99 protein-coding genes and 1 tRNA gene (1 of these 100 only partly in view) are annotated in these 115,120 nt (G+C 56.2%); 71 read left to right on the top strand and 29 right to left on the bottom strand.

Features of this window, described 5'->3' with window-relative positions; translation table 11 throughout:
- Together UR289_RS17005 and UR289_RS17000 are read left to right on the top strand one after the other, a co-directional pair.
- A partial coding sequence (locus tag UR289_RS17005) for a hemagglutinin repeat-containing protein (RefSeq protein ID WP_320711028.1) occupies positions 1-4,663 on the top strand: 4,663 nt, incomplete at its 5' end.
- 10 nt (positions 4,664-4,673) lie between these two features.
- Positions 4,674-5,072: a hypothetical protein gene (locus UR289_RS17000; protein ID WP_126327813.1), complete on the top strand. Its 399-nt coding sequence runs from the start codon at positions 4,674-4,676 to the stop codon at positions 5,070-5,072.
- Positions 5,073-5,112: 40 nt separating this feature from the next.
- Here UR289_RS17000 and UR289_RS16995 read toward each other — a convergent pair whose 3' ends face one another.
- Complete coding sequence (locus UR289_RS16995; protein ID WP_224435148.1) at positions 5,113-5,199, bottom strand: SymE family type I addiction module toxin; 87 nt, start codon at positions 5,197-5,199, stop codon at positions 5,113-5,115.
- A 170-nt stretch (positions 5,200-5,369) separates the two neighbouring features.
- Here UR289_RS16995 and UR289_RS16990 point away from each other — a divergent pair, with 170 nt between their 5' ends.
- From UR289_RS16990 to UR289_RS16975, 4 genes are all read left to right on the top strand, one after another.
- Complete coding sequence (locus UR289_RS16990; protein WP_157189691.1) at positions 5,370-5,570, top strand: hypothetical protein; 201 nt, start codon at positions 5,370-5,372, stop codon at positions 5,568-5,570.
- A gap of 236 nt (positions 5,571-5,806) precedes the next feature.
- Positions 5,807-6,643 carry a hypothetical protein gene (locus tag UR289_RS16985; protein ID WP_320711027.1) on the top strand — a complete coding sequence of 279 codons (837 nt, stop codon included), beginning with the start codon at positions 5,807-5,809 and terminating at the stop codon, positions 6,641-6,643.
- Positions 6,597-7,583 carry a VENN motif pre-toxin domain-containing protein gene (locus UR289_RS16980; RefSeq protein WP_320711026.1) on the top strand — a complete coding sequence of 329 codons (987 nt, stop codon included), beginning with the start codon at positions 6,597-6,599 and terminating at the stop codon, positions 7,581-7,583. Before UR289_RS16985 ends, UR289_RS16980 begins: the two co-directional genes overlap by 47 nt.
- Positions 7,583-8,035, top strand: coding sequence for a hypothetical protein (locus tag UR289_RS16975; protein ID WP_033146464.1), 453 nt, complete (start codon positions 7,583-7,585; stop codon positions 8,033-8,035). Before UR289_RS16980 ends, UR289_RS16975 begins: the two co-directional genes overlap by 1 nt.
- Positions 8,036-8,244: 209 nt before the next feature.
- On the opposite strand, the gene UR289_RS16970 is transcribed toward UR289_RS16975, so the two are convergent.
- The 5 genes from UR289_RS16970 to UR289_RS16950 form a co-directional block, all read right to left on the bottom strand.
- The gene (locus UR289_RS16970; protein ID WP_048975234.1) at positions 8,245-9,315 is read right to left on the bottom strand and encodes an ABC transporter ATP-binding protein; all 1,071 of its coding nucleotides are present in this window, start codon (positions 9,313-9,315) and stop codon (positions 8,245-8,247) included.
- Positions 9,308-11,077: an ABC transporter permease gene (locus UR289_RS16965; protein ID WP_023309073.1), complete on the bottom strand. Its 1,770-nt coding sequence runs from the start codon at positions 11,075-11,077 to the stop codon at positions 9,308-9,310. The genes UR289_RS16970 and UR289_RS16965 overlap by 8 nt, the downstream gene beginning before the upstream one ends.
- Before the next feature lie 80 nt (positions 11,078-11,157).
- Positions 11,158-12,246, bottom strand: coding sequence for an ABC transporter substrate-binding protein (locus UR289_RS16960; protein ID WP_023309072.1), 1,089 nt, complete (start codon positions 12,244-12,246; stop codon positions 11,158-11,160).
- Between the two features lie 168 nt (positions 12,247-12,414).
- Positions 12,415-13,110, bottom strand: a complete 696-nt coding sequence (locus UR289_RS16955; RefSeq protein ID WP_127353301.1) for a response regulator — start codon at positions 13,108-13,110, stop codon at positions 12,415-12,417.
- Positions 13,094-14,734 (bottom strand): sensor histidine kinase, encoded by a 1,641-nt coding sequence (locus UR289_RS16950; RefSeq protein ID WP_320711022.1) that lies wholly within the window; start codon positions 14,732-14,734, stop codon positions 13,094-13,096. Before UR289_RS16950 ends, UR289_RS16955 begins: the two co-directional genes overlap by 17 nt.
- A 176-nt stretch (positions 14,735-14,910) precedes the next feature.
- Between UR289_RS16950 and yjdI the strand changes: the two genes are divergently transcribed.
- Both yjdI and UR289_RS16940 read left to right on the top strand, forming a co-directional pair.
- The gene (gene yjdI, locus UR289_RS16945; RefSeq protein ID WP_008499689.1) at positions 14,911-15,141 is read left to right on the top strand and encodes a 4Fe-4S mono-cluster protein YjdI; all 231 of its coding nucleotides are present in this window, start codon (positions 14,911-14,913) and stop codon (positions 15,139-15,141) included.
- Between the two features lie 10 nt (positions 15,142-15,151).
- The gene (locus tag UR289_RS16940) at positions 15,152-15,424 is read left to right on the top strand and encodes a GNAT family N-acetyltransferase (RefSeq protein WP_008499687.1); all 273 of its coding nucleotides are present in this window, start codon (positions 15,152-15,154) and stop codon (positions 15,422-15,424) included.
- 27 nt (positions 15,425-15,451) lie between these two features.
- On the opposite strand, the gene UR289_RS16935 is transcribed toward UR289_RS16940, so the two are convergent.
- The gene (locus UR289_RS16935) at positions 15,452-16,063 is read right to left on the bottom strand and encodes a LysE family translocator (protein ID WP_217071794.1); all 612 of its coding nucleotides are present in this window, start codon (positions 16,061-16,063) and stop codon (positions 15,452-15,454) included.
- Positions 16,064-16,178: 115 nt separating this feature from the next.
- On the opposite strand from UR289_RS16935, the gene UR289_RS16930 reads away from it, so the two are divergent.
- A complete protein-coding gene (locus UR289_RS16930) occupies positions 16,179-16,649 on the top strand; it encodes an Lrp/AsnC family transcriptional regulator (protein WP_023309067.1) in 471 nt (156 codons plus the stop codon).
- Between the two features lie 37 nt (positions 16,650-16,686).
- On the opposite strand, the gene UR289_RS16925 is transcribed toward UR289_RS16930, so the two are convergent.
- Positions 16,687-17,916 (bottom strand): amino acid permease, encoded by a 1,230-nt coding sequence (locus UR289_RS16925; RefSeq protein WP_048979854.1) that lies wholly within the window; start codon positions 17,914-17,916, stop codon positions 16,687-16,689.
- Between the two features lie 119 nt (positions 17,917-18,035).
- Positions 18,036-18,497, bottom strand: a complete 462-nt coding sequence (locus tag UR289_RS16920) for a multidrug/biocide efflux PACE transporter (protein WP_039263312.1) — start codon at positions 18,495-18,497, stop codon at positions 18,036-18,038.
- 105 nt (positions 18,498-18,602) lie between these two features.
- Between UR289_RS16920 and UR289_RS16915 the strand changes: the two genes are divergently transcribed.
- From UR289_RS16915 to UR289_RS16885, 7 genes are all read left to right on the top strand, one after another.
- Positions 18,603-19,469, top strand: a complete 867-nt coding sequence (locus tag UR289_RS16915) for a LysR family transcriptional regulator (protein WP_320711019.1) — start codon at positions 18,603-18,605, stop codon at positions 19,467-19,469.
- 93 nt (positions 19,470-19,562) lie between these two features.
- Entirely contained in the window at positions 19,563-20,741 is a 1,179-nt protein-coding gene (locus UR289_RS16910; protein ID WP_038417283.1) for an acetyl-CoA C-acetyltransferase, read from the top strand.
- Between the two features lie 235 nt (positions 20,742-20,976).
- A complete protein-coding gene (gene kduI, locus UR289_RS16905; RefSeq protein WP_320711017.1) occupies positions 20,977-21,813 on the top strand; it encodes a 5-dehydro-4-deoxy-D-glucuronate isomerase in 837 nt (278 codons plus the stop codon).
- A gap of 63 nt (positions 21,814-21,876) precedes the next feature.
- Entirely contained in the window at positions 21,877-22,638 is a 762-nt protein-coding gene (gene kduD, locus UR289_RS16900) for a 2-dehydro-3-deoxy-D-gluconate 5-dehydrogenase KduD (RefSeq protein WP_320711015.1), read from the top strand.
- 313 nt (positions 22,639-22,951) lie between these two features.
- Positions 22,952-24,367 carry a sugar porter family MFS transporter gene (locus tag UR289_RS16895; RefSeq protein WP_032660200.1) on the top strand — a complete coding sequence of 472 codons (1,416 nt, stop codon included), beginning with the start codon at positions 22,952-22,954 and terminating at the stop codon, positions 24,365-24,367.
- Positions 24,368-24,585: 218 nt separating this feature from the next.
- Positions 24,586-25,710: an LPS O-antigen length regulator Wzz(fepE) gene (wzz(fepE), locus tag UR289_RS16890; protein WP_320711012.1), complete on the top strand. Its 1,125-nt coding sequence runs from the start codon at positions 24,586-24,588 to the stop codon at positions 25,708-25,710.
- A gap of 88 nt (positions 25,711-25,798) precedes the next feature.
- A complete protein-coding gene (locus tag UR289_RS16885) occupies positions 25,799-26,491 on the top strand; it encodes an aspartate/glutamate racemase (protein WP_320711032.1) in 693 nt (230 codons plus the stop codon).
- Here the strand turns inward: UR289_RS16885 and UR289_RS16880 are convergent.
- Complete coding sequence (locus UR289_RS16880; RefSeq protein WP_320711009.1) at positions 26,486-27,412, bottom strand: LysR family transcriptional regulator; 927 nt, start codon at positions 27,410-27,412, stop codon at positions 26,486-26,488. The two genes, UR289_RS16885 and UR289_RS16880, sit on opposite strands and share 6 nt — an antisense overlap.
- A 121-nt stretch (positions 27,413-27,533) precedes the next feature.
- On the opposite strand from UR289_RS16880, the gene lysA reads away from it, so the two are divergent.
- Positions 27,534-28,796 (top strand): diaminopimelate decarboxylase, encoded by a 1,263-nt coding sequence (gene lysA / locus UR289_RS16875; protein WP_246946627.1) that lies wholly within the window; start codon positions 27,534-27,536, stop codon positions 28,794-28,796.
- Here the strand turns inward: lysA and UR289_RS16870 are convergent.
- A complete protein-coding gene (locus UR289_RS16870; protein ID WP_033146449.1) occupies positions 28,766-29,803 on the bottom strand; it encodes a LacI family DNA-binding transcriptional regulator in 1,038 nt (345 codons plus the stop codon). The two genes, lysA and UR289_RS16870, sit on opposite strands and share 31 nt — an antisense overlap.
- A gap of 229 nt (positions 29,804-30,032) precedes the next feature.
- On the opposite strand from UR289_RS16870, the gene UR289_RS16865 reads away from it, so the two are divergent.
- Positions 30,033-30,509, top strand: a complete 477-nt coding sequence (locus UR289_RS16865; RefSeq protein ID WP_219940856.1) for a GNAT family N-acetyltransferase — start codon at positions 30,033-30,035, stop codon at positions 30,507-30,509.
- On the opposite strand, the gene galR is transcribed toward UR289_RS16865, so the two are convergent.
- Complete coding sequence (galR, locus tag UR289_RS16860) at positions 30,470-31,486, bottom strand: HTH-type transcriptional regulator GalR (RefSeq protein WP_023309052.1); 1,017 nt, start codon at positions 31,484-31,486, stop codon at positions 30,470-30,472. The genes UR289_RS16865 and galR overlap by 40 nt on opposite strands.
- A 623-nt stretch (positions 31,487-32,109) precedes the next feature.
- Here galR and aas point away from each other — a divergent pair.
- Together aas and lplT are read left to right on the top strand one after the other, a co-directional pair.
- Positions 32,110-34,269: a bifunctional acyl-ACP--phospholipid O-acyltransferase/long-chain-fatty-acid--ACP ligase gene (aas, locus tag UR289_RS16855; protein WP_320711006.1), complete on the top strand. Its 2,160-nt coding sequence runs from the start codon at positions 32,110-32,112 to the stop codon at positions 34,267-34,269.
- Positions 34,262-35,455, top strand: a complete 1,194-nt coding sequence (gene lplT / locus UR289_RS16850) for a lysophospholipid transporter LplT (RefSeq protein ID WP_047060028.1) — start codon at positions 34,262-34,264, stop codon at positions 35,453-35,455. The genes aas and lplT overlap by 8 nt, the downstream gene beginning before the upstream one ends.
- Before the next feature lie 93 nt (positions 35,456-35,548).
- Here the strand turns inward: lplT and UR289_RS16845 are convergent, their stop codons facing one another.
- From UR289_RS16845 to mutH, 3 genes are all read right to left on the bottom strand, one after another.
- A complete protein-coding gene (locus UR289_RS16845; protein WP_023309049.1) occupies positions 35,549-36,589 on the bottom strand; it encodes an NADP(H)-dependent aldo-keto reductase in 1,041 nt (346 codons plus the stop codon).
- Between the two features lie 131 nt (positions 36,590-36,720).
- Positions 36,721-36,939 carry a YgdI/YgdR family lipoprotein gene (locus UR289_RS16840; protein ID WP_008499668.1) on the bottom strand — a complete coding sequence of 73 codons (219 nt, stop codon included), beginning with the start codon at positions 36,937-36,939 and terminating at the stop codon, positions 36,721-36,723.
- A gap of 128 nt (positions 36,940-37,067) precedes the next feature.
- On the bottom strand, positions 37,068-37,760 hold the full coding sequence (mutH, locus tag UR289_RS16835; protein ID WP_033146444.1) for a DNA mismatch repair endonuclease MutH: 693 nt from the start codon (positions 37,758-37,760) through the stop codon (positions 37,068-37,070).
- A gap of 683 nt (positions 37,761-38,443) precedes the next feature.
- Between mutH and rppH the strand changes: the two genes are divergently transcribed.
- The 12 genes from rppH (at position 38,444) to recD (ending at position 56,760) form a co-directional block, all read left to right on the top strand.
- Positions 38,444-38,974 carry an RNA pyrophosphohydrolase gene (gene rppH, locus UR289_RS16830; protein ID WP_013098553.1) on the top strand — a complete coding sequence of 177 codons (531 nt, stop codon included), beginning with the start codon at positions 38,444-38,446 and terminating at the stop codon, positions 38,972-38,974.
- A 12-nt stretch (positions 38,975-38,986) separates the two neighbouring features.
- Positions 38,987-41,233, top strand: coding sequence for a phosphoenolpyruvate--protein phosphotransferase (gene ptsP / locus UR289_RS16825; RefSeq protein ID WP_023309047.1), 2,247 nt, complete (start codon positions 38,987-38,989; stop codon positions 41,231-41,233).
- Between the two features lie 193 nt (positions 41,234-41,426).
- Positions 41,427-42,302, top strand: coding sequence for a prolipoprotein diacylglyceryl transferase (lgt, locus tag UR289_RS16820; protein ID WP_023309046.1), 876 nt, complete (start codon positions 41,427-41,429; stop codon positions 42,300-42,302).
- Positions 42,303-42,308: 6 nt separating this feature from the next.
- Positions 42,309-43,103 carry a thymidylate synthase gene (gene thyA, locus UR289_RS16815; RefSeq protein WP_320711002.1) on the top strand — a complete coding sequence of 265 codons (795 nt, stop codon included), beginning with the start codon at positions 42,309-42,311 and terminating at the stop codon, positions 43,101-43,103.
- A 184-nt stretch (positions 43,104-43,287) separates the two neighbouring features.
- Positions 43,288-43,752 (top strand): prepilin peptidase-dependent protein, encoded by a 465-nt coding sequence (locus UR289_RS16810; RefSeq protein ID WP_167819078.1) that lies wholly within the window; start codon positions 43,288-43,290, stop codon positions 43,750-43,752.
- Positions 43,743-44,303 (top strand): prepilin peptidase-dependent protein, encoded by a 561-nt coding sequence (locus tag UR289_RS16805; protein WP_048979865.1) that lies wholly within the window; start codon positions 43,743-43,745, stop codon positions 44,301-44,303. The genes UR289_RS16810 and UR289_RS16805 overlap by 10 nt, the downstream gene beginning before the upstream one ends.
- Positions 44,300-44,701, top strand: a complete 402-nt coding sequence (locus UR289_RS16800; RefSeq protein ID WP_232938775.1) for a DUF2509 family protein — start codon at positions 44,300-44,302, stop codon at positions 44,699-44,701. Before UR289_RS16805 ends, UR289_RS16800 begins: the two co-directional genes overlap by 4 nt.
- Positions 44,686-45,009 carry a prepilin-type N-terminal cleavage/methylation domain-containing protein gene (locus UR289_RS16795; RefSeq protein WP_023309042.1) on the top strand — a complete coding sequence of 108 codons (324 nt, stop codon included), beginning with the start codon at positions 44,686-44,688 and terminating at the stop codon, positions 45,007-45,009. Before UR289_RS16800 ends, UR289_RS16795 begins: the two co-directional genes overlap by 16 nt.
- 12 nt (positions 45,010-45,021) lie before the next feature.
- Positions 45,022-48,396 (top strand): exodeoxyribonuclease V subunit gamma, encoded by a 3,375-nt coding sequence (gene recC / locus UR289_RS16790; RefSeq protein ID WP_320710999.1) that lies wholly within the window; start codon positions 45,022-45,024, stop codon positions 48,394-48,396.
- Between the two features lie 140 nt (positions 48,397-48,536).
- Positions 48,537-51,404 carry a pitrilysin gene (gene ptrA, locus UR289_RS16785; protein ID WP_320710997.1) on the top strand — a complete coding sequence of 956 codons (2,868 nt, stop codon included), beginning with the start codon at positions 48,537-48,539 and terminating at the stop codon, positions 51,402-51,404.
- Positions 51,401-54,943: an exodeoxyribonuclease V subunit beta gene (gene recB / locus UR289_RS16780; protein WP_320710995.1), complete on the top strand. Its 3,543-nt coding sequence runs from the start codon at positions 51,401-51,403 to the stop codon at positions 54,941-54,943. The genes ptrA and recB overlap by 4 nt, the downstream gene beginning before the upstream one ends.
- A complete protein-coding gene (gene recD / locus UR289_RS16775; RefSeq protein WP_219940191.1) occupies positions 54,940-56,760 on the top strand; it encodes an exodeoxyribonuclease V subunit alpha in 1,821 nt (606 codons plus the stop codon). Before recB ends, recD begins: the two co-directional genes overlap by 4 nt.
- Positions 56,761-56,814: 54 nt before the next feature.
- Here recD and argA read toward each other — a convergent pair whose 3' ends face one another.
- A complete protein-coding gene (argA, locus tag UR289_RS16770; protein ID WP_039263334.1) occupies positions 56,815-58,146 on the bottom strand; it encodes an amino-acid N-acetyltransferase in 1,332 nt (443 codons plus the stop codon).
- Positions 58,147-58,373: 227 nt separating this feature from the next.
- Here argA and amiC point away from each other — a divergent pair, with 227 nt between their 5' ends.
- Positions 58,374-59,627, top strand: a complete 1,254-nt coding sequence (gene amiC / locus UR289_RS16765; RefSeq protein ID WP_029740496.1) for an N-acetylmuramoyl-L-alanine amidase AmiC — start codon at positions 58,374-58,376, stop codon at positions 59,625-59,627.
- Between the two features lie 87 nt (positions 59,628-59,714).
- Here amiC and UR289_RS16760 read toward each other — a convergent pair.
- Positions 59,715-59,791, bottom strand: a tRNA-Met gene (locus UR289_RS16760).
- Between the two features lie 208 nt (positions 59,792-59,999).
- Between UR289_RS16760 and mltA the strand changes: the two genes are divergently transcribed.
- A complete protein-coding gene (gene mltA / locus UR289_RS16755) occupies positions 60,000-61,097 on the top strand; it encodes a murein transglycosylase A (protein WP_033146436.1) in 1,098 nt (365 codons plus the stop codon).
- 75 nt (positions 61,098-61,172) lie between these two features.
- Positions 61,173-61,979 carry a tRNA cyclic N6-threonylcarbamoyladenosine(37) synthase TcdA gene (gene tcdA, locus UR289_RS16750; protein ID WP_167819062.1) on the top strand — a complete coding sequence of 269 codons (807 nt, stop codon included), beginning with the start codon at positions 61,173-61,175 and terminating at the stop codon, positions 61,977-61,979.
- Here tcdA and csdE read toward each other — a convergent pair.
- Both csdE and csdA read right to left on the bottom strand, forming a co-directional pair.
- Positions 61,970-62,416, bottom strand: coding sequence for a cysteine desulfurase sulfur acceptor subunit CsdE (gene csdE / locus UR289_RS16745; protein ID WP_033146434.1), 447 nt, complete (start codon positions 62,414-62,416; stop codon positions 61,970-61,972). The two genes, tcdA and csdE, sit on opposite strands and share 10 nt — an antisense overlap.
- Positions 62,416-63,621: a cysteine desulfurase CsdA gene (gene csdA / locus UR289_RS16740; RefSeq protein WP_167819061.1), complete on the bottom strand. Its 1,206-nt coding sequence runs from the start codon at positions 63,619-63,621 to the stop codon at positions 62,416-62,418. The genes csdE and csdA overlap by 1 nt, the downstream gene beginning before the upstream one ends.
- Positions 63,622-63,813: 192 nt before the next feature.
- Between csdA and UR289_RS16735 the strand changes: the two genes are divergently transcribed.
- The 4 genes from UR289_RS16735 to rlmM all read left to right on the top strand — a co-directional run bounded on the left by UR289_RS16735 (position 63,814) and on the right by rlmM (position 66,836).
- Positions 63,814-64,041, top strand: a complete 228-nt coding sequence (locus UR289_RS16735) for a YgdI/YgdR family lipoprotein (protein WP_008499648.1) — start codon at positions 63,814-63,816, stop codon at positions 64,039-64,041.
- 349 nt (positions 64,042-64,390) lie between these two features.
- Positions 64,391-65,308, top strand: a complete 918-nt coding sequence (gene gcvA, locus UR289_RS16730; protein WP_023309032.1) for a glycine cleavage system transcriptional regulator GcvA — start codon at positions 64,391-64,393, stop codon at positions 65,306-65,308.
- A 39-nt stretch (positions 65,309-65,347) separates the two neighbouring features.
- A complete protein-coding gene (locus UR289_RS16725; protein WP_023309031.1) occupies positions 65,348-65,743 on the top strand; it encodes a DUF423 domain-containing protein in 396 nt (131 codons plus the stop codon).
- A complete protein-coding gene (gene rlmM, locus UR289_RS16720; RefSeq protein WP_320710992.1) occupies positions 65,736-66,836 on the top strand; it encodes a 23S rRNA (cytidine(2498)-2'-O)-methyltransferase RlmM in 1,101 nt (366 codons plus the stop codon). The genes UR289_RS16725 and rlmM overlap by 8 nt, the downstream gene beginning before the upstream one ends.
- 54 nt (positions 66,837-66,890) lie before the next feature.
- Here rlmM and xni read toward each other — a convergent pair whose 3' ends face one another.
- The 5 genes from xni to queF form a co-directional block, all read right to left on the bottom strand.
- Positions 66,891-67,646 carry a flap endonuclease Xni gene (xni, locus tag UR289_RS16715; RefSeq protein ID WP_021241892.1) on the bottom strand — a complete coding sequence of 252 codons (756 nt, stop codon included), beginning with the start codon at positions 67,644-67,646 and terminating at the stop codon, positions 66,891-66,893.
- Positions 67,647-67,758: 112 nt separating this feature from the next.
- Entirely contained in the window at positions 67,759-69,126 is a 1,368-nt protein-coding gene (locus UR289_RS16710; protein ID WP_033146431.1) for an L-serine ammonia-lyase, read from the bottom strand.
- 65 nt (positions 69,127-69,191) lie between these two features.
- The gene (locus UR289_RS16705; protein ID WP_320710991.1) at positions 69,192-70,487 is read right to left on the bottom strand and encodes an HAAAP family serine/threonine permease; all 1,296 of its coding nucleotides are present in this window, start codon (positions 70,485-70,487) and stop codon (positions 69,192-69,194) included.
- Positions 70,488-71,001: 514 nt separating this feature from the next.
- Positions 71,002-72,366 carry a nucleotide 5'-monophosphate nucleosidase PpnN gene (ppnN, locus tag UR289_RS16700; RefSeq protein WP_047060004.1) on the bottom strand — a complete coding sequence of 455 codons (1,365 nt, stop codon included), beginning with the start codon at positions 72,364-72,366 and terminating at the stop codon, positions 71,002-71,004.
- A gap of 116 nt (positions 72,367-72,482) precedes the next feature.
- A complete protein-coding gene (gene queF, locus UR289_RS16695; protein ID WP_320710987.1) occupies positions 72,483-73,325 on the bottom strand; it encodes an NADPH-dependent 7-cyano-7-deazaguanine reductase QueF in 843 nt (280 codons plus the stop codon).
- A gap of 69 nt (positions 73,326-73,394) precedes the next feature.
- On the opposite strand from queF, the gene syd reads away from it, so the two are divergent.
- The 8 genes from syd (at position 73,395) to UR289_RS16655 (ending at position 81,748) form a co-directional block, all read left to right on the top strand.
- A complete protein-coding gene (gene syd / locus UR289_RS16690; protein ID WP_045888075.1) occupies positions 73,395-73,940 on the top strand; it encodes a SecY-interacting protein in 546 nt (181 codons plus the stop codon).
- Between the two features lie 630 nt (positions 73,941-74,570).
- On the top strand, positions 74,571-74,900 hold the full coding sequence (locus UR289_RS16685) for a YqcC family protein (protein WP_320710984.1): 330 nt from the start codon (positions 74,571-74,573) through the stop codon (positions 74,898-74,900).
- Positions 74,897-75,673, top strand: coding sequence for a tRNA pseudouridine(65) synthase TruC (gene truC / locus UR289_RS16680; protein WP_023309023.1), 777 nt, complete (start codon positions 74,897-74,899; stop codon positions 75,671-75,673). Before UR289_RS16685 ends, truC begins: the two co-directional genes overlap by 4 nt.
- 24 nt (positions 75,674-75,697) lie before the next feature.
- A complete protein-coding gene (locus UR289_RS16675; protein WP_023294459.1) occupies positions 75,698-76,147 on the top strand; it encodes a flavodoxin in 450 nt (149 codons plus the stop codon).
- A gap of 335 nt (positions 76,148-76,482) precedes the next feature.
- Entirely contained in the window at positions 76,483-77,838 is a 1,356-nt protein-coding gene (gene gudP, locus UR289_RS16670; RefSeq protein ID WP_023309021.1) for a galactarate/glucarate/glycerate transporter GudP, read from the top strand.
- On the top strand, positions 77,838-79,178 hold the full coding sequence (locus UR289_RS16665) for an enolase C-terminal domain-like protein (RefSeq protein WP_217071778.1): 1,341 nt from the start codon (positions 77,838-77,840) through the stop codon (positions 79,176-79,178). The genes gudP and UR289_RS16665 overlap by 1 nt, the downstream gene beginning before the upstream one ends.
- 15 nt (positions 79,179-79,193) lie before the next feature.
- Positions 79,194-80,531: a glucarate dehydratase gene (gudD, locus tag UR289_RS16660; RefSeq protein ID WP_320710981.1), complete on the top strand. Its 1,338-nt coding sequence runs from the start codon at positions 79,194-79,196 to the stop codon at positions 80,529-80,531.
- A gap of 77 nt (positions 80,532-80,608) precedes the next feature.
- Complete coding sequence (locus tag UR289_RS16655; RefSeq protein ID WP_320710979.1) at positions 80,609-81,748, top strand: glycerate kinase; 1,140 nt, start codon at positions 80,609-80,611, stop codon at positions 81,746-81,748.
- Between the two features lie 95 nt (positions 81,749-81,843).
- Here the strand turns inward: UR289_RS16655 and barA are convergent, their stop codons facing one another.
- Entirely contained in the window at positions 81,844-84,603 is a 2,760-nt protein-coding gene (gene barA / locus UR289_RS16650) for a two-component sensor histidine kinase BarA (protein ID WP_069303255.1), read from the bottom strand.
- Positions 84,604-84,660: 57 nt separating this feature from the next.
- Here barA and rlmD point away from each other — a divergent pair, with 57 nt between their 5' ends.
- From rlmD to eno, 5 genes are all read left to right on the top strand, one after another.
- Positions 84,661-85,959 (top strand): 23S rRNA (uracil(1939)-C(5))-methyltransferase RlmD, encoded by a 1,299-nt coding sequence (gene rlmD / locus UR289_RS16645; RefSeq protein ID WP_320710976.1) that lies wholly within the window; start codon positions 84,661-84,663, stop codon positions 85,957-85,959.
- 51 nt (positions 85,960-86,010) lie between these two features.
- A complete protein-coding gene (gene relA / locus UR289_RS16640) occupies positions 86,011-88,242 on the top strand; it encodes a GTP diphosphokinase (RefSeq protein ID WP_214580311.1) in 2,232 nt (743 codons plus the stop codon).
- A 67-nt stretch (positions 88,243-88,309) separates the two neighbouring features.
- Complete coding sequence (mazG, locus tag UR289_RS16635) at positions 88,310-89,101, top strand: nucleoside triphosphate pyrophosphohydrolase (protein WP_032660259.1); 792 nt, start codon at positions 88,310-88,312, stop codon at positions 89,099-89,101.
- Between the two features lie 223 nt (positions 89,102-89,324).
- Entirely contained in the window at positions 89,325-90,962 is a 1,638-nt protein-coding gene (gene pyrG / locus UR289_RS16630; RefSeq protein ID WP_023309013.1) for a glutamine hydrolyzing CTP synthase, read from the top strand.
- An 82-nt stretch (positions 90,963-91,044) separates the two neighbouring features.
- A complete protein-coding gene (eno, locus tag UR289_RS16625) occupies positions 91,045-92,343 on the top strand; it encodes a phosphopyruvate hydratase (protein WP_023309012.1) in 1,299 nt (432 codons plus the stop codon).
- Positions 92,344-92,396: 53 nt separating this feature from the next.
- Here eno and UR289_RS16620 read toward each other — a convergent pair whose 3' ends face one another.
- Together UR289_RS16620 and UR289_RS16615 are read right to left on the bottom strand one after the other, a co-directional pair.
- The gene (locus tag UR289_RS16620) at positions 92,397-93,506 is read right to left on the bottom strand and encodes an SDR family oxidoreductase (protein WP_087823265.1); all 1,110 of its coding nucleotides are present in this window, start codon (positions 93,504-93,506) and stop codon (positions 92,397-92,399) included.
- A gap of 358 nt (positions 93,507-93,864) precedes the next feature.
- Entirely contained in the window at positions 93,865-94,689 is an 825-nt protein-coding gene (locus UR289_RS16615) for a MurR/RpiR family transcriptional regulator (RefSeq protein ID WP_029741550.1), read from the bottom strand.
- A 165-nt stretch (positions 94,690-94,854) separates the two neighbouring features.
- Here UR289_RS16615 and UR289_RS16610 point away from each other — a divergent pair, with 165 nt between their 5' ends.
- Genes UR289_RS16610 through queE form a run of 3 tightly spaced genes read left to right on the top strand, consistent with a single transcriptional unit; the run spans position 94,855 to position 97,847 of the window.
- Complete coding sequence (locus tag UR289_RS16610) at positions 94,855-96,414, top strand: PTS transporter subunit EIIC (RefSeq protein ID WP_033146417.1); 1,560 nt, start codon at positions 94,855-94,857, stop codon at positions 96,412-96,414.
- Positions 96,414-97,121 carry an N-acetylmannosamine-6-phosphate 2-epimerase gene (locus tag UR289_RS16605; RefSeq protein ID WP_320710972.1) on the top strand — a complete coding sequence of 236 codons (708 nt, stop codon included), beginning with the start codon at positions 96,414-96,416 and terminating at the stop codon, positions 97,119-97,121. The genes UR289_RS16610 and UR289_RS16605 overlap by 1 nt, the downstream gene beginning before the upstream one ends.
- A 54-nt stretch (positions 97,122-97,175) precedes the next feature.
- On the top strand, positions 97,176-97,847 hold the full coding sequence (queE, locus tag UR289_RS16600) for a 7-carboxy-7-deazaguanine synthase QueE (RefSeq protein WP_023333236.1): 672 nt from the start codon (positions 97,176-97,178) through the stop codon (positions 97,845-97,847).
- Positions 97,848-97,875: 28 nt separating this feature from the next.
- Here queE and queD read toward each other — a convergent pair whose 3' ends face one another.
- Positions 97,876-98,238 (bottom strand): 6-carboxytetrahydropterin synthase QueD, encoded by a 363-nt coding sequence (gene queD, locus UR289_RS16595; RefSeq protein WP_023309002.1) that lies wholly within the window; start codon positions 98,236-98,238, stop codon positions 97,876-97,878.
- Positions 98,239-98,544: 306 nt separating this feature from the next.
- On the opposite strand from queD, the gene cysJ reads away from it, so the two are divergent.
- From cysJ to cysH, 3 genes are read left to right on the top strand one after another with little or no spacing between them, the layout of a single operon-like run.
- Positions 98,545-100,350: an NADPH-dependent assimilatory sulfite reductase flavoprotein subunit gene (gene cysJ / locus UR289_RS16590; RefSeq protein ID WP_232938785.1), complete on the top strand. Its 1,806-nt coding sequence runs from the start codon at positions 98,545-98,547 to the stop codon at positions 100,348-100,350.
- The gene (gene cysI / locus UR289_RS16585; RefSeq protein WP_023309000.1) at positions 100,350-102,062 is read left to right on the top strand and encodes an assimilatory sulfite reductase (NADPH) hemoprotein subunit; all 1,713 of its coding nucleotides are present in this window, start codon (positions 100,350-100,352) and stop codon (positions 102,060-102,062) included. The genes cysJ and cysI overlap by 1 nt, the downstream gene beginning before the upstream one ends.
- A gap of 15 nt (positions 102,063-102,077) precedes the next feature.
- The gene (gene cysH / locus UR289_RS16580; protein WP_320710970.1) at positions 102,078-102,812 is read left to right on the top strand and encodes a phosphoadenosine phosphosulfate reductase; all 735 of its coding nucleotides are present in this window, start codon (positions 102,078-102,080) and stop codon (positions 102,810-102,812) included.
- A gap of 104 nt (positions 102,813-102,916) precedes the next feature.
- Here cysH and UR289_RS16575 read toward each other — a convergent pair whose 3' ends face one another.
- Positions 102,917-103,960 carry an aminopeptidase gene (locus tag UR289_RS16575; RefSeq protein ID WP_320710968.1) on the bottom strand — a complete coding sequence of 348 codons (1,044 nt, stop codon included), beginning with the start codon at positions 103,958-103,960 and terminating at the stop codon, positions 102,917-102,919.
- A 237-nt stretch (positions 103,961-104,197) separates the two neighbouring features.
- Between UR289_RS16575 and cysG the strand changes: the two genes are divergently transcribed.
- The 13 genes from cysG to rpoS form a co-directional block, all read left to right on the top strand.
- Positions 104,198-105,556, top strand: coding sequence for a siroheme synthase CysG (gene cysG / locus UR289_RS16570; protein WP_414146683.1), 1,359 nt, complete (start codon positions 104,198-104,200; stop codon positions 105,554-105,556).
- Positions 105,557-105,565: 9 nt separating this feature from the next.
- Positions 105,566-106,474: a sulfate adenylyltransferase subunit CysD gene (cysD, locus tag UR289_RS16565; RefSeq protein ID WP_010434549.1), complete on the top strand. Its 909-nt coding sequence runs from the start codon at positions 105,566-105,568 to the stop codon at positions 106,472-106,474.
- 9 nt (positions 106,475-106,483) lie between these two features.
- The gene (gene cysN, locus UR289_RS16560; protein ID WP_023308996.1) at positions 106,484-107,908 is read left to right on the top strand and encodes a sulfate adenylyltransferase subunit CysN; all 1,425 of its coding nucleotides are present in this window, start codon (positions 106,484-106,486) and stop codon (positions 107,906-107,908) included.
- Positions 107,908-108,513, top strand: coding sequence for an adenylyl-sulfate kinase (gene cysC / locus UR289_RS16555; protein WP_010434543.1), 606 nt, complete (start codon positions 107,908-107,910; stop codon positions 108,511-108,513). The genes cysN and cysC overlap by 1 nt, the downstream gene beginning before the upstream one ends.
- A gap of 58 nt (positions 108,514-108,571) precedes the next feature.
- Positions 108,572-108,898 carry a DUF3561 family protein gene (locus UR289_RS16550; RefSeq protein WP_008499610.1) on the top strand — a complete coding sequence of 109 codons (327 nt, stop codon included), beginning with the start codon at positions 108,572-108,574 and terminating at the stop codon, positions 108,896-108,898.
- A gap of 166 nt (positions 108,899-109,064) precedes the next feature.
- The gene (gene ftsB / locus UR289_RS16545) at positions 109,065-109,376 is read left to right on the top strand and encodes a cell division protein FtsB (protein ID WP_008499609.1); all 312 of its coding nucleotides are present in this window, start codon (positions 109,065-109,067) and stop codon (positions 109,374-109,376) included.
- A 19-nt stretch (positions 109,377-109,395) separates the two neighbouring features.
- Positions 109,396-110,106, top strand: a complete 711-nt coding sequence (ispD, locus tag UR289_RS16540) for a 2-C-methyl-D-erythritol 4-phosphate cytidylyltransferase (RefSeq protein WP_320710965.1) — start codon at positions 109,396-109,398, stop codon at positions 110,104-110,106.
- Entirely contained in the window at positions 110,106-110,585 is a 480-nt protein-coding gene (ispF, locus tag UR289_RS16535) for a 2-C-methyl-D-erythritol 2,4-cyclodiphosphate synthase (RefSeq protein WP_029741541.1), read from the top strand. The genes ispD and ispF overlap by 1 nt, the downstream gene beginning before the upstream one ends.
- Complete coding sequence (gene truD, locus UR289_RS16530; protein ID WP_320710963.1) at positions 110,582-111,631, top strand: tRNA pseudouridine(13) synthase TruD; 1,050 nt, start codon at positions 110,582-110,584, stop codon at positions 111,629-111,631. The genes ispF and truD overlap by 4 nt, the downstream gene beginning before the upstream one ends.
- Positions 111,612-112,373: a 5'/3'-nucleotidase SurE gene (gene surE, locus UR289_RS16525; protein ID WP_320710961.1), complete on the top strand. Its 762-nt coding sequence runs from the start codon at positions 111,612-111,614 to the stop codon at positions 112,371-112,373. The genes truD and surE overlap by 20 nt, the downstream gene beginning before the upstream one ends.
- On the top strand, positions 112,367-112,993 hold the full coding sequence (locus tag UR289_RS16520) for a protein-L-isoaspartate(D-aspartate) O-methyltransferase (RefSeq protein WP_023333224.1): 627 nt from the start codon (positions 112,367-112,369) through the stop codon (positions 112,991-112,993). Before surE ends, UR289_RS16520 begins: the two co-directional genes overlap by 7 nt.
- A 116-nt stretch (positions 112,994-113,109) precedes the next feature.
- Positions 113,110-114,234: a murein hydrolase activator NlpD gene (gene nlpD / locus UR289_RS16515; RefSeq protein ID WP_033146405.1), complete on the top strand. Its 1,125-nt coding sequence runs from the start codon at positions 113,110-113,112 to the stop codon at positions 114,232-114,234.
- A gap of 59 nt (positions 114,235-114,293) precedes the next feature.
- Positions 114,294-115,120, top strand: partial view of an RNA polymerase sigma factor RpoS gene (gene rpoS, locus UR289_RS16510; protein ID WP_008499600.1) — the 5' portion only. Its footprint extends 166 nt past the window's final position; 827 of the gene's 993 nt are visible here — the first part of the coding sequence; it begins with the start codon at positions 114,294-114,296; its stop codon lies beyond the right edge, outside the window.

Here is a 115,120-nt window from a genome sequence, read left to right as displayed (position 1 = left end):
TGAGCAGATTGATATCAACGCCGGCGGGAAGTACGGCAACATCGGCCTGAAGGACACCCTGCTGGGGAACGCTGCGTCGATTACCGCGCAGGATGGCCTGTCGCTTGAGGCGGGTAAAAACATCACCGTTACCGGGGCGAACCTGGCCTCCGGCGGCGATATGCTGCTGAACGCGTGGGGCGATATTGCCGTCAACGCGAATCAGATCAACGACGCATTCAGCTCCAGCCGGGAGAAAACCAGCCGTTCCTCCGTCACGTATCAGGGAAGTAACGTCAGTGCGGGCGGCAACCTGCTGGTGAATGCCGGGCACAACCTTGACGTGACCGCCAGCGACCTGAAGGCGGGCGGCAGCGCGGGGCTGAGCGCGGGCAACGATCTGAACCTGAACGCGGAGCAAACCAGTGAAAGCAGCCGGAAAGGGAAAAGCGAGTCCCACAGCACCGGGCTCGACCGCACCACGATTTCCGCAGGCGATAACCTGGTCCTGAAGGCCGGGCAGGATATCAACGCCCGGGCCGCCGCGCTGGCGGCGGAGAAAAGCGTCGGGCTGCAGGCGGGTCGCGACGTGAATCTGGCTGCGGAAGAGACCACGCAGGGCGACAGTTATAAATCAGGCCGTAAAAAAGTGATTAACGAGTCGGTTCGCCAGTCGGGAACCGACATCACTGCGGGCGGGAATGTGACTGTTATCGCCGGACGGGATGTAACGGCACAGGCTGCAGATGTCTATGCCGCAGGCAATACAGCCGTGGCCGCCGGGCGGGATATCACCCTTTCCACTGCGACGGAAAGTGACTATACGTACCGGGAGGAGAAAAAGACGTCCGGTGGGTTCCTCAGCAAGAAAACCACTCACACCATCCACGAAGAGACGCATACGCGTGAGAAAGGTACGCAGCTTTCCGGTGACAACGTTGCTCTCCGGGCTGGTAACAACCTGACGGTGCAGGGCTCATCAGTTGCCGCTGAGCGCGATGTGGCCCTGAAGGCTGGAAATGATCTGACCGTGGAGGCAGCAACCAACACCGACACGTACTACGACATGAAAAAGACGAAGAAATCCGGCGTTTTCTCCAGCGGGTCGGGATTGGGTATCACCATCGGGTCGCAGTCTTCAAAAAGCACCCGACAGGGGGCAAATACAACGCAGAGCGATGCCCGCAGCACGGTGGGCACTGCTGGCGGTAATGTCATCATCAGCGCCGGAAATGACGTCCAGTTGAGCGCGGCAGATGTGGTTGCCGGAAGAGCGAAGGATGATTCCTCCCGCAAAACCGGCCATATCGATATCACTGGCGACAGCATTGCCATCCTTCCTGGACGGGATACGACCACTGAGTCCATGAAGCAGGAGTCCAAATCGTCTGGCGTCACGGTCAGTGTGAAAGCGCCATTTGAAGACACTGTGCGTAACGTGCGCGATATCGTTCGTGGTAAGGGCAACAGTGGCAACAGCACCGTCGATAAAGTGAAGGGGCTGGGGGCGGAAGGCGGTGCGCTCGCGCTTGACGGACCAGGCCAGATGATGGCCATTTCCGCAGGAAGCACCCGCTCTTCCTCTGAGTCGCACTACGAGGGCGAGTTTAACAGCGGCAGCCATCTTGCCGCCGCAGGCAATATCCAGATGACTGCCACCGGTAAACAGGGAGGCAGCAATAGCGGCAATATCCTGATTGCCGGAAGCCAGGCTAAGGCCGGTGAAACGGTGATCCTCGATGCGAAACGCGACGTTGATATCACCACCTCCACAGACAGCGAGAAATACGGCAGCAGCACTAAAAATAGCGGCTGGAATCTTTCGAGCGACCTGAGCGCCGGAAGTGCTGTTCGCGCCATCTCGGGTGGGGGTTCCCACGGCAATCAGCTCCTGCCGGGTGGGATGAGCAAGGCGGAGAGCAACAGTAGCGGCACCCGGACCACACAAAACGCGTCGGTCATTCAGGGCTCAGATATTTACGTTAACAGTCGTGACGGCAGCGTGAATATCAGCGGCAGCCTGATGACCGCCACGGACGATCTTCTGCTGTCAGCCACAAATGGAGATATCTCCGTTTCTGCCGGACGCGATACATCGCGCAGTGAGAGCAGCGGCAGCAGCAAATTGCTGGGGACTCTGGGAGGCGATGGTTACAGCGCCACGGCAGGCTACCGCCATGAAAAAAACAGCAGTCGGGAAGATAGCAGCCTCGAAAACGGATTGCGCAGCCAGCTAAGCAGCAAAAACGGTAGCGTTGTCGCGCAGGCCGGTAACGATCTCTCCCTGTCAGGTACGGATATCCGTGCTGGTAAATCGGTCTCACTCAGTGGCGAAAATGTCCTCATGGGGGTGAGCCGGGATACCCGTGACGGTGAAAACCACAGCAGCAGCGCCCAGTATGGTGTGACGGCATCTGCTGGGGGCTGGGCTGTTGAGGCTGCTAAAGCCGCTGAGACGGCTGCCCGCAGCGCAGAAAACGGCGATGATCCACGGCTGACCGCCATCAGAACAGGCCAGTCGGCGGCAACCGCGGCGCAGGGCGCTATGTCGGACTCGTCGCTCATCAAGGCTAAAGTGTCTTTAACGGCGGGGACGTCATCTCAGGACAGTCGTTACCACAGTACCGACACGCAGGGCACCACCATTAATGCCGGCGAGAATGTCTCAGTTCGTGCCGGAAATGACATTGCCGGTATGGGGGTACAGATCGCGGGTAAACACGTGGCGCTGGATGCGGGGCGGGATATTCTGCTGTCTGCCTCCCAGAACACAACCCACTCTGAGAGTAAAAACAGCGGCAGCCAGTTCAGCGTCGGTGTCGGTGTGAGCCTGATTGGTGCGCAAAACGGCATCTCGGTGGAACTGGGAGCGTCACAGCATAAGGGCAAGGAAAACAGCCAGTCGCAGCGCAATACGAACAGCGTTGTCCATGCTGATGAACAGCTTACGGTGAACAGCGGACGCGACACCACCCTGAAAGGTGCGGAGCTGGAAGGTAACCGTGTGGTGGTCAACACCGGGCGCGATCTCACCATCAGCAGCGTGCAGGATACGGCCAGTTATGACAGCAAGCAGTCTTCGTCAGGCGCGTCCCTCAGCCTGTGCATACCGCCGCTGTGTTATGGTGCGTCTTCCGGTAGCGTCAGTGCATCGGGTGAGAATATCACCCAGAATGGTAAGAGCGTCGCTGAACAGAGCGGGATATTCGCAGGCAAGGGCGGCTTTGCTGTCACCACCGGAAATCATACCCAGCTTGACGGCGCGGTGATTGCATCCACGGCGTCTGCAGATAAAAATAGCCTCGACACGGGTACGCTGGGTTTCAGTAATCTCCACAACGAGAGCCAGACCAGCGGCAACGGCTATACGGTGGCGCTTTCCGGCAGCGCGGGCGGCAGCGGAAACGGTGAAAACCGCAACCTGGCACCGGCCATCGGTACGGGCCAGGCAGAAGAGAGCCACACCGGGACGACCTCATCAGCGGTGAGTGGCGGTAGCATTGTCATTCGCAACCCGGCGGGACAGAAACAGGATATTGCTGACCTGAGCCGTGATACGGCTGACGCCCACCACGGCGTGGACGTGAACGGTGATGTGCAGAAGGTCAGGGATAACCTGGCGGTCCAGAGCGAAGGCGCGGCCCTGGCTACCTCTGCGCTGGATGCTTACGGCAAGTATGCGGAGCAGAAAGCGCGGGAATCCAATGCGGCGCTGGGCGCGAAGCTGGCATCTGAAGGAAAACTGCAGGGCGATACGCCGCAGGAGCAGGAAGCGTTCCTGAAGACGCAGCCCGGATATCAGAATACCGAGTACGGCCCGGGGAGTGCCTTCTGGACGAAGGGCAGCGCAGCGGCAGGATTACTGGCAGGTGCGCTTGGCGGTAACCTGAAGGCAGGCGCGGCAGCGGGGGCGGCCCCTCTGCTGGCGACCCTGGTCAAGGAGCAGAAAGACCCGACAGCCCGTGCCGCGCTGCACGGTATTGTGGCGGCGGCGCTGACGCAGCTGAGTGGCGGGAGCAGTACGGATGGCCTGAAGGCTGGTGCCATTGGAGCCATTACGGCCTCGGCGATGACCGACCACCTGGTCAGCGCGCTGTATGGAGATAAAAAATCCAGTGACCTGACTGCAGAGGAGAAACGGCTGGTCAGTAGCCTCGTGAGTATCGCGGGTGGGCTGGCAGGCGCTGCGGTGACGGATGGCAGTGTCTCCATGGCGGCGACGGCGTCTGAAACGGCGAAGGTGGAGGTTGAGAATAACTCGCTGAGTCCTGGCCATGACGAGGAAGAGCTTGAAAAAGAGCACGGCGACCGGTTGCCAAAAGTTCATAACATTGCCAGGCCCGGGGTGTTGTTTGACGAAGATGGCAAGCCGCTTCCTGGAACTGCTGGTCTTGGCATTGGGGCAGTTCCTATTAAAAATGGTGGTGGGGTCGGTAAAGATATTATCCCACTGGGTCGAGGTTCAACCGGAAGGACCACACCAAACTCTTTAGGGGAGAAATTGTCTATGGAGCAGGCTATGTCTAATCCTGCTGCAGGTCATCAATTGCCTGTAATTATGACGGACCCAAGATGGCCAAGAGCTGATGGTTGGGTAAAAATGGCTCAAAACGTCAATGGAGTTGAAGTTCATTATGTTCGTAATACAAAAACAGGACAGGTTGATGACTTCAAATTTAAATAGGACCTTATAAATGTTAGTTCTATGTCGCTCAATTTCAGGAAAAGCATTACCTGAAAATGTAAGAATTATGGGGGAAACGGATGAAACTGACTTCTCACCTTTGCAACCAGACCAGCAATATAAGGTTTATGGGTTGATGTTCTTCGCATCCAGAATAGATTTTTTAGTTTGCCCTCCATCAGGTGGTCCGATGTGGGTTCCATCAAACCTATTTGATGTTGTAGAAGATGAAATTCCTCTCGGGTGGGGATGTGTCCTTACTGAAAGAAGTGAAGGGTATGCCGATTTATCTGAGGCTTTTGGGATTCATTCAATCTGTGGATATCTTGAGCTGATAAGGTCGTACTCACATTACGTTGGGATACTTGAACGTGATCCGGAAGAGCTAAAGGTTTTTTATTCTCAATAGCAAAAAGATCCCGCCTTTCGAGCCGGGATCTTTTTACCTGTCAGCCCTTGGTCGGTTTGATCACCAGCCGTCCTTGCTCCACGCTGACCGTGACCGGCATGTCGGTGCTGAATCCCGCCTCTACCAGCCAGTTATCATTAAGGCGCAGGCTGGGATGCGGGAATAGTACGTGGTCGTTCGGCTTATTGGGAACAGTCTACAGGTACTGTTGTAATTCGTTATCAGAAAGCATCTGATGGCAGAACGTCTTTTAGACCGGTAAACGGTAGGACATACTTTGATAATTTGAGGTGATGAATGGATGTAATATCTGTTGCAGGGAAACAAGCTCAATTAACTCTTGGTGAGAATGAGTTATTAATCCTGAATTCAGCTTTGAATGAGATTTGTAATGGTATCTCTGTTCCTGAGTTTGAAACCAGAATAGGGGCTTCGAAAGAAGAGGTCTGTACATTACTTAGTCAAATAGGCTGTATTTTAGACAATATGATCGCTTAAAAAGAATCCCGGCCATCGCACCGGGATCTTCTTTTAGCCGTCAGGCTCACCTAAAATGCCCGTCCCGGTGCTTCATCACCAGCACATCGCCGGTATCGTTCAGCACTCCCGGAAACCCTTCCAGCTACCGTAACATCTTTGGCCTGTTAATACTGGCGACGCTCAGCCCCTCGAGCTGCACCACGCTGGGTTTCAGTAATCTCCACAACGAGAGCCAGACCAGCGGCAACGGCTACATGGTGGCGCTTTCCGGCAGCGCGGGCGGCAGCGGCAACGGTGAAAACCGCAACCTGGCACCGGCCATCGGTACGGGCCAGGCAGAAGAGAGCCACACCGGCACGACCTCATCAGCGGTGAGTGGCGGTAGCATTGTCATTCGCAACCCGGCGGGACAGAAACAGGATATTGCTGACCTGAGCCGTGATACGGCTGACGCCCACCACGGCGTGGACGTGAACGGTGATGTGCAGAAGGTCAGGGATAACCTGGCGGTCCAGAGCGAAGGCGCGGCCCTGGCTACCTCTGCGCTGGATGCTTACGGCAAGTATGCGGAGCAGAAAGCGCGGGAATCCAATGCGGCGCTGGGCGCGAAGCTGGCATCTGAAGGAAAACTGCAGGGCGATACGCCGCAGGAGCAGGAAGCGTTCCTGAAGACGCAGCCCGGATATCAGAATACCGAGTACGGCCCGGGGAGTGCCTTCTGGACGAAGGGCAGCGCAGCGGCAGGATTACTGGCAGGTGCGCTTGGCGGTAACCTGAAGGCAGGCGCGGCAGCGGGGGCGGCCCCTCTGCTGGCGACCCTGGTCAAGGAGCAGAAAGACCCGACAGCCCGTGCCGCGCTGCACGGTATTGTGGCGGCGGCGCTGACGCAGCTGAGTGGCGGGAGCAGTACGGATGGCCTGAAGGCCGGTGCTATAGGGGCCATTACGGCCTCGGCGATGACCGACCATCTGGTCAGTGCGCTGTATGGAGATAAAAAATCCAGTGACCTGACGCCAGAGGAGAAACGGCTGGTCAGTAAGTCTCGTGAGTATCGCGGGTGGTCTGGCGGGCGCTGCGGTGACGGATGGTAGCGTCTCCATGGCGGCGATGGCGTCGGAAACGGCGAAGGTGGAGGTTGAGAATAACTCGCTGAGTGTCGTTATACAGGGCGGTAAACTGGCTGCACAGGGATGTCTGAAAATTTCTGCTTGCCGTGATCGCCTGGTTGCCAGTGGTCTGGGTGCTTTACTGGGGATTGGTGCATCCACATCAGCAATGGATACATTGTCACAAGATGAGCAGTTGCATCTGATCTATGTGGCCTCGCTCAATGATCCTTCCCAGCTCAGTCAGTTAAATGATGCTCAGAAAGCGGCCTATGAGTCCCTGACAGGTAAGACGATCACCAGTACTGGTGGTACGCAGGTCATCAACCCGGGACCATCAAACACTGGTGGAGACCAGACTGTAACCGGAAATACGCCCTCCAACACAGGGAATGATAGTGTAGCAACCGGAGGGATAAATCATACTGGTAATACCAACGGTGATGGAGCGTCAAACAATAATGGCTGGACGACAACTACGCCGGTTCCGGATTCTCCTTCAATGGATGATCTTTTCTATCAGAACGAGAAGATCCCCGGCCTTGAAAATGTTCGCCCTGAAAATCCCGGTTATCCAGCCAATCAGAGTGTTATTGAAAAAATGAACGAACCTAAGTTTATTGCCTGGATAGGCAATACAGATTGTACGGATTGCTCAGATATCGCACCTAAGCTTCTCGATGCAGCTGGCGGGCACGGGAAAATTATTGAAGCAAGGCCGACGACTCCGTACAATTTAAATGTGTATGAAAATGGAAAAATTGTACATGAACAAGCTTTCCATCAGGTTTATACCGATGGTCAGTATGTTTACGATCCAAGAGTGTCCTTAAAACCGATTCCTAAAGGAGATTGGGAAAAACATATCAAATCTATAAATCAGGGAAGTGTTACGATCTCTGATAAATTACAGGGGTTAAAATAATGTTTCCGATAGGTAAGAAAGAAACTATCTTGTTGGACTTCATTGGTTCTCTTGGAAAACTGGAGTGGTTACATTATCAGAGCCGTATCGAAGATGAATGGATAAATGACCATTTTGAAAAAATTGATCGCTCTAAGTACCCTCCTTATACCAGTTTTCGTTTTGAAAAAGAGGTTCCAGAAGTTATTACCTTACTGGAAGATGCGATTCAATCATATAAAGGTAAAGTTGAGTGGTGTATGACCCATCATCCGAAAGAGTATGGTACTGGTGTTAATCATCGTATTTTGCCTACATTTGTTAAGAATCTCAGAGTCAGTGAAGGTATGGAGGATGTTAACGAGTATATTGAAAACCATTATCCTGATTTTGGCCCAATCGCCTATGAAGATCTTGTTGGACTGACGGAGCATGTTCAATCAGTTTTCAAAAATGCTGGATATGATGCATAAATTTTCTTTATATGCTCTGTAATAATATTTTGATATGAAGCCTTAACCCGTTATGCGTACGGACGGAAAGAAGTGTCAGGTGACTATTTTAATGAGAATGCCTTAATAATAATGGCTAGCGCCACCAATCCTGGCATCTGTGCATTTCTTTGTTTTGTAGACCCGGTAAGCGAAGCGCCACCGGGCCATGGCAGATTAATATTGACTCATCACCCTTTCGGGAACACCCAAACATGCTTCTCAGGCAACGAAAGATGGCAGTGCTGCGGATCCCGAACCTCATGCCCATACGCGCGGATCACAAAATCATCTCCCACCGTGCGGAACAGGTACTCCCAGCGGTCGCCGAGATACATGCTGGTGAGCAGCGGCAGCTCAAGCTGATTTTCCCCTGGTCCCTCGACCACCGCCACGCGCTCGACGCGGATCACCGCAGTGCCTTCATCACCACTCTGTACCCCTTCACCGGCCTGACCCCACAGCACCCAGCCTTTCCCCTCGATACGCGCTTTGCCGTCGCGCACTTCGGTGACCTTGCCGTGCAGGCGGTTGTTGCTGCCCATAAACTCGGCGGTAAACAGCGTTTTCGGCGAGCCGTACATCTCCTGCGGCGTGCCCTGTTGCTCAATTTTGCCGTTGTTAAGCAGCAGGATGCGGTCGGAAATCGACATCGCTTCGTTCTGGTCGTGCGTCACCATCAGCGCGGATAGCCCGAGCTTGATAATCAGCTCGCGCAGGAACACGCGGGCCTCTTCGCGCAGCTTGGCGTCGAGGTTAGAGAGCGGTTCGTCCAGCAAAATCACCGGCGGGTTGTACACCAGCGCACGGCCAATCGCCACGCGCTGCTGCTGCCCACCGGAGAGCTGGTGCGGGTGGCGTTTGCCAAGATGGCCCAAACCCAGCTGGTCCAGCACGTCCTGCACGCGCTGCTGGATCTCTTTGGCCGGGACTTTACGCAGCTTGAGCGGATAGGCCACGTTCTCAAACACGGTCTTGTGCGGCCACAGGGCATAGGACTGGAATACCAGCCCAAGGTTACGCTCTTCCGCCGGGATCTCACTGCGCGGCGTGCCGTCGTAAACTTTATTATTGCCAATGACAATCGACCCCTGCGTCGGTTTTTCCAGACCCGCAACGGCGCGCAGGAGGGTGGTTTTACCGCTGCCGGAGGGGCCTAACAGGGAGACCACTTCGCCGCGCTTCAGGTTCATGGAGACACCTTTTAAAACAGGATTGTCGCCGTAGGTTAAGTGCAGATCGTCAACCGCTAATTCAATCATGTATTTTCACTCCGAAACGAAGGGCAATGCCCAGACCTACCACGACCAGCAGGATGTTAATGAAAGAGAGCGCCGCCACGATATCGATGGCACCCGCGGCCCAGAGGGAAACCAGCATCGAGCCGATGGTCTCCGTGCCGGGTGAAAGCAGGTACACACCCGTTGAATATTCGCGCTCAAAGATCAGGAACATCAGCAGCCACGAACCGATAAGACCGTAGCGGGAGAGCGGGATGGTGACGTGGCGGGTGATCTGCCCGCGCGTCGCCCCGGTGCTGCGCGCCGCTTCCTCAAGCTCTGGCCCTACCTGCAGCAGCGTGGAAGAGATCAGCCTCAGCCCGTAAGCCATCCACACCACGGTATAGGCCAGCCAGACGCTGAAAATGGTGCTGCGCAGCGAACGCAGCCAGACGATGACGTTCTCACGCATCCAGTCGGTCCAGGCGAACCCGGAAAGCCAGCCGGATTTCAGCGAGTTATCCAGCCACATCGGCAGGAACAGGAACACCCACAGGAACGCCAGACCCGCCAGCAGGCCAGGCACGGCGCGCGGCACCAGCACGCTGTAGTCCAGAAAACGCGTGGTGTTGTCCGGCTTGCGGTGCATGGCAATGCCGACAAACAGGTAGCACACCACGGCCAGCGCGCCGCCAATCACGCCAATCGCCATGGAGTTGACGATGGCGCGCAGCAGGTTGGGCTGCGCCCAGATGGTGCGGAAGGTGTTCAGAGAAAGCTCGTCCCACAGCGAAACGCCCACGCCCCAGTTGGAGATAAACGCGCGCAATACCACGCCGAGCAGCGGAACGCCGATGGTGACGGTGAGCCAGAAGGCAATCACTCCGCCAGCCACCCAGCGCCATTTACCCAGCGGCAGCGCGCGGGCCTGCGAAGCCTTGCCCTTCATGGTGACGAAGCGGTTGGCGGTGCGCATCAGGCGACGCTGGAGCATCACCAGCGGGATGGTGATGCAGATCAGCACCACGGCAACCGCCGCCATCAGGTTATAGGATGGGGTGCCCATCTTGTTCGTCAGCTTATAGAGATAGGTCGCCAGCACCATGTTGCCTTCCGGGTCGCCGAGGACCAGCATCAGGCCGAACACTTCCAGCCCGAGGAAGAACAGCAGCACGGTGGCGTACAGAATGGACGGGCGCACCATCGGCAGGCTGACGGAGGTCATGACCTGCCAGGGCGACGCGCCCGCGGTGCGTGCGGCTTCTTCCACATCGGAGCCCACGCTGCGCAGCGCTGACGAGATATACAGATAGGCGTGCGGGACGTGCGTCAGGCCGGCGATGACCACAATGCTCGACATGTCGTAGATATTCCACGGCACAAAACCAATCAGCGCCTGAGCCCACTGGGAGAGAAAGCCCACCGGACCGGCGGCCACCACGTAGCCAAAGCCCAGCACCATCGGTGAAACGAAGATCGGGACCAGGATCAGCGGCTCAATCAGCCGGCGGCCGGGCAGGTCGGTACGCACCATCAGAAACGCCAGCACGCCGCCCAGCGGAATGGAGATAAAGACCAGCCCGAAAGCAAGAATAAAGCCGCTTTTCAGGGCCTTATAAAAATCAGGGTCGGTGAAAATAAATTCAAATGATTCAAAGCTCCACTCTTTTGACGGCGAAAAGAACGGGGCGGACAGGAAGCTCTGTATCACGATAAACGACAGCGGCGTATAGATAACCAGGGCGGTTATCAGCACGACGATGCCTCGCGGCAGGCTTTGCCACTTTCTGCGTAATGTATTCATGGGGTATCCCTGGTGTTGCGGCCCAGAAAAACGAACTCAGTCGATAAGGGAGCGCGGCGGCCTGCGCCGCGCTCAGACGCTTATTTACCGGCGGCGGTACGCCACTCTTTGATGTACTCCAGGCGTTTTTTCGGCTGCAGGTATTCCAGCAGCGTTTCATCAACCGGAATTGGCTTCAGCGCGTTGCCGAGGATTTTGGTCAGGCCGTCGATATCGTTTTTCCCTTCGATATCGTTACGAATGGAGGGAATATCCGCCTGATTGGCCAGAATGTTTTGCCCTTGTTCAGACAGCACATAGTCCAGCCACAGCTTCGCGGCGTTGCTGTTTTGCGATTGCTGGCTGATGAACGACACGCGCGACAGCACCAGGGTGTAATCTTTTGGATAGGAAATGCCGAGCGAAGGATCGTTCTTCGCGCGCGCTTCCGCGTAGGACCCGAGGATGTTGAAGCCGATCAGGTTTTCACCGGAGGAGACCCGCTCCATCATGGTGCCGGTAGACGACTGCACCGATAAGCCACCTTTGGCGACGTCGGCCAGGGTTTTGAAGTAATTAGGATCGGCGTTGTGATCCTGAACCGAGAGCATAAAGCCCAGACCCGATTTTTCGATGTCGTAGGTGGTGACTTTGCCCTTGAATTTGTCCGTCTGGCTGGCAATCAGCTTCGCCAGCGCGGCGTGAGAATCCGGCACGTCGCCAGCCGGGATCAGGCGCTTGTTGTAGATAAAGACCACCGGCTCATAGGTAGTGCCATAAGCCTTATCCTTCCAGACCGCCCATTTCGGCAGCTGGCTTTGCTCCGGTGATTTATACTCCATGGCGTAGTCGGTGGCGAGCTTCAGGCCGGTGTCCATAGAGGAGCTCCAGACCACGTCGCCGCTCACGCCACCGGAGGCCTGTTCGCTGATGAAGCGGTTGTACAGCTCGGTGCTGTTCATGTCGTTGTATTCGACTTTAATGCCCGGGTAGGTTTTTTCGAAGCCCTGGATCAGCGGTCCCGCGGCCTTGATGTCGGTGGTGGAGTAAATAACAACCTTGCCCTCTTTCGTTGCGGCATCAACAACTTTTTGATACTCAGCAGGATAGCCCTGAGGCAGGGCAGAGAGTGCAGAAGCAGAGAACAGTACAGTAGCGGTAAGCAGAGAAATTCGGAACGTGTTCGACATTATAGTTAACCTTTTAGTTACATTTGAGGAACTAATTGTCAACATAGCGTATCGGGCTCCACCCACAAGAGGGTGAAGCGGGCAATGATTCCGAAGTGTGATTGTCGCCGTCGTTTCAGCAATTAACACCATAAAATCCGCGAACGTTAGGCTGTGAACGATTCTGGATTACGGTTTATCGGGCGCTTTGCGGTATAACCTTCGCGGATGACCTATATTGCCATACAGCATTTCGACGCTGATTAACCCGCTCTCCACGCAGTATTCAAGGTAGCGACGCCCCGTGGTTTTGCTGATCCCCACGTTTTCCACCACCTCTTCAACCGACATCGCGGTATCGGGATGCTCGGCGAACAGGTTTTTAATCCGTTCCAGCGTCTGGGGTTCAATGCCCTTCGTCGACGGCGTAATGGAGGCTTCCGCGGCGGGAAGATTAAACAGGCGATCCAGCGCATGCTGGTCGACCACCTTCACCTGCTGCACGGTGTGGATGAAACGCATAAACCGTTCCAGCGAGGCGTGCAGGCGCTGGAAAAAGACGGGCTTAATCAGGTAGTCAAACGCGCCGCTGCGCATGGCGTGGCTGCAGGTCTGCATATCGCTGGCGGCGGTGATGAAGATCACCGAGCATTCGTAGCTTTTCAGCAGCGGATTATCGATGAGCTCCACGCCTTTACCGTCCGGGAGATAGTTGTCCAGCAGGATAAGTCGCGGCTGGTACTGACGAATCAGGCTGCATGCCTGCTCAATCGACGCGGCGATGCCCACCACGCGCAGATGGAAATTCTGCTCGATATACTCGCGATGCAGCTCCGCCAGGTGCGGCTCATCTTCAACTATCACAACGTCAAGTGGTCGGGTCATGCTGTCGCCCATTCGGAATAAACACAGAAAAAATAGTGCCCTGCGGCGTGTTGTCGGCAATCTCAATGCTGCCGCCGGCCTTGTCGATATATCCTGCCACCAGAAACAGGCCAATACCGTGCTCGGTACCCACAATGTCGTTTTCGCTGTCCGGCTTGCTGCTGAATCCCTGGCGGAAAATGTGCGGCTTCAACGCATCGTTCACCCCGCAGCCCCGGTCAGCCACCTCGATCAGCAGCTCCTGGTTACGGTCAGAAATGTAGAGTTCTACCGGCGCGTGGACCGGGGCGTTGAGTGTCGCCTCCACGGCGTTATCCAGCAGATTACCAATAATGGACATCAGCTCCGTTTCACTCAGCGCTGCAGGCATCCGGGTGAGCTGGCAGGCGGGGTCAAACAGCAGCTCGATGCCTTTTTCGCGCGCGCTGACGTATTTTCCGAGCAGCAGCCCGCACAGCGCCGGGGAGACAAAATGGGCTGAGACAAAGTCTAGCACGCGCTGCGCGCCTTCTGACTGCACCTGAATGTAACGGATCGCCTCGTCATAGTGTTTCATCTGTAGTAGCCCGACGAGAGTGGCGGTCCAGTTCAGCTGTTCGTGGCGCATAATGCGCAGGTTATCCGCATAGCGTTTGATCTGACTGAGCTGGCTGCTGAGCGTGTTGATGTCATTTTTGTCGCGAAAGCTGTATACCCAACCGCTTTCAACGCCCGGTTCGACCTCAATGGCTACCCGGTTGACGATCACCTCGCGCTGGTTCAGCACCGCAATCTGGTCGTGGCTGCCAGCGCTCACCGAGGCGTAGCGCTGGGATAAAAATCCCGGCGCCGTCTGCAGAATGTCTTCCAGCGGTTTCCCGATAAGTTCATTCTCACTTTGCCGAATATCCAGCATTTCGCGTGCCGCGCGGTTAATTAAAATCAGCTGCTTCTCGCCATTAACGGCAAATACCCCTTCGTACATGGCTTCTAATAGCGCGCGCTGCTGCAAAACCAGCTGAGCGATATCTTTCGGCTCCAGCCGGAACATCTGTTTTTTTAAATTGCGGGTAAACAGCCAGGAGAAAATAAAAAGCAGCAGCAGAAGCGCTGCGCCGTATAGTCCGGACTGCCAGAGAATGCGGGCGTTAATATTGGCAATATACGAGGTCAGATAGCCGACCGAGACAATACCAATCACCTGATGCTGCGCGTTGAAGATGGGCGCTTTGCTGCGTAGCGACACGCCAATCCCGCCCTGACGCACGGAAATAATGGTTTTGCCCTTTAACACCTCCGCATTATCGCCGCCGATCATCGGTAAATTAATACGCTCCGGCGATTCCGAATGATAAAGGTGCTGCTCCTCGGTATCGCCAATCACAATGTAGCTGGCATCGCTTTCGGCGCGCAGCGGCTGAATTAACCGGGCTATTCCCGGAATATCTCTGGCCGCTACCATTGTCGCCAGACCCGGCATCAGCGCGATCTGGCTGGCCTGAACCCGGGCGCGCTGGCCGAGATCGTGATGGAGCTGTCGGTCAATAAAATGGAACAGGATTGTTCCCAGCAGAACTAACAGCAGGCAGGAGAAGCACACCAGCGCTAAAAACAGCTTTACCTGAAAAGAGAGTCTGCGTTTCATTCAACCTGCGGAAGTTATGTAAAAGTGACATTTGCCGAGCCTGACATGGGCCAATAGCGGACGCAATCTGGCGAGAAAAGAGTTGTGACCTGGCTTTTCGTTTTCGGCGTTATAGCCATCAGGATCCCGTAAGGCTATGCTTCATTCAGCACGATAATAATTACAGAGGCAATGTCATGGACAAAGAACTACTGGATGCGGGTTACCGGGCCTATACCGGCGAGAAAATTGACGTTTACTTCAATACCGGGATCTGCAAACACTCAGGTAACTGCGTGCGTGGGAGCGCAAAGCTGTTTAATCTGAAACGTAAGCCGTGGATCATTCCCGATGAAGTGGACGTTGAAACGGTTGTACGCGTGATTGATACCTGCCCGAGCGGTGCGCTGAAGTATCGCCAAAAATAAGCGAGGAACCATGGATATTCTGGAAGGCCATAACAAGTTTTACGTCAATGATGCGAACGGCAACCAGGTTGCGGAGATTGTCTTTGTACCGACCGGCGAGCACCTGAGCATTATCGAGCACACCGATGTGGATGAGAGCCTGAAAGGGCAGGGCGTCGGTAAACAGCTGGTGGCGAAAGTGGTGGAGAAGATGCGCGGTGAGAACCGTAAAATTATCCCGCTGTGCCCGTTCGCGAAGCATGAGTTTGATAAAACGCGGGAATATGACGATATTCGGGCGTAAATAACACCGGCGATGGCCGGTGTTTTTTTATCTTACCTGCTCAAACAGCAATACCATCGCGATCAGCACCATTATCCCTCCTGACGCCATGCTCACCATACGCGCCGCCTGTGGCCGGGTCGCCAGGACCGCTTTCGAACCATACCCCACCAGCAGATAGACCAGCGTACAGGTGATAAGGTGCATCACGCCAAGCGCGGACATCTGCATCGCTATCGACCAGCTTCCGGTCGGGTCGGTAAACTGCGGAAGCAGCGCCAGGAAAAGTAAAAACACTTTCGGGTTAAGGCCGCTAATGCAGAGCCCTTTCACCGCCCACTGTTTCCAGTTTTCCGCATGGTGGGTGGCCTTTTCCGGTGCGGCCGGGTGACGCAACAGTCCGATGCCAAGCCAGAGGAGATACACGGCCCCCGCAACGGTCAGCCCGGTTAACGCCAGCGGATGCTGAGCAATCACTACGCCCACGCCAGCCACCACAATCAGCGTAGCTAACAGATGCCCGGACATTAGCCCCATCACCGCCGGTACCACGCGTCGCCCGTTAATCCCGGCGCTAATGGCGTAGGCCCAGTCGGCGCCCGGCGTCATGATGAGCAGAAAAGAAACCACCCAAAAGCCGGCCACAATACTCATTTCCATCGTTCTGAAAACTCCCGCAGTGCGTCAAATGTTGAGAAAAAGAATATCGCTAACCCTGCGAAATAGGCTTTCAATGTTATGCTCATAACACCGTGAAATTGAGAAAATCTTCCACATGGATAGCATCGATCGAAAAATTCTTGCTGAGCTACAGTCTGATGGCCGTTTATCCCTGACCGAGCTGGCAGAAAGAGTGAATCTGAGCCTCTCGCCGTGCCATCGTCGCGTGCGGGCGCTGGAGCAAAGCGGGGCCATAACGGGATACCGTGCCAGCCTCGACCCCGCCAAAATGGGATTCAACTTCCTGGCGATAGTGTTTGCGACGCTGAAGGAGGGTGACAGAAAGGCGGTTAGCGCGTTTGAAGCGGCGGTGGAGGAAATTCCGCAGATCGTGCTGGCGCAGCGTCTGTTTGGCGATCCCGATTATTTGATGCACGTCGTGACCCGCGACCTGTCCGCTTTCCAGAAACTCTACGACGAGAAGCTCTCCGCCATGCCCGGCGTGCAGCACCTTCGCTCTACGCTTGTGATGAAAACGGTCGTGCAGGACAGACCTTTTCCGCTGGAATCAGCAGGGCGAGACTGAGAGGCATGCCCGGCAGAACGCCGGGCATGCAGGGCGTTTAGCCGACAAACATCACCGACACGCACAGCACGCCGACGATCAGCGTCAGCAGGTTGCCAATGGAGCGGTACTGTTTCAGTGACGGGATCAGATACGTCGACAGCGTCGGCATGATAAACAGGATCATGGCGATAAGCGGGCCGCTGATGGCGTAAATCATCGAAATGGCGTTCGGGTTAATGCAGCAGACGGCAAAGGTGATTAATGACACCCCCATAATGGAAATCGCGCGGTTGAAGGCGCGGCTCTTTTTCACGCCCACCTGATTGAGCGACGACTTCACGATCTCCGTCGCCCCTTCAATCACCCCAAAATAGGTGCCGAGGAACGATTTCGACATCGCAATAATCGCCACGATAATCCCGGAAATGCCCAGCCACGCCGGAGAAGAAGGCATCATCGACAGCGCGGACAGGATCGTTACCCCTTGCTCTTTGGCGGCCACAATGTACGACGGCGGAATTGAGAGCAGGCAGCTGAAGACAAAAAACAGCACGCTCAGGCAGATGATCAGGTACGCCACCTTCATGATTTTCTTACATTTATCCATGGCGCCGTCGGCAAACTTCTCGCGACGGTCAACGGCAAACGTTGAGATAATCGGGGTATGGCTGAAAGCAAACACCATCACCGGAATCGAAATCCACACCTGATGCAGCGTATGGCGATCGAACGCCATCTGGCTGGTCAGCAGCGAGGGTTGCCAGCTTCCGGTCAGATAGAGCGAGACAAACAGGAAATAGGCAATCAGCGGAAATACCAGGAAGCCCATCACTTTTATCGTGATATGGCGGCCCATCAGGAAGATCAGATTCAGAACCAGCACCACCCCCAGGCTGACCAGCACGCGAACGGCAGTATCCACCGTCAGGTGTTTCGCCAGCTGCTCCGTGAGCGAGTTGGTGATGGCCACCGCATAAATCTGCACCACCACAAAGAAGGCGATGAAATAGAGCGTGGTGATCAGGTTGCCAATCTTCCTGCCGTAATAGTGCGAGACGGCGCCGGTGATCCCTTCGTTGCCTTTTGTTTTCGACGACAGGATAAATTGCGCCAGCGCCCGGTGCGGCCAGTAGGTTAAGGGGTAGGCCACGAGGGCGGTAATAAACAGGACGATAGCGCCTGCGGAGCCCAGCTGAATGGGCAAGAACAGCGTTCCTGCGCCCACGGCCGTGCCATAGAGAGCGAAACTCCAGAGAGTCTCATCTTTTGACCAAATTTTCGACATTAGAGCAACGTATCAACTATCAAACCATCGGAATGGCGTGCAATTTACCATAGTTATGCCTGAAGAGCGCAGTTGCTTCGACGGAGTTTGGCCGGAACGGGCGTCCGGCCAGAGGCGGTTTAGCCTGCCAGGGCGCGCCGTTGCTGGCGACGCTTAAGAAATTTCTCGCGCAGGCTATCGTATGCCCAGTTATAGAACATGGTGTACGGCAGGAAGAACAGGAAGAAACCTATTTCCAGCGTGAATGCCTGAAGCAGGGTAACGCCCAGCACGGCGGCGACAATCGACACGCCAATCACAATAAACCCGCATTCGAACCCCAGCGCATGCAGCGCACGCACTTTTGCGGTACGTTTGACGCGCTGAACGGGCCAGAAACGGTCGAAGCCGAAGTTATAAAGAATGTTCCAGAGCATGGCGGTAGTTGCCAGGATAATGGTCAACCCACCCATCTCCACCACGGAACGCTGCATCAGCCACGCCGCCGTAGGGGCGAGGATAGCCGTAGCAATCCCTTCGAAGCAGACAGCATGAAAGATCCGCTCCGGCAGTTTACGTTGGAGTGCATCCTGATGTTGCATAGTCATAGACCTCATTAATTCGCCGGTATGGGCGTTGATGCAGCCTATTTTCATCGCTAAAGCTGATATATTAAAGATAGTATCCATCGCTAAAATAGATAGGTTATGCGCTATTCACCCGAAGCCCTTAAGGCGTTTGTCGAGACCGTTGCGGCGGGCTCTTTTTCCGCTGCCGCGCGAAGGCTGCGTAAAAGCCAGTCGACGATCAGCACGTCAATTGCCAATCTTGAAGCCGATCTGGGTTTTGAGCTGTTTGACCGCTCGGCGCGCCAGCCGGTGTTAACGGTCCAGGGAGAACAGGTGCTGGGCTACGTGCAGGCGATCCTGGCCGCCAGCACGCGGCTGGATGAGCTGGCGGTGTCGCTAACGGCGCAAACGGAGGCGCGCCTGACGTTTGTCCTTTCCGATACCCTCAACCCGGACGTGCTGGAAGATATGATGAAGCAGTTTGACGGGCATTTTCCCCATACGGAATTCGAATGTCTGATTGGCGAGGAAGAGGACGTGATCGATCTGCTGCAAAAGGAGCGAGCGCAGATTGGCCTGACGGAAGCGCGCGACAGTTACCCTACGGATATTGGCGTCACCCGCCTGCCGATGCAGACCCGCATGGCGATCTACGTCGCGACCACGCATCCGCTGGCCGGACAACATGACGTTCAGCATGACGAGCTGCACGGCTGGCGAGAGCTGCGGCTCAGCACCTATCTTGAGCGCGAGGCTGAGATCGCGCGCGGGCCCGTCTGGTCAGCACCGAATTACCTGTTACTCTTGAGTATGGCGGTACAGGGATTTGGCTGGTGCGTGCTGCCGTGCGCTCTGGTGGATGAATTTGCCGCCGCGAAATCCCTGGTACAGCTCAGTGTTCCCGGCTGGCCGCGGGCGATCGGCATCGATCTGCTGTGGAATAAACGATCCCCTCCCGGCGTTGCCGGGAGCTGGCTGCGGCAGTATCTGCAGGATGCGCGCTGATCCTTGTGATTAAACTCACTATTTTTAAACAATTAAGATAATTGCCAGTAACAATCCTCTACTATCGTCATGTCATTTAACACAGAGGTCGTGATGAAAGATGTCGTAATAGTGGGTGCGTTGCGTACAGCTATCGGCTGTTTTCAGGGAGCGCTCGCGCGTCACTCGGCGGTTGACCTGGGCAGCGTGGTGGTAAAAGCGCTGGTGGAACGCAGCGGGATCGCAGCACATGAAGTTGATGAGGTGATCCTGGGACAGGTTCTCACGGCCGGTGCCGGGCAAAACCCTGCGCGTCAGGCGGCGCTGAAGGGCGGGCTGCCCAATACCGTTTCGGCCATCACCATCAACGACGTCTGTGGTTCAGGATTAAAAGCGCTGCATCTCGCGACGCAAGCCATTCAGTGTGGTGAAGCGGACGTGATCATCGCGGGCGGGCAGGAGAATATGAGCCGCGCGCCGCACGTGTTGACCGACAGCCGGACCGGCGCACAGCTTGGCAACAGTCAGCTGCTCGACAGCCTGGTGCATGACGGGCTTTGGGATGCGTTCAATGACTATCATATGGGCGTGACGGCGGAAAACCTGGCGCGCGAGTACGGCATCAGCCGTGAGGTGCAGGATGCCTATGCGCTAAGCTCGCAGCAAAAAGCGCGTGCGGCAATTGATTCCGGTCGCTTTCGCGACGAGATTGTTCCGGTCAGCACGCAGCGTCAGAGCGGCGAGCGTATCCTCGTGGATACCGATGAACAGCCGCGCACTGACGCCAGCGCAGAAGGCCTGGCGAGGCTGAACCCCGCGTTTGAAATGCAGGGCTCGGTGACGGCGGGAAATGCTTCTTCCATTAACGACGGCGCTGCCGCCGTTATGATGATGAGCGAAAGCAAAGCCCTTGAACTCGATCTTCCGGTCCTGGCCCGCATTAAGGCGTTCGCCAGCGTAGGGGTTGATCCTGCGTTAATGGGGATCGCACCGGTCTACGCGACCCGCCGCTGCCTGGAGCGCGCGGGGTGGCAGCTTTCGGATGTGGATCTGATCGAGGTGAACGAAGCCTATGCCGCGCAGGCGATCTCCGTCGGAAAAATGCTTGAGTGGGATCCTCTGCGGGTCAACGTTAACGGCGGCGCGATCGCGCTGGGCCATCCTATCGGTGCGTCCGGCTGCCGAATCCTGGTTTCGCTGGTCCACGAAATGAAAAAGCGCAATGCCCGCAAAGGGATTGCCACACTCTGTATAGGCGGTGGGCAAGGGGTGGCGCTGGCCATCGAACGCTAACCTCTTCTCATTAAAAATGACCTCCTCCGGGAGGTTTTTTTTCGCGTTTTTTTTCTCCCGGCGGCTTAATTGTGATCCGAGCATCATTTTCGCTATAAACAAAAATAAAAATGAAACGTTGTTTTAAATGCAATTGAAAAGCCCACTTTATGCCGATAGTATGTGCTCATTATGAAAAACGGAACGCTGTTTCGTTTATTTCCGCCTTCGGGCATGACCACATCTGGAGGTTACCGTGGACGTCAGAGAAAGCATCCACAGTGCGCACGCCAAAACGCTGGATACTCAGGGGCTGCGCAATGCATTTTTAGTCGAGCAGGTATTCGAGGCCGACAGGTACACCATGGTTTACAGCCATATCGACCGCATTATTGTGGGCGGGATTCTGCCGGTCACGAAAAGCGTCTCCGTGGGCGGTGAGGTCGGTAAACAGCTGGGCGTGAGCTACTTCCTCGAGCGTCGCGAGCTGGGGGCGATTAACATCGGCGGGCCGGGCACCATCACCGTAGACGGAAAATGCTATGAGATTGGCCATCGCGAGGCGCTGTACGTGGGTAAAGGGGCGAAAGAGGTGGTCTTTGCCAGCATCGACGGCAGCAGGCCTGCGAAGTTTTACTACAACTGCGCGCCGGCTCACTCCACCTACCCAACCAAAAAAGTGACCACCGCAGACGTCGCACCCGTGACGCTGGGCGACAACCTCACCAGCAACCGCCGCACCATCAATAAATACTTCGTGCCGGACGTGCTGGAGACCTGTCAGCTCAGCATGGGATTGACCGAGCTCGCGCCGGGCAACCTGTGGAACACCATGCCGTGCCATACCCACGAGCGCCGCATGGAAGTCTACTTCTACTTCAACATGGATGAGGACGCCTGCGTGTTCCACATGATGGGACAGCCGCAGGAAACACGCCATATCGTGATGCACAACGAGCAGGCGGTGATTTCACCGAGCTGGTCCATTCACTCCGGCGTAGGGACGAAAGCCTACACCTTTATCTGGGGAATGGTGGGTGAAAACCAGGTCTTTGATGATATGGACCACGTTGCGGTCAGCGATCTGCGCTAGTCGCGGGCGGTGAAGCATAAACCTGCCTGTGAGTGACAGGCTCTGAAAGAGTAAGGAATAAACATGATTCTGGATGCATTCTCTCTGCAGGGGAAAGTGGCTGTGGTTTCCGGGTGTGACACCGGGCTGGGTCAGGGGATGGCGTTAGGCCTGGCTGAAGCGGGCTGCGATATCGTCGGAATTAATATCGTTGAACCGACTGAGACCATCGAAAGCGTGACGGCCCTGGGCCGCCGTTTCCTGAGCCTGACCGCTGACCTGCGTAAAATCGATGCCATTCCTGAACTGCTGGACCGCGCAGTGGCTGAATTCGGTCATATCGACATTTTGGTGAACAACGCCGGGCTGATCCGCCGCGAAGACGCGATCGGCTTCAGCGAGCGCGACTGGGATGACGTGATGGATTTGAACATCAAGAGCGTATTTTTCATGTCCCAGGCGGCGGCGAAGCATTTTATTGCCCAGGGGAAAGGCGGCAAGATCATTAACATTGCCTCTATGCTCTCGTTCCAGGGCGGCATCCGCGTGCCGTCTTACACCGCGTCCAAAAGCGCCGTAATGGGCGTGACCCGCCTGCTGGCAAACGAATGGGCGAAACATAACATCAACGTGAATGCGATTGCGCCGGGCTACATGGCGACCAACAACACGCAGCAGCTGCGTGCTGACGAAGAGCGCAGCGCGGCGATCCTGGAGCGTATCCCTGCGGGACGCTGGGGTCTGCCGAGCGATCTGATGGGGCCGATTGTCTTCCTGGCCTCCTCCGCATCGGATTACATCAACGGTTACACCGTGGCTGTAGACGGCGGCTGGCTGGCGCGTTAATTCCACCTGTATTAAGAACCTCTGCCCGTGGGCGGAGGTTTTTTTTGCGCAATAATTGGCTTAGTCCATATCGATAAAGATGAAAAATCCATACTAAAAAATCGCAAATGACGGCAATCACACTTTTATTGCTTAAATATTAACTGATTAGTAAAAATACGTGATTATTCGCCACCAGTTGAAATTGTAATGTCCATCACAGAACCGTATGCCGTAGCGGAATAATCCATAACTTCGCGATTTCCTGCCTGACACTTTTCCTCGCTTTCTCGTAATTTCAGTTAACGAATTTTGCTGTTGAGGCAGGAAAAATATGACATCGATAAATGACTCTACCCTAATGCCCGCTGCGCTGCGTGATACTCGCCGCATGAACCAGTTTGTCTCCATTGCCGCCGCCGTGGCGGGCCTGTTATTTGGACTGGATATCGGCGTCATTGCCGGCGCACTACCGTTTATTACCGATCACTTTACCCTCAGCAGTCGCCTGCAGGAGTGGGTGGTGAGCAGCATGATGCTCGGCGCGGCCATCGGCGCGCTGTTCAACGGCTGGCTGTCGTTCCGCCTGGGGCGCAAATATAGCCTGATGGTCGGGGCGATTCTGTTCGTTGCCGGCTCCATTGGCTCGGCGTTTGCCGCTAATGTTGAAATCCTCCTGCTCTCCCGCGTGCTGCTGGGCGTGGCGGTGGGGATTGCCTCCTACACCGCGCCGCTTTATCTCTCCGAAATGGCGAGCGAAAACGTGCGCGGCAAGATGATCAGCATGTATCAGCTGATGGTCACGCTGGGTATTGTGCTGGCGTTCCTGTCTGACACCTACTTCAGCTACAGCGGCAACTGGCGCGCGATGCTGGGCGTGCTGGCCTTACCGGCGCTGGTGCTGATCGTCCTGGTGATTTTCCTGCCAAACAGCCCGCGCTGGCTGGCGCAAAAAGGGCGTCACGTGGAGGCAGAAGAGGTTCTGCGCATGCTGCGCGATACCTCGGAAAAAGCGCGCGAAGAGCTGAATGAAATCCGCGAAAGCCTGAAGCTAAAGCAGGGCGGCTGGGCGCTGTTTAAGATCAACCGCAACGTGCGCCGCGCGGTCTTCCTCGGCATGTTGCTGCAGGCAATGCAGCAGTTCACCGGCATGAACATCATCATGTATTACGCGCCGCGCATTTTCAAAATGGCCGGGTTCACCACCACGGAACAGCAGATGATTGCGACTCTGGTGGTCGGGCTGACCTTCATGTTCGCCACCTTTATTGCGGTATTCACCGTGGACAAAGCCGGGCGTAAGCCGGCGCTGAAAATTGGCTTCAGCGTGATGGCGCTCGGTACGCTGATCCTGGGCTACTGCCTGATGCAGTTTGATAACGGCACGGCCTCAAGCGGGCTTTCCTGGCTTTCTGTCGGTATGACCATGATGTGTATCGCAGGTTACGCGATGAGCGCCGCGCCGGTGGTGTGGATCCTGTGCTCCGAAATTCAGCCGCTCAAATGCCGTGACTTTGGCATCACCTGTTCCACGACCACCAACTGGGTGTCGAACATGATCATCGGCGCGACGTTCCTGACGCTGCTGGACGCGATTGGCGCTGCCGGAACCTTCTGGCTCTACACGGTGCTGAACGTGGCGTTTATTGGCGTTACGTTCTGGTTGATCCCGGAAACCAAAGGCGTGACGCTGGAACATATCGAGCGCAAGCTGATGGCAGGAGAGAAACTGCGGAACATCGGCGTGTGATTGTTTTGCCTGTTCGAAGGCTTCACTCTATGCCGTAACTGGAAAAGAAAAAGGTGGCTTAGCCACAATAATAATGTGACTAAGATCACTACTAACTCTGGTAGGGAGTAGACACAGAGAGGGAACTGGCATTAGGATTTTTCTTAGATTGTTGAATTGTCGGGCCACCGCTATCAATTGAGCAAAGACGCGTTGCATCCGGAAAAAGAAGAATCACTATGTCAGAAATGGATTTAAGAAAAAGCACGGACCTCGACTTTCCCCGTTTTGCCGCCCCGGCTGTAAGCGCAAAAGAGATAGATCTTCTGGGATTGTTTGAGGTCCTTCTGGCGGCGAAAAAACGTATCGCCGCCATTATCTTTACTTTCGCGCTGGTGGGGCTGGCCGTTTCATTTTTACTGCCGCAGAAATGGACCAGTAAAGCGGTGATCACCCCGGCAGAACAGCTGCAGTGGAACCCACTGCGCCAGATTATGGTGGCGTTACAGGTGCTTGATGTGGACGTGAAGATCACCCGTCCGCAAATTTTTGACCTGTGTATTAAAAAGTTCCAGTCACAGTCATTGCTCGAAGAGTATATGACAACCTCTCCTTACGTAACATCGAAGCTGCAAGGCACCACGGTGGATCCGCTTGAGCTGCATCGCGCGATAGTCAACATTTCAGATCGAATGAAAGCGGTGAATAACGCTCAGGGAAAAGAGGCGGATAAAACGCCTTATGTTTCCTGGACATTGAGCTTTACTGCGCCGACAGCTGACGATGCGCAAGCCGTCCTGGCGGGGTACATTGATTATATCGCGGCTATTGTAGAAAAAGAGACGGTGCAGAATATCCGCAACCTGATCGCCCTAAAAACGAACGTCGTTGAGCAGCAGCTGGAACTGGATCGAGTTCGTCTGACCAATATTCACAATACCAACCTGCAGCGACTGAATTATTCGCTGGAAGTGGCAAATGCCGCAGGCATCAAGAGGCCGGTTTACAGCAACGGGCAGGCCGTAAAAGATGATCCGGATTACTCCGTTGCGCTCGGTGCTGACGGTATCGCGCAAAAGCTGCAGATTGAAAAAAATTTGAAGGACGTAACCGAGCTGAATGCGGATTTCCAGAACAGGGAATACTACCTCGCACAGCTGAAAAAGCTCTCCTTCGCCGATGTTAAACTTGAGCCATTCAGGTACCAGCTTTCTCCCTCCATGCCGGTGAAAAAGGATGGCCCGGGCAAGGCTCTGATTGTTGTTCTGGCGGCGCTTCTGGGGGGGATGTTTGCCTGCGGTAGCGTTTTACTGCGCGAGGCGATGCTCACCCGTACTTCGCCGCCAGAGCCGATGGCGAAATAAGCTCTGCAGTTTAAAAAGGCGCTGAATACAGCGCCTTTTTTTATGTACTTCGGTTGTGTTAAAAATGAAACAAAGAAAAGGAGGGATGATGAAAACGATCGGCCTGTTAGGTGGAATGAGCTGGGAATCGACAATCCCTTACTACCGCCTGATTAATGAAGGGGTAAAGCAGCGTCTGGGGGGGCTGCACTCCGCAAGCCTGCTGCTGCACAGCGTTGATTTCCATGAAATTGAAGCCTGCCAGTCGAGCGGGGAGTGGGATAAAGCCGGAGAGATCCTGGCCCAGGCGGCGCTGGGACTGGAGCGTGCCGGCGCCGAGGGTATCGTGCTTTGTACCAATACCATGCACAAAGTGGCGCCGCATATTGAGGACCGCTGCTCGCTGCCGTTTCTGCATATCGCGGACGCGACCGGTCGTGCGATTGCCGCATCCGGTATGCGCCGCGTAGCGCTTTTGGGCACATGCTACACCATGGAACAGGATTTTTATCGCGGGCGTTTGCACAGTGAATTTGGGATCGAGAGCCTGATCCCGGATGAAGACGATCGGGCGCGCATCAATCAGATTATCTTTGACGAGCTCTGCCTCGGTACCTTCAGCGAATCTTCCCGGGCGTATTACGTCAGCGTGATTGAAAAGCTGGCGCAGCAGGGGGCGGAAGGGGTGATCTTCGGCTGCACCGAGATTGGCCTGCTGGTGCCGGCCGAGCGAAGCCCCGTCCCGGTATTTGATACCACCGCCATTCACGCGGCAGATGCCGTGGCGTTTATGCTGTCATAAGGGGTTTTGCAGGTCAGGTAAACGAAGGGCCACCTGACGCGCGTGCTCCATTAAGTGTTCGGTGAAAGCGTCCACCAGCGCGGAAGCCGGACGGTGCAGCGGGCGGATCAGGCTCACGGTGAACGGGACGGAGACGCTAAAGCGGCGGATGACGATCCCGCTTCCGGCATAGTCCAGCGCCGTGAGCGGATTCACCACCGCGACGCCGACGCCTGCACGCACCATCGCGCAAATCGAAGCCGCACTGTGCGTTTCCACCACCATTCGCCGTTTGACCTGATGCTCGGCAAACAGCGTATCCAGCAGCTGTCTGTAACTGTCTGTCTGCGAAAAGCTAATGTAGTTTTCCCCGTGGAAATCCTCCGGCGTGAGCACTGCCTTACCGGCAAGCCGATGTCCGGCGGGCAAAACGCACACTTCATCTAACGAGATCAGCTCCGTACGCGCCGTTCCCGCTGGCGTGGAAAGGGTTTCGGTTAAGCCTAAATCATGGCGCTGGGCCGAAAGCCACTCTTCAAGCAGGGGGGATTCCTGAGGAACGATAGTGAGGCTGACCTCCGGGTATCGGGCCAGAAAGGGCTGCAGCAGCATCGGCAAAAAGGATTGCGAAAAGACGGGCAGACAGACGATCGACAGCTCGCCCTGGCGAAACTCGCGCAGGCTTTCCGCAGCACTCACTATTCTGTCCAGTCCGTACCAGGAGCGCTGAACTTCCTCGAACAGGCGTAACCCCTGCACCGTCGGGTGAAGCCTGCCCCGGGTACGCTCGAACAGCTTCAGCCCCAGCACTTTCTCGAAGCGCGCCAGCTCGCGGCTCACCGTCGGCTGTGAGGTATGCAGCATCTGTGCGGCTTCGGTGAGATTGCCGGTGGTCATCACGGCGTGAAAAATCTCGATGTGGCGTAAATTGACGGCGGGCATAGGGCACCTGAAAGCAGATAACTGTCCATATCATTTTTGCATAGACTCGCGATAAAACGATATTTTTTATTCTCTTCGCGCTGTGGCGTAATCTTCAAAACGCATTTACCCGGAGAAGACCATGCCACGCCCGCTGAACCAGACTGAGACCGATTTGAACGCCGACAACCTGCTGCGCCTGCCTGCCGAGTTTGGCTGCCCGGTGTGGGTCTACGACGCGCAGATCGTTCGCGAGAAGATCGCCGCCCTGCATCAGTTTGACGTGGTGCGTTTTGCCCAGAAGGCGTGCTCCAATATTCATATTCTGCGCCTGATGCGTGAGCAGGGCGTGAAGGTCGACTCCGTTTCGCTTGGCGAAATCGAGCGCGCGCTGGCGGCCGGATTCGATCCGAAAGCCGACGGCGACGCGATCGTCTTCACCGCCGATGTGATCGACGATGCGACGCTTGCGCGCGTCCACGAACTGCAGATCCCGGTGAATGCCGGTTCTGTAGATATGCTGGAGCAGCTGGGCCAGGTTTCTCCCGGCCATCGCGTCTGGCTGCGCGTGAATCCAGGCTTTGGTCATGGTCACAGCCAAAAAACCAATACCGGCGGTGAAAACAGCAAGCACGGGATCTGGTATGCCGATATGCCTGCCGCGCTGGAGGTATTACAGCGCTACGGCCTGAAGCTGGTGGGGATTCATATGCACATTGGCTCTGGCGTGGATTATGGCCACCTGGAGCAGGTGTGCGGCGCGATGGTGCGCCAGGTTGTCGACTTCGGTCAGGATCTGGAGGCGATCTCAGCCGGTGGCGGCCTCTCCATTCCTTATCGCGAAGGCGAAGAGGCGATCGATACCGATCACTATTACGGTCTGTGGAGCGCCGCGCGTGACCAAATTGCCGCGCATCTGGGCCACGCGGTGAAACTGGAAATTGAGCCGGGTCGTTTCCTGGTGGCGGAAGCCGGCGTGCTGGTTTCGCAGGTGCGCAGCGTCAAAGAGATGGGGTCTCGCCACTTCGTCTTGATTGACGCAGGCTTTAACGATCTGATGCGTCCGTCCATGTACGGCAGCTATCACCACATTACCGCCCTGGCCGCCGACGGCCGTGATTTAACGCAGACGCCGCGCGTTGAGACGGTCGTTGCGGGCCCGCTGTGCGAGTCGGGTGACGTGTTTACCCAGCAGGAAGGCGGCAAAGTGGAGACCCGCGCGCTGCCAGAGGTCAAACCGGGTGATTATCTTGTGCTGCATGATACCGGTGCCTACGGGGCGTCGATGTCATCTAACTACAACAGCCGCCCGCTGCTGCCGGAAGTGCTGTTTGATAACGGCAAAGCACGGCTGATCCGTCGTCGCCAGACCATTCAGGAACTGCTGGCTTTAGAACTCATCTGATGAAAGTACGGCCCCGTTGTAACCGAATCGCGTAACACCAGCGTGCCGGTAAACGGCGGGATAGCATCGACCGGCTGGTTTTTTGCCAGCCGGATCGCCTGATCGATGGCCGTGACAATCATATTGTCGATGGGCAGATAAACCGATGAGAGCGCAGGCTCCAGCCATTTCGCGCTTGGGGCATCGTCAAAGCCGAACAGTGAAATATCCTGCGGAATTTTAAGCCCCGCCTGGTGTAACGCTTTGGACGCACCCAGGGCCATATCGTCGTTACAGGCAAACAGGGCGCTAAACGGCACACCGTCGGCAATCAACTCCTTGCACAGCTCGTATCCCCGCGTCATTCCCGCATCGCCGTACTTTATCCGACGCTCGTCCAGACGAATGCCGTGCTTTTCCAGCGCTTTACGGTAGCCCATCAGCCGCGCTTTCCCGGTTGGGGTATGGATCGGAACGGTGATACAGGCGATCTCCCGATGGCCCTGGGCGATCAGGTAATCCACGGCCTTAAATGCGGCATCCTGCTGTTCGAAAAACACGCAGCGATCCGGCGCCTGGCTCACTTCACGGTTAATGACCACCAGCGGCGTTTTCACGGTGTTCATCAGTTTGACGATCGCTTTTTCGCTCATATAGCGCGTGTAAAGCACGATGGCATCGCACTGGCGATCGGCCAGCATCTGCACCGCCTGTTCTTCCTGTTCCGGCGCGTCGTGACCGTCGGTGACGATCAGCTGTTTCCCGTGAGTTTCCGTCTGCCGCGACGCCTGCTGGAGAAGACGACCAAAGTAAAAGCCGTCGAAGGTCGAGACGACCAGGCCAATGCTGTTGCTGGTCTGGTTAGCCAGCGAACGCGCGAGAAAGTTCGGGCGATATCCCAGCTCTTCCATCGCAGCAAAGACCTGCTGACGCGTACTCTCTTTAACCTGACCTGTGCCGTTCAGCACGCGCGAGACGGTAGCCTTCGACACGCCCGCACGCAGTGAGACATCCAGCATTGTTGCCATTCTACATTCCTGCTTCCACGTAATGATTTGCAGTTTAACACAGACCTCACGGCGTATAAGCGATGCGGGAAGCGCAAAACTTCTGCCACGATCACGCTTTTTGGTCACGATTCGTCTGGCCTGCGTGAAGTAAAACTAAATAGTCTGACTCTGGTAAAGTAATCGCCGAACCGAGCTGGGGCGACAGGCCAGCAAATACATGAGAAAACGCAGGTGAAACGTGAAAAACATAGCCATCCTCCCGCTTTACCAGGCACCGCACTATGCGGAGCAGGTCACCGACTGGCTCTGGCAGGCCTTTGGCGAAGGGCTTTCTCGGGAATTTTTCCACAGCATTGTTGAGCACAGCCAGACGCCGGGAGCATTACCGTTGACCTTTATCGCGGTAGAAGACGAACAGCTTGTTGGTACGGTAGGGCTCTGGCGCTGCGATTTGATCACCCGTCAGGATCTCTTTCCGTGGCTGGCGGCGCTCTACGTTGACGACGCGGCGCGAGGCAAGGGGCTGGCAGGAAAGCTACAGCAGCACGTTATTTCCTGGGCCGCGCAGGCGGGATATGAAGAGCTGCACCTCTGGTCTGCCTGCCGCGACTTCTACGAACGTTACGGCTGGCAGTATATCGGTGATGGGCTGGAATACCCCAACACCCGGGTTCACCTCTATCGTTATTCGCTCTGCGCTTCCGCAGGCGATGCAACGGAGTGACGGCGAACCAGCGTCGGGCTAAACAGATGCGTAATATCCGGCGGCTGGCGCTGTTCAGCCAGCGCTAGCGCCAGCTCGGCGGCCTGCGTTGCCATGGTGATAATCGGGTAGCGCACGGTGGTCAGACGCGGGCGCACGTAACGAGAGACCAGCACGTCATCGAAGCCAATCAGCGAAATTTCTGCCGGTACCTCAATCCCGTTGTCATTCAGCACCCCCATTGCCCCTGCGGCCATCGAGTCGTTATAGCTGGCAACCGCCGTGAAATTTCGTCCACGACCCAGCAGCTCGGTCATGGCCTGTTCACCGCCGCTCTCATCCGGTTCACCGTAGGCCACCAGACGGTCATTACACGGCAGGCCGTTTTCGCGCAGAGCGTCGTAGTAGCCCTGCAGGCGGTCTTCCGCATCAGAAATCGGATGATTGGAACAGAGATAGCCAATCCGGGTATGGCCCTGTTGAATCAGATGACGGGTCGCAAGCCAGGCGCCGTAGCGGTCGTCGAGGGCCACACAGCGTTTTTCAAACCCGGGAATAATGCGGTTGATGATCACCATTCCGGGCATCTGCTTCATCAGGTGAATCAGCTCGGCATCCGGGATCATTTTGGCGTGAACCACCAGCGCGGCGCAGCGGTGGCGGATCAGCTGCTCGATGGCCTGGCGTTCTTTTTGCTCATTATGATAGCCGTTGCCGATCAGCAAAAAATTGCCCGTCTGATAAGAAACTTGTTCAACCGCTTTCACCATGGCGCCGAAAAAGGGGTCGGAAACATCACCCACTACCAGCCCAATGGTTTCGGTGGACTGCTGGGCGAGCGCGCGGGCATTGGCATTGGGATGATAATTCAGGGATTCCATGGCGGTTTGTACCGCCTGGCGCGATGCGTCACTGGCTTTTGGGGAGTCGTTAATCACACGAGAGACGGTTGCCACCGACACACCTGCCAGACGGGCCACATCCTTTATTGTCGCCATTCATTACCTTCTTATTGGGGGTAAGCGTTTACACACCAAATAGTGTTGCGGAAAAGCGACGCGCATTCAAGGGGAGCGGATTTCCGCGCTCCACAAACGTGACGCAGGACAACCCTGGTAGTGTAATCGTTACACGCGCATTCATGTCTGAAGAATGTCAATCTGAACCTTTGGTTACACTTTGCGTCAGGCTGTTGCGATTGGCCGATGGCGAGGTGGTCAAAGAGGTTGATACAGTCAAAGTCCCAGAGGTATTGATAGGTGGAATCAACTCCGGTTGATTAACACGCTTTACACCAACCTGCGTTTTTACGCAGGTTTTTTTTGCCTGATAGTTCAATCTGTAACAGCAACAGAGAATATTCACACCTGGTTGCACTTAGGCTCATTCCCTTGCGTTTTCCTGCTGGCGAAGCGCAGGGCGAACGGCCACAATCAAGATCCCAGAGGTATTGATTGGTGAGAATTCTTAGTACGGTTTCGTACTCATCTCTTGCACCAACCTGCGCGGATGCGCAGGTTTTTTTTCGCCTCCACTTTTGCTGTCGCTCCCGTATCACTTCTCGTGTAATCTGCCACCATTTACTATCAACCCTCCACACTGGCTGGCAAAGGGAGTTGAGATGCTATTTGGGTTCTTCCGTACACTGTTCCGTATTCTTTTTCGCATCCGCGTCACTGGCGATGCCCAGGCGCTTCGCGGTGAACGCGTTCTTATCACACCAAATCATGTTTCCTTTATAGACGGCATTCTGCTGGCGCTATTTTTACCCGTGCGCCCGGTGTTTGCGGTCTATACCTCTATCAGCCAGCAGTGGTACATGCGCTGGCTCACGCCGCTGATTGATTTTGTGCCGCTCGACCCGACAAAGCCGATGATGATTAAGCATCTGGTGCGTCTGGTTGAGCAGGGGCGTCCGGTGGTTATTTTCCCGGAAGGGCGTATTTCAGTGACCGGTTCGCTGATGAAAATTTACGACGGCGCGGGGTTTGTTGCCGCGAAATCAAAAGCGACCGTGGTGCCGCTGCGCATTGAAGGCGCAGAGTTGACCCATTTCAGCCGCCTGAAGGGGCTGGTGAAGCAGCGTCTGTTCCCAACAATCACGCTGCATATTCTGCCGCCCACGTCGTTACCTATGCCGGACGCGCCGCGTGCCCGCGATCGCCGTAAAATCGCCGGGGAAATGCTGCATCAGATTATGATGGAAGCGCGCATGGCCGTGCGCCCGCGCGAAACGCTGTACGAGTCTCTGCTTTCCGCGCAGCACCGCTATGGTGCGAAGAAAAACTGCATCGAAGACATCAACTTTACCCCGGATACCTATCGCAAGCTGCTGACTAAGACCCTGTTTGTGGGCCGTATTCTGGAGAAGTACAGCAAGAAGGGCGAAAAGATTGGCCTGATGCTGCCTAACGCGGGCATCAGCGCGGCGGTGATTTTTGGTGCGGTTTCCCGGGGGCGCATCCCGGCAATGATGAACTACACGGCGGGGGTGAAAGGACTGACCAGCGCCATCACCGCTGCCCAGATTAATACCGTCTTTACTTCCCGTCAGTTCCTGGACAAAGGCAAGCTCTGGCATCTTCCCGAGCAGCTCACCCAGGTGCGCTGGGTCTTCCTGGAGGATCTGAAAGCGGACGTGACCACGGGTGATAAGCTGTGGATTTTTGCTCACCTGATGATGCCGCGTCTGGCGCAGGTCAAACAGCAGCCGGAAGATGACGCGATCATTCTCTTCACGTCGGGTTCGGAGGGCAACCCGAAAGGCGTCGTCCACAGCCACAAGAGCATTCTGGCGAACGTTGAGCAGATCAAAAGCATTGCCGACTTTACCGCGAATGACCGTTTTATGTCGGCGCTGCCGCTGTTCCACTCCTTTGGCCTGACGGTGGGGCTGTTTACGCCGCTGCTGACCGGCGCAGAAGTGTTCCTCTACCCAAGTCCACTGCATTATCGCATTGTGCCGGAGCTGGTGTATGACCGTAACTGCACCGTCCTGTTCGGCACTTCAACCTTCCTCGGCAACTACGCGCGCTTCGCCAATCCGTATGACTTCTATCGCGTGCGGTATGTGGTGGCCGGTGCGGAAAAACTGCAGGAGAGCACGCGTCAGATCTGGCAGGACAAGTTTGGCCTGCGCATTCTCGAAGGTTATGGCGTTACCGAGTGTGCTCCCGTGGTCTCGATTAACGTTCCGATGGCGGCGAAGCCGGGTACGGTGGGCCGAATTCTGCCGGGGATGGACGCGCGTCTGCTGGCCGTGCCGGGCATTGAAGACGGTGGCCGTCTGCAGCTGAAAGGGCCAAACGTGATGAACGGTTATCTGCGCGTGGAAAACCCAGGCGTGCTTGAGGTGCCGACGGCTGAAAACGTCAACGGCGAGGTTGAAACAGGCTGGTACGACACCGGTGATATTGTCCGTTTTGATGAACAAGGCTTTGTACAGATTCAGGGACGTGCGAAGCGCTTCGCCAAAATCGCCGGTGAAATGGTCTCGCTGGAAATGGTTGAGCAACTGGCGACGGCCGTGTCCGCGGATAAGATGCATGCGACGGTAGTGAAGAGCGATGCCAGCAAAGGCGAGGCGCTGGTGCTGTTTACGACCGACGCTGAGCTTAAGCGCGACAGGTTACTAAGCTATGCGCGTGAACACGGTATTCCTGAACTGGCGGTGCCGCGCGATATTCGCTACCTGAAGCAGCTCCCGGTGCTGGGTAGCGGGAAGCCCGATTTCGTGACCCTGAAAGGCATGGTTGAAGAGGCGGAACAGCAAAATGCGTGAGTCAGTACACACTAACACATCGCTCAGGTCGAAAGGCATGATGGCCGTTATCGCCGCACAGTTTCTCTCTGCGTTCGGTGATAACGCGCTGCTGTTTGCCACGCTGGCGCTGCTGAAGGCCGAGTTTTACCCCGACTGGAGCCAGCCGATCCTGCAGATGGTGTTTGTGGGCGCTTACATTATCTTTGCTCCGTTCGTCGGGCAGGTGGCGGACAGTTTCCCGAAAGGCCGGGTGATGATGTTTGCCAACGGCCTCAAGCTGCTGGGTGCCGCCAGCATTTGCTTTGGCTTCAACCCGTTTATTGGCTACACGCTGGTGGGCATCGGCGCTGCCGCCTACTCCCCGGCGAAGTATGGCATTCTCGGAGAGCTGACCACGGGCGATAAGCTGGTGAAAGCCAACGGCCTGATGGAGTCGTCAACCATTGCCGCAATCCTGCTCGGATCCGTCGCGGGCGGCGTACTGGCCGACTGGCATGTCCTGGCGGCACTGGGCATCTGCGCGGTGGTGTATGGCGGGGCGGTTGTGGCGAACCTGTTTATTCCCAAACTGCCGGTGGCTCGCCCGGGGCAATCCTGGCGCTTTAAACCGATGACCGGCAGTTTCTTTACCGCCTGTCGCGTGCTGTGGCGTAACGGTGAAACGCGTTTCTCATTGATGGGGACCAGTATGTTCTGGGGCGCGGGCGTCACGCTGCGCTTCCTGCTGGTGCTGTGGGTGCCGGTGGCGCTGGGAATTACCGACAACGCGACGCCGACCTATCTTAACGCGATGGTGGCCATCGGCATTGTGGTGGGGGCCGGTGCGGCGGCGAAGCTGGTGACGCTCGAGACGGTAGCACGCTGCATGCCCGCAGGGATCCTGATTGGCGTTGTGGTGCTGATTTTCTCGCTGCAACATGCATTATTGCCTGCGTATGTCCTCCTCATCCTTATTGGTATTCTGGGCGGTTTCTTCGTGGTGCCGCTGAACGCGTTACTGCAGGAACGTGGCAAGCAGACCGTCGGGGCGGGGAACGCCATTGCGGTACAAAACTTGGGTGAAAACCTGGCGATGCTGTTAATGCTGGGGCTCTACTCGCTGGCGGTAAAAGTGGGTGTGCCGGTGGTGGGGATTGGCGTCGGGTTTGGCGGGCTGTTTGCGCTGGCGATTGCGGGTTTGTGGATCTGGCAGCGTCGGCGTTGATAAGTGCGGCCTGATGCCCTCACCCCGGCCCTCTCCCACAGGGAGAGGGAGCAAACCCTAAAAACGGCAACGTGCGTTGCCGTTTTGCTTTTATTACGGCGCAGGATACGTATAAACCTGATGCACCGCTTCAATCTCCGCTAATACCTCTTCACTCAGGTTCAGATGGAAACTCTCAATATTGGTTTTCAACTGTTCCATCGTTGTCGCGCCCAGCAGGGTACTGGCAACAAACGGCTGACGACGCACGAAGGCCAGCGCCATCTGTGCAGGGTCAAGACCGTGACGCTTTGCGATATCCACATAGGCTGCAACGGCTTTCTGTGTCTGCTCGCCGCTGTAGCGGGTAAAGCGGCTAAAGAGGGTATTTCTCGCCCCGGCCGGTTTCGCGCCGTTCAGGTATTTCCCCGTCAGCGTGCCAAAGCCGAGACAGGAATAGGCGAGCAGTTCCACTTCTTCATATTGCGTCACTTCGGCCAGACCCACCTCATAGCTACGGTTAAGCAGGCTGTACGGGTTCTGGATGGTGACGATACGCGGCAGATCGTGTTTATCTGCCAGGTGCAGATAGCGCATTACGCCAAAGGCCGTTTCGTTAGAGACGCCAATGTAGCGGATTTTTCCCGCGCGCTGGCACTCGGTCAGCGCTTCCAGCGTTTCCAGCAGCGTTACGGCGGGGGCGCTCTCATTCCAGCTGTAGCCGAGCTTACCAAAGCAGTTGGTTGGCCGCTGCGGCCAGTGCACCTGATACAGGTCGAGATAGTCGGTTTGCAGGCGCTTCAGGCTGGCGTCCAGTGCGGCGCGGATATTCTTGCGATCGAGGATCTGATTCGGGCGGATCCCGGTATCGTTGTTGCGCGCGGGGCCACTGACTTTTGAGGCAATCACCAGCTTTTCACGGTTGCCGCGTTTTGCCAGCCAGTTACCGACGTAGGTTTCGGTAAGTCCCTGCGTTTCCGGACGTGGCGGAACAGGGTACATCTCTGCGACATCAATCAGGTTAATCCCCTGGCTGACGGCGTAATCGAGTTGTGCATGGGCATCGGCTTCGCTGTTTTGTTCACCAAATGTCATCGTGCCCAACCCCAGTTGGCTTATTTCCAGAGCGCTGTGGGGGATACGGTGATAATGCATAGCCGGCTTCCTCAGTAGACTTATAGACCGCGTCAGGGCGTGCCCGACAAAGGAATATAAACATGGCAGAGGGGAAGCAAAAGGGGAAGAAAAAAATCAAAAAGGCCAGCAAGCGACTGACCTTTAACTGTTTATCGCTCGATAATTTGCGATACTTCGTCGCGATTGATCTGCATTTTATTGCCTTCCTGGTCACGGTAGCTGACCAGACCGGTATCATCGTCGACTTCGGGTTTACCGTCGGTCAGGATCATTCGACCATCTTTTGTCGCCATGACGTAATCGCTGCTACAGCCCGATACGGCAAACGCTAAACCGACTGCTGAAACTAACACTGCCCATTTTTTCATCGTTATCGTCCTCATCTGGCGCGTATCAAATCATAATCTAGTATTAACCCGATATGGCGACTTGAGGAAGCGGTAAAATCTTAAAAAGCAGTCGATTATGTTTGAGAGCTCGCAAAATAAGTAAAAAACTATGTTTTTAACAGGAAATGACGGGCAAGTAGCGCGCCGGTGAAATTCTTTTTGAGATAAAAACCGCGCGGTAACGTCAGTATCGGCTCACCCTTCGCGCCGATTGCCTCGGTAAGCGCTTTGCTGTTGGCCGCTTTCGGGCGCAATTGTAAAACTTCTCCGTGTCGGGCGGTGATGCGCTCTACCTGCCCAAGCACAATCATGTCCATCAGCTCCTCCCAGTCCAGACGCAGCTGTTGCTCCTCATCGTCGTTCGGGCTCCAGAGCAGCGGCGCGCCAACGCGACGGTCAGCCAGGGGGATCTGACGTTCACCTTCGACCGGTACCCACAACACGCGCTTCAGCTTGTGGCGAACGTGGCTGGTTTCCCACGTTACGCCGGTGTTGCCGGTTAATGGCGCAACGCAGACGAAGGTGGTCTCAAGGGGCTTGCCCTGGCTGTCTATAGGGATGGTTTTTAACTCCACGCCAAGCGCTGCAAAATCCTGCTCGGGTTTGCTTCCTGCGCTGGCACCCAGCCACAGCTCAAGCAGCATGCCGATCCAGCCTTTATCCCGTTTCAGATCCTTCGGGATCTGAAGCCCTGCCATTGCCGCCAGCTCGCCAAGCGAAAAGCCTGCAAGACGCCGTGCCTGCTGTAGCAACTGACCTTCGCTGGACGGCGGTGAGAGCAAGGGTGTAAGCGGATGCATGAAGGTAACCTTTTGATTAAAAAATAAACGAAGAAATTGTCCCCTGTGGATAGAGTTTAACTATTTCTGTACCAATATTCCATGTCTATGATTTATAGGTTTTTTTATTGGTTTGAAATCGTTTCACCAGACTCAGAAAACCGGTTGTTCAAATCTGGTCACTGACAATGAACAGGATCTTACACCATGTTATCCACAGAAAAATGGGATAACTGGGCATAACCCTGACTACTGTTTCAATTTACAGCCTTGACGTGCGATGAAAATCGAATTTTCAAACAAATTGTGACTAACTTATTGGCACAATCTGTGGATAAAACCGACGCTGTTCGATCTTTCATCAGCACGACGATCCCAGATGTGACGATCGTCACGATATTCTGTTTTGTGCTCATGGAAATACATTTAACTATTTGAAAATAATTGCATTATCTAATTAAGGTGAAAAAGGGGAGACTGCATCGTTTGAGGTTGTTCATCGGTAATCAGACACTTCTTCACAACTATATCCACAGAAAAGGTGAATAAAATTCCCTTCACCACCTCTCATCTGTTTATAACTCAGCACTTATTTGTGAGTTATTCAAATGTTATTAGGTTGCAGCCCTGTAAGAGAGTGGTTTACCGCCTCCCTGTAGTGTGAAACAATCATTCATATATAAGGTTTAGTTTGGGGTAGTCCGGTGATTGATGACGATGGCTACCGCCCGAACGTAGGAATAGTAATTTGTAATCGTCAGGGCCAGGTAATGTGGGCCCGGCGATATGGTCAGCACTCCTGGCAGTTCCCGCAAGGCGGGATCAATCCGGGAGAGTCCCCAGAACAAGCGATGTACCGGGAGCTTTTTGAAGAGGTCGGTTTAAGCCGAAAAGATGTTCGCATCCTGGCTTCGACCCGCAACTGGTTGCGTTACAAGTTACCGAAACGTTTGGTGCGTTGGGACACAAAGCCGGTTTGTATCGGCCAGAAACAGAAGTGGTTTCTGTTGCAGTTGGTGGGCAACGATTCAGACATCAATATGCAAACCAGCAGTACGCCGGAGTTCGATGGCTGGCGCTGGGTGAGCTATTGGTATCCTGTTCGTCAGGTCGTGTCATTTAAACGCGATGTTTACCGTAGGGTGATGAAAGAGTTTGCAAGTGTGGTAATGCAGCTTCAGGAGATCCCGCCTAAGCCGCAGAGCGCACCTGCCTGGCGACGTAAAAGAGGTTAAGCTACGCAAATCATGCTCACCCGCTTGCGAGAAATAGTCGAGAAGGTGGCCAGTGCTCCGCGTCTGAACGAGGCGCTGAATATTCTGGTCACTGACATCTGCCTTGCGATGGAGACCGAGGTCTGTTCGGTGTATCTGGCCGACCACGATCGGCGCTGCTATTACCTGATGGCGACCCGTGGTTTAAAAAAACCACGTGGACGCACCGTCACGCTCGCATTTGATGAAGGTATCGTGGGTCTGGTTGGGCGGCTGGCTGAACCCATCAACCTTGCTGACGCGCAAAAACACCCCAGCTTTAAATACATCCCTTCCGTAAAAGAAGAGCGCTTCCGCGCTTTCCTTGGCGTGCCGATTATCCAGCGTCGTCAGCTGCTCGGCGTGTTGGTCGTCCAGCAGCGCGAGCTACGTCAGTACGATGAAAGCGAAGAGTCTTTCCTCGTCACGCTGGCCACGCAGATGGCGGCGATCCTCTCCCAGTCCCAGCTTGCCGCGCTCTTTGGTCAATATCGCCATACGCGCATTCGTGCCCTTCCGGCATCGCCAGGCGTAGCAATTGCTGAAGGCTGGATGGACGCCACGCTGCCGCTGATGGAGCAGGTTTACGAAGCCTCAACGCTTGATGAAGCGCTTGAGCGAGAGCGTCTTACCGCCGCGCTGGAAGAGGCGGCGAATGAATTTCGTCGTTACAGCAAGCGCTTTGCCGCAGGTGCACAGAAAGAGACGGCGGCCATCTTCGACCTCTATTCGCACCTGCTCTCCGACGCGCGTCTGCGTCGTGAGCTGTTTGCGGAAGTGGATAAAGGCTCGGTCGCAGAGTGGGCGGTTAAGAAGGTCATCGAAAAATTTGCCGATCAATTTGCGGCACTGACCGACGGTTACCTGAAAGAACGGGCTGGCGATCTCCGCGCCCTGGGACAGCGTCTGCTGTTCCATCTCGATGACACCATTCAGGGGCCGAATGCCTGGCCAAAACGGTTTGTTCTGGTCGCCGATGAGCTCTCGGCAACGACGCTGGCTGAACTGCCTCAGGACAGGCTGGCCGGTGTGGTGGTGCGCGATGGCGCAGCCAACTCGCATGCCGCCATTATGGTGCGCGCGCTGGGTATTCCAACCGTTATGGGCGCGGATATCCAGCCGTCGGTACTGCATCGCCGTACGCTGGTAGTGGACGGCTATCGTGGTGAGCTGCTGGTCGATCCTGAGCCGGTTCTGCTCCAGGAATACCAGCGTCTTATCAGCGAAGAGAATGAATTAAGCAAGCTGGCGGAAGATGACGTTAACCTGCCCGCACAGCTTAAGAGCGGTGAGCGGATCAAAGTCATGCTCAATGCCGGTTTAAGCCCTGAGCATGAAGAAAAGCTTGGCAGCCGCATCGACGGTATTGGCCTGTACCGTACTGAAATCCCGTTCATGCTGCAGAGCGGTTTCCCCTCCGAAGAGGAGCAGGTGGCGCAGTATCAGGGGATGCTGCAGATGTTTAACGACAAACCTGTCACCCTGCGAACCCTGGATGTCGGCGCGGATAAACAGCTGCCCTATATGCCGATCAGCGAAGAAAACCCGTGCCTGGGCTGGCGTGGGATCCGCATTACGCTCGATCAGCCGGAGATCTTCCTGATCCAGGTGCGTGCGATGCTGCGCGCCAACGCGGCGACGGGCAATCTCAGCATCTTACTCCCGATGGTCACCAGCATTGATGAGATCGACGAGTCCCGGCGGCTGATCGAGCGTGCAGGCCGTGAAGTGGAAGAGATGATCGGCTATGCGATCCCGAAACCGCGGATCGGGGTGATGCTTGAAGTGCCGTCTATGGTCTTTATGCTGCCGCAGCTGGCAAACCGTGTTGATTTTATCTCTGTCGGCACGAACGACCTGACGCAATATATTCTGGCCGTCGACCGTAACAATACCCGCGTCGCCAGTATCTACGACAGCCTGCATCCGGCGATCATTCGCGCGTTAGCGATGATTGCCCGTGAAGCGGAACAGTACGGCATTGATTTACGCCTGTGCGGTGAAATGGCCGGGGATTCAATGTGCGTTGCGATCCTGATTGGTCTGGGATACCGCCATCTGTCGATGAACGGTCGCGCTGTCGCCCGCGTGAAGTACCTGCTGCGGCATATCGACATCAACGATGCCCGCGAGCTGGCTGAACGCAGCCTTGACGCGCAGCTGGCCGCTGAGGTTCGTCATCAGGTCGCGGCGTTTATGGAACGGCGCGGTATGGGCGGCCTGATCCGCGGCGGCCGCTAATCATCTTTCTGCCTCTCCCTCCGGGAGAGGGCTCCAGCGCGCATAAAACCCTATACACATCTTTTACATCTCTGGCGCATCCTCCGCGCCCGCCTTGTGCTATGATTCGCAACTTTGGAGCCTCTGCTTACGGCAGAATCGCATTTCTACCGCTGTCCACTTTCAGCGGAATAACAACATCTTGTGGTGACAGATGAACAGTGGTTATCTGCATTTTCCGGAATTTGATCCGGTCATTTTCTCAGTAGGACCTGTTTCGCTTCACTGGTACGGTCTGATGTACCTGGTGGGCTTCATTTTTGCCATGTGGCTCGCTGGCCGTCGCGCCAGTCGTCCGGGCAGCGGCTGGACGAAAAACGAAGTTGAAAACCTGCTCTATGCGGGCTTCCTCGGCGTGTTCCTCGGTGGCCGCATTGGGTACGTGCTGTTCTATAACTTCCCGGTATTCCTGAACGATCCGCTCTATCTGTTCCGCGTGTGGGACGGCGGCATGTCCTTCCACGGCGGCCTGATTGGGGTGATCCTGGTGATGGTGATTTTTGCCAAACGCACCAAACGCAACTTCTTCCAGGTTTCAGATTTTATCGCACCGCTGATCCCGTTTGGGCTGGGCGCTGGCCGTCTGGGTAACTTTATCAACGGTGAGCTGTGGGGTCGCGTCGACCCGAGCGTGCCGTACACGATGCTCTTCCCGGGCTCCCGCGCAGAAGATATCGCGCTGCTGCCATCACACCCGGAGTGGCAGTCCATTTTCGATACCTACGGCGTTCTGCCGCGCCATATGTCTCAGCTGTACGAGCTGGCACTGGAAGGCGTGGTGCTGTTTATCATCCTCAACCTGTTTATCCGCAAACCGCGTCCGATGGGCGCTGTCTCCGGCCTGTTCCTGATTGGCTACGGCGCATTCCGTATTATCGTCGAGTTCTTCCGTCAGCCAGACGCACAGTTTACCGGCGAATGGGTACAGTACATCAGCATGGGGCAGATCCTCTCCATTCCGATGATTGTCGCGGGTGCCATTATGATGATTTGGGCGTATCGTCGTCGTCCACAGCAACAAATTTCCTGAGGAACCATGAAACAGTATCTTGAATTGATGAAAAAAGTGCTCGACGAGGGCACGCCGAAAAACGACCGCACCGGCACCGGTACGCTCTCCATTTTTGGCCACCAGATGCGCTTCAACCTGCAAGAAGGCTTCCCACTGGTGACGACAAAGCGCTGCCATCTGCGCTCGATCATTCATGAACTGCTCTGGTTCCTGCAAGGCGATACCAACGTTGCGTATCTGCACGAAAATAACGTCTCAATCTGGGACGAATGGGCAGATGAAAACGGCAACCTGGGCCCGGTTTACGGCAAGCAGTGGCGCGCCTGGCCAACGCCTGATGGCCGCCATATTGACCAGATCGCCACCGTGATGAACCAGCTGAAAAACGATCCGGACTCGCGCCGAATCATCGTTTCCGCCTGGAACGTCGGCGAGCTGGATAAAATGGCGCTGGCACCTTGCCACGCGTTCTTCCAGTTCTATGTCGCTGACGGCAAGCTCTCCTGCCAGCTCTACCAGCGCTCCTGTGACGTGTTCCTCGGCCTGCCGTTTAACATTGCCAGCTATGCGCTGTTGGTCCACATGATGGCGCAGCAGTGCGACCTGGAAGTGGGTGATTTTGTCTGGACCGGTGGGGACACCCATCTTTACAGCAACCATATCGAACAGACGCATCTCCAGCTGACCCGCGAACCGCGTGCGCTGCCGAAGCTGATTATCAAACGCAAACCGGCATCAATCTTCGACTATCGCTTTGATGATTTCGAGATTGAGGGCTATGACCCGCATCCGGGCATCAAAGCGCCCGTCGCTATCTGATGCGATAAAGCGTGACACAACCGGTGCTCTTTAGCGCCGGTTTTTTTTCGCCTTTATCTCGTTTCCCGAAGCGCTATCCAGAAAGCGTGCAACGCGCTGCAACACTCCTGATTCTCCGGATAACGCCTCGTAAAACGAGGATCCGTCGCTCGTCATGTTCACCGCGCTTCGCCACACTCCCGATATGAAAAAAGAGAACGGTTTTACGCTTATCGAAACGCTGGTCGCGATTTCGCTTGTCGTTATCCTCAGCGCCTCAGGTCTTTACGGCTGGGACAGCTGGCAGCGGCAGCAGCGGCTGTGGCAAACCGCCAGTCAGGTACGAGATTACCTGCTGTTTCTGCGCAATCATGCCAACCGCTACAACCGCGACCATCAAATTATCCATCAGCGGGTGGGAGGCATGGATTGTCTGCTGAGCTCTGCCGCACAAGGCTGTGAAAAGGGCAATCCCTTTGTGCTGATACCACTCTGGCCTGAGGTCGCGATCGGCGAGGTAACGCCGTCGCTCGCGTTCTATGGATTAAAGGATACGGCATGGGCAGGGCGGATACGCGTTCAAAGTCGTGCAGGAGAATGGCTGATTATTGTCTCAAATGGAGGACGCATCAGGATGTGTAAGGTCTCTGCGGGAGGTTCATGTCGATGAAGCAGCGAGGTTTCTCACTGACTGAAGTTCTGATTGCAACGGCGATTAGCAGCCTCCTGCTGATAAGCGCATCGCGTTTTTTACCCGGCTTGCAGCGGGCGGTCTTAGCGCAGTCTGGCCAGAGACAACTGGAGGAAGAGGTCTGGCACCACCTGTTCGCCCTGGGCAAACAGCTCCAGCGTGCGGGGTACTGCGCGGGAAACTGTCAGGGACAGGCGCTGGTGACAGCCAGGCAAGGAAGTTGCGTCATTGTGCGGTGGGATGCCAACAGTAACGGCAGCTGGGATAACAGCGCATCAGAAAATGACAGCACCGGTTTTCGACTGGAGTCTGGTGCGCTTGAAACCCAGCGTGGAGCGACCTCATGTGAAGGAAAAGGATGGGAAAAGCTCACGGACCCGGACAGGCTTACTATCGCGCATTTTGTGGTGAGGACAGTGGAACATGCCGGTTTTGCGCCAGAGGTGAATATCGAACTGGCGGCGATTCGTAAAGGCGAGAAGGGGGAGCCCTGGCAGGCGTTGTATACGGTCACGGGGTACAACCTGTGAATCGTCAACGCGGCATGTCTTCGCTGGCGATGGTTCTGCTTTTACTGGTGCTCGGTACCCTGATCCTCACCGGTCTCAATCAGCAGCTCACAACGTTTAGCGCGCTCGTCGGCGGTGAGAGCCGTTCGCTTCAGCAGCAGGCGACGGTGCAGTCCGCGCTTGAGTGGGGACGGGTTCAGAGCTGGTCGTCAGAGCCACAGGTTCAGTGCAAGAAGACTCCTGCGTTGCGAGCGTGTTTGCGCCCGCTGAGTGGTGCGCGTGTGCTGCTGATTGCCGGAGACAGCGACCTGCTGCTCTGGCGCGCAGGAGAGATTGTCGACGGGAACGTTCGCTTTTCGCCTCACGGCTGGAGTGATTTTTGTCCCCTTAAGGAGAGCGCGTTATGCCAGCTGCCGTGAACAGAGAAAAAGGGTTTAGCATGGTTGAGGTACTGCTGGCGATGATGCTGCTGGTGATCGTCGTGACGGCTTTGTCCGGTTATCATCGGGCGCTGGCGGCTCGGTTTACCCTGTTTAACCAGTATCGACAGCTCTGGCATCATGCCTGGAATCAGTCTCAGCTCTCAACAAATGTTCTCCCGGCTGGCTGGCAGGCCAGTCGGGGGCAGACAACGCACGCAGGATGTGTCAGCATCACGGTCACACTTATTTCTCCTCTGGGGCGGCGCGGTGAGATAACGCGCCTGCATTGCCCGGTTAGCCAGTAGTCGGGAGCGTCTATGTTAAGGGTCTACCACTCAAATCGTCTGGATGTGCTGGAAGCGCTGATGGAATTTATCGTTGAGCGCGAGCGGCTTGACGATCCTTTTGAGCCTGAAATGGTGCTGGTGCAGAGCACCGGTATGGCACAGTGGCTGCAAATGTCGCTTTCCCGTAAATTTGGCATAGCCGCAAATATTGATTTCCCGCTGCCCGCGAGTTTTATCTGGGAGATGTTTGTGCGCGTGTTGCCGGACATCCCGGAGCAGAGCGCCTTCAATAAACAAGGCATGAGCTGGAAGCTCATGGCGCTGCTGCCGGAAATGCTGCAGCACGATGAATTCGCCATGCTGCGCCACTACCTCAATGACGATACCGATAAGCGCAAGCTGTTCCAACTGGCGTCGCGCACCGCCGATCTCTACGATCAATACCTTGTTTACCGTTCTGACTGGTTAATTCGTTGGGAAGCGGGCGAGTTGGTTGAAGGGCTACCGGAGGCGCAAATATGGCAGGCACCGCTGTGGAAAGCGCTGGTAGAGCATACGGAGAAACTTGGGCAGCCTAAGTGGCACCGTGCCAACCTGTACGATCGGTTTATCTCCATACTCGAGAATGCGTCGGAGCGCCCGGCCCGACTGCCGTCACGCGTTTTTATCTGCGGGATATCCGCATTACCGCCTGTTTATCTGAAGGCGTTGAACGCGCTGGGTAAACATATTGATATTCATATTTTGTTCACCAACCCTTGCCGACAGTATTGGGGGGATATCCTCGACGAACGTTGGCTTGCGCGGCTGGTGACTCGCCAACGAAAGCGCCTTTTTGAAGAACGTTCCGTCCCGCTGTTTAAAGACGGCTCGACTGCCGGGCAGCTTTTTGATGAAGACGGTATCCAGAACCTGCCCAATCCACTGCTTGCCTCGTGGGGGAAGCTGGGGCGTGACTACATTCACATGCTTTCAGACATCACTTCATCAGGCGAAGGCGATGTGGATGCCTTTGTCGATATTGCCCCGGATAGCCTGCTGCATCATATTCAGCTGGATATCCTCGATCTGGAAAACCGTGCCGTGATGGGCGTGACGGCGAAAGAATTCGAACGCAGCGACAGCAAGCGTAAGCTGGATGCTGACGATCGCAGCGTCACGATCCATGTTTGCCATAGCCCTCAGCGTGAGGTCGAAGTGCTTCACGACCAGTTGCTGGCGATGCTGCAGGACGATCCCGAACTCACCCCGCGCGATATCGTGGTGATGGTGGCGGATATCGACAGCTACAGTCCCTTCATTCAGGCCGTTTTTGGCAGTGCGACGGGCGAGCGATATCTGCCTTACGCTATCTCTGACCGTCGTGCCCGTCAGTCGCATCCGGCATTGCAGGCCTTTATCACTCTGCTTTCACTGCCGGATAGCCGCTTTATCTCCGAAGATGTCCTGGCGTTACTGGATGTTCCCGTGCTGGCTGCACGCTTCAACATCAATGAAGAGGGGCTGCGCTACCTTCGCCAGTGGGTGAATGAATCTGGCGTACGCTGGGGGATCGATGACGATAACGTTCAGGAGTTCGAACTTCCTCCAACCGGGCAGCACACGTGGCGTTTTGGCCTGACGCGTATGCTGCTGGGCTACGCCATGGAGAGCAGCCAGGGCGAGTGGAATGAGGTGCTGCCTTACGATGAGTCCAGCGGGTTAATTGCTGAACTGGTGGGGCATTTAGCGTCACTCCTGATGCAGCTCAACCGCTGGCGACACGAGCTGATGCAGCCGCGTCCGCTTGAAGCGTGGCTTCCGGTTTGCAGGGCATTGCTTAATGATTTCTTCCTGCCAGACAGTGACACCGAAGCGGCAATGGCACTGATTGAAACGCAGTGGCAGGCGATCGTCGATGAAGGCGTGAATTCCCACTATCAGGAGGCCATCCCGCTGTCGCTGTTGAGGGATGAGCTGACGCAGCGGCTCGATCAGGAGCGAATCAGCCAGCGTTTCCTGGCAGGCCCCATCAATATCTGCACCCTGATGCCAATGCGTTCTATCCCGTTTAAAGTGGTCTGTCTGCTTGGCATGAACGACGGCGTTTATCCGCGCGCACTGGCGCCGCTGGGGTTCGATTTGATGAGCGCAGATCCCAAGCGGGGTGACCGTAGCCGCCGCGATGATGACCGCTACCTCTTCCTTGAGGCGCTCATTTCCGCCCAGAGTAAGCTCTATATCAGCTATATCGGCCGTTCCATTCAGGACAACAGCGAGCGTTTTCCCTCCGTACTGGTGCAGGAGCTGGTGGACTATATCGGCCAGAGTCACTATCTGCCGGGGGATGAAGATCGCAACTGCGATGAAAGCGAGAAGAGGGTGAAAGCCCATATCACCTGTTTCCACAGCCGCATGCCGTTTGACCCGGTGAACTACACGCCCAGCGAGCGCCAGAGCTATGCGCAGGAGTGGCTGCCGGCGGCGAAAAAGGAGGGGAGTGCGCATACCGATTTCATTCAGGAGCTTGACCCGCGCCCTGTCGACACCCTGACCTTCGAACAGCTTCAGCGGTTTTGGGCGCATCCGGTGCGCGCCTTCTTCCAGCAGCGATTGCAGGTCAACTTCCGTTCTGAAGAGAGTGAAATTCCTGATGCAGAGCCTTTTACGCTGGAAGGGCTGGAGCGCTACCAGTTAAACCTGCAGCTGTTGAATGCGCTGGTTGACGAGGAAGATGCGGACAAACTTTACCGCCGCTACCGTGCTGCAGGACAGTTGCCCTATGGGGCGTTCGGAGAAATTGTGTGGGAGGCGCAGTGTCAGGAGATGACCGCCCTGGCAGAGCGCGTAAGAGAGTGCCGACAGCCAGGGAAAAGCATTGAAATCGATCTCAACTGCAATGGTGTACAGCTTACGGGCTGGTTAACCCAGGTTCAGCCGGACGGGCTGCTGCGCTGGCGGCCTTCTATGCTGAGCGTTTCACAGGGTTTGCAACTCTGGCTGGAACATCTTGTCTACAGTGCGGATGGTCATAAAGGTGAAAGTCGGATTTTCGTGCGCAAAGAGGGTGAATGGCGCTTCCCGCCGATGGAGTCTGAGCAGGCGTTACGGTATCTGTCGTTGTACATTGAGGGCTACCGTCAGGGAATGAACAAACCGCTCCTGGTACTGCCGGAAAGTGGCGGGGCCTGGATAAAAGCCTGTTATGACGCACAGAATGATGCGATGTTAACGGATGAGGCGTCACTGCAGAAAGCGCGCAGTAAATTTATGCAGGCCTACGAAGGTAACATGATGGTGCGGGGCGAAGGTGAAGATGTCTGGTATCAGCGCTTATGGCGAACGCTTGAGCCAGAGTACTTTGAGGCCATCACGGAAGAGGCGCAGCGCTACCTGCTGCCGTTGTTTAAATTTAATCAGTCCTGAGCGCTGTATAAAAATTGCGCAGTATGGGGTGTTCATTTATGATGCACTTCTTATCACGGACTGATGTACCCAATAAAGAGATGTTGGCGTGTCCAGCACGCAATGTGTTAATGATGTAGCCGTGATAAAGAGGTAGCACCTTGTTTAAAGCGTTTGTTTTGTTTTTCGCCCTCTGGGTACCTGTCACTCAGGCAGACTCCGGTTGGCAACCCGTTCAGGAAACTATTCGTAAAAGCGAAAAAGATACCCGTCAATATCAGGCTATTCGTCTTGATAACGGCATGACCGTACTGCTGGTTTCCGATCCGCAGGCGGTGAAGTCCCTCTCGGCATTAGTGGTGCCGGTTGGATCGCTGGAAGATCCTGACGCGCATCCTGGGCTTGCACACTATCTGGAACATATGACGCTGATGGGGTCAAAAAAATACCCGCAGCCGGATAGCCTGTCCGAATTTTTGAAAATGCATGGCGGCAGCCACAATGCCAGTACGGCACCGTACCGCACGGCCTTTTATCTTGAAGTCGAAAATGATGCGCTGGAAGGCGCGGTCGATCGCCTTGCTGATTCCATCGCCGCCCCCCTGCTGGATAAAAAATATGCCGACCGTGAACGCAATGCCGTCAATGCTGAGTTGACCCTTGCCCGCACGCGAGACGGTATGCGCATGGCCCAGGTCAGCGCCGAAACCATCAACCCTGCGCACCCGGGTTCGCGCTTCTCCGGCGGTAACCTTGAGACGTTAAGTGACAAACCGAACAGCCCGGTGCTTGATGCCCTGCACGCGTTTCGCGATAAATACTACTCCGCCAACCTGATGAAAGCGGTCATCTACAGCAATAAACCGTTGCCAGAACTGGCAGGCATGGCGGCTAAAACGTTTGGCCGGGTGCCGAATAAAAATATCGACCTGCCGCAGATAGACGTACCGGTGGTCACGGATGCGCAAAAGGGCATCGTGATCCACTACGTGCCTGCGCTGCCGCGCAAAGTGCTGCGCGTGGAATTCCGCATCGATAACAACACCGCACAGTTTCGCAGTAAAACCGATGAGCTGGTGACCTATCTGATAGGTAACCGTAGCCCGGGTACGCTTTCTGACTGGCTGCAAAAACAGGGGCTGGTGGAAGGTATTCGCGCCGACTCCGATCCGGTTGTGAACGGCAATAGCGGCGTGCTGGCGATCTCCGCCACCCTGACCGACAAGGGCCTGGCAAACCGTGACGAAGTGGTGGCGGCGATCTTCAGCTACCTCTCTTTACTGCGTGAGAAAGGCGTCAATAAGCGCTACTTTGATGAGCTCGCCCACGTGCTGGATCTCGATTTCCGTTACCCGTCCATTACCCGCGATATGGATTACGTTGAGTGGCTGGCGGATACCATGATCCGCGTGCCGGTGGAACACACCCTCGATGCGGTCAATATTGCCGACCGCTATGATGCCGATGCGGTAAAAGCCCGCCTGGCGATGATGACGCCGGAGAATGCCCGCATCTGGTACATCAGCCCGAACGAACCGCATAACAAGACGGCGTATTTTGTCGATGCTCCTTATCAGGTGGACAAAATCAGCGCGCAGACCTTCGCCGACTGGCAGAAGAAGGCCGGGGAGATTGCGTTGAAGCTGCCGGAGCTGAACCCCTATATTCCGGATGACTTCTCGCTGACCAAAACGACTAAAGATTACCCGCACCCGGCGCTCATCGTTGATGAACCGACGCTGCGCGTGGTTTACACCCCCAGCCGCTACTTCGCAAGCGAGCCAAAGGCCGATGTCAGCGTGGTGCTGCGTAACCCGAAAGCGATGAACAGCGCCAAAAATCAGGTGATGTTCGCGCTCAATGACTATCTCGCCGGGATTGCGCTCGATCAGCTCAGCAACCAGGCGGCCGTGGGCGGGATCAGCTTCTCCACCAACGCCAACAACGGTTTGATGCTCAATGCAAACGGCTATACCCAGCGTTTGCCTCAGCTGTTCCAGGCACTGCTGGAGGGCTATTTCAGCTATACGCCGACGGAAGAGCAGCTTGAACAGGCTAAATCGTGGTATGCGCAGATGATGGATTCTGCGGAGAAGGGCAAAGCTTACGATATGGCGCTTATGCCGGCGCAAATGCTGTCGCAAGTTCCTTATTTCCAGCGAGAGGATCGCCGCGCGCTGTTGCCTTCGATCACCTTAAAAGACGTGCTGGCTTACCGTGATGCGCTGAAAACCAACACGCGTCCGGAGTTCCTGATCGTCGGCAACATGAGTGAGGATCAGGCCAAAACCCTGGCAGAGAATGTACGCACTCAGCTCGGTTCGAAAGGCGACGAGTGGTGCCGCAACCAGGACGTGCTGGTTGAGAAAAAACAGAATGTGATTTTTGAAAAGGCGGGTAACAGCACGGATTCCGCGCTGGCCGCGGTATTTGTGCCAACGGGCTATGATGAATTCGCCAGCTCGGCGCAGAGTGCCGTACTGGGGCAAATTATTCAGCCGTGGTTTTATAACCAGTTACGCACAGAGGAGCAGCTTGGCTACGCGGTGTTTGCCTTCTCCATGAACGTAGGCCGACAGTGGGGGCTGGGTTTCCTGCTGCAAAGCAGCGATAAACAGCCGGCGTATCTCTGGAAGCGTTACCAGGCCTTCTTCCCACAGGTGGAAGCAAAACTGCGCGCCATGAAGCCGGAAGAGTTTGCGCAAATCCAGCAGGCCGTCATCGCACAGGTGATGCAGCCGCCGCAGACGCTGGGTGAAGAAGCCTCGCAGCTGAGCAAAGATTTCGATCGCGGTAATCTGAAATTTGATTCGCGTGATAAAGTAGTGGCCGAGATAAAACAGCTGACGCCGCAGAAGGTTGCCGACTTCTTCCATCAGGCGGTCATTAAGCCGCAGGGAATCACCATCCTGTCTCAGGTTTCCGGTAGCCAGAACGGGAAAACGGAGTACGTGAACCCGAAAGGCTGGAAAGTCTGGAAGAGCGTCAGCGCGCTGCAGCAATCGATGCCCTGGAGTAAGAAAGAATGACCGATACCGCTGAGTCCCTTGATCCCTTACGTTTACCTCTGCAGGGTGAACGATTGATTGAAGCCTCAGCGGGAACGGGAAAAACCTTCACCATTGCCGCTCTGTACCTGCGTCTGCTGCTGGGGCTTGGCGGCAACGCCGCTTTTCCACGCCCTTTGAGTGTGGAGGAGCTGCTGGTGGTGACCTTCACCGAGGCTGCCACCGCTGAGCTGCGGGGCCGTATTCGCAGCAATATCCACGAGCTGCGCATCGCCTGTCTGCGTCAGAGCACGGATAACCCTCTCTACGCGAGCCTTCTGGAAGAGATTGCCGATAAGCAACAGGCAGCCCAGTGGCTGCTCCTCGCTGAACGGCAGATGGATGAAGCGTCCGTCTTCACCATTCACGGTTTTTGCCAGCGTATGCTGAGCCTGAATGCGTTTGAATCCGGAATGCTGTTTGAACAGCAGCTCATTGAAGATGAATCCGTGCTTCGCTATCAGGCCTGCGCGGATTTCTGGCGTCGCCACTGCTACCCGTTACAGCGCGATATTGCCGAAGCGGTACATGCGTTGTGGAAGGGCCCGGAGGCGCTGCTGCGCGCTATCGATCGTTATCTGCAGGGTGAAGCGCCGGTCATCAAATCCCCGCCGCCTGCGGATGAAACCCTGGCCTCACGCCATGAAAAAATCATCGCGAGAATTGCCGATATCAAGCAAAAATGGATTGAGTCCGTTGGCGAGATTGACGCAATCATCGAAAATTCCGGGATTGATCGACGCAAGTTTAACCGCGGCAATCAGGGGAAATGGATCGACAAGATCAGCGCCTGGGCGCAGGAAGAGACGCGAGGCTACCAGCTCCCGGATGCGCTGGAGAAATTCTCCCAACGTTTCCTGGCTGAGCGGACCAAAGCCGACGGCATTGTGCCTGAGCATCCTCTGTTTGTGGCGATTGAAACCCTGCTGGCTGAGCCCTTAACGCTCAACGATCTGATGATTACCCGCGCCATGACGGAAATTCGCGACGCCGTCGCGCGTGAGAAACGCCGCCGGGGTGAACTGGGGTTTGACGATATGCTGAGCCGCCTCGATGCGGCGCTGTGCAGTGAAAATGGCGAAGCGCTTGCCGCCGCGATCCGCACACGGTTCCCGGTGGCGATGATTGACGAATTTCAGGATACCGACCCTCAGCAATACCGCATTTTCCGCCGTATCTGGCGCCAGCAGCCCGGCACCGCTCTGTTGTTAATCGGCGATCCGAAACAGGCCATTTATGCCTTCCGCGGTGCGGATATTTTCACCTACATGAAAGCCCGTAGCGAAGTTGACGCGCACTACACGCTTGATACTAACTGGCGCTCCTCTCCCGGCATGGTGGAAAGCGTCAACGCGCTCTTCAGCCGCATGGATACGGCGTTTATGTTCCGGGAGATCCCGTTTCAGCCGGTAAAGTTCGCCGAGAAAAATGCCTCGTTGCGCTTCGAGTTCAACGGCGAGACGCAGCCTGCCATGAACTTCTGGCTACTGGACGGGGAAGGCTGCGGCGTTGCCGACTATCAAAATGCCATGGCCCAGCACAGTGCCGCACAAATCCGCGACTGGCTCAGTGCGGGCGCGCACGGTAAAGCGCTGCTGTGGAAGGGGGATAAACCAACCCCGGTAAAGGCATCCGATATCACGGTGCTGGTGCGCAGCCGTCAGGAGGCCGCGCTCATCCGCGACGCTCTGACGTTACTGAATATTCCCTCCGTCTATCTCTCGAACCGCGATAGCGTCTTTGAAACGCTGGAAGCGCAGGAGATGCTATGGCTGCTGCAGGCCGTGCTGGCTCCGGAGCGGGAAAGCACGCTGCGTAGCGCATTAGCGAGCGCGATGCTCGGGCTGAACGCGCGGGATATTGATGCGCTGAACAATGACGAAGCCGCGTGGGATTCTGTCGTAGAAGAGTTTGTTCGCTACCGCGAAAAATGGCAGAAGCGTGGAGTCATGGCGATGGTGCGCGAGCTCATGGCGCAGCGCCACATTGCGGAGAATATGCTGGCGACAGCAGGCGGCGAGCGCCGTTTGACCGATATTTTACATATCAGCGAACTGCTGCAGGAAGCCGGTACGCAGCTGGAGAGCGAACACGCTCTGGTACGCTGGCTGGCGCAGCAGATTGCCGATCCGAACAGTAATTCGTCCAGCCAGCAGATGCGACTAGAGAGTGATAAACATCTGGTGCAGATCGTCACCATTCACAAGTCGAAAGGCCTGGAATATCCGCTGGTCTGGCTGCCGTTTATCGCCAATTATCGCGTGCAGGATCAGGCCTTTTACCACGATCGCGAGTCTTTTGAGGCGGTGCTCGATCTCAGCAACGCGGAGTCCAGCGTTGAGCTGGCCGAAGCCGAGCGTCTGGCGGAAGACCTGCGCCTGCTTTACGTGGCGCTGACCCGTTCGGTCTGGCACTGCAGCCTGGGCGTTGCGCCTCTGTTCCGTCGCCGTGGCGAAAAGAGCGGGGAGAGTGATTTTCATCTGAGCGCGCTGGGGCGGCTTATTCAGCACGGCGAACCCAAAGACGCGGCGGGCCTGCGCCAGTGCATCGAATCGCTTTGCACGGAGCATGTTGCCCTGCATATTCCGTCGCAGCCCGACAACAGCCGCTGGCAGATGCCGGAGCTGCGTGAGTCAGCGCTCCATGCCCGCCAGGTTGTACGTACCATTGCCGACGACTGGCGCGTCACCAGCTACTCCGGTTTACAGCAGCACGGGCAGAGTATTGCGCAGGATCTGATGCCAAAACTGGACGTGGACGCCGCAGGAGCCGGTAGCGTACCCGCTGAGCCGGTGCTCACGCCGCACCAGTTCCCGCGCGGCGCCTCGCCGGGCACGTTTTTGCACAGCCTGTTTGAAGAGCTGGATTTTACCCAGCCGGTTTCCGAAGAGTGGGTGCTGAAAATGTTACAGAGTGGCGGCTACGACGCGCAGTGGCAGCCGGTTCTCACCGACTGGATCCGCGCGGTACTGCACGCGCCGCTCACGACGCAGGGGATCTCGCTGAACCAGTTGACTGCCAAAGATAAGCAGGTGGAGATGGAGTTTTATCTCCCCATCGCCAGCCCGCTCAGGGCCGAGGCGCTTGATGCGCTGATCCGCGAGTACGATCCGTTATCCGCCGGGTGCCCGCCGCTGAACTTCCGCCAGGTGCAGGGGATGCTCAAAGGCTTTATCGACCTGGTTTTCCGCCACGAAGGGCGCTACTACCTGCTGGATTACAAATCGAACTGGCTGGGTGAAAGCAGCGAAGCCTACACCCAGGACGCGATGGCATCGGCAATGCAAATGCATCGCTACGATCTGCAGTACCAGCTTTACACCCTTGCGCTGCACCGTTACCTGCGCCATCGCATGGCCGATTACCGCTACGAAGATCATTTTGGCGGCGTCATTTACCTGTTCCTGCGCGGAGTGGATGCTAACGACCCGCGTTCCGGCGTCTTTTGCACGCGTCCGGCTGCGGAACTGATTGAAAAAATGGATAACCTGTTTGCTGCAAGCACGGAGGAGGTAGCATGACGATGCAGGCGCTACTGCTGGACGCGGTTGAACAACGGTTACTGCGTCACCTGGATGTGCAGTTCGCCATGATGGTGGCAGGCGAGGAGCCTGCCGTCATGCTGGCCGCGGCCATTCTGAGTAAAGACGCGGGGGAAGGCCACGTATGTCTGCCGCTGTCGCGTCTGGCTGTGGATGAGAAAATGCCTCCGGCTTTACAGGCGTGTTTCGCGCAGCTGGGTGACGAAGTGGACTGGCAGGAGATATTACTCGGCTCGCCTGCCGTAAGCGGAGCCGATACCGGGACGCCGATGATCCTTGTCGGCGAGCGTTTGTATCTTAACCGGCTGTGGCGTAACGAACTGACGGTAGCGCGCTTCTTCAGCGAGACCAACGCCCCGCTTCCCTGCGATGAAGCGCAGCTCCGGCAAACGCTGGATACGCTGTTTACCTCTGACGACGCGACAGACTGGCAAAAAGTGGCGGCAGCCGTGGCCTTAACGCGACGGATCTCGGTGATTTCTGGCGGCCCGGGCACCGGGAAAACGACCACTGTGGCGAAACTGCTTGCCGCGCTGATTCAGCTATCGGGTGAGAAAAAGTGCCGTATTCGCCTGGCCGCCCCCACCGGTAAAGCGGCGGCACGTCTGACGGAGTCGTTAGGCGGCGCGCTGCAAAAACTGCCGCTAACCGGGGAGCAGCTTGCGCTTTTCCCCAATGAGGCGAGCACGCTGCACCGTTTGCTTGGCGCACAGCCGGGTAGCCAGCGTCTGCGCTATCATGCCGGTAACCCACTGCATCTTGACGTGCTGGTCGTGGATGAAGCGTCGATGATTGACCTGACGATGATGTCGCGTTTGATCGATGCGCTACCGCCGCACGCGCGCGTCATTTTCCTCGGCGATCGCGATCAGCTTGCCTCCGTAGAGGCGGGAGCCGTATTGGGGGATATCTGCACCTATGCCAGCCTGGGATATACCGCGGAACGCGCGCAGGAGCTGGCCCGTCTCACCGGATGTTCGCTCACGTCTGAAAACCATTCGCTTGCAGGGGCGCTGCGCGACAGCCTGTGTCTGCTGCAAAAAAGCTACCGTTTCGGCAGCGACTCCGGCATCGGCCAGCTTGCGGCGGCGGTGAACCGGGGCGACCGGCGCACCACCACAGCGGTATTTGACGGTACCTTTACGGATATTGAGAAAAAATCGCTGCAAAGTGGGGAAGAGTATCAGGCGATGCTGGACGACGCCCTGCAGGGGTATCAGCACTTTCTGACGGGCGTACAACAGCAAAGTACGCCGGAGCAGGTCATTGCCGCGTTTGGCGAATACCAGCTGCTCTGTGCGCTGAGGGAAGGCCCCTTTGGCGTCCGGGGTCTGAACGACAGGCTGGAACAGCTGCTGGCGCAAAAACGCAAAATTAACCGTACCCAGCACTCGCGCTGGTATGAAGGGCGACCGGTGATGATCTCCCGCAACGACAGCGCGCTGGGATTGTTTAACGGGGATATCGGGATTGCGCTCGATTGTGGTCAGGGCCTGCGCGTCTGGTTCCAGATGCCGGACGGGAGCGTGAAGTCCTTCCAGCCCAGTCGTTTGCCCGAGCATGAAACCGCCTGGGCGATGACGGTGCATAAATCCCAGGGCTCCGAGTTTAACCATGCGGCGCTGATCCTGCCCACGCAGCTTTCACCCGTCGTTACCCGCGAGCTGATCTATACCGCCATTACGCGCGCGCGTCAGCGTCTTTCGCTCTATACCGATGAGCGGGTGCTGGTGCAGGCGATCGCCACCCGAACGGAACGCCGAAGCGGGCTGGGCGCGATATTTGAGTCCCTCTGAACCGGGCAAGACCTATAAGCCGGGTACGCGCAGCGCGTCCCGGCAAGCGTTGTATTATCCCAGGTCAGCCATCAGCACCTTTGAACGACGCTGATAGTTGTACATCTCTTTCTTCGTTTCCGGCAGAGAATCGATATCCACCGGCGTGAATCCGCGCTCCTGGAACCAGTGAATGCTGCGCGTCGTCAGGACAAACAGCTTGCTCAGCCCCATCTGGCGCGCCTGTGCCGCCACGCGTTCAAGCAGCATTTCGCCGCGTGAAGAGCTACGGTAATCAGGATGCACCGCCACGCAGGCCATTTCACCGATCTTCTCTTCCGGGAACGGATAGAGCGCGGCGCAGGCAATGGTCAGGTTATCGCGCTGAATAATGGTGAATTTGTCGATCTCCATCTCCAGCTGTTCGCGTGAGCGACGTACCAGAATGCCCTGCTGTTCCAGCGGGCGGATCAGCTCCAGAATGCCGCCGATGTCATTGATGGTGGCGCGGCGGATCTGCTCCGCACTCTCCATCACAATCTGCGTACCAATACCGTCGCGGGAGAACAGTTCCTGCAGCAGGGCCCCGTCTTCCTGATAGCTAATCAGGTGGCTGCGGCGCACGCCGCTGCGGCAGGCCTTCACGGCGCCACGCAGGAAGCGGACGGTGCCGGAGTGGTAATCGCCTTCGGCTTCCAGCGCTTCCACGCGGGCCTGGGCTTCATTCGGGAAGAGTTCCGGTACGATTGTTCCTTCACCGTCCACGACGCCCTGGGAGGAGCAGAACCCAATCATTTTTTCCGCCTTCAGCTTGATCGCCAGCTGCGTGGCGATCTCTTCGGACGTCAGGTTAAAGCTTTCGCCGGTCACGGAAACGGCGACCGGGCCCATCAGCACGATGGCACCGCTGTCCAGCTGGCGGTGAATAGCTTCTTCATCAATACGACGGATACGGCCGCTGTGGCAGTAATCCACGCCATCGTCCACGCCGAGCGGCTGGGCAATGATAAAGTTGCCGCTCACGACGTTGATATGCGCGCCCTGCAGCGGCGTATTGTTCAGGCTCATGGAGAGACGCGCGGTAATATCCAGCTGCAGCAGACCCGCCGCCTGTTTCACCAGCTCCAGGGTTTTGGCATCGGTGACGCGGGTATGTTTATGGTAAATCGGCTCGTGGTGGTGAGCGGCCAGGTTGGCGTCGATCTGCGGACGCGCGCCATACACCACGACCAGGCGGATCCCGAGGCTGTGCAGCAGGCCAATATCATTGACGATGCTGGAAAAATTTTCATGCTCAATGGCTTCGCCGCCAAGCATGATGACAAACGTTTTTCCCCGATGGGCGTTGATATAGGGAACAGAATGGCGGAATCCCTGGACCAGTTCGGTTCTACGTTCCTTCACCATGGCACAACCCTTAATGAATGTTTATTCGTAATTTCTGTATTTTTATTCGATTGTGGCCGCGTGTGCAAGCGCAAATTTTCCGCGACCCACAGAAATTGGTAAGTAATCCGTGCGTTAGCGTATGATTGTTTACCCTTTTATAGATGACAGTTTATGCGTCATTCGTTAAAGTTTTCGGTCAATTTGGACATTTTGTATATCAGTCAGTGTTCTTGCTCGGGAGAAGCATGTCGGGATCCAATTCAGCAATAAGCCGCCGCCGTTTGTTAAAAGGGGCCGGGGCAATGTGGTTGCTTAGCGTCAGTCAGGTCGGTCTTGCCGCCACGAGTCAGGTGGTAGCGGTGCGCGTCTGGCCGTCGTCGACCTATACGCGCGTGACGGTTGAATCCAATCGCGTGCTGAAATATAAGCAATTTGCCCTCAGCAACCCGGAACGCGTGGTGGTGGATCTCGAAGGCGTTAACCTCAACTCCGTGCTGAAAGGGATGGCGGCGCAGATCCGCGGCGACGATCCGTTTATTAAATCGGCTCGCGTCGGGCAGTTTGATCCGCAAACCGTGCGCATGGTGTTTGAGCTTAAACAGAACGTTAAGCCGCAGCTGTTCGCCCTGGCGCCCGTCGCGACCTTTAAAGAGCGTCTGGTGATGGATCTCTACCCGGCCAATGCGACGGACATTCAGGATCCGCTGCTTGCGCTGCTGGAGGATTACAACAAGGGCGACTTGCAGCGTCAGGTGCCGCCTGCGCAAAGTGGCCCGCAGCCCGGAAAAGCAGGCCGGGATCGTCCGATTGTGATCATGCTCGATCCCGGCCACGGCGGCGAAGACTCCGGCGCCGTGGGGAAATACCGCACGCGTGAAAAAGACGTGGTGCTGCAAATTGCCCGCCGCCTGAAGGCATTGATTGATAAAGAAGGCAATATGCGCGCCTATATGACGCGCAATGAAGATATCTTTATTCCGCTGAAGGTCCGCGTGGCGAAAGCGCAGAAGCAGCGCGCCGATTTGTTCGTGTCGATCCATGCGGATGCCTTTACCAGCCGCCAGCCAAGCGGCTCGTCGGTGTTCGCGCTCTCAACCAAAGGCGCGACCAGTACCGCAGCAAGATTCCTGGCAGACAGCCAGAACGCCTCTGACCTGATTGGTGGCGTGAGCAAAAGCGGCGACCGCTACGTCGACCACACTATGTTCGATATGGTGCAGTCGCTGACCATTAACGACAGCCTGAAGTTTGGTAAAGCGGTGCTGGGCAAGCTGGGGAACATCAATAAGCTGCATAAAAACAGCGTTGAACAGGCCGGGTTTGCGGTACTCAAGGCACCGGATATCCCGTCCATCCTGGTCGAAACCGCGTTTATCAGTAACGTTGAAGAGGAGCGCAAGCTCAAGACGGCAAAATTCCAGCAGGAGGTTGCGGAGTCGATTCTGGCGGGGATACGGGCGTATTTCTCTGACGGGGCGACGCTGGCGCGACGCGGATAACGCTTTCAGCCGGGTAAACGCCCGGCAAATTCACAAACGACAGATACAAAAAAACACCCTTGAGGGTGTTTATTGTTTTAGAAGTGTTGGTTGCGGGGGCCGGATTTGAACCGACGACCTTCGGGTTATGAGCCCGACGAGCTACCAGGCTGCTCCACCCCGCGTCCGTGGATGCGCACTATACTCGGATAGGTTTGTGATGCAACCCCTTTTTCACATAAATCATGATTTTGTATGCAAATTGAACGACATGGCTCTGTTCGGACTATTTTTTGCGCAAAATTTGCCAAAGGGCATGCGATCGCATTTCATTAGCCCTGGCGGTTTGTTATCTTCATCACGCGGAAATGGGCAACTTAAAGACGAGATATAATGAAAGGACGTTGGGCGAAGTATCTGATGGCGGGCGCAATGGTAGCGATTCTTGCGGCCTGTTCTTCCAAACCGACCGATCGCGGTCAACAGTATAAAGACGGGAAGTTATCCCAGCCTTTCTCTTTAGTTAATCAGCCTGATGCCGTCGGCGCACCGATTAATGCCGGTGATTTCTCCGAGCAGGTCTACCAGATCCGCAACGCGTCGCCGCGTCTGTATGGCGCCCAGAGTAGCGTGTATAACGCGGTCCAGGACTGGCTTAAAGCAGGCGGCGATACGCGCAACATGCGCCAGTTTGGTATCGACGCCTGGCAGATGGAAGGGGCCGATAACTACGGCAACGTCCAGTTTACCGGTTACTACACCCCGGTTATCCAGGCACGACACTCGCGTCAGGGCGAGTTCCAGTATCCTATCTACCGTATGCCACCAAAACGCGGTCGTCTGCCGTCTCGCGCTGAGATCTACGCCGGTGCGCTGAGCGAAAATTACGTTCTGGCCTACAGCAACTCCCTGATGGATAACTTCATCATGGACGTTCAGGGCAGCGGCTACATTGATTTTGGCGACGGGTCGCCGCTCAACTTCTTCAGCTATTCCGGTAAAAACGGTCACGCCTATCGCAGTATCGGTAAGGTGCTGATCGACCGCGGTGAAGTGAAGAAAGAAGATATGTCGATGCAGGCGATCCGCGAGTGGGGCGAGAAACACAGCGAAGCCGAGGTGCGCGAGCTGCTGGAGCAGAACCCGTCGTTCGTCTTCTTCAAACCGCAAAACTTCGCGCCGGTGAAAGGGGCGAGTGCAGTTCCCCTGATTGGCCGCGCGTCGGTAGCATCGGATCGTTCGATTATTCCTGCAGGCACCACGCTGCTGGCTGAGGTTCCTCTGCTGGACAATAACGGCAAGTTCAACGGTCAGTATGAGCTGCGTCTGATGGTGGCGCTGGACGTTGGCGGGGCAATTAAAGGCCAGCACTTCGACATCTATCAGGGTATTGGCCCTGACGCAGGCCATCGCGCGGGCTGGTATAACCACTACGGACGCGTGTGGGTACTGAAGGCAGCTCCGGGAGCTGGAAACGTATTCAGCGGCTGATTGTGGTATTCTGAGCGCAATACGGATTACTGTTCAGGGTGAGGAAAACCTCACCCTTTTTACATTTGAGGTTTTATGTCTGTGGTAATCAGCGACGCCTGGCGCCAGCGTTTTGGCGGTACGGCACGTTTATATGGTGAAAAAGCCCTGCAGCTGTTTGCGGATGCGCACGTCTGCGTCGTGGGCATTGGTGGTGTGGGGTCGTGGGCGGCAGAAGCGCTGGCGAGAACCGGTATTGGCGCAATCACGCTGATTGACATGGATGACGTTTGCGTCACCAACACCAACCGTCAAATCCACGCCCTGCGCGATAACGTCGGACTGGCGAAGTCTGAGGTCATGGCGGAGCGTATCCGTTTGATCAACCCGGAATGTCGGGTCACGGTGATTGATGATTTTGTGACGGCAGATAACGTCGCGGAGTACATGAGCAAAGGCTACAGCTATGTGATTGACGCCATCGACAGCGTGCGGCCAAAAGCGGCGTTGATCGCTTACTGCCGTCGGTACAAGGTGCCGCTGGTCACGACGGGCGGTGCGGGCGGGCAAATCGATCCGACGCAGATCCAGGTGACCGACCTGGCGAAAACGATCCAGGATCCGCTGGCGGCCAAGCTGCGTGAGCGGCTGAAGAGCGATTTTAACGTGGTGAAGAACAGCAAAGGCAAGCTCGGCGTCGACTGCGTGTTCTCGACCGAAGCGCTGGTCTACCCGCAGGCGGATGGCTCAGTCTGCGCGATGAAAAGCACGGCGGAAGGGCCAAAACGAATGGATTGCGCCTCAGGTTTTGGTGCGGCCACCATGGTGACCGCCTCCTTCGGCTTTGTGGCGGTGTCTCACGCCCTCAAGAAAATGCTGGCGAAGGCGGAACGTCAGGCCTGAGCCTGACGTGCGGCATCCAGTACCGCGTCGCTGAGCGCGATCAACCCCTGACCGCGCGAGGCGCTGAGCTGCGCGCGCAGCCCCAGCTCATCAAATAACGCCAGCGGCGAATGTGCCAGCAATTCCGCCGCGCTTTTCCCTTCCACAGCGGTCAGCAATACGGCCAGCAGGCCCCGGACGATGCGGCCTTCGCTGTCGCCGAAGAAGTGCAGCTTCCCGCCGGAGACGCTCACGCCCAGCCAGACGCGGTTTTCACAGCCTGCAATCTCTTTCGCCTGTGCTTTAAGATCGTCTGAAAGGGCCGGGAGCTGTTTACCCAGCAGGATCAGCTGTCGATATTTATCTTCCCACTGCTGGAGCGGGGCGAAGGTCTGTTTTAAGGTCTCTTCTGTGATGACCGTGCCAAACGGATGTCCGGCTAAAGCAGCGCTAGTCATTAATCCACCAGTATTTCAAGGGCGCGGTCAACGGCGGCAACCAGCGCGTCGACATCGCTTTGGGTATTGTACGGCGCAAACGAGGCGCGCAGCGTACCGTTAACGCCAAGCGCCGCCAGCAGCGGCTGGGCGCAGTGCTGTCCGGCACGCAGGGCAATGCCGTACCCGGCCAGCAGCGTCACCATGTCGCTATGGTGAACGCCCGCGAAATCAAAGGCCATCAGGCTTGAATCCTGAACGCGGAACGAGCGGAAGCCCGGGCGCTTTTTGAGCTCTTCCTCTGCCAGCGTCGCCAGCCCCCGGCTCCAGCTTTCTGCCTGAACGATGTCTGTTTCTGCCAGCCACTCCAGCGCTGCGCTTAAGCCAATCACCCCCGCCACGTTCGGCGTACCGGCCTCCAGGCGATAGGGAACATCCTGAGTTTTGAAGCCATCGAACGACACTTCGGTGATCATTTTGCCGCCACCGAGCCACGGCGTCATTTTTGCCAGCAGTTCTGGCTTGCCGTACAACGCCCCAATACCGGTTGGCCCGTAGAGCTTATGTCCTGAGAAGGCATAGAAATCGATATCAAGCGCCTGCACATCAGCGGGGAAATGCACCACGCCCTGAGCGCCGTCGACCATCACCACCATCCCGCTGGCATGGGCTATGCGAATAGCCTGAGCCAGGTCCGGGCAACCACCCGTGACGTTCGACATCTGTCCGAGCGCCAGAATGCGGCTGCGGGGGGTAATCAGCTCTGGCAGACGGGCAACGTCGGGAAGAAGGTCTGCACCCAGTGGAAGCTTCACCACGCGTGCACCCGTTTGCTCTGCCACCATCAGCCATGGCACCAGGTTGGCGTGATGTTCCGCCTCGCTGACGACGATCTCATCGCCCGGCTGAAGCAGCGGGCGCGCGTAGCACTGGGCCACCATATTGATGGCTTCGGTCGTGCCGCGCGTCCAGACGATGTTTTTCCCGCTTTCGGCATTGATCAGGCGTGCGACCTGATCGCGTGCGGCTTCATAGCGCGCGGTTAATCGCTGCGCTTCGGCAAACTGGCTGCGATGCACGTTCCCGGCGCTCAGGCTGTAGAACTGCTGCGTGGCCTCAATCACCGCCTGTGGCTTAAGGGCGGTGGCGGCGCTATCCAGGTAAATACCGGCATCGGCCAGGGCCGGAAACTGTGCGCGGAACTGCGCAGGACTGAAAGCGTTCATGGGATTCCTCATTTCAATATAGCGATCGTCGCGCAATTTCAGCGGCAGGGCAAGGAGGTTGATATCTATCAGAATTGTCTGCTTATCCTTACGGCCTCAAAAAAGCAGGTTATGCTAAATACTGTTAGGCGGATGTTTTAGCCTGTTATAAATCGAGGTTTGAATAGCATTAATTGCTAAAGGAGAATAATCATGAATAAGACAGCTGCAATCATTTCTGCCTGTGCGTTTACTTTTGCCCTGAGCGCCTGTTCCGGTAATAACTACGTGATGCACACCAACGATGGTCGTTCTATCGTTTCGGAAGGGAAACCGACTACCGATAATGATACCGGGATGATTTCGTACAAAGATGCTAACGGGAACAAGCAGCAGATCAACCGCACGGACGTTAAAGAGATGAAAGAGATCGAGCATTAACAGATCGCAGGCGAAAAAAAAGCACCGCAAATTGGCGGTGCTACATTAATCACTATGGACAGACAGGGTAAATGTACAGGAAGTGAAAAATTGGTAGCGTTGCTACCGTGGTCTGAATCGCAGACCAATTGCAAACACAACAACACAACATCACAACCGTAAGCCAAAAGCCCTTCAGAACACGCATTCCGAAAAAAGCTCTTCGTTCCGGCTCAGGAAGTGCCGCCACTATAGGTATTTGCTGGTAGTTCCTCAACGGACAAATTATAATGGCTCAGATAAAAAAAACTAATAGGTTAAACGTTGTTTCCTGTTTGTTAAATCCCGTTAACATCTAAGCCAGATAACCATGTCAAAGCGATTGCCACCTCTTAATGCATTACGAGTTTTTGATGCAGCAGCACGTCATCTGAGCTTTACCCGCGCAGCAGATGAGCTTTTTGTGACACAGGCCGCAGTAAGTCACCAAATCAAGTCTCTGGAGGATTTTCTGGGCCTTAAGCTGTTTCGTCGACGCAACCGTTCGTTGCTGTTGACCGAAGAGGGGCAGAGCTATTTTCAGGATATTAAAGAGATTTTTTCCCAGCTCACGGAAGCCACGCGTAAGCTGCAGGCTCGCAGTGCAAAAGGTGCTCTGACCGTCAGTTTATTGCCCAGTTTTGCCATTCATTGGCTGGTGCCCAGACTCTCAAGCTTTAACTCAGCTTATCCGGGGATCGACGTTCGAATCCAGGCGGTAGATCGTCAGGAGGACAAGCTGGCCGATGACGTAGATGTCGCCATTTTTTATGGTCGCGGTAACTGGCCGGGCTTGCGCGTTGAAAAATTATACGCAGAATATCTCCTGCCGGTCTGTTCTCCCCTGCTGTTAACAGGTGAGAAGGCGCTGAAGTCACCCGCTGACCTGGCTCAGCATACGCTTTTGCATGATGCCTCTCGCCGCGACTGGCAAACTTATACCCGTCAATTAGGTCTTACACATATTAACGTGCAGCAGGGACCCATTTTTAGCCACAGTGCGATGGTGTTACAGGCTGCCATTCACGGGCAGGGCGTGGCGTTGGCGAACAACGTCATGGCGCAGTCCGAAATTGAGGCAGGCCGCCTGGTTTGCCCTTTTAATGATGTACTGGTCAGCAAGAATGCGTTTTATCTGGTTTGTCATGACAGTCAGGCAGAACTGGGTAAAATAGCCGCCTTCCGGCAGTGGATACTGGCGAAAGCGGCAACCGAGCAAGAAAAATTCCGCTTCAGGTATGAGCAATAACGTTTGTGTGCCGGGCACGCATCAACTCAGGACTTAAACATGACCAGCCGATTCATGCTGATTTTTGCCGCGGTGAGTGGCTTTATTTTTGTTGCACTGGGCGCCTTTGGCGCACATGTATTAAGCAAGTCTTTAGGCGCAGTAGAGATGGGCTGGATCCAGACCGGCCTTGAATATCAGGCGTTCCACACGCTGGCTATTTTTGGGCTGGCGGTGGCGATGCAGCGTCGTATCAGTATCTGGTTTTACTGGAGCAGCGTGTTTATGGCGCTGGGTACCGTGTTGTTCAGCGGTAGCTTGTACTGCCTTGCGCTCTCACATTTGCGCCTGTGGGCGTTCGTTACACCTGTCGGCGGCTTCAGCTTCCTGGCGGGTTGGGTATTAATGTTTATCGGAGCTATCCGTCTGAAACGCAAGGGCGTTGTTCATGAATAAGGTTGTTTTATATTGTCGCCCGGGGTTTGAGAAAGAGTGCGCCTCGGAAATTACCGATAAAGCGGCGAAGCGCGAAGTCTTCGGCTTTGCCCGCGTAAAAGAAAACGCGGGCTATGTGGTATTCGAGTGCTATCAGCCTGAAGACGCAGACAAGCTGGCGCGCGAGCTGCCGTTCAGCTCGCTGATCTTTGCTCGCCAGATGTTTGTCGCGGGTGAGCTGCTGAAGGATCTTCCGCCTGAAGACCGCATCACGCCAATTGTCGGCATGCTGCAGGGCGTGGTGGAGAAGGGCGGCGATCTGCGCGTTGAAGTGGCGGATACCAACGAAAGTAAAGAGCTGATGAAGTTCTGCCGTAAGTTCACCGTGCCGCTGCGTGCGGCGCTGCGTGATGCAGGCGTGCTGACGAACTACGAAACGCCGAAGCGTCCGGTGGTGCATATCTTCTTTATCGCACCAGGCTGCTGCTATACAGGCTATTCGTACACCACCAACAACTCTCCCTTCTTTATGGGCATTCCGCGTTTGCGCTTCCCGTCCGATGCGCCAAGCCGTTCCACGCTCAAGCTGGAAGAGGCGTTCCACGTCTTTATCCCGGCGGATGAGTGGGATGAACGTCTGGCAAACGGCATGTACGCCGTCGACCTTGGCGCGTGCCCGGGCGGCTGGACCTATCAGCTGGTGAAACGCAATATGTGGGTATCGTCCGTTGATAACGGCCCAATGGCGCAAAGCCTGATGGACACCGGGCAGGTCACCTGGCTGCGTGAAGACGGTTTCCGCTATCGCCCGAACCGTAACAACATCTCGTGGATGGTGTGCGATATGGTTGAGAAGCCGGCAAAAGTGGCCGCGCTGATGGCCTCCTGGCTGGTGAACGGCTGGTGTCGTGAGACCATTTTCAACCTCAAGCTGCCGATGAAAAAGCGCTATGAGGAAGTATCGCAGAACCTGGCCTACATTCAGGAGCAGATGGACGAGCACGGTATTAACGTGGAGATCCAGGCGCGTCAGCTGTATCACGACCGTGAAGAGGTGACGGTGCATATTCGTCGCTGGTGGGCTGCGGTCGGCGGACGTCGCGACGAGCGATAGTACGTGCTTTGTTTTGCCCGGTGGCGCTACGCTTACCGGGCCTACAGAAAAGCGTTAACGCTCTAATCTCAACTGCTGTAAATTCCCGTCCAGCTGTAAATCCGTCTGTAGCGTTGCGATTTCCCGGCAGATAAACGCCATCTCTTTATGCGCCTCCAGCTTCTTGCGCCACTTTTCTGGCACCTCATCCAGACGGGCGTAAATCCCTTCCAGACTCTGAAAATCCGTCAGCAGCTGCGCGGCGCTCTTCGGTCCAATACCGGCGACACCCGGAACCTTAGAGCTGCTGATGCCTGCCAGCCCCCAGTAATCCGGCAGTTGCTCAGGCGAGACGCCGAACTCGCTGGCAATAAACGGCGCGTCCAGCCAGCGTTTTTGAAAATAGTCGCGAATGCGGATAGTCGGCGAGAGCAGCTGGCAGTAGCCTTTGTCAGTTGAAACGATAGTGGCCTGATGCCCGGCGCTTGCCACCTTTACGGCCAGAGTGGCCGCGAGATCGTCGGCTTCATTTCCCTGTGCACCCCAGCATGGAACGCCACGCTGTTCAAATGCAGCGCGCAGCATGGGCAATTCAGCGTGAAGATCGTCCGGCATCGGGGCGCGTCCGGCTTTGTAGTCGGGCAGACGCTGGTGACGCCAGCCCGTGTTGCGGGCTTCGTCATCAAATACCGCGACCGCGTGGGTGGGCTCACTGTGGCGGATAAGCTGCTCCAGCGCGTGCAGGCAGGTGTCTTTACAAGGCGTCCCCTGTACCGCATGGATACGGCGGATCAGGTTAAGAGCATCGACGATAAGTAAATGAACGGCCACAGATAATCTCCCTTCTATCTCATGCGTGAAGGGTAACACTGTCAGCAGCGTGAAACTATGAATGGTGGGGAAAACAGGAAGAAGCCTCGCAAAACGAGGCTTCCTGAGGGGCTTAATCGCAGGTCACGATCTTCATCGCCAGGCCGCCGCGAGAGGTTTCGCGGTATTTGGCGTTCATATCTTTACCGGTTTCGTACATGGTTTCGATAACCTTATCGAGACAGACGCGCGGTTCGCTGGTGCGGCGCAGCGCCATACGTGCCGCGTTCACCGCCTTCACGGAGGCAATCGCGTTACGTTCGATGCACGGTACCTGTACCTGTCCGGCAACCGGGTCACAGGTCAGCCCAAGGTTATGTTCCATGCCGATTTCCGCAGCAATGCACACCTGTGTCGGGCTTGCACCCAGCAGTTCGGCCAGACCCGCTGCCGCCATGGAGCACGCCACGCCGACTTCACCCTGACAGCCCACTTCCGCACCGGAAATAGACGCGTTCATCTTATACAGCGAACCAATCGCACTGGCGACCAGCAGGTAGCGCGCCAGCGAATTCGCGTTCACTTCACGGATAAACTTGTCGTAGTACGCCAGCACCGCCGGAACGATACCGCAGGCGCCGTTGGTCGGCGCGGTGACCACGCGGCCCCCAGCGGCGTTCTCTTCGTTTACCGCCAGGGCGAACATGTTGATCCAGTCTACAACGGCCATCGGGTCCGTTGTCGTTTTGTCGGTGCTCACCAGCATACGGCGCAGCGCAGCAGCGCGACGCGGCACGCGAAGCTTGCCCGGCAGAACGCCCTCGGTGGTGATCCCGCGCTCAATACCGCCGCGCATCACTTCCCAGACGTTAGTGAAGTGCTGTTCGAGCTCTTCTTTACTGTGAAGTGCCAGTTCGTTTTTCATCATCAGGCCGGAGAGGGAAAGGCCCGTCTCCTGGCAGTGACGCTGAAGATCCGCCGCCGTTTTGTACGGATACGGCACTTCTACAGAAGAGGTATTGGTTTGACCAAAGTGGTCTTCGTCGACGATAAAACCGCCGCCGATAGAGTAATACGTCTGGCTGTATACCGCTTTGTCGCCGGCCAGCGCGGTAATGCGCATGCCGTTTTCGTGCAGCGACAGGTTGTCCGCATGGAAATTCATGCAGTGGTCAACCGGGAATTCAACCTCATGCTCACCGTTCGCCAGCAGCAGGCGGCCGTGGGTGTTCACATCCTGGATGAAGCCAGGGATCGCATCAATATCAACGGTGTCCGGCAGGTTTCCCGCCAGGCCCATGATAATGGCGATGTCGGTATGGTGGCCTTTCCCGGTCAGGGAAAGCGAGCCGTATACATCGACAACCACGCGGGTAATGTCATGCAAGATGCCGCGTGCAATCAAGTCATCCGTGAACTGCTTACCGGCTTTCATTGGTCCGACGGTGTGAGAGCTGGAAGGACCAATACCGATTTTGAAGATATCGAATACGCTAATCATGATGCGTCCATTGCTTTCAGTCAGAGAGGGAGGAGTGCGCCGTCCGAAGACGGCGCGGGTGATAATCAGAACATGGTGTACAGGGAGTAGAAGATCGCAGAGATTGCGATAAGACCCATGATAACCACAAAGACGTTGCTCACATGACCGCTGTACTTGCGCATAGCAGGGACTTTCTGAATCGCGTACATCGGCATCAGGAACAGAATCATCGCGATGACCGGGCCGCCCAGGGTTTCAATCATGCCCAGGATGCTTGGGTTCAGCGTTGCTACCGCCCAGGTGGTGAGCAGCATGAACAGCGCAGTGATTTTGTTCAGCTTGTTGATTTCAATGCTCTTGCCTTTACCGCGCAGAGATTTAATCACCATACCGTTGAAGCCTTCACGCGCGCCGAGGTAGTGGCCCAGGAAGGATTTGGTGATGGCGATAATCGCGATGATTGGTGCCATCCACGCAATGACCGGTGCGTTAAAGTGGTTCGCCAGATAAGACAGAATAGAGATGTTCTGCTCTTTCGCTGCCGCCAGATCCGCCGGGGAAAGGCTCAGTACGCAGCTGAAGACGAAGAACATTACGGTCAGTACCATCATGATGTGAGCGCGTGCCAGGATGCTGGAGCACTTCTTCTCTGCGCCATTACCGTACTCTTCACGTTTCGCCACAGCGAAAGAAGAGATGATTGGGGAGTGGTTGAAGGAGAACACCATTACCGGAATCGCCAGCCAGAGGGTCATCAGCAGGCCGTTACCGGTTGCCGATGCGCTGCTCAGGGACAGGGTTTCCAGCGCTGCACCGTTCCACTGTGGGATCAGGTAGCAAGCCAGTACCATCAGAGCAATAACGAACGGGAAGACCAGTACGCTCATTGCTTTCACAATCATCTGCTCACCGAAGCGAACGATGGTCATCATGCCCACGATCAGGATCAGCGACAGAATCGCACGCGGCGGCGGCGTTATGTGCAGCTGGTGCATCATGAAGCTTTCAACGGTGTTGGTGATCGCCACGCTGTAGACCAGCAGAATAGGGTAAATCGCGAAGAAGTAGAGCAGGGTAATCAGTTTACCTGCGCCAACGCCGAAATGCTCTTCAACAACTTCAGTGATGTCTTCGCCCGGGTTTTTACCGGACAGCACGAAGCGGGTCAGACCGCGGTGTGCGAAGAAGGTCATCGGGAAAGCAATGATAGCCATGATGATCAGCGGGATCAGACCGCCGACGCCTGCGTTGATAGGAAGGAACAGTACACCAGCGCCGATTGCTGTGCCGTAAAGGCCAAGCATCCACATGGTATCCGTTTTGCGCCAACCACTTCGGGATTCAATCGAAGCAACGGTGCTGGTTTGAGTGGTTTCCATCTGTATCTCCTGGAGGAAGCAAATTGTCAGGTTTTTAGTCAAATCCGATGAAAAAGTGCCTGACGGTAATATGAAATTCGTTCAGTGACGGTTTTTTAATAATTTTCGCCCGTAACTATTGGCGGGCGGAAAGATACATTCTAGTTATGAATCTATCAGTGATCCTGATCCCAAATGCAATAATCCACTTATGATGTGGGCATCTTTAGACCATTTATCTGTTAAAAAAACGTCAAAGAGAATTTACGGGCGCGAAGGCTACCACCAACGACATGTGAGCTGAAAGACTGGCCCGTGATATAGGTGTCTTTAGCTGTAAAGAAATGGGTTTTTAGTATTTTCTGGCAGGTAATTTGGATTAAGGCTGATAATTTACGGTTGAAAAAACAAGGTAATCGTTTGCGTTTGCGCATAGTTTGTAAAAGACATAAGTGATGCGTATGAATTACCTCGGTAATAAAAAAGCCGGGACACGCAACAGGGCGACCCGGCTTTGATGAGATGCTGTTGAGCGTTATGTGCAGATTTCGTAGCAAGGAATATAGGCTGAGCCCGGCAGCTTCATGCGGTGCTGAGCGACAAAGCCCTGCAGCATGTCGTCCATGCGGCGCATCATCTCCGGGTCGCCGTGGATCTTGTACGGACCGTACTGTTCAATGGCGCGGATGCCCATCTCTTTCACGTTGCCCGCCACAATCCCGGAGAAGGCACGACGCAGATCGGCAGCCAGGACTTCCACCGGCTGGTCCGGGTAGAGTTTCAGGTTCGCCATATTTTCGTGCGTTGGCTCGAACGGGATCTGCAGGTCCGGCGCGATACGGATTGACCAGTTAAAGCTGTACGCATCGCCGGTATCGCGGCGGTTTTCTTTTACCAGCGGCATCGCTTTTTTCATCTGGCGCGCCACTTCCGCGGCATCGTCAATGATGATGCGATAGTGACGACGCGCGGATTCGCCCAGCGTGTGCACGATAAACTCGTCCAGCACGCGGAAGTAGTCGGCGCTCTCTTTTGGCCCGGTCAGGATCAGCGGCAGAACCTGATCTTTATTGGCCGGATTCATCAGAATACCCAGCAGATAGAGCAGCTCTTCCGCTGTCCCCACGCCGCCCGGGAAGATGATAATGCCGTGGGCGATACGGACAAACGCTTCAAGACGTTTCTCGATATCCGGCATGATAATCAGCTCGTTAACCAGCGGGTTAGGCGGCTCAGCGGCAATGATTGACGGCTCGGTCATGCCGATAAACCGTCCCTCTTTATAACGCTGTTGCGCGTGTCCCACTGCGGCACCTTTCATTGGCGCTTCCATCGCACCCGGACCGCAGCCGGTACAGATATTCAGCTCGCGCAGGCCGAGCTGGGTGCCCACCCGACGCGCATAAAGGTATTCGGTTTCGTTAATGGAGTGGCCGCCCCAGCAGACGACCATGTTTGGCGCTTCGCCAACGTGCAGGGCACGGGCGTTACGCAAAATGGAGAACACCAGGTTGGTGATATGGACCGAGCTTTCCAGGTCGAGATGCTGGAAACGGCCTGCGTTGTGGATCTGCCCGTTAACAAACAGGATGTCACGCAGCACGGCAAACAGGTTAGCCTGAAGTGAACGAATGATGCGCCCGTCGACAAAGGCCTCTTCCGGCGGGTTGATGACTTCAAGCTTCACGCCACGCTCGCGGCGCAGCACGTTGATATCAAAGCTTTCGAAGCGGGACAGCAGTTCTTTACTGTTATCTGTCAGGCTTCCGGAGTTCAGTACGGCAAGTGAACAGTTACGAAACAGTTGATAAAGATCGCTGCTGGCCGTGCGCTTAAGCATGTCCACTTCCAGCTGCGACAACATATCCATTGAGCCAAGCGGGCTAATATGTGTAATCAAGTGAGCTCCTTACGGGACGATTATCGTCTTTCCCTGTTGATTACAATAGCCCTGGCGCGTGGCGTTTCACAACCTAAAGCGCGGAAGATACCGCGCATATTGTGAAAATATTTATATTACTGACGCACCAGCCGCCCCGTTGCTGGCACAAAATCGGTGTTGGTGCGCCACGGGTTGATGTCCAGACCGCCACGGCGGGTGTAGCGCGCGTAAACGCTCAGTTTTTCTGGCTGGCAGAAACGCTGAATATCGCTAAAGATACGCTCCACGCACTGCTCGTGGAATTCGTTGTGATGGCGGAACGACACCAGGTAGCGCAGCAACTTTTCCCGGTCAATTTTCGGGCCGCGGTACTGGATCTGCACCGAACCCCAGTCCGGCTGGTGGGTGATCAGGCAGTTGGATTTCAGCAGGTGGCTGACCAGCGTCTCTTCGACCACCTTTCCGCTCGCGGCGTTTTCGAGGTAATTGGCGCTGAATTCATAATTCTCCACCTCAATATCCTGATCGTCGATGCAGGTCCCGTTGAAGTGGGCGACCGGCTGCCCTTCCAGCTCGTACAGGCGATACAGTGAAACGCTCACCTTTCCCTGCGCGCAGGCGCTTAAATCACGTTCCAGGGTGTGCTGAACGTCGTCCCAGCTGCTGAATTTTGTCTGGTTAAAACTGTTGAGATAGAGCTTAAAGCTTTTGGATTCCACGAGATTAACGCTGGCGTAATCCAGCTCAACGTGGCCCACAGCCACCTGCGGCAGACCGCGCGCGTTAAGCCACGAGAGTTCGTACAGCGTCCAGATGTCACCGCCGACAAACGGCAATGCGTCTGCATGCAGGCCCAGAGGATCGCGGTTCAGGCTGCGCGGCACGCCCTGCAGCAGGCTTGCATCGTAGGTATCGCGGTAATCGGTCGATTTACCCAGCGTTAAGCCGGTTAACGCCTGATGATTTTCGTAAGACATGTTTCATAGCCACTTTACAGGTACACTTATGGCCTGAGTTTATCCTGTCTGACAAGAAGAGAGAAATCGGTGGACATCGAAACTGCAAATGCCCTCACTAGCTTCACGACCCGCTATTGCGACGCATGGCATGAAAAGGACCAGACATGGCCGCAAAGTGCTGATTTGTATGGCGTACCTTCGCCGTGCATTATCTCTTCAGTCGACGATTACGTTATCTGGCAACCAAAACCTTTCGACGGCGAGCAAAATGTAAATGCGGTTGAACGGGCAATGGACATTGTGGTACAACCAGCGGTTCATGCGTTTTATACCACGCAGTTCGCAGGGGATATGCCTGCGCGCTTTGCTGATATCACGCTGACGCTGTTGCAGACCTGGAGCGAAGACGATCTGCAGCGTGTTCAGGAAAACCTGATTGGTCACCTGGTCACGCAAAAACGCCTGAAGCTTTCTCCGACGCTCTTTATTGCCACGCTGGACAGCGAACTGGACGTTATCTCCGTCTGTAACCTGTCAGGTGAAGTGGTTAAAGAGACTATCGGCACCCGCAATCGCGAGACTCTCGCCCCCTCTCTTGCGGATTTCCTTACCCGACTTGAGCCACTTCTGTAATCCTTGATGCTATAGCGCGTGTGAGAGATCTCTTACAACGTTTGTGAGAGATCGCTGAAGATTCAGTATTACCTCATTTAATTCAGATTAATATCACTCTATTTTTCAACGAATTACTTGTTCATCGTATTGTTTTTAGGGATTTCTTACGGCTTACAACCCAGAAAGGGTGGGTTGTAAGACGAAGCGGAATAGCGGATTCTATTTCTGTCGACAGGACGCCGACACGAGAAACGAACATCAGGATGATGGCGTTTCTCACACAGGACTCGTCAGGATGGCGCTGCAGGAAGGCTTCAGGATGAAGCGAAGTGGATAACGCAGGATGCGTAAGGGACACCTCCAGGAAGGAGAACGAGAGCCGGTCAGGATGGTCGGTGGGTCAGGAAGGCCAGGACGTTTCAGGATGAGACAAACACGTCAGGAGGATGTGTGCAGGATGCATCGGCTTACGGATGACCAGGCCTTCGGGCGTCAGGAAAAGTTGTCACGGATGAGCAGGGAGCACGAATTGTAGCTGGAATGCTGCGAAACGAACCGGGAGCACTGTTTTTACAGTGCTCCCTTTTTTTATTTCTGCCTTCCGCAATGCTATGCTGCGCGCCGTTCACTTTTTCAGTTGAGGTTACTATGACGCAACACGATAGCGTTCGTGCTCAGTTGCACGCCATCGAAGCCCTTTTGCGCCAACATCAGCTGTGGCAGGAGACCGCGCCGCAGCCAGAAGCGTTCGCGAGCACTCAGCCCTTCTGCCTGGATACGCTGGCCCCGTTTGAATGGCTGCAGTGGGTGTTAATTCCGCGCATGCACGCCCTGCTTGAAGGCGGTCACCCGCTTCCGCAGGCGTTTGCTGTCTCTCCCTACTATGAAATGGCGCTCGAGGCGACGCACCCTGCGCGCGACGTGATGCTGGTCGAACTGGAAAAACTGGATGCCCTGTTTACCGGTGAAGATGCATGACGCTTGAGATCCTCTATCAGGATGAGTGGCTGGTGGCGGTGAATAAACCGTCAGGCTGGCTGGTACACCGAAGCTGGCTCGATCGCGATGAGAAAGTGGTGGTGATGCAGACCGTTCGCGACCAGATTGGTCAGCATGTTTTTACCGCCCATCGTCTCGACAGGCCGACCTCCGGCGTGCTGCTGATGGGGCTTTCCAGCGAGGCGGGGCGTCTGCTGTCACAGCAGTTTGAACAGCATCAGATGCAAAAGCGCTATCACGCGATCGTGCGCGGCTGGCTGACGGAAGCCGCCACGCTGGACTATCCGCTGGTGGAGGAGCTGGACAAGATCGCCGATAAATTTGCCCGCGATGACAAAGGTCCGCAGCCCGCAGTAACGGATTATCGCGGCATGGCGACGACCGAAATGCCGGTTGCAACCAGCAAATTCCCGACCACACGCTACAGCCTGGTTGAGCTTTTGCCTAAAACCGGGCGTAAGCACCAGCTGCGACGCCATCTTGCGCACCTGCGCCACCCGATTATTGGTGACAGCAAACACGGTGATTTGCGCCAGAACCGCAGTGCGGCCGAACACTTTGGCTGCCATCGTCTGATGCTGCACGCCAGCGAGCTGAGCCTGACGCACCCGTTTACCGGCGAGCCGCTGACTATCCGTGCTGGGCTGGACGACGTCTGGATGCAGGCGCTGTCACAGTTTGGCTGGCTGGGACAACTCCCCGAAAATGAAAGGGTTGAGTTTGTATCGGGCAACGTTCAGGATGAACGGTAAACGCATTCATTATGGGAAAATATCATGGCTGAAGTAGGCATTTTTGTCGGCACAATGTACGGCAACTCGCTGCTGGTAGCGGAAGAGGCTGAAGCAATACTCGCCAGCCAGGGCCATAAAGCCACGGTCTATGAAGACCCGGAACTGGCAGACTGGGAAAAGTATAAAGATAAGTACATTCTGGTGGTGACCTCCACCACCGGGCAGGGCGATCTGCCGGACAGCATCGTGCCGCTGTTTCAGGGCATTAAAGACCAGCTTGGCTATCAGCCAGACGTGCACTACGGCATCATTGCCCTGGGCGACAGCTCTTACGCCAACTTCTGCGGCGGCGGCAAGCAGTTCGATGCGCTCCTTCAGGAGCAGAGCGCCCAGCGCGTCGGCGAGATGCTGCTGATTGATGCCGGTGAGCATCCTGAACCCGAAAGCGAATCGAACCCGTGGGTGGAGAACTGGGCCTCCCTTCTCAAATAACACTCTGCCCGGCGGCGCTTCGCTTGCGCGGGCCTGCGGGTTTTTCAGGCCGGGTAAGGCATAGCCGCCACCCGGCGATACACCCCGCACCAAACGCCAATTCCGTGAACCACCTTCCATTCCCCTGGGCTTATGCCATAAACAACCTCTCATACACCCTTTAATACTGTGTTTCTGCACGGTGAGGTGATGAGGCACTCCTTCATATACTTTTCCGGTCACTATAAAACGGCGTCAGGCCGTACCAAAACGACAAAACACCAATCTCATTCTGATTACCCTACCGGTGCTGTACAGAATGAACCAGGCGAAAGCTATGTTTCAGGAGTGCAACAATGAGTACATTAAGCCACGCAGCGAGCAGCGCTGAAAAGCGCACTAATGCCCGCTACTGGATAGTGGTGATGCTGTTTATCGTCACATCCTTTAACTATGGTGACCGCGCCACGCTGTCGATTGCCGGTTCGGAAATGGCAAAAGATATCGGCCTTGATCCGGTGGGCATGGGTTACGTTTTCTCCGCATTCTCATGGGCCTACGTCATCGGGCAAATTCCTGGCGGCTGGCTGCTGGACCGTTTTGGATCTAAACGCGTCTATTTCTGGTCCATCTTTATCTGGTCAATGTTTACCCTGTTGCAGGGTTTCGTCGATATCTTCAGCGGCTTCGGCATTATCGTGGCGCTCTTCACGCTGCGCTTCCTGGTAGGCTTAGCGGAAGCACCTTCCTTCCCGGGGAACAGCCGTATTGTCGCTGCCTGGTTCCCGGCGCAGGAGAGGGGAACGGCGGTGGCGATTTTCAACTCCGCACAGTACTTCGCGACGGTGATCTTCGCGCCAATCATGGGCTGGCTGACGCATGAGGTGGGCTGGTCGCACGTCTTCTTCTTCATGGGCGGGCTTGGGATCGTCATCAGCTTCGTCTGGCTGAAAGTGATCCACGAACCCAACCAGCATCCTGGCGTGAACAAAAAAGAGCTGGAGTACATCGCGGAAGGCGGCGCGCTGATCAATATGGATCAGAAATCGGCAAAAGCAAAAGTCCCGTTCAGCCAGAAATGGGCGCAGATCAAGCAGCTCGTCGGCTCGCGCATGATGATCGGCATCTATCTGGGCCAGTACTGTATTAACGCCTTAACCTACTTCTTCATCACCTGGTTCCCGGTATACCTGGTGCAGGCACGCGGCATGTCGATTCTGAAAGCGGGATTTGTCGCGTCGGTCCCGGCAATTTGCGGCTTCGTCGGCGGCGTGCTCGGCGGAGTGATTTCCGACTGGCTGATGCGCCGTACCGGCTCGCTGAACATCGCGCGTAAAACCCCGATTGTGCTCGGCATGCTGCTCTCCATGACCATGGTGTTCTGTAACTACGTCAACGCCGAATGGATGATTATCGGCTTTATGGCGATGGCCTTCTTCGGCAAAGGCATTGGCGCGCTGGGCTGGGCGGTGATGGCGGATACGGCACCGAAAGAGATCAGCGGCCTGAGCGGCGGCCTGTTCAACATGTTCGGCAACATCTCCGGGATTGTTACGCCCATCGCTATCGGCTACATCGTCGGCACCACCGGCTCTTTCAACGGTGCGCTAATCTACGTAGGTGTGCATGCGCTGGTGGCGGTGCTGAGTTACCTGGTGCTGGTTGGGGATATCAAACGCGTCGAACTTAAACCTGTTGCGGAGCGTGGATAATGACAACGCAATCGAGCCCAACCGTCACGGAGATGAAGGTCATCCCGGTGGCCGGGCAGGACAGCATGCTGCTCAATATCGGCGGGGCGCATAGCGCCTGGTTTACCCGTAATATCGTCGTGCTGAAAGACAGCGCAGGGCATACCGGCGTGGGCGAGGCCCCGGGTGGGGAGGTGATCTACCAGACGCTGGTCGATGCCATTCCGCAGGTGGTGGGCCAGGAGGTCGCCCGTCTGAACAAGGTGGTTCAGCGGGTGCATAAGGGCAATCAGTCGGCAGACTTTGATACGTTCGGTAAAGGTGCCTGGACGTTTGAACTGCGGGTCAACGCGGTCGCCGCGCTGGAGGCCGCTCTGCTCGACTTGCTGGGTAAGGCGCTCAATGTTCCGGTTTGCGAGCTGCTGGGGCCCGGCAAACAGCGTGATGCGGTCACCGTGCTGGGCTATCTGTTCTACGTGGGCGATCGCAATAAGACCGATCTCCCGTATCTGGCCCGATCCACGGGCGATCACGACTGGTATCGCCTGCGCCACCAGGAAGCGCTCTCCAGCGACGCGGTGGTGCGGCTGGCCGAGGCTGCGCAGGATCGCTACGGCTTTAAGGATTTCAAACTGAAGGGCGGCGTGCTGCCCGGCGAGCAGGAGATTGATACGGCCCGGGCGCTGAAAAAACGCTTTGCTGATGCGCGGATCACCGTCGATCCCAACGGCGCCTGGCTGCTGGAGGAAGCGATTAGCCTGTGCAAAGGGCTGGGGGATGTCCTGACCTATGCGGAAGATCCCTGTGGCGCGGAGCAGGGCTTCTCGGGCCGTGAAGTCATGGCCGAGTTTCGTCGCGCCACCGGGCTGCCTGTCGCGACCAATATGATCGCCACCAACTGGCGTGAAATGGGTCATGCAGTGATGCTGAACGCCGTCGACATTCCGCTGGCGGACCCTCACTTCTGGACGCTTTCAGGTGCAGTGCGCGTGGCGCAGCTGTGCGATGACTGGGGGCTGACCTGGGGCTGTCACTCGAACAACCACTTTGATATTTCGCTGGCGATGTTTACCCACGTTGGCGCGGCGGCGCCGGGTAACCCGACCGCCATCGATACCCACTGGATTTGGCAGGAAGGGGAAGCCCGCCTGACGAAAAATCCGCTGGAAATCATCAACGGCAAGATTGCCGTACCGGATGCGCCGGGCCTGGGCGTGGAGATTGACTGGGATCAGATCCATAAAGCCCATGAGGCGTATAAAAAGCTACCGGGCGGCGCGCGTAACGACGCGGGCCCGATGCAGTACCTGATCCCCGGCTGGACATTTGACCGTAAGCGCCCTGTTTTTGGACGTCACTGATAAAAGGATTACACGATGAGTACTTTTACGACCCCTGTCGTCACTTCCATGCAAATCATTCCGGTTGCGGGCCATGACAGCATGCTGATGAACCTGAGCGGCGCGCATGCGCCATTCTTTACCCGCAATATTGTCATTATCAAAGACAATTCCGGGCATACGGGCGTGGGTGAAATTCCGGGCGGGGAGAAGATCCGCCAGACGCTGGAAGATGCCATTCCGCTGGTGGTGGGCAAAACGCTGGGTGAGTATAAAAATGTCCTCAACACCGTGCGCAATACCTTTGCCGATCGCGATGCTGGAGGGCGTGGCCTGCAGACCTTCGACCTGCGCACCACCATTCACGTGGTGACCGGGATTGAATCCGCGATGCTGGATCTGCTGGGTCAGCATCTGGGCGTTAACGTTGCGTCGCTGTTGGGCGAGGGGCAGCAGCGCAGCGAAGTGGAAATGCTGGGCTATCTGTTCTTTGTCGGCGACCGCAGGCTGACGCCATTGCCTTATCAGAGCCAGCCGGATGAACAATGCGACTGGTACCGACTTCGCCACGACGAGGCGATGACCCCGGATGCGGTGGTGCGCCTGGCGGAAGCCGCGTACGACAAATATGGCTTTAACGATTTCAAACTGAAGGGCGGCGTGCTGGCCGGTGAGGAAGAGGCGGAAGCCGTCACCGCGCTGGCAAAACGTTTCCCGCAGGCGCGCGTGACGCTGGATCCGAACGGCGCATGGTCGCTAAATGAGGCCATTGCGATCGGTAATCAGCTGAAAGGCGTTCTGGCGTATGCGGAAGATCCGTGTGGGGCTGAGCAAGGCTTCTCAGGACGTGAAGTCATGGCGGAATTTCGCCGCGCAACGGGGCTGCCGACCGCGACCAATATGATTGCCACCGACTGGCGTCAGATGGGACACACCCTGTCCTTGCAGTCTGTCGACATTCCGCTGGCGGACCCGCACTTCTGGACGATGCAGGGGTCGGTGCGCGTGGCGCAAATGTGCCACGAGTTTGGCCTGACCTGGGGCTCGCACTCTAACAACCACTTCGACGTGTCGCTGGCGATGTTCACGCACGTTGCCGCCGCCGCGCCGGGCACGATTACCGCTATCGACACGCACTGGATCTGGCAGGAGGGTAACCAGCGTCTGACTAAGCAGCCGTTTGAGATCAAAGGTGGCATGGTGCAGGTGCCTTCCACGCCGGGTCTGGGGGTTGAGCTGGATATGAACCAGGTCATGAAAGCCCATGAGCTGTATCAAAAACACGGTCTGGGCGCGCGTGACGACGCCATGGCGATGCAGTATCTGATCCCTGACTGGACATTCGACAATAAACGCCCGTGCATGGTACGATAAACGCATTGGGACCGCTCCCACAAGCGGTCTTTTACGTGGTGTATGCTTAACGTAACGACTATGCGTAAGGATGGCTTATGAAAATTGTTATCGCACCGGACTCGTATAAGGAAAGTTTGAGTGCGCTTGAGGTTGCGACAGCGATAGAACGTGGTTTTCGCGAGATCTTTCCCGAGGCGGTTTACGTCAAGCTGCCGGTCGCGGACGGTGGCGAAGGGACGGTTGAGGCGATGATCGCGGCAACGCAGGGACGCATTGTGCATGTTCCGGTGACCGGCCCGCTGGGTGAGCGCGTGGAAGGATTTTATGGCTTATCCGGTGACGAGCAAAGTGCCTTTATTGAAATGGCGGCGGCAAGCGGCCTGGAGCTGGTCGTTCCTTCGCAGCGTAATCCCCTGAAAACCACCTCGTGGGGCACGGGCGAACTTATTCGTCACGCGCTGGACGCAGGCGTTAAGCATATCATCATCGGCATTGGCGGCAGCGCCACCAATGACGGCGGGGCAGGGATGGTGCAGGCGCTGGGGGCAAAGCTGCTGGACGACAGCGGGCAGCCCCTTGGGCAGGGCGGGGGCGAGCTGGGAAAACTCGCGCGTATCGACCTGAGCGGGCTGGACAGACGTCTGGCGGAGTGCCGGATTGAGGTCGCCTGTGATGTGACGAATCCGCTCACCGGAAAGGATGGCGCGTCAGCCGTATTTGGCCCGCAAAAGGGGGCCACATCCGAGATGATCGTCACCCTGGACAACGCGCTGGCGCAGTATGCGAGAGTCATTGCCCGGGATCTGGATATCGACGTGCTAAACCTTGCTGGCGGCGGCGCGGCGGGTGGCATGGGGGCCGCGCTGTACGCCTTTTGCGGCGCGGAGCTGCGCCAGGGCATTGAGATCGTGACCGATGCGCTACACCTGGCCGACCAGGTGGCCGATGCGGATCTGGTGATCACGGGAGAAGGCCGCATCGACAGCCAGACGATCCACGGCAAAGTTCCGGTGGGCGTTGCGAAAGTGGCGAAACGCTTTAACAAACCCGTCATCGGCATTGCAGGCAGCCTGACGTCGGACGTTGGCGTGGTACACGATCACGGCATTGATGCGGTGTTTAGCGTGATTTACACCATCTGCTCGCTGGAAGATGCGCTGGAAAATGCCAGCGAGAACGTCAGGATGGCCGCCAGGAATATCGCGGCGGTGCTGAAAGTGGGGCAGGGAATGTAGTTCTCCCTCTCCCTGTGGTAGAGGATCGGGGTGAGGGCATCAGGCCGCACCCGCAATCGTAGGCCCGGTAAGCGTAGCGCCACCGGGCTTTTATCTCAGCTTCCCAGCAACTTCGTCGCTTCGCGCGTTACGTTATCCATCTCATCCAGCAGCTCCAGAAACTCCGGTTCAAGCTCCGATTCCGGCGTGCCGGCACGCAGCTGCTGCTCCAGCAGCTGGCAAAGATTTTTCAGCCGCGGCACGCCGCTGTACCCGCAGCTGCCGTGCAGCTTGTGGATCGCTTCCAGCAGCGCTTCCGGATTTTCACCCACCAGCTGCTCTTCTACCTTATTGCGAATTTCCGGCAGAAACGCGACCAGCATTTGCAGCATTTCGCGGGCTAAATCGGGTTTACCTGCCGCCTGGCGCAGCGCGAGCTGCCAGTCAAAGGTCGCGTTCTGGTTGACGCTGATTTCAACCGGCTCGCTGGAAACCGTGTACGTCCCGCTAATGTGACCCGGCTTATAGCGTAACAGCAGGTTATGAAGTTTCTCTTCATCGATGGGCTTCGCCAGATAGTCATTCATTCCGGCGCTCAGCAGCTTCTCTTTCTGACCGGCCATCGCGTGCGCGGTGACCGCAATGACCGGGGTTTGCTGCTGGTGCGGCAGTTGGTGGATCAGCTCGCAGGCCCGAATGCCATCCATGCCCGGCATCTGAATATCCATCAGGATTAAATCGAACTGCATCTGCTTCGCCTGTTCAACCGCCTGCGCGCCGCTGGTGCAGAGCTCAACGTGCTGAACCTGGTCCTCAAGCAATGCGCCAATCAGCTTCAGGTTGGCCTGATTATCATCCACCGCCATCACGCTCATCGGCAATTTTTGCTCGTCGTTAATCAGCGGGAGAGCATGCTGGCTAAGACGGCAATACTCTGTGAGCGCGGGCAGGAGGCGGGTCGAGGTGAGCGGCTTCAGCAGACATGCGGCGGCTCCGTCGTTTTTCAACTCCTCCGCATTTATCTGGGCGTGGCAGGGTAGCGCCAGCAGCAGATAGTCGGTCATTGACGCGGCTTTCGCCAGCCGCTCCTGCTGCATGGTCAGTTCGCCGGTGAAGGTGACCGGGATCCCCATCAGCAGAATATCGTAATGCTCAACGGCAAGCGCTGAGAAGGTTGGGCTGTAAACCACCTCCAGCGGCGTGGTGCTTAAAATATCGAGCGCACACTGCGCTGCCGCCGCGTTAGGTTCGACGTAGGCCAGGCGCTTGCCTTTCAGGCAGTCCGTCACCGGGCCATCGGTCAAAACGTTCGGGTTGAGGTCCAGATTAATATGGAACCAGAAGGTTGAACCGCGATTCGGCTGGCTGTGGAAAGAGATATCGCCGCCCATCTCGTTCACCAGGCGCTGCGTGATCACCAGCCCCAGGCCGGTACCGCCATGACGGCGGGAGATACTGGCGTCCGCCTGACGGAACGCCTGGAACAGACGCGACTGATCCCGCTCAGGAATACCGATGCCGGTATCGCGGATCTGGACTTCAATCTGCACTTTATTGCTGCTGATGGAGCGTTTTTCTACCAGGATGTCGATGTTACCGCTTTCGGTGAATTTAATCGCATTCCCGACAAGGTTGGTAATGACCTGCTGCAGGCGCAGCGGATCGCCAATGACGTTATCCGGCACGTCGTTTTTAATGTTGAGCGTCAGCTCAAGGCCCTTGTCGTGCGACGAGTGCGCGAGCAGCGTCACCACCTCATCGAGCGTACTGCGCAGCGGGAAGGGAATGCTTTCCAGGATCAGCTTGCCCGCTTCCAGCTTGGAGAAGTCCAGCACGTCGTTGATGATCGCCAGCAGGTTGTTGGCCGAGCGTTCAATGGTGTGCAGGTGATCGCGCTGAGTCGGGTTGAGCTCGCTTTTCAGCGTCAGGCGGGTAAAGCCGATCACGCCATTGAGCGGCGTACGCAGCTCGTGCGACATATTGGCCAGGAATTCCGACTTAATACGTGCCGCTTCCTGGGCGCGCTTTTTCGCCAGATCCAGCTCAACGTTCTGGATCTCCATCTGCTCCAGCGTTTCGCGCAGGTCGGACGTGGCCTGGTCAACGTTGTGCTGCATCTCTTCGTGATACGCCGCCAGCGACATGGCCATTGAGTTGATGCCGTTCTTCAGCATGTCCAGCTCGCCCAGCATAAACCCTTCCACCCGGCTGTCGAGCTGTCCCCGGCGGATGCGGTCAACCGTATTAACCATGTTGCGGATGGGGCCCGTCACGTCGCGCATCAGGCGCCAGCCGAAGATCAGCGCAATGCCAATGCAGAACAGCATCATCACGCCAGAGATAAAAATTTCTTTGTACTGTTGTAGCCGGACCGACTTGAGATCCAGCTCCAGCGCCACGTATCCCAGCATATTGTTGCTGGATTTGGCGTCGGATTGCGCTGACTCATCGGGGGAATAGCTTTCCGACACGATCGGCGTGCGCAGGATCATGATATCGCCGCGCCGCAAGACGGTGAGGTGGCGCGGGAATGGTGTACCGTCCGGGATCTTCAGGGCTGCCGGATCGAGATGAAAATTCGAGGTGACAAACAGGCGGTTATGTTCGTCGTAAACGGAAATGGCGCGTACGATGTCCGAGTGACGGCGGTGGAGCACGCTGATTAACTGGCCAATGGATTCGCGGTTTTGCAGGTTCATGCCGTACTCGCTGGAAACGGCAAGCGGTTCGATAATGCTGGCGCCTGCATCTTCAAGCTGCCGCTGCAAATCGTTATAGCGGTGCACCACAAAGAAGATACTCAGCAGCAAACCGATGAGAACGGTGGGGGCGAGGATCAAAATCATCATGCGCGCGCGCAGGCTGTAGTTGGTCATGGCGTTCCGTTATGGGACAATTAAGATAATTATGTTTATGTGAGAAAAATCTCGGCGATGGCGCAATTCTACTCTGCAAAGCGACGCGTGACGACGCGTCAAATCATTACTGTTGAAGCCACGGACCTCGATCCGTTTGGTCAGGGAGTGGCACGTCACAACGGTAAGGCTCTGTTTATAACAGGTTTACTGCCGACAGAACGAGCAGAAATTACGCTGACGGAAGATAAACGCCAGTTCGCGCGCGGACAGGTTAAGCGCCGCCTCAACGATAGCCCGGAGCGCGTGAAGCCGCGCTGCCCACATTTTGGCGTTTGCGGAGGCTGCCAGCAACAGCATGCGAGCACAGAATTACAGCAAAAAAGCAAAAGCCGCGCGCTGGCGCGTCAGCTTAAACATGACGTTAACGAAATTCTCGCCGATGCGCCCTGGGGCTATCGGCGACGCGCGCGCCTGAGCCTCAGCTATCAGCCAAAAACGGCGCGGCTGGAGATGGGGTTTCGCAAGGCCGGTTCCAGTGACATCGTCGATGTGCAGCAGTGCCCCATTTTGGCGCCCCATCTTGAGGCATTGCTTCCGGAGGTGCGCACCTGTCTCTCTGAACTGGACGGCGTTCGCCACCTCGGACATGTCGAACTGGTCATGGCCAACAATGGACCGCTGATGGTCCTGCGCCATACCGCGCCGTTGTCGAAAAAAGATCGCGAAAAACTGGAACGCTTTTCGCATTCCCACGACCTGGCGCTTTTCCTTGCCCCACAAAGCGAGATACTTGAGCAGGTTACCGGTGAGGCGCCCTGGTATGCGTCAAACGGGCTACGCTTAACGTTCAGCCCGCGGGATTTCATTCAGGTGAATGACGGCGTTAACCAACTGATGGTTGAGAAAGCGCTGACGTGGCTGGATGTTCAGAAAAGCGATCGGGTGCTCGATCTGTTCTGCGGAATGGGCAACTTCACGCTGCCGCTGGCGCGAAAAGCGACCAGCGTCGTTGGCGTGGAAGGCGTTGAGGCGCTGGTGGCTAAAGGGCAGGAGAACGCGCAGCAGAACGGCTTGCAAAATGTGACATTCTTTCATCAAAATCTTGAGGAAGACGTCACCCAACAGCCGTGGGCAAAACAGGGCTTTGATAAAATTTTGCTCGACCCGGCGCGGGCCGGTGCCCCGGGTGTGATGGCACATATTATTAAACTCGCGCCGAAGCGTGTGGTCTATGTTTCCTGTAACCCGGCAACGCTTGCCCGGGACAGCGAGGCATTAATCAGCGCGGGTTACCAAATTCAGCGTCTGGCAATGCTGGACATGTTCCCGCACACTGGACATCTGGAATCGATGGTGTTGTTCGAGCACATCTAATTTGTTTGGCTTGTCGACTTCGACAGGCCCAGGTCCCTAAAGGAGAGGACAATGGTTGCGGTAAGAAGTGCACATCTCAATAAAGCTGGGGAATTTGACCCACAAAAATGGATCGCAAGTCTGGGAATTTCCAGCCAGCAGTCGTGTGAACGCTTAACCGAAACCTGGGCCTATTGTCTGCGCACCACGCAGGGGCATCCCGACGCCGATCTTCTCCTGTGGCGCGGCGTGGAGATGGTGGAAATCTTATCCATGCTGAACATGGATATTGAAACGCTGCAGGCCGCGCTTCTCTTCCCCCTCGCGGATGCGGACGTGGTCAGCGAAGACGTGCTGCGCGACAGCGTCGGGAAATCCGTCGTCGCGCTGATCCACGGCGTGCGCGATATGGCGGCCATTCGCCAGCTCAAAGCCGCGCACACCGATTCCGTCTCCTCTGAGCAGGTCGATAACGTTCGCCGGATGCTGCTGGCCATGGTGGATGATTTCCGCTGCGTGGTCATCAAGCTTGCCGAGCGTATTGCCCACCTGCGTGAAGTGAAGGATGCGCCGGAAGACGAGCGCGTGCTGGCGGCCAAAGAGTGTACAAATATCTACGCGCCGCTGGCGAACCGCTTAGGGATTGGTCAGCTGAAATGGGAGCTTGAAGATTACTGCTTCCGCTATCTGCACCCGGCGGAATATAAACGTATTGCCAAACTCCTTCATGAGCGCCGTATCGACCGCGAGCACTATATCGAGGAATTTGTCGGCGGGCTGCGCCAGGCGATGAAAGAAGAGAACGTGCGCGCCGAAGTCTACGGCCGGCCTAAGCATATCTACAGCATCTGGCGCAAAATGCAGAAGAAACACCTCGCGTTTGACGAGCTGTTTGACGTGCGCGCCGTGCGTATCGTGGCGGATCGTCTGCAGGACTGCTACGCCGCGCTGGGGATAGTACACACTCACTTCCGTCATCTGCCCGATGAGTTCGATGACTATGTCGCCAACCCCAAACCGAACGGCTATCAGTCTATCCATACCGTTGTGCTTGGCCCTGGCGGCAAAACGGTCGAGATTCAGATCCGCACCAAACAGATGCACGAAGACGCCGAGCTGGGCGTGGCCGCGCACTGGAAATACAAAGAAGGCACCTCCGGCGGAGCGCGTTCTGGCCACGAAGACCGCATTGCCTGGCTGCGCAAGCTGATTGCGTGGCAGGAAGAGATGGCCGACTCCGGCGAGATGCTCGACGAAGTGCGCAGCCAGGTCTTTGACGATCGCGTCTACGTCTTTACCCCAAAAGGGGACGTTGTCGACCTGCCGGCGGGCTCTACGCCGCTCGATTTTGCCTACCACATCCACAGCGATGTTGGGCACCGCTGCATCGGGGCGAAAATTGGCGGACGTATCGTACCGTTCACCTATCAGCTGCAGATGGGTGACCAGATTGAAATCATTACCCAGAAGCAGCCCAACCCGAGCCGTGACTGGCTTAACCCGAACCTGGGCTACGTCACCACCAGCCGCGGGCGCTCGAAAATTCACGCCTGGTTCCGTAAACAGGATCGTGACAAGAACATCCTTGCCGGTCGCCAGATCCTCGACGACGAGCTGGAGCATATCGGGATAAGCCTGAAAGAGGCGGAGAAATTCCTGCTGCCGCGCTACAACTTCAACGAGCTTGACGAGCTGCTAGCGGCCATTGGCGGCGGTGATATCCGTCTGAATCAAATGGTGAACTTCCTGCAGGCGCAGTTCAATAAGCCAAGCGCGGCAGAGCAGGACGCGGCGGCGCTGAAGCAGCTGCAGCAGAAAACCTATGCGCCGCAGCAGCGCAGCAAAGACAACGGCCGCGTGGTGGTCGAGGGCGTAGGTAACCTGATGCACCACATTGCCCGCTGCTGCCAGCCTATTCCGGGCGACGATATCGTCGGCTTTATCACTCAGGGACGCGGGATTTCGATTCACCGTTCCGACTGCGACCAGCTTGCCGAGCTGCAGTCGCATGCGCCGGAGCGCATCGTGGAAGCGGTCTGGGGTGAGAGCTATTCTGCCGGCTACTCGCTGGTGGTGCGCGTCACTGCCAACGACCGCAGCGGCCTGCTGCGCGACATCACGACCATTCTCGCCAACGAGAAGGTCAACGTGCTGGGCGTCGCCAGCCGCAGCGATACCCGCGAGCAGCTTGCCACCATCGATATGACCATCGAAATCTACAACCTGCAGGTGCTGGGCCGCGTGCTTGGCAAACTGAACCAGGTGCCGGATGTGATTGACGCGCGTCGTCTGCACGGCGGTTAAACACACTCTTCTGTAGGCCGGGTAAGGCTTTGCCGCCACCCGGCTTGTTTTTTTAATGGAAAACACTATGACTCAAATCGACCGCCTGCTCGGCATCATGAAACGCCTGCGCGACCCGGAAAACGGCTGCCCGTGGGACAAAGAGCAGACTTTCGCCACCATTGCGCCTTATACCCTCGAAGAGACCTACGAGGTGCTGGACGCCATTTCCCGCGAAGATTTTGACGACCTGCGCGGCGAGCTGGGCGACCTGCTGTTCCAGGTGGTGTTCTATGCGCAAATGGCGCAGGAAGAGGGGCGCTTTAACTTTGACGATATCTGCGCTGCCATCAGCGACAAGCTTGAGCGCCGTCATCCCCATATCTTCGGCGATGCCACCGCAGGGAACAGCGCTGAGGTGCTGGCCCGCTGGGAGCAGATCAAAAGCGCCGAGCGAGCGGAAAAATCCCAGCACTCGGCGCTGGATGATATTCCGCTGAGCCTGCCCGCGCTGATGCGCGCGCATAAAATCCAGAAACGCTGCTCCGCCGTCGGTTTTGACTGGACCTCCCTCGGCCCGGTGCTGGATAAAGTGCACGAAGAGATTGACGAAGTCATGCACGAAGCGCAGCAGGCGGTGGTGGATGAAGCAAAGCTTGAGGAAGAGATGGGCGACCTGCTGTTTGCGACCGTCAACCTTTCTCGCCATCTGGGTGTAAAAGCGGAAACCGCCCTGCAAAAAGCCAATATAAAATTCGAACGACGCTTTCGCGAAGTTGAGCGGATTGTCGCCTCGCGAGGCCTGGAAATGAGCGGAATTGACCTCGAAGCGATGGAAGAAGTCTGGCAAGAAGTAAAGCGCCAGGAATCTGATCTCTAACGAGATTTTGCGATCAAGCGCAATTTGTGTGATTTTTTAAATGACAAGCGCTTGATTTGCGTCAAAAACATTTACCCAAAAGGGGCTATTTTCTCACTCCTTATGTTTGTCATGGCCTGGAATGGAGACGGAGAATGAAAGTTTGTGGCGCTCGCCGTGTTCGGGTATACTACTTTCCCGTCCTGGTTATTCCATCGTTTCACCCTAACTTCTCAGGTTCAGCATGACAACGAACTATATTTTTGTGACCGGCGGGGTCGTATCCTCTCTGGGTAAAGGCATTGCCGCAGCCTCCCTCGCAGCCATTCTTGAAGCCCGTGGCCTCAATGTGACCATGATGAAACTGGATCCGTACATCAACGTCGATCCGGGCACCATGAGCCCAATCCAACACGGGGAAGTGTTCGTTACTGAAGACGGCGCTGAAACCGATCTGGATCTTGGCCACTACGAGCGTTTCATCCGCACCAAAATGACCCGTCGTAATAACTTCACGACTGGCCGCATCTACTCCGACGTTCTGCGTAAAGAGCGCCGTGGTGACTATCTGGGTGCAACCGTTCAGGTTATCCCGCACATCACTAACGCAATCAAAGAACGCATTGTTGCGGGTGGCGAAGGCCACGACGTGGTGCTGGTTGAAATCGGCGGTACCGTGGGTGATATCGAATCCCTGCCATTCCTGGAAGCGATTCGTCAGCTGGCGGTAGATATCGGCCGTGAGCACGCGCTGTTCATGCACCTGACTCTGGTGCCGTACATGGCCGCCGCAGGTGAAGTGAAAACCAAGCCGACTCAGCACTCTGTGAAAGAGCTGCTCTCCATTGGTATTCAGCCAGATATCCTGGTTTGCCGCTCCGATCGCGCGGTTCCGGCGAACGAACGTGCGAAAATTGCATTGTTCTGTAACGTGCCTGAAAAAGCCGTTATTTCAATGAAAGATGTCGATTCCATTTATAAAATCCCGGGCCTGTTGAAATCTCAGGGCCTGGACGATTATATTTGTAAACGATTCAGCTTGAACTGTCCGGAAGCGAACCTGTCTGAATGGGAACAGGTTATTTATGAAGAAGCCAACCCGGCAGGGGAAGTGACTATCGGTATGGTCGGCAAGTACATTGAACTGCCGGATGCCTATAAGTCAGTGATCGAAGCGCTGAAACACGGTGGTCTGAAGAACCGTGTTTCCGTGAACATCAAGCTGATTGATTCGCAGGATGTTGAAACGCGTGGCGTTGAAATCCTGAAAGATCTGGATGCTATCCTCATCCCTGGCGGCTTCGGCTACCGTGGTGTAGAAGGCAAGATCGCCACCGCGCGCTATGCGCGTGAAAACAATATTCCATACCTCGGCATCTGTCTGGGTATGCAGGTTGCGCTGATCGAATTTGCGCGCAACGTAGCGGGAATGGAAAACGCGAACTCTACGGAATTTGTGCCAGACTGTAAGTACCCTGTTGTGGCGCTTATCACTGAATGGCGTGACGAAGAAGGTAACGTCGAAGTCCGTACCGAGAAGAGCGATCTGGGTGGCACCATGCGTCTTGGCGCACAGGCCTGCCAGCTGTCTGACGATAGCGTGGTTCGCAAGCTGTACGGCGAGCCGGTCATCACCGAGCGCCATCGTCACCGCTATGAAGTCAACAACATGTTGTTGAAACCTATTGAAGCCGCGGGCCTGCGTGTTGCGGGCCGCTCCGGGGATGATCAGTTAGTCGAGATCATTGAAGTGCCAAACCATCCGTGGTTTGTCGCCTGCCAGTTCCACCCGGAATTTACTTCAACGCCACGTGACGGACATCCGCTGTTTGCAGGCTTCGTGAAGGCCGCCAGCGACTACCAGAAGCGTCAGGCGAAGTAAAAAAAGTTAGAACGGCAACGCGTACCTTTGGTACGCGTTGTTTGTCTGGAGTTTTAGTTTAACTTGTACTGAGGAAAATCTAATGTCCAAAATCGTTAAAGTCATCGGTCGTGAAATCATCGACTCCCGTGGTAACCCGACCGTTGAAGCCGAAGTTCACCTGGAAGGTGGTTTCGTTGGTATGGCTGCTGCTCCATCAGGTGCTTCTACTGGTTCTCGCGAAGCGCTGGAACTGCGCGATGGCGACAAATCCCGCTTCCTGGGCAAAGGCGTACTGAAAGCGGTTGGCGCTGTAAACGGTCCGATTGCTCAGGCAATCCTTGGCAAAGACGCCAAAGACCAGGCTGGCATCGACAAGATCATGATCGATCTGGACGGTACTGAAAACAAATCTAACTTCGGTGCGAACGCAATCCTGGCTGTTTCTCTGGCGAACGCCAAAGCGGCTGCTGCTGCGAAAGGTATGCCACTGTTCGAGCACATCGCTGAACTGAACGGCACCCCAGGCAAATACTCCATGCCTGTACCAATGATGAACATCATCAACGGTGGTGAGCACGCAGACAACAACGTTGATATTCAGGAATTCATGATTCAGCCAGTTGGCGCGAAATCCCTGAAAGAAGCGGTACGTATGGGTTCTGAAGTGTTCCACAACCTGGCTAAAGTTCTGAAAGCTAAAGGTATGAACACTGCTGTTGGTGACGAAGGTGGCTATGCGCCAAACCTGGGTTCTAACGCAGAAGCGCTGGCCGTTATCGCAGAAGCAGTTAAAGCTGCTGGCTACGAGCTGGGCAAAGACATCACCCTGGCGATGGACTGTGCAGCATCTGAATTCTACAAAGACGGTAAATACGTTCTGGCTGGCGAAGGCAACAAAGCGTTCACCTCCGAAGAGTTCACTCACTTCCTGGAAGACCTGACCAAACAGTACCCAATCGTGTCTATCGAAGACGGTCTGGACGAGTCTGACTGGGCTGGCTTCGCATACCAGACTAAAGTACTGGGCGACAAAATCCAGCTGGTTGGTGACGACCTGTTCGTAACCAACACCAAGATCCTGAAAGAAGGCATCGAGAAAGGCATCGTTAACTCCATCCTGATCAAATTCAACCAGATCGGTTCTCTGACCGAAACTCTGGCTGCGATCAAAATGGCGAAAGACGCTGGCTACACCGCTGTTATCTCTCACCGTTCTGGCGAAACTGAAGACGCTACCATTGCCGACCTGGCTGTAGGTACCGCTGCAGGCCAGATCAAAACCGGTTCTATGAGCCGTTCTGACCGTGTTGCTAAATACAACCAGCTGATTCGTATCGAAGAAGCGCTGGGCGAAAAAGCACCATACAACGGTCTGAAAGAGATCAAAGGCCAGGCATAATTGCTTAAGCCTTAAAATGAAAATGCCAGTCGAATGACTGGCATTTTTTTTGGCTATTTAAAATCGACCGCCATTTGCTCCGGAATGGTCAGCCCCTGGGTGGTTTGCACGCAGCGGGCGATATAATCCGTAAACCGGGGCGGCTTCGGCATCCCCATGCTCAGCAGCTTATCGTTGCTGAAGCGCACGTTAAGCGTGGCAAATGCACCGTATAAACGCATGGCTTTCAGCATCAGACGTTCGTTGCACGGCCCAAAAATATGTTTCAGCTCGCGGCGCATTCTGACCAGCGTTTCGTAGCTGACCTGCGCATATTTATCCCCGACGGGGGCTTTCTCCAGCGCCTGCGCCATTGCCTGATCGATATCCGCAAAGCGAACGCTGTTCTCTTCTCCCGCAGAAATGTGCACCACTTCTCCCGGACGAGCGTTGCTGTTGAGCAGCATTAACATCGCGTCGGCGCAATAATCCACCGGAACAACGTCAATCCGGTCTTCCATTGAGCACATAAACTTCTGCAGCATCAGGCCCATGCTAAAGACCCAGAAAATGCTGCTCGACGGCGTGCAGCCGTGACGGGTATGGCCGACGACGATGGACGGACGGGCGATGAGCAGCGGCAGGTTAGGGCACTCCTGGCGCATCAGCTGTTCGATGGTTGACTTCGAAAACGTGTATTCCACCAGGTGTTCAGCATTCTCTCTGAATTCAGCGCTTTCGGCGACCAGTGAATCTTGCTCCGGCGTGCATGACATTGCGGTGCCGACGTGGAGGAAACGCTGCAGGCCCGTGACCTGCTCCATACGGCGCGCCAGCGCGAGCGTACCTTCAACGTTGACCTTCCAGATCAGCGGGTTATTACCAAATGAGGCCACGGCCGCACAGTTAACCACGTGCGTGACCCGATCCAGACGGGGATCGTTCAGGAAGGCATCCGACTGGCTGAGGTCGCCAATCAGAATATTATCCACCTTCAAGGAGGCCAGTTTGTCCTCGGGAACGTTGAACTTGCGCATGTTCTCCAGCACGCGCTCCAGCCCGCTCTGCGGATCGCTGGCGCGCGCAAGTAAAAGGAGTTTTGCGGGTTGATCGCTGGTCAGGATTTTTTCAAGAACTGCACCACCCAGAAATCCGGTCACGCCTGTAATCAATAACATCTTCATTAATACCGTCTCATTATGATTGATGAGGCGGATTGTAGGCGTGCAAAAGTAAACGGCATTTAAATAATAAAACGCCGAAATCAATGGCGTCTTAAGCTTATTTTAAGGAAAGGAAATCAGGTGGATATATTGGACAGTATCGCAAGGGTAAAAATTCACTCTATTAAGATTTAAATTTTAACTCATTGAATTTAATTGTTTTTATGAAGTCTGTACCTAATAGTGAACGTAATTCAAAATGTAATAAATATAATAATTTGTTACACCAAACATTTATTCAATAAATGTTTTAAATACCACTTAACTCAAATCAGACAACATAAATCGCAGGCCGATTTATTTAGCCTGCGAATGATTTTCAGAGCAAAAGGGGAAGCGTGGCGCTGGCTGTTTGCTGGCTAACGTCGCCGTAATGACCATCCAGCGCAATCATGGACGTGGTCAACAGCTCGACCAGCAGCATCACTCCAACCTTAGCATTGAGCGCGCCTGCACTTAGAGGGCCTTCTGGTTTGGCGGCAACCAGCTGCATGTCGCTCAGAGACGCCAGCGGGCTGCGGGGCGTATTGCTGAGCGCCAGAACCTTAACGCCGCGCTTGCGGGCAAGCTTCACCACGTGGAGTAAATCCCGCGTTGAACCCGAGCTGGAGATGGCCACAACCAGCGTATCTTTCGAAAGCGTTGTCGCATTCATGGCCGCGCGGTGCATATCGCTAAACAGCTGTGCGGGTTTTCCCAGCCGCAGCAGCTTGTAATGCAGATACTCGCCGAGGATCGCGCTGGCCGCGACGCCATAAATCTGCACGGATTGCGCCTGATGCAGCGCCAGCGCCGCTTTTTCAAGCAGCGTGCGGTCGAGGAGTCTGGCGGTATCCTGCAAAGCCTGCACCGACTCATCCACGACGTTATCAATCTCATCCCCCGCCTGACGCGCGGGCTGGCCCTGCTGAATATCCAGCGCAAGCGCCATTTTAAATTCGTTATAGCCCTTGCAGCCCAGCGTCCGGCAAAGGCGCGTGACGCTGGCTTCGCTGGTGTGGCTCTCGCGCGCCAGTTCAGTGATCGTCAGGTAGAGCACCCGGGCAGGATCGCTGAGGACAAACTCACCGAGTTTTTGTTGCGTTGGGCTGTACCCGGAAGCCTCCTGGCGGAGCTTCAGCAGCAGATTTTCATGGTCCGACATGCCACGTCCTTAATGTGTTTCGCTGCGACTAGTGTGGCGGAAAGGAGGGGAAAGATGCCAGTCATTTTGAAAAAGTATGATCGGCTTCCTGGTTTTTGATGATAATTTTCACTGAGCGATATTTATGTGGTAAAAATTTTCATCGTTTAACGGGGAGATGAAAAAATGATGCAAATGTTCAGTGGTGCTTCTTCGGGGGGATGGTTTGAAAAAGCGCAGCGCTTTGGTAAATCCTTTATGTTGCCTATCGCCGTGCTGCCCGCGGCGGGCCTGCTGCTGGGGATAGGCGGCGCGTTATCGAATCCCAATACGCTGGCGGCTTATCCGTTTTTAGATGTGGGCTGGCTGCAGGCCATTTTCACTATCATGAGCAGCGCCGGTTCAATCGTGTTTGCGAACCTCTCGGTGCTGTTTGCGGTTGGGGTAGCCGTCGGGCTGGCAAAAAGCGATAAGGGCACGGCTGGGCTGGCGGCGCTACTCGCGTTTCTGGTGATGAATGCCACCATCAACGCGCTGCTGATCCTCACCGGCAAACTGGCGCACGAGAACCCGGGCGCTGTGGGGCAGGGCATGACGCTGGGGATCCAGACGCTGGAAACCGGCGTGTTCGGCGGCGTGGTGATTGGTCTGGTGACCTGCACGCTCCATCATCGGTTTAATAAAATTGCGCTTCCGCAGTTCCTCGGGTTCTTTGGCGGCTCGCGCTTTGTTCCCATCATCAGCTCGCTGGCGGCGATACTCGTCGGCGCGCTCATGACGGTGGTCTGGCCGCATTTTCAGAAACTGATTTTTGGTCTCGGCGGGCTGGTGGATGCCACCGGCTATCTGGGCACCCTGCTGTACGGCTTCATTTTACGCATGCTGGGCCCGTTTGGTTTGCACCACATCTTCTATCTGCCGTTCTGGACCACCGCGCTCGGCGGCAGCGAGATTGTCAACGGTCACCTCGTCGAGGGCACACAGCGGATCTTCTTCGCCCAGCTGGCCGACCCGAACACGCAGCATTTCTATGAAGGCACGTCGCGCTTCATGTCCGGGCGCTTTATTACGATGATGTTTGGCCTGCTCGGCGCGTGCCTGGCGATGTACCACACGGCAAAACCGGAGAACAAAAAGCGCGTTGCCGGGCTGCTGCTCTCTGCGGCGCTAACCTCGTTCCTGACCGGGATTACCGAGCCTATCGAGTTTTCCTTCCTGTTTATTGCGCCGGTGCTTTACGTCATTCATGCGCTGTTTGACGGGCTGGCGTTCATGCTCGCGCACATGCTGCATATCACCATCGGGCAAACCTTCTCCGGCGGTTTTATCGACTTCGTGCTGTTCGGCATTTTGCAGGGAGAGGCCAAAACCAACTGGATGTTCGTTCCCCTGGTGGGCGTGCCGTGGTTCTTCCTTTACTACTTCACCTTCCGCTATCTGATTAACCGTTTTGATTTTGCCACGCCGGGTCGGGAAAAGGAGGCGATGGCCAATGAGGTGACCTTCTCGCAGAGCGAGCGCGCCGTTGCGGTGATCGCGGGATTAGGCGGAAAAGAGAATCTGGAAGAGGTGGACTGCTGCGCCACGCGTCTTCGCGTCACGGTGAAGGACGGCAGCAAAGTGAATGACGCGGCGCTGAAAGCCACCGGCGCGCGCGGCGTTATCGTGCGCGGTAACGGGGTTCAGGTCATTTATGGCCCGCACGTCACGATTATCAAAAACGAAGTGGAAGAGATTTTATCGTAATGAAAACTGTACTGGATAACCTGAAGGGAAAACTGGTCGTCTCCTGTCAGGCGCTGGAAAATGAACCGCTGCATAGCCCGTTTATTATGTCGCGCATGGCGCTGGCGGCGGCACAGGGCGGGGCCGCCGCCATTCGTGCCAACAGCGTGGTGGATATCGAGGCCATTAAGCAGCGGGTCTCTTTGCCTGTTATCGGCATCATCAAACGGGATTACCCGGAAAGCGAGGTGTTTATCACCGCCACGATGAAAGAGGTGGATGAGCTCATGGCCGCCTCTCCGGAAATCATAGCGCTCGATGCGACGGCGCGGGAGCGCCCCGGTGGTGAATCCCTGGAAACGCTGGTCGCGCGCATCCGCTGGCGCTACCCCTCAGTACTGCTGATGGCCGATATTTCCACGGTCGAAGAGGCAGTGACGGCGCAGGCGCTTGGCTTTGACTGTGTCGGCACCACGCTTTACGGCTATACGGCGGAAACGGCGGGCCATTCGCTTCCGGAAAATGACTGCGCGTTTCTGAAGGCCGTGCTGGCTGCCGTGACGGTTCCCGTGGTTGCCGAAGGCAACGTGGATACGCCTGAACGCGCGGCCAGATGCCTGGCGCTGGGCGCGCATACGGTGGTGGTCGGCGGCGCCATCACCCGTCCACAGCAAATTACCGAGCGTTTTATGGCGGCGATTGGCGCGCAAAGCACCGATGGAGCATGACCATCCGGCGGGGATCTGCGATACTTATCGTTTATCCCCTTTACTGAGATGACTATGCAGTACCCGATTAACGAGATGTTCCAGACCCTGCAAGGCGAGGGTTACTTTACCGGCGTTCCCGCTATTTTCATTCGTTTACAGGGATGCCCGGTTGGCTGTGCCTGGTGTGATACCAAACATACGTGGGATAAGCTCGCAGATCGGGAAGTGTCGCTGTTTAGCATTCTGGCGAAAACCAAAGAGAGCGATAAGTGGGGCGCGGGCAGTTCAGAAGATCTGCTGGCCATTATTGGTCGTCAGGGCTGGACGGCGCGCCACGTCGTGATCACCGGCGGTGAACCCTGCATCCACGATCTGACGCCGCTGACCGAGTTGCTCGAAAAGAACGGCTACAGCTGCCAGATTGAGACCAGCGGCACCCATGAAGTGCGCTGTTCACACACCACCTGGGTGACGGTATCGCCAAAAGTGAATATGCGCGGCGGGTATGACGTGCTGTCTCAGGCGCTGGAACGCGCGGATGAGATTAAGCACCCGGTTGGGCGCGTGCGTGATATCGAAGCGCTGGATGAACTGCTGGCAACGCTGACGGATGAAAAGCAGCGCGTCATTGCGCTACAGCCGATCAGCCAGAAAGACGACGCGACGCGCCTGTGCATTGAAACCTGTATTGCGCGCAACTGGCGCCTGTCGATGCAGACGCACAAATACCTGAATATTGCCTAAAAAAAAGCCCGGTTTAGCCGGGCTTTTTTTACTCCCCGCGATAGATACAGCCGGCGGTACAGGTCTCTTTAATCATCACCGCGCTCAGCAGCGGTACCAGCGGCTTCATCTGATCCCAAATCCATTTCGCCAGCACTTCGCTGGTCGGGTTTTCAAGGCCCGGGATATCATTCAGGTAGTAATGATCCAGACGATCGTAGGTCGGCTTAAACGCCGCCTTCAGTTCGGCAAAATCCATGATCCAACCGGTATGCGGATCAACTTCACCGGTGATCTCAAGACGCACCATGAACGAATGCCCGTGCAGACGGCCGCATTTATGCCCTTCAGGGACATGCGGAAGGTGGTGGGCGGCTTCGAAGGTGAAATCTTTAAACAGTGTGGTGGACATGATCGCTCTCAGTAATGCGGAAAAAACCGCCGCATAGTACCGGAAAGCACAATTTTTAGCATTAACTAAAACGGCTCTGAAGCCTGGCGTCTCGTTAACAGGCGTTTTTTGATGCTTTTATCGATAATTTTCAGAGGGTTAATTAATCGGTTTTATCGCTAAGTATGACAACTAAAACAGGTTAGTCCATTTGGTTATTTATTATTTCCATCCCTTCTTTAATTGTTATTATCCTCGCCGTTAACCTTATCTTCAGTTTGGATTTATTCGCTTAAAGTCCGCTTGGCTACTGGAACATAACGACGCATGACAACACAGGCCCCACCTTCAAATTTGCTTCCCCTGAACCCGGAGCAACTGGCGCGCCTTCAGGCTGCCACCTCTGATTTTTCTCCCACTCAGCTTGCCTGGGTCTCCGGTTATTTCTGGGGAATGCTCAATCAGCAGCCTGGCGCTGTGGCGGGTGCACCGGTAACGGCCGTTGAAATTCCGGCCATTACCCTGATTTCCGCCTCGCAGACGGGCAATGCGCGCCGCGTGGCCGAAGCGCTGCGTGACGACCTGCTGGCCGCCAAACTGAACGTGAACCTGGTCAACGCCGGGGATTATAAATTTAAGCAAATCGCGTCAGAAAAACTGCTGGTGGTGGTCGCCTCTACGCAGGGTGAAGGTGAACCTGCTGAAGAAGCGGTGGCCCTGCATAAGTTCCTGTTCTCGAAAAAAGCGCCGAAGCTGGATGGCACGGCGTTTGCCGTATTTGGCCTTGGCGATACCTCGTATGAATTCTTCTGCCAGTCCGGTAAAGACTTCGACAGCAGGCTGGCGGAGCTGGGCGCGGAGCGCCTGCTGGACCGCGTTGACGCGGATGTTGAATACCAGACCGCCGCCGCCGAATGGCGTGCGCGCATCGTTGAGGTGCTGAAAGCGCGCGTGCCGAAAGAGACGTCGGCGCAGGCCGCGTTCACCGCGACGGGTGCCGTCAACGACATCCACACCAGCCCGTACACCAAAGAGGCGCCGCTGACGGCGAGCCTGTCGGTGAACCAGAAAATCACCGGCCGCGATTCGGAAAAAGACGTGCGCCATATCGAGATCGATCTCGGCGACTCTGGCCTGCGCTATCAGCCGGGCGACGCGCTGGGTATCTGGTATCAGAACGATCCGGCTCTGGTGAAAGAGCTGGTTGAGCTGCTGTGGCTGAAGGGTGACGAGCCCGTCACCGTTGACGGCAAAATCCAGCCGCTTGCAGAGGCGCTGCAGTGGCATTTCGAGCTGACGGTGAACACCCCGAATATCGTCGAAAATTATGCCACCTTAACGCGCAGCGAATCCCTGCTGCCGCTGGTGGGCGACAAGGCGAAGCTGCAGCATTACGCCGCGACGACGCCAATTGTCGATATGGTGCGTTTCTCTCCGGCTCAGCTGGATGCCGATGCGCTGATCGGCCTGCTGCGACCGCTGACGCCGCGCCTGTACTCCATCGCCTCTTCGCAGGCCGAAGTGGAGAGTGAAGTGCATATTACCGTCGGCGTGGTGCGCTACGACATCGAAGGCCGCGCCCGTGCGGGTGGGGCATCAAGCTTCCTGGCGGATCGCGTGGAAGAAGAGGGCGAAGTGCGCGTCTTTATCGAGCACAACGACAACTTCCGCCTGCCGGCGAACCCGGAAACGCCGGTCATCATGATTGGCCCAGGCACCGGCATTGCGCCGTTCCGCGCCTTCATGCAGCAGCGCGCGGCAGATGAAGCGCCGGGTAAAAACTGGCTGTTCTTCGGCAACCCGCACTTTACCGAGGATTTCCTCTACCAGGTTGAGTGGCAGCGCTATGTGAAAGAAGGCGTACTGACCCGCATCGATCTGGCCTGGTCCCGCGACCAGAAAGAAAAAGTATACGTACAAGATAAACTGCGCGAACAGGGCGCAGAGCTGTGGCGCTGGATCAATGACGGTGCCCACATTTATGTCTGCGGCGACGCCAATCGCATGGCGAAAGACGTTGAGCAGGCACTGCTGGAAGTGATTGCCGAATTCGGCGGTATGGATGCCGAAACGGCGGATGAATTTTTAAGTGAGCTGCGCGTTGAGCGCCGTTATCAGCGAGATGTCTACTAATGAGCGAAAAACATCCAGGGCCACTGGTGGTCGAAGGTAAACTGACAGACGCCGAGCGCATGAAGCTGGAAAGCAACTATCTGCGCGGCACCATTGCTGAAGATCTGAATGACGGTCTCACCGGCGGCTTCAAAGGCGACAACTTCCTGCTGATCCGCTTCCACGGCATGTACCAGCAGGACGATCGCGACATCCGCGCCGAGCGTGCCGAACAGAAGCTGGAGCCGCGTCATGCGATGCTGCTGCGCTGCCGTCTGCCGGGCGGGGTGATCACCACCAAACAGTGGCAGGCCATCGACAAGTTTGCCGGTGAAAACACGATTTATGGCAGCATCCGCCTGACCAACCGTCAGACATTCCAGTTCCACGGCATTCTGAAGAAGAACGTCAAGCCGGTGCATCAGATGCTGCACTCGGTCGGGCTGGACGCGCTGGCGACCGCCAACGACATGAACCGTAACGTGCTTTGCACCTCGAACCCGTATGAGTCCGAGCTGCACGCCGAAGCCTATGAGTGGGCGAAGAAGATCTCTGAGCATCTGCTGCCGCGCACCCGCGCCTATGCGGAGATTTGGCTCGATCAGGAAAAAGTCGCGACCACGGACGAAGAACCGATCCTTGGCCAGACCTATCTGCCGCGTAAGTTTAAAACCACGGTCGTGATCCCACCGCAGAACGATATCGATCTGCACGCCAACGACATGAACTTCGTGGCGATTGCCGAAAACGGCAAGCTGATTGGCTTTAACCTGCTGGTGGGCGGCGGCCTGTCCATTGAGCACGGTAACAAGAAAACCTACGCCCGTACCGCGAGCGAGTTCGGCTTCCTGCCGCTGGAGCACACGCTGGCCGTGGCGGAAGCGGTAGTAACCACCCAACGCGACTGGGGCAACCGTACCGACCGTAAAAACGCGAAAACCAAATACACCCTGGAGCGCGTGGGCGTTGAGACGTTCAAAGAGGAAGTGGAGCGTCGTGCGGGGATCAAATTTGAGCCGATCCGCCCTTACGAATTCACCGGTCGCGGCGATCGCATTGGCTGGGTGAAGGGTATCGATAATAAGTGGCACCTGACGCTGTTTATCGAAAACGGCCGTATTCTGGATTATCCGGGCCGTCCGCTGAAAACCGGTCTGCTGGAAATTGCTAAGATCCATAAAGGCGAATTCCGCATTACCGCTAACCAGAATCTCATTATTGCCGGCGTGCCGGAGAGCCAGAAGGCGAAGATAGAGAAGCTGGCGCGCGATCACGGGTTAATGGATGCGGTTAAGCCGCAGCGTGAAAACTCCATGGCCTGCGTGTCGTTCCCGACCTGTCCGTTGGCGATGGCCGAAGCGGAACGTTTCCTGCCGTCATTCACTGACAAAGTGGAGGCGATTCTGGAAAAACACGGTATTCCGGACGAGCATATTGTTATGCGCGTCACCGGCTGCCCGAACGGCTGCGGCCGCGCGATGCTGGCCGAGCTGGGTCTGGTGGGGAAAGCGCCGGGTCGTTACAACTTGCACCTGGGCGGTAACCGTATCGGCACGCGCATTCCGCGTATGTTCCGCGAGAACATTACCGAGCCGGAAATCCTTGATTCCATCGACGAGCTTGTCGGGCGCTGGGCGAAAGAGCGCGAAGCGGGTGAAGGCTTCGGCGACTTTACGGTGCGTGCGGGCATCATTCGCCCGGTGCTCGATCCCGCAAGGGATTTCTGGGAGTAACCACGAGAGGTAATTATGTCCGTACTCGATCTAAACGCCCTTAACGATCTGCCTAAAGTCGAACGCATTCTGGCGCTGGCAGAAACCAATGCCCGCCTTGAAAAGCTGGATGCCGAAGGGCGCGTGGCGTGGGCGCTGGAAAACCTGCCGGGAGACTATGTGCTCTCGTCGAGCTTTGGTATTCAGGCGGCGGTCAGCCTGCATCTGGTGAATCAGATCCGTCCGGACATTCCGGTGATCCTCACCGATACCGGCTACCTGTTCCCGGAAACCTACCAGTTTATTGACGAGCTGACGGACAAGCTCAAGCTGAACCTCAAAGTGTACCGCGCGACGGAAAGTGCGGCCTGGCAGGAGGCGCGCTACGGTAAGCTGTGGGAGCAGGGCGTTGAGGGCATTGAGAAATACAATGAGATCAACAAAGTCGAGCCGATGAACCGGGCGCTGAAAGAGCTCAATGCGCAGACGTGGTTTGCGGGGCTGCGCCGCGAGCAGTCCGGCAGCCGTGCAACCTTACCGGTGCTGGCGGTCCAGCGCGGGGTATTTAAAGTGCTGCCGATTATCGACTGGGATAACCGGACGGTGTATCAGTATCTGCAAAAACACGGGCTGAAGTACCATCCGCTGTGGGACCAGGGCTATCTGTCAGTGGGCGACATCCACACCACGCGCAAATGGGAACCGGGAATGGCGGAGGAAGAGACACGATTCTTTGGGCTGAAGCGCGAGTGCGGGCTGCACGAAGGGTGATAACCTTTTTGCCCGGTGGCGCTGCGCTTACCGGGCCTACAAAGGCTTATCCTCCCTCTCCCTGTGGGAGAGGGTTGGGGTGAGGGCATCAGGCCTTAAAAACCTCAGGCTTTCCCTGCTTTCGCCAGCTCCTTCACCAGCGGCAGCATGAGCTTCACCACATCACGACTGCGGTGCTCAATCCGCTGCGGCAGCGCGCTGTCAATGTGCTGCTGATTATCCAGCATCACGTTGTGCCAGCTTGTCCCGTCCGGGAAGGCTTTCGATTTAGCCCGCTGCTGATAGCCATCTTTCTTGCCCAATGCCCAGTTTGTCGCTTCCACGTACAGCACCGGAATGCCCGCTTTATCGAACACTTCCCCATCGTTGCAGCAGCCCGTTCCTCTCGGATAATCCGGGTTACCGCCAGGGTTGCTGGTGGCAAAAACGCCATGACTGCGGGCAATCGCCAGCGCCCGGTCGCGCGTCAGTTTCCGCACGGGTCCCGGCGTACTCTGCCCGCTGTTGAAATAAAGCTTATCGCCGACGATCAGGTTATCGAGGTTGATCACCAGCAGCGTATTTTTCTTCTCCTCAGCGCTCATGCGTTTAAGGAGATTCTCAGCGCCGAGTTTGCCCTCTTCTTCCCCGCTGGTGGCCACGAAACGAATGCCATACTGGGTTGGAATATCCTTCATCCGCTCGGCCAGTTCGAGCATCACGCCCAGGCCCGCCGCGTTGTCGTCCATGCCCTGCAGCGTCAGCCCGCCGAGGTTGTTATCCGTATCGGCATCGCTCATCGGGGCGTAGGTATCAAGGTGCGCCATGATAATAATCTGTTCAGCCGCGCGACCTTCATGCGCCGCGATAACCGTACTGCCGGTCACGTTATGCCAGTTTTTCGTTTTATTTCGTGAGGTATAGACGTAGCGGCTGTGAAACGACCGGATATCGCTCTGGTAGCCCATCCCGGCAAACTGCTGGCGAAGATAGTCCGCAGAGAGCATCTCCGCAGGCGAGCCGGTCATGCGGCCAGGGAAGACGGTGGCAATATGCCGCGCCTGCATAGTGGCGATTTCACCATAAGGTTGGTTTTTTGCCTGGGCAGGAAGAATAAAGCAAACGCCGAGCGCCAGGGCAGCAATACGGTGGCGCGTTGCGGAAAACATAGTGAGTCCTTAAAAACTGAGCAAAATAATAACCCGCCTAGTATGAAACTGTGATCGTCCATACACAATTTGAATTGGTCTTAAATGCCCGAAATTTCGCGTGTTAAGCACTTTTTGGTATTAGCTTTTTCACGGCGTTATTCCATTGAGTAACTACTCATTCCAATTCGTAATTTCATTCGGTCTAAGCCGCCCCCTATAGTCCCTTTATTCCTCGTTGTTAGTGAGTTGTTGCTTGTGGACTATCTGCCCTTATTTGCCGCGATAAAAGAGAAGCCTGTGCTGGTTGTTGGCACGGGTGAAATTGCCGATCGCAAAATCGCGTTTCTGCAACGCGCAGGGGCGCAGGTGCGGGTAGTGGCAGAAGCGGATTTTGACGAATCACAAATCGACAGCGTCGTGCTGGTGATTGCGGCGACCGAAGATCGCGACCTGAACCGGCGGATTTCCGACGCCGCTCAGGCCCGTTACCGCCTGGTGAACGTGGTGGACGACCAGCCGTTATGTTCGTTCATCTTCCCGTCGATCGTTGACCGTTCTCCGCTGCTGGTGGCGATCTCCTCCGGCGGTACCGCACCGGTGCTGGCGCGCGTGCTGCGTGAAAAAATCGAAGCGCTGCTGCCGACCAGCCTCGGGGGCATGGCGGAAAAAGCCAGCTACTGGCGCAACCACCTGAAAATGCGCCTGACCAGCGTAACGGAACGCCGTCGCTTCTGGGAGCGCGTGTTTCGCGGCCGCTTTGCCAGCCTGATGCATGCCGGTAATGAGACGGCAGCGCAGAAAATTCTCGAGGACGAACTGGATAACCCCGGCAGCACGGGCGGGGAGATCATTCTGGTGGGGGCTGGGCCGGGCGATGCCGGGCTTCTGACGCTGCGCGGCCTGCAGGTGCTGCAGGACGCTGACGTGGTGTTCTACGACCATCTGGTCACCGACGGCGTGCGCGAGCTGATCCGTCGCGACGCGGAGCAAATCTGCGTCGGCAAACGGGCTGGCGAGCACTCGGTGCCGCAGCACGACACCAACCAGATGCTGGTTGACGCCGCCAAAGCGGGTAAAACCGTGGTGCGCCTGAAAGGGGGCGATCCGTTCATTTTTGGTCGCGGCGGCGAAGAACTGCAGGCGGCAGCCGAAGCGGGCATACCGTTCCAGGTGGTGCCCGGCATCACGGCGGCCTCTGCGGTAACGGCCTACGCCGGTATCCCGTTGACCCACCGCGATTACGCCCAGAGCGTGACCTTTGTGACCGGCCACTACAAGGCCGACAGCACGCCGTTCGACTGGTCGCATCTCGCCCAGAGCCGCCAGACGCTGGCGATATACATGGGCACGATGAAGGCCGCGGACATCAGCGAACAGCTTATTCAGCACGGTCGCGAGGCGACGACGCCCGTTGCCGTCATTTCTCGCGGCACGCGCGTCGATCAGCACGTTGCGACGGGCACGCTGGAACATCTTGCAACCCTGGCGAAAGACGCCCCGATGCCCGCCCTGATCGTGGTGGGTGAAGTGGTGCAGCTGCACAGCACGCTCGCCTGGTTCCAACACACAACCGATACAGAAGGCTTTGGTTCTTCTGTCGTAAATTTGGCTTAAGGAACGGTTATGGACCAAAAACGTCTTACACACCTGCGGCAGCTCGAAGCGGAGAGTATCCATATTATCCGCGAAGTGGCCGCCGAGTTTTCTAACCCGGTGATGATGTACTCCATCGGTAAAGATTCCAGCGTCATGCTGCATCTGGCGCGTAAAGCGTTTTATCCGGGCACGCTGCCGTTCCCGCTGCTGCACGTGGATACCGGCTGGAAATTCCGCGAAATGTACGAGTTCCGCGACCGTACCGCGAAAGCCTACGGCTGCGAGCTGCTGGTGCATAAAAACCCGGAAGGGGTGGCGATGGGCATTAACCCGTTCGTGCACGGCAGCGCCAAGCACACCGATATCATGAAAACCGAAGGGCTTAAGCAGGCGCTGAACAAATACGGTTTTGACGCGGCCTTCGGCGGCGCGCGCCGTGACGAGGAGAAATCCCGCGCCAAAGAGCGTATCTACTCCTTCCGCGACCGCTTCCACCGCTGGGATCCGAAAAACCAGCGTCCGGAGCTGTGGCACAACTACAACGGCCAGATCAACAAAGGCGAAAGCATTCGCGTCTTCCCGCTCTCCAACTGGACCGAGCTGGATATCTGGCAGTACATCTATCTGGAAAACATTGAAATCGTTCCGCTGTATCTGGCCGCCGAGCGCCCGGTGCTGGAGCGCGACGGCATGCTGATGATGATCGACGACGATCGTATCGACCTGCAGCCGGGCGAAGTGATCAAACAACAGATGGTGCGCTTCCGTACCCTCGGCTGCTGGCCGCTGACCGGGGCGGTGGAATCCAGCGCGCAGACGCTGCCGGAGATCATCGAAGAGATGCTGGTGTCCACCACCAGCGAGCGACAGGGGCGCGTGATTGACCGCGACCAGGCAGGCTCCATGGAGCTGAAGAAACGTCAGGGTTATTTCTAAGGAGCCGCCATGAACACTACTATTGCTCAACAAATTGCCAACGAAGGCGGCGTGGAAGCGTATCTGCACGCGCAACAACACAAAAGCCTGCTGCGTTTTCTGACCTGCGGCAGCGTGGATGACGGGAAAAGTACCCTGATTGGCCGCCTGTTGCACGATACGCGCCAGATTTACGAAGATCAGCTCTCTTCCCTGCATAACGACAGTAAGCGTCACGGCACCCAGGGTGAAAAACTCGACCTGGCGCTGCTGGTGGACGGCCTGCAGGCGGAGCGCGAGCAGGGCATCACCATCGATGTGGCCTACCGCTACTTCTCTACCGAGAAGCGCAAATTTATTATCGCCGACACCCCGGGGCACGAGCAGTACACCCGCAACATGGCGACCGGCGCGTCTACCTGCGACCTGGCGATCCTGCTGATGGACGCGCGTAAAGGCGTGCTGGATCAGACCCGTCGCCACAGCTTTATCTCGACGCTGCTGGGGATCAAACACCTGGTGGTGGCGGTCAACAAGATGGATCTGGTCAACTTCAGCGAAGAGAAGTTCGAGGAGATCCGCCAGAGCTATCTGACCTTTGCCGAACAGCTGCCGGGCAACCTGGATATTCGCTTTGTACCACTCTCGGCGCTGGAAGGGGATAACGTCGCCTCCCAGAGCGCGAACATGCCGTGGTACAGCGGTCCGACGCTGCTGGAAGTGCTGGAAACCGTTGAAATTCAGCGCGTGGTCGATACCCAGCCGATGCGCTTCCCGGTGCAGTACGTGAACCGTCCAAACCTCGATTTCCGCGGCTTCTCAGGCACCCTCGCGTCAGGCTCCGTGAAGGTAGGTCAGCGCGTCAAGGTGCTGCCATCCGGCGTGGAATCGACTATCGCCCGCATCGTCACCTTCGACGGTGACCTGCAGGAAGCGGGCGCCGGTGAAGCCGTAACGCTGGTGCTGAAAGACGAAATTGATATCAGCCGGGGCGACCTGCTGGTTGACGCGCAGGAAACGCTGGCGGCAGTGCAGGGGGCTTCCGTGGACGTGGTGTGGATGGCCGAACAGCCGCTAACCGCTGGCCAGAGCTATGACATCAAAATTGCCGGCAAGAAAACCCGCGCCCGCGTGGACGGTATTCAGTTCCAGGTGGATATCAACAACCTGACCCAGCGTGACGTCACCGAGCTGCCGCTGAACGGCATTGGTCTGGTCGATCTGACCTTCGACGAACCGCTGGTGCTGGATCCGTATCAGCAGAATCCGGTCACGGGAGGTCTTATCTTTATCGACAGGCTGACCAACGTTACCGTCGGGGCCGGTATGGTTCGCGAACCGATTAAACAGGCTGCCGCGACGTCTGAATTCAGCGCCTTCGAGCTGGAACTGAACGCGCTGGTGCGTAAACACTTCCCGCACTGGGGCGCACGCGATCTGCTGGGAGGCAAGTAATGGCCGCCCATGATGAGAACGTCGTCTGGCATCCTCATCCGGTCACCGTCGCCCAGCGCGAACAGCTCCACGGTCATCGTGGGGTTGTGCTGTGGTTTACCGGGCTGTCCGGCTCGGGCAAATCGACGGTGGCCGGCGCGCTGGAAGAGGCGTTGCATCAGCAGGGCGTAAGCACGTACCTGCTGGATGGCGACAACGTGCGTCACGGCCTGTGCAGCGATTTAGGGTTTAGCGACGATGACCGCAAAGAGAACATCCGCCGGGTGGGCGAAGTCGCCAGCCTGATGGCTGACGCCGGGCTGGTGGTGCTGACCGCGTTTATCTCTCCGCACCGCGCCGAGCGCCAGATGGTGCGCGAACGCGTGGGCCAGGATCGCTTTATCGAGGTGTTTGTCGATACGCCGCTGGAGATTTGCGAAGCGCGCGACCCGAAAGGGCTGTACAAGAAAGCGCGTGCCGGAGAACTGCGCAACTTCACCGGAATTGACGCGGTATACGAAGCGCCTGAATCGCCTGAAATTCACCTGGAAGGTCAACAATTGGTAACAAATTTAGTAAGCCAATTATTAGACCTCCTCAGACGGGACGATATTATCAGATCCTGAGGCGGTATCGTTCGGGAGCTGTCTTCCCGAACGATGAGTCACGGTCACAGGACTAGCTATGCGCAACAGTGAACATTACATCACCACCACCGGGTCGGAGCCGCTAGCGACCGACGACGAAACGACCTGGTCATTTCCTGGGGCCATCATTGGCTTCGTCTCATGGCTGCTGGCGCTTGGCATTCCGTTTCTCATCTACGGCGGCAACACGCTGTTCTTCTTTCTCTACACCTGGCCTTTCTTTCTGGCGCTGATGCCCGTGGCGGTTGTCGTCGGCATTGCGCTGCACTCGCTGCTCAACGGTAAGCTCCTGTACAGCACCGTGGTCACGATTGTGACGGTGGTTCTCATGTTTGGTCTGTTATTTTTGTGGCTCATGGGCTAACTTCAGCCATAATTCAAACCGTAACCAACTGTGTAACGATATTGTGCAGGACGATTCTGCGGAAAAAATGTGGTACATTTGCCCGCGATGTTGCGGCATCTCTGTTACCCCGGCGTAGTGCTCTGGGGAAGTCTTGGGATGATGATGCCGTTTTTCAGGGGGCAGGATGGGTAAACTAACGCTGCTGTTGCTGGCTTTGCTAATCTGGCTGCAATATTCGCTGTGGTTCGGTAAGAACGGACTGCACGACTATAGCCGGGTGAGCGATGACGTCGCGGCTCAGCAGGCAACAAACGCCAAACTTAAGGCGCGAAACGATCAACTCTTTGCTGAAATTGATGACCTCAATGGCGGGCAAGAGGCGATTGAGGAACGCGCACGCAATGAACTCAGTATGACTAAGCCGGGCGAAACCTTTTATCGTCTGGTTCCGGATGCGTCTAAACGCAATCAGGGCTCAGCACAAAACAATCGATAATCAGGCCCAGGATTACGACATGGCAGTAACTTTTTCGGACGTATGCGCCGTGGTGCCGGCCGCAGGTTTTGGCCGGCGCATGCAGACAGAATGTCCCAAGCAGTACCTCTCTATTGGCGATAAAACGATCCTCGAGCACGCCGTGGCGGCGCTGCTGGCGCACCCGCGGGTGACGCGTGTGATCATCGCTATCAGCCCTGGCGATGCGCGCTTCGCGCAGCTGCCGCTGGCAAATCATCCACACATTACCGTCGTTGACGGTGGCGCCGAACGCGCCGATTCCGTGCTGGCGGGCATTCAGGCCGCCGGAAACGCGTCGTGGGTGCTGGTACATGACGCAGCGCGTCCGTGCCTGCATCAGGACGATCTTGCGCGCCTGCTGGCCCTGAGCGAAACAAGCAAGGTCGGTGGGATTCTGGCCGCACCGGTGCGCGACACCATGAAGCGCGCCGAGCCGGGCAAAAAGGCTATCGCCCACACCGTCGATCGCGTCGATTTATGGCACGCGCTGACGCCACAATTTTTCCCCCGCGAATTACTCCATGACTGCCTAACTCGAGCGCTTAAAGAAGGTGCGACCATCACGGACGAAGCCTCCGCGCTGGAGTATTGCGGTTTCCACCCTGAGCTTGTTGAAGGACGCGCTGATAATATTAAAGTGACGCGTCCGGAAGATTTACAGCTTGCGGAATTTTATCTTACCCGTTCGACCCATCAGGAGAAGGCATAATGCGAATTGGACACGGTTTTGATGTACACGCCTTTGGCGGAGAAGGCCCAATTATCATTGGCGGCGTGCGCATTCCTTATGAAAAAGGACTGCTGGCGCATTCTGATGGCGACGTGGCACTGCATGCGCTGACCGACGCGCTGTTGGGCGCTGCTGCGCTGGGCGATATCGGCAAGCTGTTCCCGGACACCGACCCGGCATTTAAAGGCGCGGACAGCCGCGAACTGCTGCGCGAAGCGTGGCGCCGCATTCAGGCGAAGGGCTACACCCTCGGCAACGTCGACGTGACGATTATTGCCCAGGCCCCGAAAATGCTGCCGCATATTCCGCAGATGCGCGTGTTTATTGCAGAAGATCTGGGCTGCCATATGGACGACGTGAACGTCAAAGCGACGACGACCGAGAAGCTGGGCTTTACCGGGCGTGGCGAAGGAATTGCCTGTGAAGCCGTGGCGCTGCTGCTGAAGGCGAGCAAATGACAGACTTCGACAACCTGACATACCTGCACGGTAAACCGCAGGGGAACGGGGTGCTGAAAGCCAGCCCGGAAGATTTCCTCGTGGTGGAGGATCTGGGCTTTGAGCCGGATGGCGAAGGCGAACATATCCTGGTGCGTATTCTGAAAAATGGCTGCAATACCCGCTTTGTGGCCGACGCGCTGGCAAAATTCCTCAAAATTCATGCCCGCGAAGTGAGCTTTGCCGGACAGAAAGATAAACACGCCGTCACGGAACAGTGGCTCTGCGCGCGCGTTCCCGGCAATACGATGCCTGATTTAAGCAAATTTGAGCTTGAAGGCTGTAAGGTACTGGAATTCGCCCGCCACAAGCGCAAACTGCGTCTGGGGGCGTTGAAGGGGAACGACTTTACGCTGGTGCTGCGTGAAGTGTCCCACCGCGAAGATGTTGAAAAACGTCTGAACGCTATCAGTGAACGCGGTGTACCGAACTACTTTGGCGCGCAGCGCTTTGGCATTGGCGGCAGCAACCTGCAGGGTGCGCTGCGCTGGGCGCAAAGCGATACCCCGGTGCGCGACAGGAATAAACGCAGTTTTTGGTTGTCGGCGGCCCGCAGCGCGTTGTTTAATCAGATTGTGAGCGAAAGGCTGAAAAAACCGGACGCGAATCAAGTTGTTGTTGGCGATGCGCTACAATTAGCGGGACGCGGAAGCTGGTTTGTGGCAACGGCCGAAGAAATGGCCGATGTGCAGTCGCGCGTGGACGCAAAAGCGCTGATGATTACCGCCGCGCTGCCCGGTACGGGCGACTGGGGAACGCAGGGCGACGCGCTGGCTGCCGAGCAGCTAGCCGTAGCGGATGCGCCAGAATTGCAATCCTTGCTGGTGCGGGAAAAAGTCGAAGCGGCACGCCGCGCGATGCTGCTCTATCCGCAGCAGTTAAGCTGGAACTGGTGGGATGACGTGACCGTCGAGTTACGCTTCTGGCTACCGGCAGGTAGCTTTGCCACCAGTGTTGTCAGGGAACTTATCAACACCTCGGGTGATTATGCGAATATTGCTGAGTAACGATGATGGTATCCACGCGCCAGGCATTCAGACCCTGGCGAAACACCTCCGCGAATTCGCGGACGTGCACGTCGTGGCGCCCGATCGTAACCGCAGTGGAGCGTCTAACTCACTGACGCTGGAGTCGTCGCTTCGCACCTTTACCTTTGAAAATGGCGATATTGCCGTGCAGATGGGCACGCCAACCGACTGCGTTTTTCTGGGCGTGAACGCGCTGATGCGGCCGCGTCCGGATATCGTTGTTTCCGGCATTAACGCCGGTCCTAACCTCGGCGATGACGTGATTTACTCCGGTACCGTGGCGGCCGCAATGGAAGGGCGCCATCTGGGGTTCCCGGCGCTGGCGGTCTCGTTAAACGGCCACACGCACTACGACACCGCCGCCGCGGTGACCTGTTCGATCCTGCGGGCGCTCGGCCGCGAGCCGTTGCGTACCGGGCGCATCCTCAACATCAACGTGCCGGATCTTCCTCTCGATGAAATTAAAGGCATTCGCGTCACCCGTTGCGGAAGCCGACATCCTGCCGATCAGGTGATCCCGCAGCAGGATCCTCGCGGCAACACGCTTTACTGGATTGGCCCTCCCGGCGATAAGTGCGATGCGGGTCCGGATACCGACTTTGCCGCCGTGGATGAAGGCTATGTTTCGGTTACCCCGCTGCACGTAGATTTAACCGCGTATAGCGCGCATGATGTGGTGTCGGGCTGGCTGGATCGCGCAGGAGTGAACGCGCAATGGTAAACAAACGTGTACAAACTCTTCTGGAACAACTCCGCGCGCAGGGGATCCGCGACGAGCACGTGCTTGAAGCGCTTGCTCAGGTTCCGCGTGAGAAATTTGTAGACGAGGCGTTTGAACACAAAGCGTGGGAAAACGTGGCGCTGCCCATCGGACAGGGCCAGACGATTTCGCAGCCTTACATGGTGGCGCGCATGACGGAGCTGCTGGAGCTGACGCCTGACTCCCGCGTGCTGGAGATTGGCACCGGGTCGGGGTATCAGACCGCGATCCTGGCGCATCTGGTTCATCATGTATGCTCCGTTGAGCGGATTAAAGGTTTACAGTGGCAGGCGCGTCGTCGCCTGAAACAACTTGATTTACATAATGTTTCGACACGACACGGTGATGGATGGCAGGGTTGGAAGGCGCGCGCGCCGTTTGACGCGATCATCGTGACGGCGGCCCCGCCTGAAATTCCTGCGGCCCTGTTGTCGCAGCTGGATGAGGGGGGCATTCTTGTTCTGCCCGTCGGGGACGAGCAGCAGCTTTTGAAGCGCGTTCGTCGGCGCGGCGGCGAGTTTATTATCGACACCGTGGAAGCCGTGCGCTTTGTGCCTCTGGTAAAGGGGGAGTTGGCCTGAGACTCGGAATTATCCAGGGTTATTAAGGCAAATTCAGCGTATGGTGTGGCGCGAAAGATTCGTGCCATCACGGTAAATTTTAAGTCACTGGTAGTTAACACATTCCTGGGGGATAAATGAGCGCGGGAAGCCCTAAATTCACCATCAGCCGTGTTGCGGCATTATCACTGGTTTCGCTCTGGCTGGCAGGCTGTACAAGTTCTAATAACGCGCCTGCGCCCGTCAGTTCTGTCGGCGGAAACAGCGGCTCGGGTAACACGTCCGGCGGAATGTTGATCACTCCTCCGCCTAAAATGGGTACCTCTACGGCGCAACAAAATCCGCCAATCCAGCCGGTTCAGCGTCCAATGACGCAGCCGACGCAGATTCAGCCAGTGGAACAGCCTGTTCAGACCCAGAATGGCCGCATAGTCTATAACCGTCAGTATGGGAACATTCCGAAAGGCAGCTATACCGGTGGCAGCACCTATACCGTGAAACGCGGGGATACGCTGTTCTACATTGCGTGGATTACCGGGAACGATTTCCGTGACCTCGCGCAGCGCAATAACGTCCAGGCCCCATACGGTCTGGAAGTCGGGCAAACGCTCCAGGTTGGCAACGCGACGGGCACGCCGCTTACGCCTGGCAACACCGTTTCAGCGGCCGATGTGACGGCTCAAAATAACAGCGTTAAGCCTGCACAAAAATCCACCACGGTGGTTGCTTCACAACCTGTAATTACGTATTCTGAGGATTCAGGTGATCAGACTGCTAACAAAATGTTGCCGAATAATAAAGGTACTGCGACTGTTGTCACAGCACCGGTAACGGCACCTGTGGTTAGCTCTACTGAACCGACTGCCAGCAGTATGACCTCCAGTTCGCCAATCTCTGCATGGCGCTGGCCAACTGACGGCAAGGTTATCGAGAACTTCTCTTCCTCCGAAGGGGGAAATAAAGGGATCGATATCGCAGGGAGTAAAGGACAGGCTATCATCGCGACCGCAGACGGGCGCGTTGTGTATGCCGGTAACGCTCTGCGCGGTTACGGTAATCTTATTATCATCAAACATAACGATGATTACCTTAGTGCCTACGCCCATAACGACACAATGCTGGTCCGGGAACAACAAGAAGTTAAGGCGGGGCAAAAAATCGCTACCATGGGTAGCACCGGAACCAGTTCTACACGCTTGCATTTTGAAATTCGTTACAAGGGGAAATCCGTAAACCCGCTGCAGTACTTGCCGCAGCGATAATTTGACGGGGCATGCCAGCCAGGGTGTCTCGTTCAGGGATCACGGGTAGGAGCCACCTTATGAGTCAGAATACGCTGAAAGTTCATGATTTAAATGAAGACGCGGAATTTGATGAGAACGGAGTAGAGGCTTTTGACGAAAAAGCCTTAGTAGAAGAGGAACCCAGTGATAACGATTTGGCTGAAGAAGAGCTGTTATCGCAGGGCGCCACACAGCGTGTACTGGACGCGACTCAGCTTTACCTTGGGGAGATTGGTTACTCCCCACTGCTAACGGCCGAAGAAGAAGTCTATTTCGCACGTCGTGCTTTGCGTGGTGATGTCGCCTCGCGTCGTCGCATGATTGAAAGTAACCTGCGACTGGTCGTGAAAATTGCCCGCCGTTACGGCAATCGTGGTCTGGCTCTGCTGGATCTGATTGAAGAGGGCAACTTAGGTCTCATCCGCGCAGTTGAGAAGTTTGACCCGGAACGCGGGTTCCGTTTCTCAACCTACGCGACCTGGTGGATTCGCCAGACCATCGAACGGGCTATTATGAACCAGACCCGTACGATCCGCCTGCCGATTCACATCGTCAAAGAGTTGAACGTTTATCTGCGCACCGCGCGCGAGTTGTCCCATAAACTGGACCACGAGCCAAGCGCAGAAGAAATTGCCGAACAACTCGATAAACCGGTTGATGACGTAAGCCGTATGCTGCGTCTCAACGAGCGCATTACCTCCGTTGACACCCCGCTGGGTGGCGACTCCGAAAAAGCGCTGCTGGACATCCTGGCCGATGAAAAAGACAACGGTCCGGAAGACACCACGCAGGACGATGACATGAAGCAGAGCATCGTCAAATGGCTGTTCGAGCTGAACGCCAAACAGCGTGAAGTGCTGGCACG

The sequence above is a fragment of the Enterobacter sp. 302C9 genome (assembly GCF_034106085.1).
Taxonomy (GTDB): Bacteria; Pseudomonadota; Gammaproteobacteria; order Enterobacterales; family Enterobacteriaceae; genus Enterobacter; species Enterobacter asburiae_B.
Note: the sequence above shows the minus strand (reverse complement) of the source record. Positions and strands in the feature narration are given on the sequence as shown.

What these genes read in the sequence shown, in the direction of transcription:
- lysA (WP_246946627.1), top strand. Translation starts at nt 27,534, where the DNA reads ATGCCACGCCCGCTGAACCAGACTGAGACCGATTTGAACGCCGACAAC.
- UR289_RS16655 (WP_320710979.1), top strand. Translation starts at nt 80,609, where the DNA reads ATGAAAATTGTTATCGCACCGGACTCGTATAAGGAAAGTTTGAGTGCG.
- cysH (WP_320710970.1), top strand. Translation starts at nt 102,078, where the DNA reads ATGTCCGTACTCGATCTAAACGCCCTTAACGATCTGCCTAAAGTCGAA.
- galR (WP_023309052.1), bottom strand. Translation starts at nt 31,486, where the DNA reads ATGGCGACAATAAAGGATGTGGCCCGTCTGGCAGGTGTGTCGGTGGCA.
- ptsP (WP_023309047.1), top strand. Translation starts at nt 38,987, where the DNA reads ATGCTCACCCGCTTGCGAGAAATAGTCGAGAAGGTGGCCAGTGCTCCG.
- UR289_RS16895 (WP_032660200.1), top strand. Translation starts at nt 22,952, where the DNA reads ATGACATCGATAAATGACTCTACCCTAATGCCCGCTGCGCTGCGTGAT.
- UR289_RS16805 (WP_048979865.1), top strand. Translation starts at nt 43,743, where the DNA reads ATGTCGATGAAGCAGCGAGGTTTCTCACTGACTGAAGTTCTGATTGCA.
- cysC (WP_010434543.1), top strand. Translation starts at nt 107,908, where the DNA reads ATGGCCGCCCATGATGAGAACGTCGTCTGGCATCCTCATCCGGTCACC.
- tcdA (WP_167819062.1), top strand. Translation starts at nt 61,173, where the DNA reads ATGTCTGTGGTAATCAGCGACGCCTGGCGCCAGCGTTTTGGCGGTACG.
- barA (WP_069303255.1), bottom strand. Translation starts at nt 84,603, where the DNA reads ATGACCAACTACAGCCTGCGCGCGCGCATGATGATTTTGATCCTCGCC.
- truC (WP_023309023.1), top strand. Translation starts at nt 74,897, where the DNA reads ATGACGCTTGAGATCCTCTATCAGGATGAGTGGCTGGTGGCGGTGAAT.
- yjdI (WP_008499689.1), top strand. Translation starts at nt 14,911, where the DNA reads ATGGACAAAGAACTACTGGATGCGGGTTACCGGGCCTATACCGGCGAG.
- UR289_RS16795 (WP_023309042.1), top strand. Translation starts at nt 44,686, where the DNA reads ATGCCAGCTGCCGTGAACAGAGAAAAAGGGTTTAGCATGGTTGAGGTA.
- UR289_RS16985 (WP_320711027.1), top strand. Translation starts at nt 5,807, where the DNA reads ATGGTGGCGCTTTCCGGCAGCGCGGGCGGCAGCGGCAACGGTGAAAAC.
- csdA (WP_167819061.1), bottom strand. Translation starts at nt 63,621, where the DNA reads ATGAACGCTTTCAGTCCTGCGCAGTTCCGCGCACAGTTTCCGGCCCTG.
- UR289_RS16620 (WP_087823265.1), bottom strand. Translation starts at nt 93,506, where the DNA reads ATGAAGATGTTATTGATTACAGGCGTGACCGGATTTCTGGGTGGTGCA.
- mazG (WP_032660259.1), top strand. Translation starts at nt 88,310, where the DNA reads ATGACTCAAATCGACCGCCTGCTCGGCATCATGAAACGCCTGCGCGAC.
- UR289_RS16975 (WP_033146464.1), top strand. Translation starts at nt 7,583, where the DNA reads ATGTTTCCGATAGGTAAGAAAGAAACTATCTTGTTGGACTTCATTGGT.
- UR289_RS16915 (WP_320711019.1), top strand. Translation starts at nt 18,603, where the DNA reads ATGCGCTATTCACCCGAAGCCCTTAAGGCGTTTGTCGAGACCGTTGCG.
- UR289_RS16935 (WP_217071794.1), bottom strand. Translation starts at nt 16,063, where the DNA reads ATGGAAATGAGTATTGTGGCCGGCTTTTGGGTGGTTTCTTTTCTGCTC.
- UR289_RS16840 (WP_008499668.1), bottom strand. Translation starts at nt 36,939, where the DNA reads ATGAAAAAATGGGCAGTGTTAGTTTCAGCAGTCGGTTTAGCGTTTGCC.
- UR289_RS16550 (WP_008499610.1), top strand. Translation starts at nt 108,572, where the DNA reads ATGCGCAACAGTGAACATTACATCACCACCACCGGGTCGGAGCCGCTA.
- UR289_RS16970 (WP_048975234.1), bottom strand. Translation starts at nt 9,315, where the DNA reads ATGATTGAATTAGCGGTTGACGATCTGCACTTAACCTACGGCGACAAT.
- truD (WP_320710963.1), top strand. Translation starts at nt 110,582, where the DNA reads ATGACAGACTTCGACAACCTGACATACCTGCACGGTAAACCGCAGGGG.
- UR289_RS16675 (WP_023294459.1), top strand. Translation starts at nt 75,698, where the DNA reads ATGGCTGAAGTAGGCATTTTTGTCGGCACAATGTACGGCAACTCGCTG.
- relA (WP_214580311.1), top strand. Translation starts at nt 86,011, where the DNA reads ATGGTTGCGGTAAGAAGTGCACATCTCAATAAAGCTGGGGAATTTGAC.
- UR289_RS16810 (WP_167819078.1), top strand. Translation starts at nt 43,288, where the DNA reads ATGAAAAAAGAGAACGGTTTTACGCTTATCGAAACGCTGGTCGCGATT.
- pyrG (WP_023309013.1), top strand. Translation starts at nt 89,325, where the DNA reads ATGACAACGAACTATATTTTTGTGACCGGCGGGGTCGTATCCTCTCTG.
- nlpD (WP_033146405.1), top strand. Translation starts at nt 113,110, where the DNA reads ATGAGCGCGGGAAGCCCTAAATTCACCATCAGCCGTGTTGCGGCATTA.
- cysJ (WP_232938785.1), top strand. Translation starts at nt 98,545, where the DNA reads ATGACAACACAGGCCCCACCTTCAAATTTGCTTCCCCTGAACCCGGAG.
- UR289_RS16710 (WP_033146431.1), bottom strand. Translation starts at nt 69,126, where the DNA reads ATGATTAGCGTATTCGATATCTTCAAAATCGGTATTGGTCCTTCCAGC.
- UR289_RS16955 (WP_127353301.1), bottom strand. Translation starts at nt 13,110, where the DNA reads ATGACCCGACCACTTGACGTTGTGATAGTTGAAGATGAGCCGCACCTG.
- queF (WP_320710987.1), bottom strand. Translation starts at nt 73,325, where the DNA reads ATGTCTTACGAAAATCATCAGGCGTTAACCGGCTTAACGCTGGGTAAA.
- UR289_RS16520 (WP_023333224.1), top strand. Translation starts at nt 112,367, where the DNA reads ATGGTAAACAAACGTGTACAAACTCTTCTGGAACAACTCCGCGCGCAG.
- rlmD (WP_320710976.1), top strand. Translation starts at nt 84,661, where the DNA reads ATGGCGCAATTCTACTCTGCAAAGCGACGCGTGACGACGCGTCAAATC.
- thyA (WP_320711002.1), top strand. Translation starts at nt 42,309, where the DNA reads ATGAAACAGTATCTTGAATTGATGAAAAAAGTGCTCGACGAGGGCACG.
- recD (WP_219940191.1), top strand. Translation starts at nt 54,940, where the DNA reads ATGACGATGCAGGCGCTACTGCTGGACGCGGTTGAACAACGGTTACTG.
- UR289_RS16885 (WP_320711032.1), top strand. Translation starts at nt 25,799, where the DNA reads ATGAAAACGATCGGCCTGTTAGGTGGAATGAGCTGGGAATCGACAATC.
- eno (WP_023309012.1), top strand. Translation starts at nt 91,045, where the DNA reads ATGTCCAAAATCGTTAAAGTCATCGGTCGTGAAATCATCGACTCCCGT.
- rlmM (WP_320710992.1), top strand. Translation starts at nt 65,736, where the DNA reads ATGAATAAGGTTGTTTTATATTGTCGCCCGGGGTTTGAGAAAGAGTGC.
- kduD (WP_320711015.1), top strand. Translation starts at nt 21,877, where the DNA reads ATGATTCTGGATGCATTCTCTCTGCAGGGGAAAGTGGCTGTGGTTTCC.
- mltA (WP_033146436.1), top strand. Translation starts at nt 60,000, where the DNA reads ATGAAAGGACGTTGGGCGAAGTATCTGATGGCGGGCGCAATGGTAGCG.
- UR289_RS16965 (WP_023309073.1), bottom strand. Translation starts at nt 11,077, where the DNA reads ATGAATACATTACGCAGAAAGTGGCAAAGCCTGCCGCGAGGCATCGTC.
- gcvA (WP_023309032.1), top strand. Translation starts at nt 64,391, where the DNA reads ATGTCAAAGCGATTGCCACCTCTTAATGCATTACGAGTTTTTGATGCA.
- UR289_RS16950 (WP_320711022.1), bottom strand. Translation starts at nt 14,734, where the DNA reads ATGAAACGCAGACTCTCTTTTCAGGTAAAGCTGTTTTTAGCGCTGGTG.
- UR289_RS16960 (WP_023309072.1), bottom strand. Translation starts at nt 12,246, where the DNA reads ATGTCGAACACGTTCCGAATTTCTCTGCTTACCGCTACTGTACTGTTC.
- cysN (WP_023308996.1), top strand. Translation starts at nt 106,484, where the DNA reads ATGAACACTACTATTGCTCAACAAATTGCCAACGAAGGCGGCGTGGAA.
- recB (WP_320710995.1), top strand. Translation starts at nt 51,401, where the DNA reads ATGACCGATACCGCTGAGTCCCTTGATCCCTTACGTTTACCTCTGCAG.
- cysD (WP_010434549.1), top strand. Translation starts at nt 105,566, where the DNA reads ATGGACCAAAAACGTCTTACACACCTGCGGCAGCTCGAAGCGGAGAGT.
- UR289_RS16870 (WP_033146449.1), bottom strand. Translation starts at nt 29,803, where the DNA reads ATGGCAACAATGCTGGATGTCTCACTGCGTGCGGGCGTGTCGAAGGCT.
- UR289_RS16880 (WP_320711009.1), bottom strand. Translation starts at nt 27,412, where the DNA reads ATGCCCGCCGTCAATTTACGCCACATCGAGATTTTTCACGCCGTGATG.
- UR289_RS16725 (WP_023309031.1), top strand. Translation starts at nt 65,348, where the DNA reads ATGACCAGCCGATTCATGCTGATTTTTGCCGCGGTGAGTGGCTTTATT.
- ispD (WP_320710965.1), top strand. Translation starts at nt 109,396, where the DNA reads ATGGCAGTAACTTTTTCGGACGTATGCGCCGTGGTGCCGGCCGCAGGT.
- UR289_RS16615 (WP_029741550.1), bottom strand. Translation starts at nt 94,689, where the DNA reads ATGTCGGACCATGAAAATCTGCTGCTGAAGCTCCGCCAGGAGGCTTCC.
- gudD (WP_320710981.1), top strand. Translation starts at nt 79,194, where the DNA reads ATGAGTACTTTTACGACCCCTGTCGTCACTTCCATGCAAATCATTCCG.
- ispF (WP_029741541.1), top strand. Translation starts at nt 110,106, where the DNA reads ATGCGAATTGGACACGGTTTTGATGTACACGCCTTTGGCGGAGAAGGC.
- UR289_RS16845 (WP_023309049.1), bottom strand. Translation starts at nt 36,589, where the DNA reads ATGCATTATCACCGTATCCCCCACAGCGCTCTGGAAATAAGCCAACTG.
- csdE (WP_033146434.1), bottom strand. Translation starts at nt 62,416, where the DNA reads ATGACTAGCGCTGCTTTAGCCGGACATCCGTTTGGCACGGTCATCACA.
- UR289_RS16990 (WP_157189691.1), top strand. Translation starts at nt 5,370, where the DNA reads ATGGATGTAATATCTGTTGCAGGGAAACAAGCTCAATTAACTCTTGGT.
- queE (WP_023333236.1), top strand. Translation starts at nt 97,176, where the DNA reads ATGCAGTACCCGATTAACGAGATGTTCCAGACCCTGCAAGGCGAGGGT.
- UR289_RS16925 (WP_048979854.1), bottom strand. Translation starts at nt 17,916, where the DNA reads ATGTCGAAAATTTGGTCAAAAGATGAGACTCTCTGGAGTTTCGCTCTC.
- argA (WP_039263334.1), bottom strand. Translation starts at nt 58,146, where the DNA reads ATGGTGAAGGAACGTAGAACCGAACTGGTCCAGGGATTCCGCCATTCT.
- UR289_RS16685 (WP_320710984.1), top strand. Translation starts at nt 74,571, where the DNA reads ATGACGCAACACGATAGCGTTCGTGCTCAGTTGCACGCCATCGAAGCC.
- UR289_RS16605 (WP_320710972.1), top strand. Translation starts at nt 96,414, where the DNA reads ATGAAAACTGTACTGGATAACCTGAAGGGAAAACTGGTCGTCTCCTGT.
- UR289_RS16610 (WP_033146417.1), top strand. Translation starts at nt 94,855, where the DNA reads ATGATGCAAATGTTCAGTGGTGCTTCTTCGGGGGGATGGTTTGAAAAA.
- cysI (WP_023309000.1), top strand. Translation starts at nt 100,350, where the DNA reads ATGAGCGAAAAACATCCAGGGCCACTGGTGGTCGAAGGTAAACTGACA.
- UR289_RS16665 (WP_217071778.1), top strand. Translation starts at nt 77,838, where the DNA reads ATGACAACGCAATCGAGCCCAACCGTCACGGAGATGAAGGTCATCCCG.
- UR289_RS16940 (WP_008499687.1), top strand. Translation starts at nt 15,152, where the DNA reads ATGGATATTCTGGAAGGCCATAACAAGTTTTACGTCAATGATGCGAAC.
- lgt (WP_023309046.1), top strand. Translation starts at nt 41,427, where the DNA reads ATGAACAGTGGTTATCTGCATTTTCCGGAATTTGATCCGGTCATTTTC.
- UR289_RS16575 (WP_320710968.1), bottom strand. Translation starts at nt 103,960, where the DNA reads ATGTTTTCCGCAACGCGCCACCGTATTGCTGCCCTGGCGCTCGGCGTT.
- ftsB (WP_008499609.1), top strand. Translation starts at nt 109,065, where the DNA reads ATGGGTAAACTAACGCTGCTGTTGCTGGCTTTGCTAATCTGGCTGCAA.
- gudP (WP_023309021.1), top strand. Translation starts at nt 76,483, where the DNA reads ATGAGTACATTAAGCCACGCAGCGAGCAGCGCTGAAAAGCGCACTAAT.
- UR289_RS17000 (WP_126327813.1), top strand. Translation starts at nt 4,674, where the DNA reads ATGTTAGTTCTATGTCGCTCAATTTCAGGAAAAGCATTACCTGAAAAT.
- queD (WP_023309002.1), bottom strand. Translation starts at nt 98,238, where the DNA reads ATGTCCACCACACTGTTTAAAGATTTCACCTTCGAAGCCGCCCACCAC.
- UR289_RS16930 (WP_023309067.1), top strand. Translation starts at nt 16,179, where the DNA reads ATGGATAGCATCGATCGAAAAATTCTTGCTGAGCTACAGTCTGATGGC.
- surE (WP_320710961.1), top strand. Translation starts at nt 111,612, where the DNA reads ATGCGAATATTGCTGAGTAACGATGATGGTATCCACGCGCCAGGCATT.
- recC (WP_320710999.1), top strand. Translation starts at nt 45,022, where the DNA reads ATGTTAAGGGTCTACCACTCAAATCGTCTGGATGTGCTGGAAGCGCTG.
- aas (WP_320711006.1), top strand. Translation starts at nt 32,110, where the DNA reads ATGCTATTTGGGTTCTTCCGTACACTGTTCCGTATTCTTTTTCGCATC.
- mutH (WP_033146444.1), bottom strand. Translation starts at nt 37,760, where the DNA reads ATGCATCCGCTTACACCCTTGCTCTCACCGCCGTCCAGCGAAGGTCAG.
- UR289_RS16910 (WP_038417283.1), top strand. Translation starts at nt 19,563, where the DNA reads ATGAAAGATGTCGTAATAGTGGGTGCGTTGCGTACAGCTATCGGCTGT.
- lplT (WP_047060028.1), top strand. Translation starts at nt 34,262, where the DNA reads ATGCGTGAGTCAGTACACACTAACACATCGCTCAGGTCGAAAGGCATG.
- UR289_RS16735 (WP_008499648.1), top strand. Translation starts at nt 63,814, where the DNA reads ATGAATAAGACAGCTGCAATCATTTCTGCCTGTGCGTTTACTTTTGCC.
- UR289_RS16705 (WP_320710991.1), bottom strand. Translation starts at nt 70,487, where the DNA reads ATGGAAACCACTCAAACCAGCACCGTTGCTTCGATTGAATCCCGAAGT.
- amiC (WP_029740496.1), top strand. Translation starts at nt 58,374, where the DNA reads ATGTCGGGATCCAATTCAGCAATAAGCCGCCGCCGTTTGTTAAAAGGG.
- UR289_RS16920 (WP_039263312.1), bottom strand. Translation starts at nt 18,497, where the DNA reads ATGCAACATCAGGATGCACTCCAACGTAAACTGCCGGAGCGGATCTTT.